Source organism: Campylobacter majalis (assembly GCF_905120465.1).
GTDB lineage: Bacteria > Campylobacterota > Campylobacteria > Campylobacterales > Campylobacteraceae > Campylobacter_A > Campylobacter_A majalis.
This window is the reverse complement of sequence record NZ_CAJHOF010000004.1, coordinates 1-115,343: the sequence shown is the minus strand read 5'-3', so window position 1 is coordinate 115,343 and position 115,343 is coordinate 1. Positions and strand designations below refer to the sequence as shown.

Genomic DNA, 115,343 nt, shown 5'->3' with positions numbered 1-115,343 from the left:
CAGCAGGAACAAGTCCAATAACAAATGCTAAAAAAGTTGAAACCATGCTCATGTAAAGTGTCTCATTGATGGCTGGAAGCAAAATCCGCTCAAATATATTTGGAAATTTTTCTAAATGCTCACTAAGTGTTGCAAAATCTAACATCGTAATTTCTCCCTAAAATAAACGCATAAGTTTATCAAAAAAATATTAAATTTATCAAAAAACTCAACAGCAATCAACACTTAAAAGTCGCTTTTGGTTATTGTCGTAAAATTTACAGCTTACTTCTAGTAGCTTTTTAAGGACTATTTTGCCTAGAAATAGATATTGTTTGTTTTAAAACTATAAAATTTGTTTAAAATTTGTCCACAAGCTTCATTAAGCCTTGAAATTTATTTAAAATTATTTTGATTTTTGTTATGATTACAAGATGAAATATATAAACACATATGAATCTATACTAGGTACTATAACGCTAACATCTGATGGTGAAAATTTGACCGCTTTATTGTTTGAAACACAACTTGATTTACAAGATAGTATAGATAGTTGCGAATATAAGAATTTAGCGATTTTTGATGAAACAAAATCATGGCTAGATATATATTTTAGTAAAAAAATTGCAAATTTTACACCAAGACTTAAGCCAAATGGCACAAATTTTCGCAAAAATGTTTGGCAAATATTAACATCAATTCCGTATGGAATGACAAAAACATATAAAGAAATAGCACACATAATAGCTATGCAAAAAGGCATAAAAAAGATGTCGGCACAAGCTGTCGGTGGTGCAGTCAAGCACAACCCAATATCAATAATAATACCATGCCACAGAGTAATAGGCTCAAACGCAGAATTAATAGGATATGCTGGGGGACTTGATATAAAGGAAAAATTATTGCAACTAGAAAAAAATACAACCAAGCAAAACAAATCTATTTTTTGCTAAATTTGGTAAAATTTTTCTTATTTATTTTGGTATTAATGTGCTTTAGTTTTAAAAATTTTATTCTTAAATTTGACGAATTTAGTATCTAATACAAGTCTTTATGTTGTAGTTTTGGCATACAAAAACTCTCATAAGACTATAAGCTTGTTTTTATAAAATAAGGCTTTATTTTATATGTTTATAATTATAAACAAAGTCTATAATGAGACTTTTAACTATCTGTAATATATAAATTTTCAAGATTGTTATTTGTTTTTTATTATAATAAATTTAGTAAAAGCTTAAGAGTAAGATAATGCTTGATAATTTATGTATAAACTTTTATTTTTTGTTTTTGATTTGTAGTTACGAGCAAAACAAATGCTTTATTTTCATTAAGTAGTTTTTATTGTGATTGACGGTATTTGTTATTTGGATTTTAAAAGATAATTTATAAGTGTATCTTATTTGTTGTTTTATGTATTAAAGTCCGCTTAATAAATTTTACGCATTTGCTTTGAGATTTAAATCTTTATAAAATAAGCGAAGCACTTTTGCAAAGCAAAATGTTTCTCTAAAAAGCGAAATAAAAGTAGTTTTTTAAAACAGGTATGATGTTTTTGTATTAGTGAGAATGTTTATAATGGCGTGGAAATTTATATAAATTTTGTTTTAAATGTAAATAATAAATGTGATTTGCGACTTTGTTTTGAAAAACATCTCTAAAATATAATTTCTTGTAATTTTGGTGCTGGTGCGAGAAAGATTGCTTATTGCGGTTTTGTAGTGGGGTGTTTTGGATTAAAATTTTATATAGTTTTGATATATGATTTATGTTAAATGATATAAAAATAAAAAAGCGGTTTTTCAACCGCTTTTAATTATTTTGTAAGTCTTACAACTTCAGAAGCTATCATAAGCTCTTCGTTTGTTGGTATTACAAGCGTTTTAATTGTAGCACCGTCAGCATCTAGGCATCTATCACCTCTGTTGCTTCTGTCTCTGTTTTTAGCACTGTCTATTTTGATGCCAAAATGAGCTAATTCACCACAAACTTTCTCTCTCATAGCTTGGTCATTTTCGCCTATACCACCTGTGAATATTATCGCATCTAGCTTACCAACTACAGCATAGTATGCACCGATGTATTTTTTAAGTCTATAGCAAAACATATCAAATGCAAGTGTTGCTTGTTTGTCGCCTTTTTCTACTCTTTCGCCGATATCACGCATATCGTTTGTGCCACATATACCTAGTAAGCCACTTTTTTTATTTAAGAAATTATCAATTTGATCGGCTGTGATTTCGCCTTGAGCAATTAGGTATGTTATAACAGCTGGATCTATGTCGCCACTTCTTGTTCCCATGATAAGACCCTCAAGTGGGCTTAGTCCCATAGATGTATCTACGCTCTTGCCGTTTTTGATAGCACTTACTGAAGCACCATTTCCAAGGTGAAGTGTAATGGCATTAAATTTATCATTTTGGATGCCTAAGAATTTAGCAGCTTGTTGGCTTACGTATTGATGAGAGGTGCCATGAAAGCCATATCTTCTAACATGATGTTTGACAGCTACATCGTAAGGTATAGCATATCTGTATGCTTCTTCTGGCATTGTTTGATGAAACACTGTATCAAATACAACTACATGAGGTATATCTCCGCTCTCGCTCATTGCGGCTTTAATACCGGCTAATGCACCTGGATTGTGAAGTGGTGCTAGTGGGATGTTGTCTTCAATTTTTTTAATAACTTCGGCAGTTACGACTGCTGATGATTTAAAGCTCTCGCCGCCATGCACTACTCTGTGTCCGATACCATCTAGTTCAGTTAGGCTATTTAATACGCCACTTTCCTTTAGTAACTCGCTCATGATAGCCAAACCAACATGATGGTCTTTAATTTCTTGATTTCTTTCGTATTTTTGTCCATTTGCTTTTAACTCAGCATGTCCGCTTGGTTGTCCGATTTGCTCTATTAATCCACTTGCTATGCTTTCATTTTTATCCATTAAAAGTAATTGAAATTTAATTGAACTACTACCTGCGTTTAATACCAATATTTTCATTTATTATTCTCCTGCTTGAATTGCACTTATTAAAACTGTATTGATTATGTCTTCTACTAGACAACCACGACTTAAATCATTAACCGGCTTTCTTAATCCCTGAAGCACTGGTCCAATTGCTAGTGCATTTGCACTTCTTTGAACGGCTTTATAGCAGATATTGCCGACATTTAAACTAGGGAACACAAACACATTTGCGTTTCCGGCTACTTCATTGCCTGGCATTTTCTTTGCACCTACGCTGATATCAGCCGCTGCGTCGTATTGAATTGGTGCTGCAAATTTTAACTCAGGTGCTTTTTCTTTTAAAATTCTAGCTGCCTCTTTTACTGCATCTACGTCAGGACCTGTGCCACTTTCGCCAGTTGAATAGCTTAAAAGTGCGACTTTTGGCTCCCAACCAAACGCTTTGGCACTATCGGCTGTGCTTACAGCAATGCTTGCTAGTGCTTCTGGATCTGGATTTGGAGTGATAGCACAGTCAGCGTATAAAAGCACCTCTTCGTCTAAAGACATGAAAAATAATCCTGATACTATTGAAACGCCAGGTTTTGTTTTGATTAGTTGAAGGGCAGGGCGGATCGTCTCAGCGGTTGTTGTGCTAGCGCCACTTACCATAGCGTGAGCTTCGCCTATTTCAATTAGCATAGTTCCAAAATATGTCCTGTCTTTGGCTAGTTTGGCAGCTTGTTCTTCGCTCATGCCTTTTGATTTTCTTCTTTCAAAAATTTCACTTGCGATTTTGTCTGTGTATTCGTTATTTTCAGGGTTTATTATTCTTGCTTTGTCTAAATTTAAACCGAGTTCTTTTGCACGTGATTTTATAACAGCATCATCTCCCAAAATAATAAGCTTAACTATATCTTTTTTAAGTAATGCGTCAGAAGCTTTTAAGATTCTATCATCGTTGCTCTCAGGTAAAACGATTGTTTTATTTGCTAGTTTTGCACGATTTGTTAGGATATTTTCAAAACTGTATGGAGTGATTATCTCTTGTTTTGCATTAATAATTTCGTCTATATCGTCTGATATTATAAGTTTTGAGTTTGGCACTAAGCTTTTTAGTGCTTCTTTGTTGTTGCATGAATAAACAGGTGTGTTTAGATTTTTTGCAATTTTGAGATTTAGCTCAAAGCGTCCAACCACGCCAAATCCTTCGCAACCTACAACTATAACAAAGTCGTTTTCATTTTTAACGGCTTCAAATTTATTAATAATGTCAATGAAAAATTCTTTTTCTCGACCACTTTGAAGCAACTCTTGCTCTTTTTCGCCAATTTTTATCTCAAAAACGGCAACTTTACTAAATTTTTTGCTTAAATGCTCTTGTACTTTTACAAGATTTTCAGCACAATTTAGATATAAAGATCTCATAAATTCTCCTTTCTGGGATTATTTTGGCAATTTTATCATAAAAAATATTAAAATTACAGGTGCATTTATGAAATTTAAAAATAAAATTAAAATTTTAAGCATTTTTTTACTTTTGGCTGGATGTACTCCGAGCGTTGATCCTAAAATAGACATGAGACCACCAGTTTATGTAGAGCAATTACCAGCAAAAGAGACAAATGTTGGCGTAGCAAACACTGGTAGTTTGTATGGCAAGGGTAAAGATCCACTTTTTTCAGATAGAAAAGCCATGAATGTAAATGATATCGTGACTATAGTTATTTCAGAAAATGCATCTCAAAGCTCAAGTGGATCTAAAAATACAAATAGAGATAGCACCATCTCACTTGGTGGTGGGGCATTTGTCGGAGAAGATAGGATGAGCAAGATTGCTAGTGAGCTAAATAAAGTAAGCAATATTGGCTTTAAAGCAGGTGGCAAAAATGCATTTACTGGCTCTGGCACCACAAATAGAAGCGAGAGATTTACTACGACAATATCGGCTAGAATTATAAAAATTTTAAACAATGGTAATTATTTTATCGAAGGCAATAGGGAGCTTTTAATAAATGGCGAAAAGCAAATTATTCAAGTTACTGGTGTTATTCGTCCGCATGATATTTCTCAAAAAAATGAGATTGATTCACGCTATATTGCCGATGCAAAAATTTTATATAAAACTGAAGGCGAAGTTGATAAGGCGACTAAAAAGCCGTGGGGGACAAGAATACTTGAAACAATTTGGCCGTTTTAGTTAGAAATTTGTTACAAATTGTTATTTATTTAATTTGATAATTATAATTTTGTATATAAAACATTGAATTTTCAACATTATAAGCTATAATACATGAAAATTTTCAAAGGGTTAGTATGAGAGAATTGAATGGCTCACAGATGGTTAGTGAGGCTTTGAGAGCTGAGGGTGTTGAGATAGTTTTTGGCTATCCTGGTGGTGCGGCTTTGAATATATTTGATGAGACTTATAAACAAACTTATTTTAAACATGTGCTAGTTAGACATGAACAAGCAGCACTTCATGCGGCTGATGGATATGCCAGAGCTTCTGGAAAAGTGGGCGTGGCATTTGTAACGTCTGGTCCAGGTTTTACAAATGCTGTTACTGGACTAGCTACGGCGTATTCTGATAGTATTCCTTTGGTGCTTATAAGCGGACAAGTTGCTTCGTCTTTAATCGGAACTGATGCATTTCAAGAGATAGATGCGGTTGGAATTTCTCGCCCATGTGTTAAGCATAACTATTTAGTTACCAAAATAGCAGATTTGCCAAGAATTTTAAAAGAGGCGTTTTATATAGCAAAGACAGGCAGACCAGGACCTGTGCATATAGATATAGCAAAGGATGTTACAGCGGCAATTGGCAATTTTGAATATCCAAGTGAAATAAATATGCCAACATACAAGCCAACATACAAGGGCAATTCAAAACAGATAAAAAAGGCTGCAGATGCGATAAATGAAGCTATAAGACCATTGCTGTATATTGGGGGTGGGGCGATAGCATCTGGTGCAGCACAGGCAATAAGAGAATTTGCTAAACAAACAAACATACCAGCAGTACAGACACTAATGGCACTTGGCACACTAGAGCATGATGATGTGTTAAATTTAGGCATGGCTGGTATGCACGGTAGCTATACGGCAAACATAGCCTTAAGTGAAGCTGATTTGCTTATAGCACTTGGAGCCAGATTTGACGATAGAATAACTGGTAAATTAGACGAGTTTGCAAAACATGCAAAGATTATCCATGTAGATATCGATCCAAGTTCTATCTCAAAGATAGTAAATGCTCACTATCCAATAGTTGGGGATTTAAAATGTGTTTTAGAAGAGATGATGCCAAAGGTTAAAACTGATTTGCAAAAGTTAAAGCCATGGCATGAAACATTAGCAAGATATACCGAGCTTTATCCTCTAAAATATAATGACACAAATGAGCCTATAAAACCACAATGGGTAATACAACAAACCGCTAAAATCGTGGGCAATGATGCTATCATTACGACAGATGTTGGACAGCATCAGATGTGGGCGGCACAATTTTATCCGTTTAGTTATCCAAGACAGTTTATAACAAGTGGCGGTCAAGGAACAATGGGATTTGGGCTGCCTTCTGCGATAGGTGCGAAATTTGCATATCCAAATAAGTGCGTTGTAAATTTCACAGGTGATGGTTCGATACTTATGAATATACAAGAGCTAATGACGGCTGTTGTAGAAAACAAAGCTGTTATAAACATTATACTAAATAACAATTTCTTAGGAATGGTTCGCCAGTGGCAGACAAAATTTTATGAAGAGAGATACTCAAATACAGATTTAAGCATACAGCCTGATTTTGTCAAACTAGTTGAAAGTTTTGGCGGAGTCGGATATAGAGTAAGCACTAAGGGTGAGTTTGAAAAAGCACTTAAAGACGCCATGAATGCAAATAAAGTGGCGATGATAGATGTCGTCGTTGATAGGTTTGAGAATGTAATGCCTATGGTTCCAGCTGGTGCGGCTATATATAATATGATGTTGGAGTAAGAGCAAAATGAGACGAGTAATATCAGTAGTGGTAATAAATGAAGATGGTGTTTTGTCTAGGATTTCTGGATTGTTTTCGGGGCGTGGTTACAACATAGACAGTCTAACCGTCGCACCAATTCCAGAAAGTCCATATTCTCGCGTTAGTATAGTCACTAATGGTGATGAGAGAGTATTTGAGCAAATAGTAAAGCAGCTACATAAATTAATACCAACATATAAAGTTATAGAGAGTGGGGAATTTATAGAAAAAGAGATGCTTTTAGTCAAAATTCCACTTGGAGAAAATTTAGCAAATTTTGAAGCAATGTTGCGAAGTTATAATGGTATAATTGCAAACGTAACTGAAAACTATGTCGTAGCAATGATAGCTGATGATGCTAAACGAATAGATTGTTTTTTAAAAATCGTAAAAAAATTTAATCCGATAGACTTAGTAAGAAGTGGTTCGGTACTAATGGATATACAATGATGAAGTTAAGTCAAATAGTAAATAAAATAGATGCAAAATTTATAGGAGATGATGTTGAAATTTTGGCATTAAATTCCTTGCAAAATGCAAAGTTGGGCGAGTTAAGCTACTGCGATAGTCAAAAAAATGCTAAATTTTTAAGCCAGTGTGGTGCGAGTGCTGTGCTGATAAAGCACGATATGTTGGATTTGGTACCAAGTGGAGTTATTGCTGTAGTGTGTGATAATCCGCATCTTGCTTTTGCAATTCTTAGCAAGGATTACGCTAAAGAACTTTTTGTCAGTCAAAAGGCACAAAAAATACCAATAAGCGTTGAGGTAATGCCAAATGTTTATATCGGTCAGGGCGTTGAAATAGGCGAAGATACGATACTAATGAGTGGTGTATTTTTGGGCGATAACGTAAAAGTAGGGGCTAATTGTATATTGCACCCAAACGTTGTAATTTATAATGATTGCATTATAGGTGACAATTGTCATCTAAATGCAAATTGCGTTATCGGCTCAGATGGTTTTGGTTTTGCTCATACTAAGAGTGGCGAACATGTCAAAATTTATCATAATGGCAATGTTGTTATAGAAGATGATGTTGAGATAGGAGCTTGCACTACTATTGATAGAGGTGTGTTTGAAAGCACGATTATAAAACGTGGCACAAAGATAGACAATCTAGTGCAAATCGGACATAACTGCGATATAGGTGAAAATTCACTGCTTGTTTCTCAAACTGGCTTGGCTGGTTCGACAACTCTTGGACGAAATGTTGTAATGGGCGGACAAAGTGGTTCGGCTGGACATGTTAATATAGGAGACTTTGCTCAAGTTGCAGCTAGAGGTGGCGTAAGCAAAGACTTAAAAGGTGGCAAGAAGTATGCAGGTGCGTATCCGATAATGGAACTTGATGCATTTTTTAAATTGCAAGCTAAAATTTTAAGGCTAGTCAAAAAGTCGTAAAATTTATTTTATTGTGGGCATATCTTGCCCTTCAAAAGAAAGAAAGCTTTAAGTTATAAAATCATTAATAAAAATAAATATATAATTTACTCCCAAATTTCTAAAAAGAAATTTCTTTAAATTATTAAGTATTTTTTGCTTTACTAAGCTTATAGCTATAAATATAAGCCTTGATTAAAAACTGTAAATATAGCTTAAATTTGCAATATTTCAGAAAAAACTATAAATAAAATATCAAAATTGTAATGACTTAAGAGCGCGAGAAAATATCTAACTTTAATGAAGCAATAAAGATAAATAAACAAGGCATATACGTAGCTTGTAGTTAGCATAAAGTGCTACAAGATAAATTTAATGATAAAATCACACAAATGATATAAAAATTTCCAAGCATAGACTAAGCAAAATTCTTGTGTTTGCACTCTCTTTGATAAAGATATAAAAGAGTGTGTTTTGCTTACAGTTAAGAACAAAATGAAGTAGGGTTTAGATTTAATAACGAAAAATATCTATTAAATACCACTTAAATTAATAAAAGAAAATTTACTTAAATTTTTGTTGGGTTTTTATTTATATGGTTGGTATATGTAAAATTTTGTATATTTAAATGCACCGATTTTATGCGATAAGACTTTATAAAAGTCAATTGTAAAACAATAATATATAAGGCTAAAATTTACAAATTTATCAATAAAAATAAAATACAACAAAATTTAAAATTAAAGCAAATAAAAAGCTTTATTGTAGAGTGTTTAGCATAAAAATTTATGATTATGCCGATGCTTTTGCAAAGCAATGAGTATGGCAAAGTTAAAATTTTACCAAAATTAATAAGAGATCTTATAAGGTAGTAAGTTAAAATTCCTATTAAACTAGATTTGGCTAACGTATTTTGATGTATTAAATTTATGCAAAACTACAAAGCGTATTTTTTTGCACTTTGTAGTTTTTTTATCTCATTTTGGATTTGTGCTTGTTTTTTGTTAAGTAGTTCGATGGCATGAGAGATTAGCGACGCTGCTTCTTGCTTTTCTTCTAAATTTTTAAAACTATTTTCATCAAAATTCTCAACTAGATCCAATAATAGTTCTGTATCGTCATTAACATAGGCTATTTTAAAGCTCTTTAGCCAATCACTCATTTTCAGTAACCTCTCTCCAAGCTTCATTTAACTGCTTGACTACATTTGTTACTTCGTTAAGTTTTGATATGTCATTATTGATATTTGCTAGTGCAAGAAGCTGTATCTGTCTAGTGTATAGCCCACTTAGATAGTGAGCTACTTCACCTTGTGAGTAATCAAGCGAGTTTAAAAGCTCAACAAAAATAGCATTTGCTCTATTTATATAATATACTTTTTGTTCAAAATCACCACTCTCAATTGCTTTTTTGGTTCTAAAAATAAAACGTAAAATTCCATCATAAAGCATTTGTATTAGTTTAGTTGGAGACTCTATGCCTCCAACACTTGATTGCGTATATGCTGCGTATGCTAAGCTATTTGTTGCCATTTTTACCTCTTATTTATTTTTATTGCCTATTTCATACTCTATCATTGTTTTTAAAGCAGAAAATTGTTTTTCCATTTTTGTGATAACTTGAGAGTATAAAATCCATCTTTCTCTCATTGTTTCATATTTTTGATTTAGCGATGTCTCGATACGCTCTTTTTCGTCGTTTAATTTCTTGTCTTCTTCATTTAATCTATTTTCATATAGCGTCAAACTTCCTTTTTTATCCGGAGTATCAATCACCAAATCACTTGCAAAATTGTTAAGATTTGCAAAAATTCCACTATTTTTGTTTTCGGTTGGCATTAATGATATTTGCTCTAGTCCAAATTTAGACAATACACTATCCTTGCCTTTTATCTCTACTTCTGTTCCGTCTGTTGTTTTAAGAACTAGAGTTTGTTCATCTTTGCTTAGACTAGCAAAAACGCCTGGTATGTTTGCATTATTTATCGCCCTTAATAGTGCCATTGCATTTTCTTTTGCTGTAGCGTTTGCATCTGTTTTTTCAAGGGTTACGCTTATGCCGTTAATGTTTAAATCTCCCTTTACAAACTCAAGTGATCCAGTGGTTACTTGTTTGCCAGTATAGGTTAATACATCGTATGTTGTTGAGCCCATAAAAAAATCTTTAACATCATCAGCATCCGCATTTAATTTGGCACTTAATGTGCTAGCATCAAAGCTAATTTGCCCATCTTCGCCCATGCTTATGCCATATTGATCTATGCTTCGTCCTAGTTTGTCTTGGCTTGTTAGTAGTTGGTTTAGTTTGGTTCTTATCGTGGTTATTTCACTAACTCCTTGAAATGCACCACTATCGCCACTTTTTTCGTCAAAACTTGTAGAGATATTTAGATTTGTTAAAAGCGTATTGTAAGATGCAACCATTGACTCTAGATTTTTTACTATGTCATTAGTATCTTGAACTATTCCAAAGCTAGATTTGCCAGTCTCTTTAAGAGTAACCGTGATACCTGGACGCAAGTCATCTATGGTGTTTTTATCTCTTGTGATCTCAAGCCCATTGTATGTAAATTTTGCATCACTTGCTGTGGTAAGTCTATTTTTTTCTAAATTTGTTATGGTTTTTTTTGTGCCATCTTCGTTAAGTACCTGTTTGCCATCTTCATCTAATAAGTCTGTAGTGCCATCATCCCAGCCAAGCTTAGCTAAAACACCGCTAGTATCATCACTAAAGGTTATTTTTTGGCTTTCGCCTGTGCTTCTGGACTGAAATATAAGCTGGTATGGTTTGTCTCCCCCAACATTAATAATACGTGCTTGGACATCCCCACCTGCTACTTCATTTATTTTATCTGAAAGGTCTTGTAGTGTTGTTGATTCTTGCACGTTTATTTCATAGCTAACGCCACGTATGCCTATTTTAAAACTACCAGCCTGAGTAGCACCTATGATATCTGATTGTGATTTAAATTTTTCACTTTGAAAGCTATCTCTTTGTGCCAGTTGCTTTATATCTAGATTTAAATCTTGCAAGCTTACACCAGATGCAGCTGTAACAGTTGCGCTCTCGCCTACAGAATTTACCTTTCTTTTTTGATAAAGTGCTTCGTTGTTTAATGCACTAAATGATTTATTGACATTTGTTATTAGTGTTTTTAATGCCGCCAAATCATCAACCCGCATTGTATTTTTTTCAACCCTTTTTGTAATTGGATCAACTTGTGCTGCTTTGTCGGCTGCTTTTAATTTTTCTATTAATTCATCGTTTAGATTAACGCTGCCACTGCTACCAAGCCCCATAATTCCTTTTGGGCTTGATGTTGTGCTACTTATTGCATCTGCCATTTTAACTCTCCTTGTCAAAAAGTAAGCCAATACTCTCTTTGAAGTATTTTGCTATTCTTAGTGCTTCTTTACTAGGTAATTCGCGTATAATATCTCCAGTATCTGCTTCGCGAACCTGCACCACCATTGTGCTTTCTGCTTTGTTATAGTTAAATCTAATATTTGTTTTTAATTGCTCCATTTGAAAATTTAACTCGCTTGTAGCTTGTTCTAGCTTTTGAGCTAATTCTGATGATGACATCTGTAAATCATCATTTTTTTCAACTACATTTTCTTGTATGTTGCTTTTTTCTATCTCTCTTGTTCCTGTTGCATTAGAGACCATGTTTATACTCATGTCCAGTTGTTGCGATGCCGCTTTGAAAATCTCCATTTTCGCTCCTTGAAAAACTTTAATATTTGCACATACTATCGGCATAATTTTAATAAACTTTAGCCTATTTTATAAAATTTTTGCTAATATTTCACAAATAAAAAAAGGAAAAACATGAAAATTTCTATTGAGTGCGAGTGTGTATTGCTTAAAAACACTCTTTTATTGTTTTGCAAAGAGTATTTAAGCAAGAGTGCAGATTGTGATTTTATAATAAGCGATAAAAAAATATCAACAAAAAAACCTTTATTTTTAATTGCAGATAGCGATTCGCATATGTCTATTCCATTTAGCAAAAGGACTTTGTTTGAAAATTTAAATGAATTTTATTCTGCTATACAGGTTTCGCAAGGCAAAGTAAGACGTGAAATTTCAAGTGGTTTTGAGACTAGACTTGACGAAATTCTAAATAGATTTAGATTTGAAATTTTGTCTTTAGTTAAAGAGTATAAATGAAACTATATACCCAAATCTCAAGTGGAAAATTTAAAGGCAAGAAGCTACAACTTCCTAGCTTAAACACAACAAGAAGCACTAAAAGCTTAGTAAAATCATCGTTTTTTGATACTGTTAGATATGAACTTAGCAATAGTGTATTTATAGAAGGTTTTGGCGGTAGTGGGGTTATGGCGTGCGAGGCACTCAGTAATGGAGCTTTAAAATCATATGCGATAGAAAAAGATAAAAATGCCTACAAGCTTACACAAAGCAATTTAAAAAGCATAGATGAGAATTTATTAAATGCTATTTTTGGAGATAGTTTTGAAATTTTGCCTGATTTGATTGCTAGTCAAAATTGCGTTATTTTGTATCTAGATCCGCCGTTTGATTTTAGAGATGGATTTGATATGATTTATCAAAAATTAATTGATTTGATTAAAAAAATAGATAGAAAAAAAATAAAAATGATTGTGTTTGAGCATTCGTCTAAATTTTGCTTTGACGAAAATTTAGACGGTTATGTTAAAATAAAATCTAAAAAATTTGGAGCAACAACACTTACTTATTTTGCATAAACATGGAACGATATTTGCTTATATACTTGCAAATTCAGGAGTGTTTATGAGAAAATTTCTAGCATCTTTTTTATTTTTATTTTTGGGTGCAAATGCAACACAGATAAAAGATATTGCATCTGTAATTGGAGTCCGTGAAAATCAGCTTATTGGATACGGATTGGTTGTTGGTTTAAATGGCACTGGAGATGGCTCTACTTCAGAATTTACAATACAATCATTGTCTAATATGTTAGCAACTGTAAATGTAAAAATCGATCCAAATGATATTAAATCAAAAAATACAGCAGCGGTTATTGTTACGGCGACATTGCCACCATTTGCTAGACATGGTGATAAACTTGATGTTACGATATCATCAATTGGTGATGCTAAAAGTTTGCAAGGTGGAACTTTACTTATGACACCATTAAAAGGCGTAGATGGTGATATATATGCACTAGCGCAAGGCTCGTTAAGCATAGGCGGCAAAAGCACTGGTAGAGGTGGGGACAAGCACGTAACGGCTGGCTCTATATTGCAGGGGGCGTTAGTTGAAAAAGAGATCGCTTATGATATATACAATCAGCCTAATTTTACTTTGAGTTTGAAAAATTCTAGTTTTAAAACAGCAATGGACATACAAAATACTATAAATTCAAATTTAGGCTTAGAAATGGCAACCGCAATTGATCCAAGAACTATTGTTATTGCTCGTCCAGAAGAGACGAATTTAATTGATATAATAGGACGCGTTTTAGAGCTTGATATAGATTATAAGGCTGATGATAAAGTAGTCATTGATGAAAGGACTGGAACTATAGTAAGTGGCATAAATGTGAGCGTTGATCCGGTCGTATTGTCTCATGGAAATATCACGATAAAAATAGAGCCATATTCATTAAACGATGCAAGTGAAGTGGATATGGATTTAGAAGATGGTTCGGCGATTTCGGCTAGACCAAATATGTTACGCATACAAAACGACAAAACAACGCTTGCAAGTTTAACTAGGGCCTTAAACAAGCTTGGTGCAAGTCCAAGCGATATAATAGCTATTATTCAAAATTTAAAACGTGTTGGAGCAATACACGTAGATGTGGAGATAATATGAAAATAGATACCTCTATGGCACTTAGTGCTTATAATTACAATACTTTAAATAAAATAAATATGCAAAATACAGATGATGTAAAAATAGATAAAGCCTTAAAAAAACAAGATGAACTTTTAAGGGAACAAACCGACGCATTTGAAGCGTTTTTAATAAAGCAAGTGCTTGATATATCGCTAAAAGATGACGAAAAAGCACAGCTTTTTCCAAAGGCGGCTGGATCTGATATATATAAATCAATGTATAATGATACTATGAGTCAAGCACTAAGTGGTGGGCTTGGATTTAGTGAACTTTTATATAATTTTTTAAAAGAAAGGTCTTAAGGAATTTGATTTCTTGCCGATTTGGTATGTGAAATACAACAAAGAGGTGCGAAATGATAAGTAGCGTAAATATAAGTTCTGGGTTAAATCCTAGTTTAAGTAATAAAAATTTAGTAAAAAAAGAACCTATCGCACAACAAAGCGAAATGGTAAAAAATGATAAGATAAGCGAAATAGCTAAGCAAATAAATGAAGGTAGCTATGAGCTTGATATGAAAAAAACGGCAAGGGCTATACTTGATACCCTTGTATAAAAGGGAATAAGATGCTAAAAAAATATTTAGACGAAGCTGTGTTTATATTGGATGAGTTAATAATAACAACAAAGGACGATATAGCCAACATAAAAGAAGCTAGGCATTCAAAAGTCGATGAAAGTGTGGCTAAAAAAACTAAACTTATTAAAGAATTTGAAATAGCAAAGAAAAATTTAGATACAGAGTTGGTAAGGATTTCAAAAAATACTTCAGATGTTGCTTCTAGTTTAGATGATGAGATTAAAACGAAATTGGTTATCATGAGAGAGAGATTAGAAAATTTAAATACAGTAAATAAAGAGTATGCAAGGCATGTTGTTTTGGTAAAAGAATTTTTTGATAGCTTAACAAAAAAGATGTTTAATATACAAACAGACTCATACTCAAGCGATGGCTCTGGCGATACATTTTATAAGGCGAAGGTTTAATAATGGCTAATATTTTTATGTCTTTAAACACTGGCGTTTCAGGTCTAAATGCCGCTCAGGTGCAAATTTCAACAACTGGAAACAACATAACAAATGCCGATTCTACATACTACACTAGACAACGAGTAGTGCAGTCGGCTGCAATGTCCATGTATAATGTCCAAGGCGGTGTAGGCACTGGAACACAGGTAGAAACAACTGTAAGAATACATGATGAGTTTGCGTATTCAAGATTAAAAACTGCTTCAGCAAATATGGAAAATACAAGCTATAAAAAGAGAATTTTGCAAGAATTGGCGCAAAATTTTCCAGATTTAAAAGATGTTGGCATAGGCAGAGATATGACTAATTACTTTAACGCGTGGAATAATTTTGCTTCAAATCCAGACGAATCGGCACAAAAGTTAAATCTTATAAATGCGGCTACGACATTTACAGCTGGTATAAATCGCACAGCAAATAAACTAGACGATTTGCAAACTGAAGTCGATAAAATGATGAGAATAAACATCGAAGAAGTAAATAAAATAGGTCAGCAAATTGCAAATTTAAATAAAGAGATTAGGCGTGTTGAATCAGGTGCTGACTCAGGCATAAAAGTCAATGCAAATGATTTGCGTGATAAGCGTGATGAGTTAGAATTAGCACTTGCAAAGCTTGTAAATATCGATACGTTTAAAAGCCAGTTAGCAAGTAATACTAGAATCGATAGTGGTATCACAGATGAGGGTAGGTGGTATAATTTAAATGTTGGTGGAGTGAGCTTGGTTGATGGTGTTAGTTTTCATCCTTTAGTTATGCAAAATAGTGAAACAAATGGAAATTTCACTGGCGTTTATTATGAGATGCAAGATGGCAGATTAATCGATATGTCTGAACGTATCTATAGTGGTAAAATCGGTGCTCAGTTAGATTTAAGAGGGCGTCATTATGATACAAATTTGCAAAAATTTACAGATGGAACCATACAGAGATATATAGACAATATGGATATTTTGGCAAAAACTGTTATCAATAATACAAACAATATATACGCTGAGTCTGCCATGGAGATATCAAATACACAAGATTTTAGTTACTTGGATAATCATATAACACTAATGAATTATTCAAAAGAGATACAACATGGTAGCTTTGAAGCGATAGTTTATGACAATCAAGGTAGAGAAGTAGCTAGAAAAACAATACACATAAATGGCACAACTAGTATGAATGACACAGAGTATGGAAATTCAATCGTTGATGATTTTAACTCAAACACCGATGACAATAACGACAACAATATGTTAAATGATGTTAATGACTACTTCACAGCCTCTTATCACTATGACAAGCTTACAAATAAAGGCACATTTGCAATAATTCCAAACCAAGCCAAGGGTCAATACAGTATAGCGTTTGTAGATAAGGGTACAAATTTTCCGGGCGTTATGGGGTTAAATGCATTTTTTACAGGAACTGACGCAAGAAGCATGGCTGTAAATAATGACTTTTTATATGATCATACTAGACTTCGTGGATACTCGACACCAGTCATTGGAAATAACGCTGTAGCAAACAAAATGGTTCAGTTACAATACGATGAGTTGAAATTTTACTCAAATGGCATACCACAGGATAGAGATGATACCATTGAAGGTTATTATAGGTTTTTAACCACTGATATTGCAAGTGACACAGAAGCAAATAATAATTTTAACTCAACAAATGAGTCTTTATACAAAACAGCACAGCAGGAATTTCAATCAATAAGTGGTGTTGATACGAATGAAGAGCTTTCAAATCTCATAAGATTTCAGGCAAGTTATGGTGCGGCGGCTAAAATAATTACAACCGTTAATGATATGTTAGATACACTTTTATCATTAAAACAATGAGTTTAAAATCGCTTTTAAATGCTCACGTGCTTGATAAAAATACTATAAATGGATTGTTTTCATATGCTGATCCGCTCCAAATAGCACGTGAGATAGATGATGATTTAGCTAGAATGGTTTGTGCCTTATTTGCATATGGCAACGCAAGACAAATCGTAAAATTTTTAAAAACACTTGATTTCTCGCTTATTAATTCAAGTGAAGAAAATATAACAAAATCATTAAAAGGCTATAAATATCGTTTTCAAAATGAAACAGATATAAAAAATATATTTATTACATTAAGACGCTTTAAGCTTGAGTATAGTATAGAAGAACTTATTTTAAAAGGGCTTGAAAAAGGTGGCATAGAGCATGGCATAAATGAGATTATTTCTAAAATTTTAAGCCTAAATAATTATATGTCAAGTGGATATGAGTTTTTCTTTGGACGCGGATTTGATGAGTTTGCGACCTCGCCATATAAGCGTTACAATATGTATTTTAGGTGGATGGTTAGAGATACTGACATAGACCTAGGGGTATTTAAAAAAATCGATAAAAGTCGGCTTTTAATGCCACTTGATGTTCATACTCATAGAGTTTCATTAAAACTTGGGCTTATAAAACGAAAGAGTTACGATTTTAAGGCAGTTATGGAGCTAACAAATAAGCTTCGCTCGTTTGATCCGCTCGATCCTATCAAATACGACTTTGCACTTTATAGAATAGGGCAGAGTAAAGAGCTTGAGTTTATGACAAGATAGGCTGGAGTGGGATTAGCCACCTCCAACAAACTCAACTATCTCGTATTTGTTAAATTCTGATATTTTAGTTTCATTCCATTTTAAGCGTGGTAGAATTTCACCATCGGCCTCAATGGCTATTTTATCGGTATTGTATCCTTGCAATTGTAAATATTTGCTGATACTAATATCATCTTGTAAATTTATCTGTTTAGAATTAATTGTTATTTGTATCATTTTTATACTCTTTTACAAAGTTGGCTATCCTTTCGATGCCTTTTTTGATGCTGTTTATATCAGTTGCAAAACTAAGTCTAAAATAGCCATCCATGCCAAAGCCAATCCCTGGCACACAAGCTACATTTGCTTTTTCAAGAAGTTGTGAACAAAATTTCATCGAATCAGGCTCTACGTCTTTGCAATTTACAAATAGATAAAATGCACCGCTAGGCTTTGCTACGCTTAGTCCTTTTATGGCGTTTATCATATCTACAGCAAGATCTCGTCGCTTTAAATATTCGCCCTTCATATGCTTTATATCAGCATCACTTTCGCCCATTAAACTTACAATCGCACCAGCTTGTGTAAGGCTTGATATATTGCTTGTGCTTTGGCTTTGTAGTTTTTTTACGGCTGAGTTTAGCTCGTCAATTGCACTAGCCATATAGCCAAATCTCCAGCCTGGCATCGCACCACATTTACTTAATCCGTTAATTGTAACAGTTCGTTTAAACAAATCATCGCTAACTGACGCAACAGATACGAACTCGCCATCAAATGTTAATTTTTCATACATCTCGTCGCTTAATACAACTATATCTGTGCCTTTTAGCACTTCGCCAAATGCCAAAATTTCATCACGTGTATAAATTGCACCGCTAGGATTATTTGGGTGATTTAGGCATAATGCCTTTGTTTTTGGCGTTATGGCGGCTTTTAGTTGCTGTGCTGTTATCTTAAATCCAGCTTTATCATCTGCTTCTATAAATACAGGCACACCACCACTAAATTTTACCATCTCAGGATAACTTACCCAATACGGACTTGGTATTATAACCTCATCGCCATCGTCTATTAGTGCTTGAAATAGGTTAAATAGTGAGTGTTTTGCACCAACATTTGTCACGATTTGACTTGGCTTGTATTCTAAATTATTATCATGCTTTAATTTATAAGCAATAGCTTGTAAGACCTCTTTTGTGCCAGGCACTGGAGTGTATTTGCTGCAACCTTTATCAAGTGCAGTTTTTACGGCATTTTTAATTACCTCTGGTGTATCAAAATCTGGCTCACCAGCAGAAAAGCTAAGCACATCTATGCCTTTTGCTTTTAATTCTGCTGCTTTTGTGCTGATTGCTATGGTTAAGCTCTCGCTTAAACTACTTATTCTTTTGGCTAGTTTCATTTTGCTACCTCTTATGTTTGATGTAAGATTACATAAAATTTTTAGTATAATAATACGTAAAATTTTACAAAATTGTTTTAGTTTATTGTTTTTAAATAACCATTGTCGTTTAAAAACAGATAAAGCTCACCTAAAATTTGCTTCTTTTGTGTATCATTTATCAATGTTGAAGCCAAAAGCCTCTCATTTAGTGTGTCTTGTATTTCGCCTATATCGTAATCCATGTCCTCCATGATATCAAGTATGCTTTGACTTTCTATTAAATTTTTTATTTCAAAGCCATCTTCTTTTAAAAATATTGTAGCTTCTGTTGGATGAGTAAATAGATTATGGCTCATTCCAAGCACCTCTTGATAAGCACCTACAAGGAAAAAGCCTAAAAAATAATCCTCTTTTTCAACATCAACATCGTGTAAAAATAACTGATTGCCGTCTTCATTATAGCTGATTTCTCCGTCACTATCGCAGGTGATATCCCAAATGCAAGCTGGCAAAGTAGGGCGGATATCAAGTCTATCAAGTGGCATGATAGGGAAATTTTGCTTAAGCCCCCAAAAATCAGGTAGTGATTGAAACATTGAGAAATTTACCAAATATCTCTCTTTTATCTCTTCTTGTATTCGCACCAAATCAGCTGTGCTATTTTTATTTCCTAGCATTATGATTGCTTTTTTGCTGATAAGTTGAACCAATACTTCGGCATTTGAGCGATCTTGCAAATCCACATATCCTAAGTCAAATAGCGTCAAAACACTCTCCATATGATGAATGCTATCATGTAGATACTCAAGTGCATTTGATGGGCGTATGGAATTATACAAATCATATAATTCTGTAATTAGTTGTGGATTTTTCTTTTTGAGATTTAATTTTTCTTCTGTATGGTCTTGACTAAATAGCTCAAGCACAGGTGCTACTAAAAGTGCGTGAGAAGCAGAGATAAAACGTCCGCTTTCAATAAATATATCTGGTTCAAATTCATTTTTTTGATTTGCGATATTTTTAAGTAGATAAACAACGTCGTTTGCGTATTCGTTTAGCGTGTAATTACGACTTGAGCTTTGCTTAAATTGCGAGTATTCTATCGCCAATCCACCACCTAAATTTATGGCTTTTAGGTTATTTGCACCCATTTTTCTAAGCTCAGCATAGATGTTTCCTGCTTCTGTTAGAGCTTTTTTTAGTGGGTGGATTTCAGTGATTTGAGAACCAATGTGAAAATGTATCATACTAAATTGATCTAGTAAATTTGCTTTTTTTAGCATATTTACAGCCTCGATTAATTCAGTCGAAGTTAGTCCAAATTTTGAGTATATGCCACCACTTTTTGCCCATATGCCAGAGCCTGTAGAGTGCAATCTTATGCGAAGTCCGATGTTTGGCTTTGGTGCAAATCTCTCTTTTGCAGTTGCGATAATGGCTTCAAGCTCGTTTAAGCCTTCAATTGTTAGCGTTATATTGTGTCCCATTTCAGCTGCGATAAACCCTATGCTTATAAGCTCTTTGTCCTTAAAACCATTAACTGTTATTGGTGCATTGTCGTTATTATATGCCATAGTTAGCAATAACTCGGCTTTCGAACCAGCTTCAAGTCCATAGTTGTAAGGCTTTCCTAGCTCAACCAAGTTTTTAACAAATCCTGGATATTGATTTACTTTTAGTGGATAAACAGCGTTAAAGCTTCCTTTGTAATCAAATTCCTTTTTTGCTTTTGCAAAACTTGCATAAATTTGCTCTATTTGCTTTTTAATAAGATGTGGAAAACGAAGCAAAAGCGGTCCTCGATATCCTTCGTCACGTATCTCTTTTACTATATCTAGTATTGCTGGTTTGCTTTTTTTATTTATGCAGACTTTGCCATTTTCTATTACAAAGTTGTTATCACCCCATATATTTAATCCATAATCATTCATTTTGCATCCTTTTTGATATATTTTATCGTTATTTTATAGTCCATTTCGTTATTAAAATTTGCTTCTTGATTTATGCTTTCTAGCTCTTTTAGTGATTTTTTGCTTAAAATTTCTATATGCTCTTTTTGATTTATATTTTCCCAAATTATACCGTATCCGCACAGGTGTCTAGCCAGTAAATTTTTATATTTTTTAAGTGCCTTTGGCTTTGTTTTATGGCAGAAATTTTGGCAAAATCCGCTATCTTGATGGCGTAAATTTACGGTATACATTAAATTAAGCCTTGATATGAAATTTGCGTGATTTCTTGTTTGATTTGCTTTAAATTAAATTTTTGCAAAGGATCAAAAAACAAGGCTTCGCAGGGCTTGATTTGTAAATTTTTTACAACAAAAAGGCAGTAGTTTTGTCTAAATTTTTCAGCCATTTCAAACTCCTTTTTGGTTAGTAAAAAGCCTCCTGAACTTTGTGAAATTCCCTTTACTTCAACGCAAAAAAATTCATCATCAAAATCCATTTTAAAATCAAATCCACAGCCAAATTCCCTGGTGTCCGTTAGCGTAAAATCTTTAAAATATTTTCTAAAATTTTGAATAAAATAATTCTCCGCCGCCCTGCCAGTCGCCACTCGTTTAATCGGCTCTGTTTGCACTTGCAAAAAGCTATCGATTTTTGATTTTAGCTCAAAATTTCGCACCAAAAAAGATGATATAAGAGCCGAAAAATCATTTAAATTTAGCCTTTGATATTCATCAAGAATCGCCCTGCAATACTCTCTCATCTCACGCTTATACCAGCCTTTTCGTGGATTTTGAAAAATTGGGTCAAACTCATCGCGGTAGTTTTTAATATTCATCGGTTTTGCATCAAGTGCGTATCCTAGCACATTAAAGGCCTCTGTAAAGCTTGAAAATCCAAGCTTTTTGTAACCGATTTCATTGAATTTTGATAAAAACAGACCGCACAAGATGAGTTTTTCACGATTTTTTAGCATTTTTATTTTTACCCTAAAATTTTCTCAACCTCACTTAAATTTATCGTTTTTTCATCTTTGTTTTGTAAATTTTTATAAAAAATTTCGCCATTTTTTCGTTCATTTTCGCCAACACAAAGGAAAATTTTAGCATTTGCTTTGTCTGCATCGTTTAGATGTTTTTGTAATTTCTTGGCTTTGTAGCTAATGTTTGTTTTAAAATTTTGTCTAAGTTTTGTTGCCAAAGAAAATACAAAATCAACATTTTCTTCATCCAAAGCACAGACATAAATGCCGTCTCTTTCGCACTCATTTTGACGTGAATCTAAAATTTCCATTATCCTATCCACACCCATTGCAAATCCAACACCATAACTAGCTCGTCCGCCCAAATACTCAACAAGCCTATCGTATCTGCCACCACCAGCCACAGCTGATTGAGAGCCAATCTCATCACTAACAAACTCAAATGCAGTTTTACAGTAATAATCAAGCCCTCGCACTAGCTTTGTATCTATCTCGTATGAAACACCACTTGCATTTAAAATTTCTTGTAGTTTATTAAAGTCATTTTTTGCTTCATCGCTTAGACTATCACTCATTATTGGTGCATTTTTATAAATTTCTTGACAGCTATCAACCTTGCAATCAAGCACACGAATAGGATTTAGCTCTTTGCGACGTTTGCAATCAGGGCAAATTTTATCATCGTGATCATTTAAGAAATTTATTAGCTTTTTGCGATATGAAGCCATACTAGAAGCGTCGCCAAGCGAGTTGATTTTAAGGGTGGTTTTTATGTTTAATTTGTTTAAAATTTCATTTAGCATAAGTATCACAGAGGCATCTTCTTTTACATCAGCTTCGCCAAAGCACTCAACTCCAAACTGATGAAACTCTCTTAAACGCCCTTTTTGCGGTCTTTCATAACGAAACATAGAGCCATGATAAAAGTATTTATACACCCCACCAGCCTTATCAAGCTTAGCTTCGATAAACGCCCTAACTACACCAGCTGTGCCTTCAGGACGCAAACACACGTCATTTTCGCCCTTATCGATAAATTGATACATCTCTTTGCCGACTATATCGCTACTTTCGCCAACGCTTCGTTTAAATAGCGTGGTTTGCTCTAAATGCGGAGTTTTTATAAGCGTATATCCGTAGTTTTTGGCTACATTTTGGGCTGTATTTATGATTTTTTCATATAATTCGCCTTTAGTGTGCATTATGTCCTTCATCCCACGTAGTGCATTTATCATTTTAACTCCTTTATAAACTCTAAAATTTCATCTGTGATTGTTTTGATGTCTTTTTGTGCTTGTATTATGATATGCGGTATGCTTAATGTGCTTACGAGTTTTAGCATATTTTCTTGCACATCTATTAAATACTCTATGCCACGTTTTTCTATCCTATCTGTCATGTTTCTTGTGTTTAGCCTGTTTTTTATCGTGTATTCATCGGCTCTAAATAGCACGATCGCGTTTGGTAAATTTTTGCCAAGCACGAAGTGATTTAGCTGAAGTAAGAAATTTACATCGATATTTTTATCATTACTCATTGCGTATGCTATGCCAGAGATAAAGCCACGATCGCAAAGGATTATTTTATCTTGATTTTGGCTTAAAAATTTTTGCGAATGCTCAGCTCTATCAGCCAAAAATAAAAACATCTCAGCATTTTTACTAAGATTATAATCGCCATTTAGTAAAATTTCGCGTATCTTTTTACCAAAATGCGTCGCTCCTGGTTCATGTGTTTTGACACAATTTGGCAAAATTTTGCTTATGATTTCAATTTGTGTGGATTTACCCACACCATCAATCCCCTCAAATAAAATATGCATCGATACGTTCTTTTAGGGTTGGTATTATGATGTTTGGCACAAGCTTACTAACATCTCCATTATGATTTAACACAGCTCTTACAATCGAGCTTGATATAAAAGCATTTTCTAAGCTTGGCATTAGATAAATCGTTTCAAAATCGCCCCAAAGAGTGGCATTTGCATAGCCGATTTGCAGTTCGTATTCAAAGTCACTTACCGCTCTAAGCCCACGAATACTTGTTCTAATGCCATGGCTTTTGGCAAATTCTATCAAGAGCCCAGAAAAACCAGCAACCTCAACATTTGGCAAATGTTTTGTGGCAATTTGTGCCATTTGTATGCGTGTTTCTAGTCCAAACATCGGCTTTTTAGTATCATTTTTTGCTACTGCTACTAGCACTTTTGAAAATAGTTTTGATGCTCTTTCTATGACGTCTAAGTGTCCATTTGTAATGGGATCAAAAGTCCCTGGATATATGCATGAGTTCATTAATAACCTTGGTTTTAAAATCAAACCGATATTTTATCTGTATTTTTATAAATTTTTGCAATGGTTTTTAAAATTACGATCCTTTTTATGTAAAAAACGCAAAAGGATCGCAATAAAGTATTAGTTAATAACTCCACATACCATTCTTGCTCCACCTCCACCAAGTGGTTTTGGATGGTCGTGATGGTTATCTCCACCAACGTGAATCATAAGAGAGTGTCCTTTAAGTTCATTTATATTTTTGATCTTTGGTGCTAGAACTGGATAGTTTGCAACGCCGTCATGATCAACATAAAGTGCTGGCAGATCGCCTTTATGTCCATTGTCATCCCAAGCAAATGAGTGCTTTTTGCTATCGCTTGGATCCCAGTGACCACCAGCCTTCATGCCAAGTCCTTTTTCTGTTTTACTACAATCAGGATTTGTATGTATGTGAAAGCCGTGTATTCCGCTATCTATGCCTTTTAGATTAGGAAAAAAGGCAACACCGTAGTTCGTGTTTATTGCAACTACTTCGCCGACATTTATGTTTTCTTTTTCATTTAGTTGTTGCATTGGTATAACGATATGTTCAACTGATTTTGGATCAAACTCATGATTTTCATGAGCAAACAAACACATGCACAACGCAACACTGGCTAATAATGTTTTTTTCATAACAATCCTTCTTAGTTAAGATAAATCACAAGTTTATCACAAACATATTAAATTTTAATTAAAATAATCGCTTCTCTCATACCGTGCTTAGTATTATTTTTATTTTTATAAAATATTACCTTATATCAAAACAAATTACATTTGAAATTAAAAATATAAATTAAGTTTAAATTTAAAATTTCTCCTAAACAAAAAGCTTTCTTACAAAGTGCTAAACGATATGCTGATAATTTTAAAAACTGCAAGTAAAACAACATTAAAGGGTTTAAATTCACTATTTTTAGAATTAGTTAATAAAAAAGAGAAGGTGCTTAATTAGTCACTTCCCCCAACGTTTGTAAATGTCATGTTTTATATTTAGTAAATCAAGCCATTTGCCAACTATAAAATCAATCATCTCATTTACGTTACTAGCTCCTGAGTAAAACCCCATAATAGGCGGTGCGATAGATACGCCAATTGCTGATAATTCGCTCATTTGTCTAAGCGATATTGGTGAAAATGGCATCTCTCTAACGCCTAAAATCAGCTTTTTTTGCTCTTTTAGTGCCACAGCACACATGCGTGTAATTAGCGTGTTTGATATAGAATTTGAAATCTTTGCTAGTGTGTTTATAGAGCAGGGTGCAACGATTGTCTTTTCTATGCCAAACGAACCAGAAGATATTGGTGCATCAAGCATAAAATTATCGTAAAAATTTATATTTTTAAATTTAGTAAAATCAACGCAAATATTACTTTCTTTTTTTAGTGTTAGTTTTGCAGCATCTGAGATAACGGCGTGGATTTCATGTTGTGTTTCGTCTAAAATTTCAAGCAGTCTAAGCCCCAAGATGCAACCACTAGCACCGCTTATACCGACAGCTATTTTCATCTTATTATAACCTTATTGTTTGATATTATGTTTGCTTTGTAGCTTTTTCTATCCTTGCTTCGAACCATTATCACATCGCCTAAATTACCATTTTGTAAGGCATAAACATCTATAATGACACTCACACCATCTTCGTTTATATTTGCCTGTATTTTATCTCCTTTTTTTATTAAAGATATTTCTGTAAAATTTTGAGTTAAAAGTGTTTGTCCTGATGCTATTTTTGATTTTGCCATAAGTTTTGATGCATTTAGTTTTTGGATTGAATTTTTATCAAATTTTTCAAACTCAATCCATGTTTTTTGATAGTCAAATGCACCAAGAATCTGTCCTTGGTTTAGGTTATTTAGGGCTTTAAGTATTGGCATTTTTGCCTTAAAGCTATATTTGAAATATAAATTTTTAGTGCTTAAATCAGGCAATTCAAACATAACTCTAAACACACCATTTGATGACAAATTTCCAGTTGTGATTAGTTTTTTGTAGCTATATGTATCAAAATTTTTCGGCAATGAAACTTGCGGCTCAATTGTAATCTTTTCAACCATTATGCCACTATATTCGTTTGATAATCTTTTTAAAAACTCAGCCTGAATTAAATCAAAAGTAGTGCAGTTTTTTACAAAAGCGACACTTGTGCCTGTTTTGTCATTAAATGTTTTAAAGTTTGAAGTTAGTATGTTTAATAGCTCTTTGGTTGAAATTTTAGCTGCTCTTTTGCCATTTAGATTAAGTATCTCGTTATCAACACCATCAAAGCCAAATGTATGCAAGGTTATGCTATCTTGATTAACACAATACATAGGATATATGCTTGTAGTGGGAAGAGCTAATAAAATTAATGGAAAAAACAGTGTAAGAAAAATGGAGCGGGAAACGAGATTCGAACTCGCGACCCTAACCTTGGCAAGGTTATGCTCTACCCCTGAGCTATTCCCGCAATGAAATTGAAGTCGGCATTCTAGCAAAACTTTTTTCATTTGTCAAGAAATCCTATAAATTTTTATAATTTCGCCAGATTTTATGTCTGAAATTTCACATTCAGTTAATAAAATAGCGTTTGATTTCATAAGTGGCGTAATCATGCCTGAGCCGTAGTTGTTTTCATTATAAATATAAAATTTGCCATCTTTATAATTTCCTAAAACCACATTTTGTCTGCCTGATTTTACCTTTATGTCATTTTGTAATATTGCTTGAAATTTTTCATGTTCTTTGTTGTTTAAAAATGGTAAAACAACAAAAAAAGTCATTAAAAATGCCGCCATTGGGTTACCAGGCAAGATAAAAACAATTTTTTTATCTTTCACATATGCTTTTGTTGGTGCACCAGGACGTATTTTGATATGATCGAAAATTTCACTATACCCAAGAGCAAGAAGAGCCTTTTTCATATAGTCTGCTTCGCCCTTACTTGCTCCACCAGAACATATAATAACGTCGTAATTTTGTGCGTTTGATATTGATTTTATGGTTTGATTTAGATCATCTTTAATAATTCCAAGATACGAACTTTTGTAATTTTGGCTTAAAAGCAGGGCGGCTATACCTCCAGAATTTGCATTATATATCTTATCATCATTTGCGTAATTCCACGGCTCACGCACTTCGTCTCCACTAGAAAAAATTGCAATTTTTGGGCGTGATTTAACGTTTATGTGGGTTATTCCTTGAGCATTTAGCATCATAATGTGTGCTGGGGTTAGGGTAGTGTGCTTGGCTATTAAAATATCATTTATTTTTACTTCTTCGCCTTTTAATCTATGTGCGTCACCCTTTTTAAATGCTTTTATCGGATAAATTTTGCCATTTTTAATCTCAGAATCTTCAAGACGTAGCACAGTATCTGCACCAAGCGGAAATTTAGCCCCTGTCATTATTTTTACACATTCGTTTTCTTTTATGCTTAGCTGCGTCTTATCCCCTGCAAAGCTTTCGCCAATTACTACGTAGCCATCTTCTTGTTTGTCGTATTTTATTGCATATCCATCCAAGGCTGAGTTGTCAAAACACGGTAAGTCTTTAACCGCCAAGATATCATCTACGCAAACCCTACCAAGTGCTTTTGATACGCTTATATATTCATTTGATAAAGATATAGTCTCATCCATAAGTTTGTTTAATGCCTCGCTTACACTCACTGCTCTTCCTTTAATCTTGTAATATCTGCACCTATGGCTTGAAATTTTTGCTCTAAATTTTCATATCCACGATCAAGATGATATATGCGATGAATTCTACTCTCGCCATTTGCAACAAGTGCTGCTAGTATTAGTGCCGAACTTGCCCTAAGATCGGTTGCCATGACATCTGCTGCATTTAGTTGCTTGCCTCCATTTACACTAGCGATGTGACCATTTAAGCGGATATCAGCACCCATGCGAAGCAATTCAGAAACATGCATAAATCTATTTTCAAACAATCTTTCATCTATCGTGCTAACGCCTTGAGCAACAAGTGACAATGCCATAAACTGTGCTTGCATATCAGTTGGAAAGCCTGGATATTCAGTCGTCACTATATCGCATGGTTTGATTTTTTGTGCTGGTAGTATTGTGATATCGTTGTTTGAAATTTCAAAACCAAATCCCATACTTTCAAGCTTGTGAATAACGGCTTGTAGATGCTTTGCTTGAGCATTTTTTATTGTAATTTTTGAGTTTGTGATAGCACCAGCACACAGATATGTCCCTGCCTCGATGCGATCTGGTATGACGCTAAAGCTTTTTATTTTAAGTAGATTTTTATCAGTTCCATGCACAATAAGCTCATCTGTGCCTATACCTTCTATTTTGACACCAGAATCTGCTAAAATTTCGCACAATTGCACGACTTCTGGTTCTTTGGCTGCATTTATGATATGCGTTGTGCCACGTGCTAGTGCCGCTGCCATCACGATATTTTCAGTGCCTGTTACTGTTATTTTGTCAAAAACTATCTTTGCACCACTTAAGCCATTGGGTACTGTAGCCACGACATAGCCGTCTTTTATCTGTATTGTTGCTCCCATTTTTTCTAATGCACTTAAATGCAAATCAATCGGGCGTTGTCCAATTGCACAGCCACCTGGCAAACTAACCTCACAATGCCCAAAACGAGCAAGGAGGGGACCTAAGACAAGTATTGAAGCCCTCATTTTGCGTACTATATCGTAATTAGCCATGGTTGAATGCACTTTACTTGTGTCGATATTTAATTCATTCTCGTTTATAAACTCAACTTTTGCACCTAAATTTTGTAGTAATTTTGCTAACGTTTTTATATCTGCTACGTTTGGTATATTGTTTAAATTTACGCTATTTTTTGCAAGCAACGTCATAGCAATTAGTGGCAAGGCGGCGTTTTTTGCTCCGCTTATTTTTACTTCGCCTTTTAGTTTTTTATTGCCATTGATTTTTAGATAATACATCTTTTACCTTTTGTTTTAAAATGGCAACGATTATAGTCGTTTTTTGCTTAGAAATCAAAATTTTGCTAAAATAACGGCTTTTGATTGGAGAGGTATGAAAGGCAAAATTTTACTCACATTATTAATAGGAAGTTTTTTTACTGGATGTTTTTATAAAACGCATGAAATTTTAAACAAGCAGCAACAATATGGAGTGGATTTTGGTAGAGATTTTGGTGAGATCGCACCAGAGCCAGTAAGACCAAATCAAACATACACAAACGATACACAAGATAGCAAGTTAATAAGCCAATTTGCAGTATTTGATAGATATATTGGGAAAAAAACTGGCAAAGATTGCTCTGGTTTTATTTTGCATGTTAATAAAGAACTTGATGGCAAAATTCTTAACGTAAATGAGATAGTAAAACATTACGATAAAAGCGGACGTCGCTCAAAAGCCATGTTTAATATGTTTAAAAAAAGCAACAAACTAATCATGACAAATACAGCTTCAGTCGGCGATTTGGTATTTTTTGCTAATACCTTAGGAAGCGGTGTTAAAAAAAATAAAGACAAAGAAAATATTACTCATGTTGGTATTGTCACAAAAGTAAATAAAAATGGTTCGATTGAGTTTTTGCATAATGCAGATGGCAAGGTCAAAAAAGGATACATGGATTTAAATCAAAAAAATACTCACAAAAAAGGCAATTTAATAATCAATCACTATATCGTAAGATGCAAAAAAGGCATGTCTCATTGTCTTGCTTCACATAGGTTTGCTGGATTTGGTAAAACGGAGATAAGATAGTGTTTTTTGATAAAATTTTACAAATCATAAATGAGAGTGATGTTAATAAAAAATTTTTAAATTTCAAAGAATTTTATGCAGATTTTAAGAGCAATAAAAATATAAACTTTAGCAGAAAAACAAAAGCAAATGAGCTTGTTGCTCCATGCTATGCTAAATTTTGTAATGTTGTAAGTATGCGAAATTTAAACAAAAAAATACCAAAAGAGCAAAAACAGCTGCATTTTATACATTCTGTAGCACATATAGAATTTAGTGCTATAGATATTGCACTTGATGAATGCTATAGATTTAGTGATATGCCACGTGAGTATTATGAGGATTGGCTAGAGGTTGCTGATGATGAAATACGCCATTGGACTTGATGCAAATGCTCATATTATCACAAAACTAAAGGCACAAAATGACAATCCAAAGCTCATAAAGGCACTTGAGATTATTTTAGATGAAGAAGTTTCGCACGTAAAAAAAGGGTGATAGATGGTATAAATATGCATGCAATAGTGAAGGCGTTGATGATAAAGAGTATATTAAAATCATACAAACACTATACCCAAACTCGTTTAAAACCGCACGCGAACTAAATGAAACAGATAGGCTAAAGGCTGGTTTTAGTAAAGACGAAATACTAATGATAAAGCAGATAGCAAAAATATGAAAAATATATACTTAATGCGTCATGCAAAAGCCCAAACAATAGATAAAAATGGCAAAAAACTAAGCAAACAAGGCATAAGTGATGTCAAGATAATGGCTGATGTTTTGAGTCTAAAAAAATGCAACCCAAGCATAATATATACAAGCGACAATATTTGTTGCAAAGAGACTGCAGAGCAGCTGATTTTGGCTATGAATTTAAAAAAATGCGAGATTAAGCCCATAAATACGCTTTTTGATGAAAATATGATTTGTGTGCTAAAAAAATGCGAAATTTTAAATATTTTAAAAAAATCAAAACATGATTCAATCATGATAATACTTAAAAGTAGCGATATAGTAGGGCTTTGCGAATGTTTATGCGAGGTGGCAGTGCAAGGCATTTTAAGTGGTGGGGTTTGCTCTGTCTGGATAAATAACGATAATAAAACTGAATTAAAATACTACGAATACCCAAAAAAATATAGAAAACAATTAAATCATTAAAATATTAAAACTCTTTTATTTACACCGTTTTGCACTATTTCTTTGTTCTGTGTTTTTAAGCATTCATAAAACATGCCTTCATCTTTAGAGAAAAGTTTATGTAAAAATAAATTTTAATGACTAAAGAGTGTGGTATTAAAAAGTAACGAGCAAAGCTTGGTTTTGTTTTAAATCAGGGCAGTGCTAATTAGTAAAAATTAAATAAATATAAATTCAAGTATTTTTTAAAAATATATTAAAAAATACTGTATGTAAAAATTAAAGTAAAATTATACTTGAAATCTTGCAGATAAAAATAAGTAAATTTATATGGATAAATACTTTTCACACAAAAAGTAAAATCAATCAAATATCGATTTTACCGCTATATCTAATGACATAAATAGAGTATTGGTGTGATTAAATATATAAATGTGAAAATTATAGTTTTCAATATAAAATATATAAAATAGTTTGTATTTTACTTTTTATCATAAAATTTGAACTTGATTTTGTGATTTTGTAAAAATATTTATGAGATTTTAGTGTGATGCAATTTTTGATTTAAATGAGTTTTGATTTAAACAAGACAGTTTCATTTTCAAACAAAACATCAACTGAAATATTTTTATCTTCTGATTGAAAGATTATGATTTGACTTTTCATACTGCACTTTCTAAATCCGCTACGATTTTATCGATTTGCGAACGCAAAATTTGCTGATTTTTCACAATAGCTAAAATTTGTAAATTTAGCTCTTTTATGTCGATTTTTTCGCTTTTATCTTCTTGTTCGACATAGCTTGAAACAGAGAGATTATAATCATTTTCTTTGATTTGTGCAATTTCTACTTTGCGGCTAAAAAACTGCTCCTCTTTTCGCTCTTTGTAAATTTGCATAATTTTATCAATATTATTTGGCGTGAGTTTGTTGTTGTTTGTGGATTTTTCAAATTCGTTTTGAGCATTGATAAAAAGGACATTTCCACAGCTTCCGTTTGTTTTGTTTTTTTTCAATACTAAGATATTTGTTTGGATAGAAGTGCCAAAAAATAGATTTTGCGGTAAATTTATAATGCAATCTACAAAATCATTTTCTACTAAATATTTGCGAATTTTCTGCTCTGCCCCACTTCGATACATGGTGCCTGGAAACATAACTATTGCAGCGGTGCCGTTGTTAGCAAGATGATAAAGTGCATGCATAACAAATGCTAAATCAGCTTTGCTTTTGGGAGCTAGGATTCCGGCTGGGCTAAATCTAGCATCGTTTATTAAAATCGGATCGTCATCGCCTTTCCATTTGATAGAATACGGCGGATTTGAAACAATGGCTTGGAATTTCTTATCGCTGTGATAAGCGTGCAATAATGTATCTGCGTGAATAATGTCAAATTTATCAAATTCAAGCCCATGCAAAAACATATTCATACGGCATAGATTATAAGTCGTAAGCTCGATTTCTTGTCCGTAAAACGCCCCTACTTTGTCCTTGCCAAGCACTTTTATGGCTTTTAAAAGAAGTGAGCCAGATCCACAAGCTGGATCATAAATATTGTTTAATTTGTCTTTTTTGTTTGCAACGATTTTTGTTAGAAGTTCGCTAACTTCTTGCGGTGTGAAAAACTCTCCACCACTTTTACCTGCGTTACTTGCATACATAGTCATCAAAAACTCGTAAGCATCGCCAAAAGCGTCTATTTTGTTATCTTTAAAATCAAAATTCATTTTTGCAACTTCGATTAAAATGTCGGCTAATTTTTCATTTCTGGCGATAACTGTTGTGCCTAGCTTTTTGCTATTTATATCAAAATCATCAAAAAGCCCACTCAAATCATTTTCACTTTGGCTACCTTTGGCTGAATTTTCAATATTTTTAAATATGCTTTCAAGTTTTTCGTTTAAATTTTCTTTCATTTGATATGCATTTTTTGCGACATTTTCAAAAAGTTCGCTTGGATACATAAAAAAGCCGATTTCCTTGATAAATTGTGTTTTGTTGTTTTGTGGCATTTGTTTGATTTTTTCATCATCTAAATTTGCATAATTCTCTATGCCTTGATAGCGTTCGTTTATATAGTTTCTAAATTTTTCAGATATAAAACGATAAAAAAGTGTTCCTAAAACATATTGTTTAAAATCCCAACCTGTAACGCTTCCGCGAAGTTTATTAGCGATATTCCAAATGGTTTTGTGAATTTCATCTCGTTGCTTTTGACTTTGTTGCATTTTGTGTTTCCTGTTTAAATTTTATTTATTATAAATATCATTTTGATGTATTTATAGGTATTGTTTTGTGTAATTTTATATTTTTAAATTTAAATTTGTTTTATTATTTTAAATTTTATAACATTACATATATTTCAATCATAAATACACAATAAGCTTAAATTTACCCCAATAAGGGGTAAATTTATTGCTTGAAGTCGTTTGATGTGATGATGAGATCTTTTTCGTTTAGATATTTGTTAGCTAAAGCTTTTATGTCATCATTTGTGATGCTTTTTAGTGTGTCTTCATACCATTTTTTGTCAAATAAGTCATTTTCATATATGAAGTGGCTTATTAAATTTCTCATCCAAAACTCACTAGAAATAAGGCTTTTTGGTAGTTGCACAAGACTTGCTTGTTTGAAATTGTCGATGTGTATTTCTGTGCTGCCCTGCTCTTTTAGAGTTTTGATTATACGCTTGATTTCGCTTATTATTTCATCTTTGGCATCAGGTGAGCATGTAAAGCTTATGCTTGCACTTGCGTGTTCGTATGGGTGCTTATTTAGCATTATATTTGTGCCAAAACCATAAGTTTGCCCTTTTTCTTCGCGTATATTTTCGCGCAACATCGCTTTAAGCACTGCGTTTAAGGCACGAATTTTTAAGTTGTCTGTTTTTGAGTATTTTGCATTTTCATTTTTAAAATTTATCACGACATCGCTTCTTTTTGATGTTTGATACTCTCTGCTAAACTCATGCACACCATTTAACGTCCTTACGCCATCATCTTTGAAATTTTCGCCCCCTGCTTTGCTTGGTAGCGTGGCTATATATTTTTCAATCAATGGCTCGATGTTTTCGCTTTTAAAATCACCTACAATAAAAAATGTATAATTAGCCGCATTTGTAAATTTCTCATCTACTATCTTGCGAAGAGTTGAAATTTCAAGTGCGTTTATATCGTCTTGAGTGACCTCTTTCATCCTTGGATGATCGTTATATATAAATTTTACAAGCTCTTTGTTATATTTGTATTCTGGTAGTTCTTTGCTTTTTTTAAGTCCATCTATTGCTCTTATTTTCATACGACTTAGCACATTTTCATCTAGGCGTGGAGAGTTAAACTCTAAATTTATAGCGTGTAACAAATAGACAAAATCATCTGTGCTTGATGAGCCAAAGTATCCTTGTGAGAGCTGCTCTATGCGTTTTTCATAGCTTACAACTTTGCCACTTAGTATGCGTGATATGTCATAGTTGTCAAACTCCCCTGCACCGCTTTGATTTGATAAATTTGTCGCATATACGCCAGTTCGTGGGATGTCTAGTGTCGATACTCCACCTCTTGATATAGCCTGAAATAATATATTGTTTTTTGTAGCATTTAACTCTTTTGTTACGACTTTGGCACCATTTGGCAAGGTATAGACGTTTATGTCTTGCTCTTTTATATACTCTTTTTTAACGATTTTTTTAGGTTTAATATCTTCGCTGACTAGCGTTTTAGGTAGCTTTTTGCCGCTTTCGTTTGTATTAAAGGCTACTGCATTTTTGGCTATATTTTTATACTCATCTTCGCTGATTTTTATGCCCTTTGCGCTCATTATGCTTACTTGATTTGCATCTAAATTTATAATGCGTTCAAACTCAGCCTTTACATCATCAAGCGTTATCTCATTTAGCTGTTTTTTGCTAAGTTCATACAAGTCCTCATCGCTTAAAATCGTTGATTTGCTCTCTAAAGTGGCGACAATAGCTTCGGCTAAATTTTTAGATTTTTTATCTTTTGAGTTTTTATATCTTGCTTTTATTGATGATAAAAATGTTTTTTTGGCATTTTCAAAATCATCTTGACTAAATCCATGCTCTTTTACACCCTTTATAATGCCCTGTATTTCGCTTATAGAGCGGTTAAAATCATCATTTACAACACTTGAGCTAAATGTGTAAAATGTCATTTGATTAACAACTGTTGGCCTAGAAAAGCCAACGCTTGTTAGTGTTTTAGCGTCATTTGTCCGCTTCTCATAATAAGCCCTTATAAGGCTTGAAATATATGAGTTAAGCAGTATTTTTTTAGCTACGGCTTGGTTTGTGCGTGGCTCGTATTTGTCTATATATACGACATTTACGCTGTTTGTTGCTGTTTCGTTTGTATCGTAATTGTATAGCGAAAAGCCTTTTTGTATAGGTATGGTTTTATCAGGAGATTGATAGTCGTTTGTGTTTTTTGCTGATGAAAAATATTGTTTTACCATAGCTTGTATTTTTTTCTCGTCAAAGTCTCCAACTGCTACAAATTTCATATTTCTAGGTTGATAAGTCCTATCATAAAACCCTTTAATTGTATCGACATCAACGTTTCTTATGATATCCATATCGCCAATTGGCATTTTGTTATCATAAATGCTATCTTTGTATAAATTTTGAGCTTGCATTACAAAAAGTCTGCGTTGTGGGGTATTTCGTTGTCTCTCTTCTGCCATGATAACTCCACGCTCTTTTTCTAGCTCGTTTTCATCAAAGCTTACGCCATCTATCCAGTTATTAAACACCATAAATACGCTTTTTAAATTCTCATCATTTATTTTAATTTCTAAGTTATAGCTTGTTCTATCGTATCCAGTTTGTGCGTTTAAATCCGCTCCAAAACGCACCCCAAGCCCCTCTAGTGTCTTAATGAGCTCATTTTTATCAAAATCACGGCTTCCATTAAATGCCATGTGTTCAACAAAGTGAGCCAAACCACGTTCATTTGGTAGCTCATCGGTTGATCCAGCATTAACAATAAGATAAAAATGTCCCATGCCCTTTGGCTTGGTATTTTGCTTAATAAAATACTCCAGGCCATTTTCAAGCACCCCATGTGTCATGTTTTGATCTTGTCTAAGTGCAAATGCACTAACGCAAATCGCTATTAATAGTATAATTTTTTTCATGCTTTTTCCTTGAAAAATATCGTGCTAATTAATCCATATAGACCAAATATCACAACAACAGCTGTGCCGTAGATATCGCGTTGCGAGTTAAATTTAAGTCTATATGCAAAATATAATATTGCCATTAAAATAGATAAGCAAAAGCCTATTTTGCTAAAATTTACAAACTCAAATTTATAAAAATAACTAGGTTGTGAAATTTTAAGCTCAAATGGCAAAAAGTATGCCTTGATGTATCTTTTGCTTTGTAATTTATCTAGTTTAAAGTCATTTTCATTTATCTTTGCGTAGTTTAAATCCATAACTTTTGTGTAGATATTATCTTTTGTAGTTATTGTGACAATTTTATCTACTGGCGAGATATTAAAATTTAAATTTGCATTAAAAGGATCGTATTGGCTTAAGTTTAGATCAATTATATTGTAATCATAATCAATCAGTCCAGTATCATTTTTTGTGACAATTAAACCATAAAATTCACGCCTTAAATCCTCGCTAATAATGATATTGATAATATCTGGCTTAATTATATTTGTATATTTTAAGATAAGCTTGCCATCAATCTGCTTTAAATGATAGATTTTATCATCGTTATCTACTATAAATGCACCCTCGTCAAATGCCTTTCTGATGCTTGGATTTGTAAAATACTGTTTTGCTGGATAAGCAAAATTTAATCCCTTAAGCTCATCATTTAATTTTTCTGTTTTTTCTAAATTGATACTATTTGTCAAAAGATCAATCACTTGGATATTTTGCAAATCAAATCTAAAAACAAATGGCATATACTCCATCATATCAAATTCGCTCTTTGTATTAATAAGTGTGTATAGTGGTATATAGCTTATTTTATTTGATATGGCACGAAGCGATAAATACTGTATGTTTTGACGTATTAGTCTTGGATTTTGTGCGTAGTGGCTAAATTTTTGTGGGAATTTGTTATTTTGAATTAGCATCGTATAGTAACTAAATGGAAGCAATTCATAATATCTTGCCTCGTCTATAATCTCGCCTGTTTTTAGTATTTCGTATCTTGACTCTCTTGTGTCTTTAAGTGTGGTTGATTTTATAAAATCATCAATAACGGCTGAGTATCTTACTTTTTGTGTATCTCTTTTCTCGCTAAGTCCCAAATTTATAAAATGCGGTATAAAATAGCTAAAAACCAACGAGGTAAATATCATAATAATTAAATTTGTAATTTTCATTTTATATAACCCCTTTTGTAGTTTTTAAGCGAATAAAGTAGCGTCATTGCACCAAACACAACCCATAGTGCAAAATAGCACCATACTATCTCATTTAGATAGTAGTATGAGCTGTTGCCAACATCTGGATTTAACTTAAAATATATCCAAACACATATCACTCCAATGAACAATATCCCAATCGCTCTTTTGTTGTTTGGTTCAACCATCATGCTTTGAGCAACAAAATAAAGCCCTACGCTAAAGATGATATTGTTAATTAGTGTTATTAAAAGTGCATTTGAAATTTCAATCGGAAAAAACTTAGTAAATACTAAAAAAAGAGCTAAAATTTCAAAAATATAAACAAAAAGCAAAAAGCAAAGAGGCACTAATGTGAGCAACATAATGTTTTTGCTATAGCTTTGCGGAAAGTGTAGTTGTAAGCGAATTCTTGCATTTTGTCTTTCGTAAAACATCGATAAAATAGCAATAATAACTGCAAATAATAAATTTAACTCATCAAGATGGTTATAGCTAAATACCTTGTTATACATTAATTGAAGAGTGTAAGATGTGATTGAAAATTTATCAATACTATCTGATAAATCAAAATATATCCACGCCACACAATAAATCGCAGAAATAGCAAAAACATAAAAACCTAAACGAAATTTTGCAAATTCTTTATAAATAAAATATCTCATTAGTATCTCCCAACCAAGCCCAAAAATGCATCTTCAAAATCGAGTTTAAGCTCTCTAGCACCAGCAATAGGCTCATCATAAAAACCAAAAATGTGATTTTCATCTTTTAGCGACAGCGAAGTCTCGGTGCCTTTTATATTTGTGATATCTATACTTTTATCTAGTGCATATCCTTTAAAATTTTGCATAAAATTATCCAAGCTTGACACATATGGGGCTTTATCTTTGCGTATTACGACTATATCGTCTATAAGATGAACTAAATCAGAAACTAAATGCGATGTTAAAAGCACGCTTTTGTCTTTGTTTTTGATAAAATCAGCCAAATACTCAACAAACAATCTTCTATAGCCAGTATCAAGTCCGATAGCATAATCATCTAGTATAAGCAGCTCAGGATCTTGAGCAAATATCAGTCCAAGCACTACTTGCGAACGCTGACCACATGAGAGAGTGTGTAGTTTTTGGTTATTGCTTACACCCATTTTTGATATTAGCTCATAGTATAATTCGCGTTTCCAGCGACCTTTATAGTGAGCTGCGTATAATCTTTCAACCTCTTTTATCGTTAAAAAATCATAACAAACATGCCCCTCATAAAGCAGTCCGATTTTTGCTTTGGTTTGATTGTCTAAGTCATTTGAGTTTTGGTTATAAATTTTGCAACTACCACTGCTTGGTTTTAAAAATCCCATTAAAATATTTATCGTGGTGCTTTTGCCAACCCCATTTTTACCTAGCAGTCCGACAACCTTGCCTTTTTGCACATTAAAGCTTAATCCTTCGTATATCTTTTTATTTCCGTAGTGGTGAGTTAAATTTTTACACTCAATTATATTCATGCTACTCCTTGATTAAATATCTTTTAAATTAAAATTAATAGCAACTTTAAACTGTTTTCCTATCGCTTCAACTGGAAAATCCTTAACTGCCTTGTTTAAAATTATCTCTGCGTGTCTATCTAAAAACTCAGAACCACTTGACTTAACCACGCGTAAATACTCAAAGCTTGATTGACTAATTGCCTTAAATTCAACATAAACTTTACCTTGTGATTTTGCTTTAATTGCACGTTTGGGATATGTTTTATGCTTTAAAATAGCGGCATATATCTCGCCTAAAATAGTTCTTGCTGATGCTTGATTTTCTGCTTCGCTCTTACCTGATTGTATTGTGCCACCACTTTGAATGTTTTGATTTTGTGCAGTTGATGCTGATGATGCTGCGACTGTTGTTTTTGGCACGTCTTCTTGAGATTGCTTGTTTTGTTCTATTTTTTCAGGTTCTTGTGTAGGAATTTTAACAACTTTTTTAGGATTTTGTTGTGATTTTATTTTTTCTACTGGTTTTTTTATCGGCTTTGGTGCTTGTATCTTTTTTTGCTCTACTTGAGTTAGTATCTCATCGCTTTTTATCTCTTTGACCGTTGATTGCTGTGTTGCTTGCATACTTTCGGATGATTGTTTTTGGCTTATTTGATTTAAATTTATAGCCATTGTTTTTGTGTGTGTTGGCTCTTGCGCCATTAAAGTATCTGGCTTATTTTTTGTAAAAACTCCAAAAACAAATCCAAGTATTACAGCATGAAATATAAATGAAATAATAAAAGATATGACATTACCGGCAAAATTTTGTTTTTCCATATGTTTCCTGTGATTTTAACTTTTAAGATTGTTATAATACAACTAAAACTTTTAATTGTAATTTAAACTATACATTATTTTTGTAAATTTATTTTAATATTTAATATTTACACATGATAATAAAGTAACATGAAAATTTCATATCACTATATTTACATTACCACTTAACTCCAGCTTCTAGCCAAAACTGACGACCTGGTTCGTATTTGATAATTGGCGATGTCCCACTTGTTGCACTTGCTTCATTGATTTTATTTAACACGTTATTTATGTCTAAGTTTATAAAACCACTTATGTCTTTTGCAAGTTTTTGCTCATATGCTATACGCATATCCCACGTTGTTGTTGCTTTTAGTTTAGTTTTGTAGTATGTCGGATAAACGTTACCATCGGCGTCTTTGTATTTATCGCTATTTTTTGCTGTTCTTAATGCTTCTTTGCTTGATTTATAATGCACAAAATTTGAAAGCGTTAAATTTAGCTGCGGCACATGAGATACAAGTGTTGCCGATGCTGTCCACGGTGTGTAAAAATTAGCCACTGGCAAAGAGCTACGCCTCATTAAATTGCCATCATAATACACTATTGCATCCTCAAAATCATCTGTATTAACACTTGTGTATGTTGAATTATTTGTTTTGCTTTTTTGTTTGCTATATCCAAGCTCTATATTGTGGCTCGTGTTAAGAAATTTTATTGGCTCAATATTTGAAATACTTAAACTAAAAATTTTATTATCACTCCAGCCATCATTTGTATATAGCCTACATTGACTAGTACCAGGTGCGTATCCATCGCCACAGTCTATACCGAGCGTACTTGCATAAACTTGAACAATCTGTTTCCTACCTTTTCTTTCTATATATTTTGTATTTACGCTAATTGGTCCGATATGTTGTTTTAATCCAAAACTCGTTTCGTCATCATAAGGGATGTCAAGTTGTGAAAATTTTGTCAAATTTTTATTACCTGCATAATAAGTCCAGTTTTGATTGTATGTAGTGTAAGGATTTAATCTATAAGTGTGTCTTAGGCTCTCTTTGCCATCGTTTAATTTATATGCAAACAAATTTCTACCATAATATCTATTTTTGCCAAAATTTAATACAGTATTACCGCTATCAAAAACATCATAACTAGCACTAAAACGTGGTGAAACTGTTTTTTATCCATATAGTCATCGCCATCAAACCTAACACCTGTTCTTAATGTAAGATTTTTATATTTCATACTATCTTCCAAGTAAAAACTGTAAGATTTTTGAGACGCTTGAATTTTGCCCTTGTTAAAAATATATAATTGTCTCATGTATTGCGACCACCCAGCATTTGCGACAGGGAAGATTAGTCCACTATCATCGCAAAATATATCTCCGTTGGCACAAGTGACACTATTCTTGCGATAAGAAGTACCTTGGGTAAAAGGGGAGATGATTTCATATGAAGCGTGTTGATTTGAAAACTCAAGCCCCATTCTAACATCATGCTTAATACTAAATGTATTAAAACTATCAAAATCTACGTCAAAATTATATCTAAAAGTCTTTTGTATCTGTTTTATATCACCATATCCGCCTTCGACATTTGATCCATTTTTACGCCAATTTTTTGCATTTGAATAGCTCCAAGTACGTCTGTATTCATGTTTTGCATCACGAGAGCTTTGTAGTTTTGAATAGCTAAATTTTTGGAAAATTTTAGCAAAATCTGCTTCATATTCCATATTTAACCCTAATGTTAAACCGCCTGATTTTACTTCTTGCATTGAATTTAAAGCACCATTATAGTGAATTTTAGCAGTTGCTGGTGCGTAAATTAAACTTGGTGTAAGAGTTAGTCTATCTGTTGCATACCATACCCCTTTTAAGAAGTAGTTTTGATTGCGTCGTCGTTGATTTACCTTTTCGTTTGCATAGTTGCCGTTACCATTAAAACTGAATGCATTTAGCGGTATTTTACTTTTGTTATCTGTATAACCAAACATCAAGCCAAAATCATCCGTCAAAAACCCTTCTAAATTTAAACGTGTTGTCCATTTCTCAAATTTTGGTTGCATTTTTTCAGAGCTTGAGTTTTCAAAGTCTTCTAGCTCATCTTCGCTTATTTTGTATTTTACCCAGCTATCATTTGTGTGTGAGATAGAAAATTTACCATGAAAGCCTTCGCGTAGATTTCTGGTTTTTGCATCTATTACACCACCTGTAAAACCACCATATTTTGCCGATATATCGCTATCATATACATCAAGCTTTCTATAAAATCACTATCTATATTTACGCCCTGTGATGCTGTTGTTGATACTTCAAGTGCACTATTTGCATTATATCTTGTATCCGCATTATTTCCAGAATTTGGATTTAGATCATTATTTATATTTATGCCATCTATTTGAAAATTATTTTGATAAGATTTAGAACCATTTATGCTTATGTCGGCAGGATCGATTTCGCCCATAGTTGTTGATTGTCGATTGGAACTTGAAAATTTAACCGCTGGATTTGATTTTAAAAGGCTTGTTATATCGCCATTTCCACTTGGAGTAGCTTCAATGAGTTCTCTTGTTACGGTTCGTGTGCCACCAAAACTATCAACCTTAGTTAAAACACCAGTTTTTGTATTATTTCGCACTTTGGTTGCATTTGCATCTATGCTCACATCTGATATCTCATATACTTCATCATCATTTAACTCATGTTTGGCATATAAGCTAGTAGATAAAGTAATACATAAGGCTACTGAAATATGGCATTTGTATTTAAATTTTCGCGAATAACGTCTTGCTCCTCCCCATACGGCGTTGTTTAACATATATTTCCTTTTGAGTTATTTTATTTAATGTTTGTTTGTAAAAGTGTAATACAAATTTTAACCTAATGGTATTGTATTAAGCTTAAAAAATAATAAATTTATTGATAATAGATATCTTTATAGACTTATTAAAAACACGATGAAATCAGTATAAAATTAATATTTAAAATTTTTTATATTAACTATTTGTATGTTTTTATTGTCTAGAATTTTATTATTTTAACCACTTATTTATTAAAATTTACAATTTTTACTAAATTTATGAAATGTTTATTTTATTTTAGATACTATTTTGCCATTTTTTATCCAAGGAGAAAGAGTTGTTTTCATCATTTTTCAAAAGCAAAAAATGGGCTGCTTGGGCATACATAGGTATGTTTTTTTTATTTGTATCGCTATATGCTCAAACAGATATAAACGTTCGTTTTAACGAATGGTATAAGAGTTTTTACGATATGATGCAAAATGTTAAAGAATACAAAATAGACGATTTTTGGGCTAGTATTATGGCATATTGTTGGCTTGCGTTTCCATACATATTTATAGTTACTATCACAAACTATTTTACACGCGTTTGGGCATTTAAATGGCGCGAGGCGATGACTTTTGATTATGTGGAGTTTTGGCGAAATACAAAACAAGAGATTGAGGGTAGCTCACAGCGTATCCAAGAAGATATTTATAGATTTGCTAAGATAGTTGAAAGTTTGGGGCTTCAGGTAGTAAGGGCGATCATGAAACTCATAGCCTTTATTCCTATTTTATGGGGATTAAGTGATAAGGTTGAAATTTCATTTTTAAAAGATGTTCCTGGCTCACTTGTGTGGGTTGCACTTGTTGTTAGTGTTGGCGGACTTATTATATCGTGGTTTGTTGGCATAATGCTACCTGGACTTGAGTATAACATTCAAAAGGTAGAAGCGGCTTTTAGAAAAGAGCTTGTTTATGGCGAAGATGATAAGATAAACTACGCCAAACAAGAGACGTTAGTTGAGCTTTTTACTGGTTTAAAATTTAACTATCATAGGCTTTTTTTACATTATGGATATTTTGATTTATGGCTAATCTTCTTTTCTCAATTAATGATTATAGTACCGCTTATTATAATGGGTCCTGGTTTATTTACTGGCCTTATTACTCTTGGCATTATGATGCAGGTTAATAATGCTTTTTCTCAAGTTCGCAACTCTTTTTCTGTATTTTTAAACAATTGGACAACCATAACAGAACTTCGTTCAATACACAAGCGTCTTAAAGAATTTGAACAAAATATTAATTATAGACATAAAATTTAATCTATATTTTCAAGCATGCAATTTAATACATGCTTGAAATTTAAAATTTTATTTTAAGTTTTTAGCTTATAAAGCTTAAAATTGCATTAAATTTATATAATATGTAAAAATGTCATATTATTGTGTAAAAATTATGTAAAAATTTTACACAATTTTTTGGCTTTATATAAAATCATTTAAGCTGGCCTAATAATAAAATTTAAAATTAGTAAAATTTTTGCCCTAAAATATTAATATTATTGCAATAACAAAAAAATATTTTATAATTATGTTACTTTTAGTGACATAATATTTATAATAACAATATGCACCATAAATTAATTTTTAAATTAATTTTGTCTTTGTTTGACGTAAAATTTATTACATTTTTAATTTTATATTGTATTTTATAATAAATATATGTTATTTTTATTACTAATATTATAATTACATTAAAAAAATTTAATAATAAATTATTTAATGTTTTCTTTTAAGCAATAAGTATGTAGCATTTCATAAATAGTAACTTTTATCCCAAAGGAGTTAGAATGTCTCATATAAACTTATCTGCGATACATCAAAGACTAGATGAGCTATCAAAGCTTAAAAAATTAAAAGATGACGATAGCATAAAACAAGCCTTGCAAAAACGCGGATTTAGTAGGCGTGACTTTATGAAATGGGCTGGTGCAATGACTGCGTTTATGGCTTTACCAGCTTCGATGACGCCGGTAGTTGCACGTGCTGCTGAGCTTAGCGATAGGTTGCCGGTTATTTGGCTACATTTGGCTGAATGCACAGGCTGTAGCGAGAGTTTGCTTCGCACAGATACTCCGACTATTGATAGCTTAATATTTGATTATATTAGCTTAGAATACCACGAGACACTTATGGCGGCTGCTGGCTGGCAAGCTGAGCACAATCTTGAACACGCCATTGAAAAATACAAAGGTCAATATATATTGTTAGTAGAAGGCGGAGTGCCTACTGGCGATACAGAAGGCTATTTAACAATAGGGCCGCATGGCACAACAGGCAAACAAAGTGCAGTAAAAGCGAGTGAAAATGCAGCTGCAATATTTGCTATAGGCACCTGTTCTAGCTATGGTGGCATACAAGCTGCTAAGCCAAATCCATCAAATTCTGTTGGTTTATCAAAAGTGACAGATAAAAAAGTCATAAATGTCCCTGGTTGTCCGCCAAGTGAAAAAAATATCGTCGGCAACTTACTTCATTACATATTATTTGGCACACTTCCTGCACTTGATGTGTTTGGAAGACCAAAGTGGGCATATGGCTTACGCATACATGATTTATGTGAGCGTCGAGGTAGATTTGACGCTGGTGAGTTTGTGCAAAGCTTTGGTGATGAGGGTGCCAGACTTGGATATTGTTTATATAAAGTTGGCTGCAAGGGACCATATACATTTAACAACTGCTCACGAGAGAGATTTAACTCACATACATCTTGGCCAGTTCAAGCAGGGCATGGCTGCATAGGTTGTTCTGAGCCCGATTTTTGGGATACAATGGGGCCATTTGAGGAGCCAGTTGGTGATAGACTTTATGATACAGTGCTAGGACTTGGTGCTGATAACATAAGCGACAAGATAGGAATAGGCGTCTTGGCTTTAGCTGGTATAGGCATGGCAGCACATGCATTAATCGGTGTGGCTGTGAGTAAAAAAGATGAGGAGGCGTAATCATGAGTGATAAAAGAGTAGTAATTGATCCAATAACAAGGATAGAAGGACACCTTCGTATAGAGGTTGTAGTAGATGAAAACAACGTAGTAAAAGAGGCTTATTCTGGCTCTACACTATGGCGTGGCTTAGAGCAAATCGTAAAAAATCGCGATCCGCGTGACGCTGGATTTTTTATGCAAAGAATTTGCGGTGTATGCACATTTTCACACTATAAAGCAGGTATAGTAGCAGTTGAAAATGCACTTGGCATAACCCCGCCACTAAACGCACAGCTTACTAGAACACTCATGAATTCTGCCCTATTCTTACACGATCACATCGTGCATTTTTATCATTTGCATGGTGTTGATTGGGTTGATGTAGTTTCTGCTTTGAGTGCAGATCCTAAAAAAGCTAGTGAAGAGGCATTTAAGTGGTGTGATACTCCGTATGCCTGTGGTGCAGATAAATTAAAAGAGGTTCAAGATAGAGTTAGAGAATTTGCTGCTAAAGGCAATCTTGGACCATTTGCAAATGCTTACTGGGGACATAGCACATATAAACTAACTCCAGAGCAAAATTTAATAGCTCTATCACACTATCTAGAGTGTTTGAGAATTCAGCGTATAGCTGCACAGATGATGGCGATATTTGGTTCTAAAAACCCACACCCACAGACATTAACCGTTGGCGGTGTAACTTGCATAATGGATTTAGAAACACCTTCAAGACTCGGCGAGTATCTTACAAAGCTTAAGGAAGTGCAAGACTTTGTAAATCGTGCTTACTATCCTGATTTGGTTATGGCAGGACGCGCTTATGCAAACGAGCCAAGCGTATTAAATGATATTGGCGTATCAAACCTATATACATTTAAAGAATTTCAACTTAGTGCAAATGAGTGGCTGTTTGATAGCGGCATAATATTTAATGGAAATTTAGACAAAGTCCATGATGTAAATCCAGACAAAATAACAGAAGAAGCAACTCATTCATGGTATCAAAATGACAAACCACTTCATCCATATGATGGTGAGACAGAGCCAAACTATACAGGGTTAGTTAAAGGCAAAAGCATAAATGACAAAGGTGAATTAGAAGACAGTAAGCTATTTGACATAAAAGGCAAATATACTTGGATAAAGGCTCCTAGATATGGCTCTGATCCACTTCAGGTAGGACCACTGGCAAACATCGTGGTAAATTATGCCAAAGGCAACAAATATGTTGTGCCAGTAGTTGATAAATTTCTAGCCGATACGGGACTACCACTAAGTGCTGTTTTTTCAACACTTGGCAGAACAGCCACACGCATGATCGAAGCAAAAATCGTTGCAGATAATACAATCATAGCCTTTAATAATCTAATTGAAAATTTAAAAACAGATAAAGAAACAGTCGCTAAGTATCGCATAAACAAAAACAAAGAGTATAAAGGCTATTACATGGGGCATGTCCCACGAGGTGCTTTAAGTCACTGGTGCAGGATTAAAGATGGCGTTATTAGCAACTGGCAAGCTGTTGTGCCATCTACATGGAATGCTTCACCAAAAGATGCAAATGGCAACATGGGTGCATATGAATCATGCTTGATTGGATTAAAAATAGCTGATATTACTCAGCCATTAGAAATTGTGCGTAAAATTCACTCATATGACCCTTGTATAGCGTGTGCAGTGCATGTAATGGATATGAGCGGCAATAAACTTAGCGAGTATAAAATAAACGTATAAGGAGCGTAAAATGGCACATGACAACAAACGTTTTAGCGTTTATGAATTTTCAGTTGGGCTTAGACTTACGCACTGGATTAGAGCTGTAGCGATTGCGTTTTTAATCTATAGTGGTTATTATATAGGTTTTGTTTTTATATCGCCTGAGATTACAGATGAGCCAGTTTTATTTATGAATGCTAAATGGAGAATGGCACATCAAATAGCTGGTTTTGTGCTAATAGCATGTTTGATATTTAAAACATATCTATTTTTCTTTGATAAGCATAGCAAAAAAGAGTGGATGAGTGTGCTTGATTTTTTAAATCCATTCGTATGGATAAAACAGATAAAATACTACATCTACATGGGTGAACATCCGCATTTAAAAGGCGTTTATAACCCATTGCAATTTGCTTCGTATTTGCTTTTTTATCTGGTTTTGGCATTTATTTGTCTAACTGGACTTATACTATACGTGCATGTTTATCACGAGGGACTTGGTGGATTGCTTTATGAGCCGATGAGATATTTTGAAGAGCTGCTTGGCGGACTTGCAAATGTTAGAAATTTACATAAAGTAAGCATGTGGATAATCATTGTATTTGTGGTAATCCACATCTATATGGCTGTATTTAATGCAGTTCGTGGTAAAAACGGAGCAATGGATGCAGTTGTGAGCGGATATAAATTTGTCGAGGACGAGCATCACGCATGAGAGTTTTAGTGCTTGGCATTGGAAACGTTATGTTTGGTGATGAAGGGGTGGGAGTGCATATAGTAAATGCACTCTCTCGCTCTTATGCTTTTACTTGCGATAAACATAGCATTGAGTTTGTTGATGGTGGGACATTAGCTATCGCTCTTACGCCTATAATTTCTAGTTTTGATTATTTGATAGTTGTTGATTGTATTAGTGCTGATGATTCTGATGTTGGCGATGTTTATTTTTTTGATATTGATAACATGCCAAAAAAGATAAGATGGGACGGCTCAGCTCACGAGGTAGAGATGCTTCAAACGCTTGAGTTAATGGCACTTTGTGGTGATAGACCAAATGGAAAAATTTTAGGTATTATTCCAAGTAGAGTTGAGCCAACTACTTTTGAGCTTTCAAAAGAGGTGCAAAAAGGGGCATTAATAGCCGAAAAAACTATACTTTCGCATTTAAGTGAGTTGGGCTTTGTTTGTGAAAAAATAGGAAATTTTAGCGTTTTAGATATGGCTAATGAGTATGCAAGTAAGGGTTTAAAATGATTTTGGCATATGAGTTTAGATTTGTTAGTATTAGTGGTGATTTTTTAAAAATTTTATATAAAGTATGTGAAAATGTCAAACATGGTGTTAAAGTTGCAGACAACACACTAACGCTTTATGTAGATGAAAATGAAGAAATTTTAGCTAGTTTTTCAGATACTTTAAGTGCAAGTTTGCCACACTCCATCTATCTAAAGGGCACAAATGTATATGTTGCAAATGATATGCCACAAAATCAAGAGATAAAATTTCAAATCACAAATGAAAATCATATAACTCCAAGTATGATTAACGCCTATAAAAATGGTAAAATTTTAGCAAACGAGTTTGGAAAAATAAGCGATTTAAAATATCAAAATAATATAGTAAATGATAAAAATTTTACTACAATTTTATCAAGTATGCTAGATGATTTTTACAAAAACAACTTTGTAGATTTTGGCGATTTTAAAGTGTCTAAATTTAGTCAAGATGTTACTTTTGACTATATAGTCCCAACAAATTTAAAAGCATTACCAAAGGTTTTTATAGCTGATGAAAATGCCCAAATAGCACTAGTAAGCTATGAAAAGCCGATACTTAATCTAAAAACAACCGCCCTATTTCGCACACAAAATCAAAATGCACAAAAATTTTATAAGGTTCGCGCTGCGTGGGATTTGTTAATCTATGCTTTTTGTGATGAGCTTTATAAAAATGATATAAATTTTATAAGCATTAGTGGGAAAAAATGCAATGAATTAATTAAATTAGGTACAAATTATCTTGTTGGTGCTGTTAAGATTTTATCACAAAAACATCTTTTGCTTGAGTTTGATAAGCAGACAAATAAGATTGAGTTTGTTGATAAGGTAAATAGTGTTGAGTTGCTATTTTTGCCAAAATTTTCAAGTCTAAATGAAATATATACTCAGATATTAAAGTTAGAAAATGGTGAAATATTCTTAAAAAATTATAGTCAAAATTCTAACTTAATTGATGCTGAAATTTCATCTTTGCCTAGTTTTTATACGCTTCTTGGTGTAACTGGTATCGTGCTTGGACTTGATAATAATTTGCATAAAGCATTTGAAAAACTACTAACAAATGCGGCTGATTATAGCGTAAAAAAGGGCGTTAGCATAGAGTGCGTAATAGATGAAAACGTCTTTAACGTAGTTAAGTTTATAAAATCTGTTATGAGTTTTAGCTTGGCTGGTGCTGGTGTGCATAATATCAGCTTTGGCTGTGTGCAAAGCTTGGCATATTTTTTTGCTCAATACGTTTATGAAAAATCAAATGATTTGAAATTTAGCGATGTTGTGTTGGCTGGAGAATTGTTTAAATACGAAGCATTTGCTTCGCAATTTTATATGCATTTAAAGCCTAATCACGATGTTTGCTTTAGGGATTTTAACATAATTTAATATTATTTAAGTAAAATCTAGGCTTTAAATTATCGGAGTTAAATTTGCAAGCAGACAAGAGCCTATTTTTTACATCAACTATTCTTATGATTGTGGGCGTGGTTTTTTCTTTATCGCTTTCTGTGTTTGCTGTTTTATTGTTTAATTATACTGAATACCACTTTTTTATCCGTCAGTTTGGTGTTGTATTTGTTGGAATTTTTGTAATGTGGGCTATATCGTTGTTAAATCCAGATAAAGCGCTTTTTTGGATAGGTTTTGGACTATTTTTCTCGTGCTTTATAGCTATGAGTGTGATGTATGTTTTGCCAGCTTCAATGGTTACAGAAGCAGGTGGTGCTAGACGTTGGATTAGGCTTCCTGGTTTTTCACTTGCCCCTGTTGAGTTTTTTAAAATTGGATTTGTCTATTTTTTAGCATGGAGTTTTAGTCGCAAGATAGATGATAGTAAAAAAACAATCTTGGCTGAAGTTAAAATACTATTTCCATATTTTATTGTTTTTATTATCATTGTATATCTTATTGCAGTACTTCAAAATGACTTAGGTCAAGTTGTTGTGCTTGGTGCTACGCTTATATGTATGGCATATTTTGCTGGAGCCAGTTTAAGAATTTTTTCTATAATTCTCACTATCGCAATTGGTGTTTTTACTGTCATTATAGTCACATCAGATCATCGTATAGCTCGTTTAAAATCATGGTGGGGTAGTGTGCAAGATTTTATGATGACATTTATGCCTGAAGCTATGGCACAAGCACTTCGTGTAGATAATGCACCAGAGCCTTATCAAGTAATGCATTCATTAAATGCAATAAGACATGGTGAATTTTGGGGTGAAGGACTTGGTGCTGGTATTATAAAGCTTGGTTTTTTAAGCGAAGTCCATACGGATTTTGTTTTGGCTGGTATTGCCGAAGAAGCTGGATTTGCCGGTATATTTTGTGTAGTTATGCTATTTTCATGGCTAATTTACCGCATTTTTTTAATCTCTTCACGAAGCGAAAACAAGGTTTTTCATCTTTTTAGTCTTGGCATTGGTATGCTCATATCGCTTTCATTTATAATAAATAGCTACGGCATTAGCTCAATTATCCCTATTAAAGGCATTGCCGTGCCATTTTTAAGCTATGGAGGCTCACAGATACTAGCTTCATGTATAGCTATTGGGATGATACTAATGATAAGCAAAAGGGCAAATATATGATAGCTATTACAGGTGGTGGCACTGGTGGGCATTTGGCTATTGCAAAAAGCTTTAATGCAAGACTTGTTAATAAGGGGCATAAAAGCGTGTTTATTGGCTCAACTAGCGGTCAAGACATATTGTGGTTTAAAAACGATGAAAATTTTACTCACAAATACTTTTTACAAAGCAAAGGCGTTGTAAATAGGCGTGGAATAGATAAAATTTTATCTGTTTTAAATATCATAAAATTAGCTTTAAAATGTGCTATAATCTTAAAAAAACATAAAGTAAAAGCCGTAATTAGCGTAGGTGGATACTCAGCAGCTCCCGCTAGTATCGCAGCAATTATTACAAAAACACCACTTTTTATACACGAGCAAAATGCAGTTATGGGCAAGTTAAATTCCTTACTTAAACCATTTGCAAAGGGCTTTTATAGCTCATATATCAAGCCATTTTATCCATACCCAGTAAGAGATGAGTTTTTTGATGCTGCAAGGATTCGCCATGAGTTAAAAACTGTGCTTTTTATGGGTGGCTCTCAGGGCGCAACAGCTATAAATAATCTAGCCGTAAATTTAAGCTCAAAGCTAAAAGAGCATGGCATTAAAATCACACATCAATGCGGCAAGGGTGCATATGATGATTTGTGTGCTAGATACGAGGCTATTGGCGTTAAAGTTGGCACAGATGTGGATTTATTTGAGTTTAGCAGCGATATGCCAAAACTTTTAAGCAAGGCTGATGTAGCCATCACTCGTGCTGGTGCCAGTTCGTTATGGGAAAGCGTGGCAAATGCACTTGTGTGTATATTCATCCCCTACCCTCACGCCGCTTCAAACCATCAGTATCATAATGCTAAATTTTTAAGCGATCAAGGTTTAGCAAAAATTATTATGCAAGACGATATAAACGAGAATGAGATGCTTGAAATTTTAAATACTTTAGATATTAAAGAAATTTCAACTCGTTTGGCTAAAATTTTAACCAAAGATAAATCAAACGAAGTCATTGATGATATTATAAATTTAATGTAAATCTTAAGCATAAAATACTACAATAGGCAAAATTTTATAAGGTTAAAAATGAGCATCAAAATACACGTTTTGCATACTGGTGATGTTTGCGTCTCTCCAGATCTTCCTTTTGGTGGCGAAAATTTTACAAAAAAGAAATTTTTTGGCATTTTTACACCAAAACACAAACGCATTTGGTTACCCGTTTTTTCATACTATATCGAACACCCAAAGGGCAAAATTTTAATCGACACTGGTTGGCACAGAAACATGAGTCCAGATGGAGTATTTGACAAATCAGCACAGATAAAATCGCTAGGCTCTCGTCTATTATACATGATAAATCAAGGCGTTATTCAAAATGGAAAAGCCATACACGAGCAACTACAAGCCTTAGGAGTGCAACCGTCTGAACTTGATTATGTCATATTAACGCATTTAGATTGTGATCATGTAAGTGGCTTAGAGCATGTAAAAGACGCAAAGAAAATTTTAGTCTCAGCTGATGAGCTACAATGTGCTAAAAAACACTCATTTGTGCGTTACCAAAAAAAGTGGTGGGACAAGATAAATATAACTGAGTTTGACTGGAACGATGCACTAGGTCCATCGAATAAATCATATGATTTATTTCGTGATAGAAGTGTTGAGTTAATCGCAATACCAGGACATACCGATGGGATGTTTGCTGTAAAAATTACAAATAGTGAGAAAAAATACGTATTGTTTGTAAGTGATGGTGCTTACTCATATAAATCATGGCAAAATATGCTTCTTTCTGGCATTGCACTAAACAGAACAGAGCAAAGGCTGTCTTTAGAATGGATAAAAGCACAAAGCGAAAATCCGTATTGTATTAAAATTTTTGCAACACATGATAAATCAGTAGAGCCTGGTAAATTTGAGTTTTAAGGGATAATATGAAAATAAATATAAATGGATTTGATTTTGATATAGATGTTAATACAACTCATGCTTTAATGGATAAATTTAACGAAAAAGATAGTGAAATTTCAAAATTTTTATCAAAACACGAGCTTGAAAATGCGGATATATTTATACTAAATGGCTTTGCGGTTAAAACCGATGAGATACTGAAAAATGGCGATAAAATAACTCTTATAAAACGCGGAGTAATGCCTGAGCGTGAGATATTAAAAACGATGATTGAGGCTAGAAACTCGCCTGAATTAAATCAAGCCTTAAATAGTGCTTGTATCGGCGTGGCAGGGCTTGGCGGACTTGGGTCAAACATAGCTTTAAGCCTAGCAAGGGTTGGCGTAGCTAAACTTGTGTTGGTTGATTTTGATATAGTTGAGCCAAGCAACTTAAATCGTCAGCAATATTTTGTGCGTCACATAGGTATGCAAAAAACCAAAGCCTTAAAATCACTAATAGCTGATGTTAATCCATTTGTTGAAGTAATCACGCATGATTTGTATCTTGATAGCTCAAATGTGGCTACGGTTTTTAAAGAGTGTAGTATAATTTGCGAGGCTTTTGATAACGTGGCTAGTAAAAGCATGATTATAAACGAAGCTGGTGCGAGTTTGGCTAATAAGCAAATTATTGGTGCTTCAGGCATGGCTGGATACCATAGTAGCAATGAAATAAAAACTATGAAATTTGCAAAAAATGTCTATTTGGCTGGTGATTTTAAAAATGAAGCCAAAATCGGACAAGGACTTATGGCTCCACGCGTAGCAATATGTGCAAATCACGAAGCAAATCTAGCACTTAGACTTTTAATGAAGCTTGATGTTTAGCACTTTAATTTATAATAAGCAAGGCTACAAAATTAAATTTTGGCTATCTTTAACGTAGTAAATTTATCACTTGTTGGCCTTAAAATAACTTTTATATGTTTTATTGATAAGATGGATGTTGTTGTTGGTTTTTAACTTCGCTTCGCTCGTTACAAGATGATAACTCAAATCATCATTTATCATGAGTAAAATAAATAAATTTTGCAATCAAACTACAATAAATTAGTTATTTTTTAGCTCTTTTTCATAAAGTTTTGCTTCTTTTAAAAATGCATAAAAGGCATTTATATTTGCTGTTATAAAACCTTTTTTGCCATCATAAAATGAACGCCTAAGAATATAAGATTTAAAAAAAACAAGTGGATAAATAAATAAAAGCTTTAAAAATGAAAATTTTTTAGTTTTTTGTTCGGCTCTTAGGCTTGAATAGTTGTTGTTTTTCATTACTAGCTCGTGAATAAATTTATCACTAAAATGATGTATTGTGCCATTAGCACGTTTTATTTTGCCATTTGAAATTTCAACCTGAGCATGAACCCCCATATTTTTGTATTGGGCATTTTGCTTTTTAAAAAACCTAATATGTGTATTTTTTCGCACTTTATCATTACAAATTTTACCCAGACTATACTCATGAAATGGTATATCAAGAGCAACATACTCATCTTGCAACATAAATCGCTCTATTTCATTTTTTAGCTGAGGAGACACCTCTTCATCAGCATCGATGTTTAGTATCCATTCGTTTGTGCATTGCGCTAAAGCATAAGCTTTTTGCACTCCTTCGCCTTCCCATTTTTTATACATTACCTTATGCGTATATTCTTTAGCGATACTTACAGTATCATCAGTGCTACCACTATCAACTACGATAATTTCATCAAAGTCTTTAACGGCTTGTAATGCACGTCTTATGTGCTTTTGTTCGTTTAGGCATATCATATAAACAGACGCTTTTATCATAGCTTGTTCCTTATTTTATTAAATTTTAACCAAAAGTCAAAAAAGCTTTCACGCCCAAGCACTCCTATGCGCTTTATCTGAAATTTATCATCGCCATTCTTATATACGCCACGCTTTACTATAACGGCATTTTCATATCCTGCATCCTTTGCCAAACGCACAATATCATCGTTATATTTACCATATGGATAGGCAAAAGTTGTGCATTCTTCTCCTGTTATGCTCTTGATAGCTTGTTTAGACCGCACTAGTTCGTCTTTAACCACCTCAATACTAGCTCGTTCTAGGTTTAAATGTGACATTGTGTGCGAACCAAACTCAATAAGACCGCTTTTTTGCATGGCTAAAATTTGCTCTTGGTTTAACATATTTGAAATATGTTTGGTGTTTTTGTGCTCCCAATGGTTTGTTTTTTGATTTGGCACTAGATAGATAGTGGCTTTAAAATTGTATTTTTTTAAAATTTCAAAAGCATTGGTGAAATTATCACCATATCCATCATCAAATGTGATAGCAATAGACTTTAAAGGTAAAATTTCAAATTTTGTAAGCTCACTAATAGTATAGCTTGTAAAACCATTTTTTGCCATCCATGCCACTTGTTTTTCAAATTCATCTGGCTTTACGCGCCATTTGTCAAATTTATCGCCTTTGTGCGTGTTGATACTGTGATACATCAACACTCTTGCATGTTTAAAGCTTTCACTTTTTCGCCACCAATTATACCGAAGCGAAATCGCTGTTATAATAATTGCTATAAAAAAATACGCCCAAATCATTTTAATAGCTCCTGATACGCATTTATATATTTTTGTGTCATTTTTTCTATACTAAACTCATCTTTCATCTTTTTTACTTTAGCAAAAATTTCTTTGTATTTGTTGTAATTTGCATAAATCTCATTTAGTTTAAAAGCTAACGCTTGTTCTGAGCTTTCAAAAATTAACTCTTTTGGTAAAATTTGCGAACAAATTCCAGTATTTGTCGAAATAAGAAGTGGCGAATAATAAACTCCATCAATCGCAGTCAAGCCATAAGGCTCAAAAATAGAAGCAATAATTTGCACATCAGCACTAGCTAAATAATCTTGTAAATTATCGACAAATCCTACTATATCGATTTGTTTTTCAAGCCCCAATTCTTTTATTAAATTTCGTAGCTCTTGTTCTTGCTCACCTTGTCCAAATAGACTGATTTTAAAATCAAAATCAAGCATAAGAGCCGCTTTTATGATGGTTTGCATCCCTTTGACAGGCGAAAGTCTGGCGGCTGAAACTATGTGAAATTTATCTATTTTTTTGACAGGATTTACCTTTTTTTCATACATTCCATTTTTGATAATAATCGATCCGTCTTTTAAAATCTCTTTTGTATCTTCTAATATCGCCACGCATAAATCAGCTTTTTTATATCGTTTTTTAGCTCGTAAAGTATGCTTTGTGGCGACAATAGGGATCTTTTTAGACATAAAAATTCTTGCATTATACATCACTTCTAGCTCTTTTGTATTGTGACAGTGTATGATATCAGGACTTATTTTTTTTAAAATTTTTGCAATTTTATATAAAAAAAATGGATTATAGCGATTTTTTTCAAAATCTAATTTTACTATATTAACTTCATGATTTACGTATTTTGAAATTTCAGCCTTACTAAGCAAATAGACATCGTGATTTTTTGACATTTCATTACACAAATCCACGCAAACTTTCTCAGTTCCAGCAAATTGCACCCAGTGAAGTGTATGCAAAATTTTCATATCTGCTCTCCATCTTGATATATCAAATCACTCCATTCATACGCTTCGCTTAAGGGTGTGTTTGTTAAAATTTCTATCATAAATTTACTAACTCTTTTTGCATTTGCGATTTTTAGGGCTTTATTTCGCCCTGCATTTGCGATTGATTTAAATTTGTTATTGGCTAAATAGTGTTTAATTTTATCAAAGCAATCTTGTGGCGAATTAAAATACACTATCTCTTTTTCATCGTTAAAAAATCTCTCAAAACCTTTTATATATGGACTAAAAGTGCAAATCCCACACCCCATAAATTGAGCCATTCTATCACTAGCTCCTAAAAACTTATCCGCTTCGTTTGCATTTAACCCATCATCTCTATTAAAATTTATCGCTATTTTTGCCTGATTGATAACTTTATGAAAATCATCGCCAAAAACCGCCGCATTGCCAAGACTGGCGTAAATTTTATGATTTATGCCATTTTGTTTGCAAAACTCATCTAAAAGCAAAGCAAATTTATGTCTAACATCTTCTTTGTAATCCCTTGCTATATAAACAACATCTGTCGTTTTAGACGCATCATAACGCTTATCAAATGCCTCATCTGAGATATTTGGAATAAAAGTAAATTTTGCATTAGGATGATTTTTGCTAAGCATACTAAGTGGTTTAGCATTTGCATAAAAAAACACATCAATTTCATGCAATTTCTCAAAAAAAGATGAAGTTTCTTCTAAATGATCGACATACCATTGAGCAATTTTGATATTTGGCAAGGTTTTTTTAATAGTTTTTAATGTTTGTATATTTATCTTTTCGGCTTTAGCTAAAAGCAAAACATCTGCTTTTAAATTTTTACAAATTTGCACAAGTTTTTCATTCATTTTTTTTAAGCCGCTATTTTTTATCTTTAAAAATCTTAAATTTCTCTCCCAATCTCGATAACTAAAATCATAAACAAAATGTCCGTTTTGTATAAGTCCGTGCGAAATTTTTCTCTCCATGCCATAAAAGAAATTTCCATTATCATACTCATTAAAAATAGCACAATGCACAATTTTAAGGCTCATTGAAGCTCCTTATAATAATCTTTTAATTCACAAATATAACGATCTAGGCTAAGCAAATTCTCTTGTTTTTTGGCAAATTCTTTAAATTCTAAGCTGTAGTTTTCATAGTTTTTATAAATTTCGTCTAACTTTTTGCTTAAATTTTCATGAGTTGTTAAAAATTTATTATCCAGTATCTCTGCTATACTACCAATATGAACTGAAACAAGTGCGTTTGCATAAAAAATGCCCTCTATTAAAACATTTGGAAAGCCCTCACTTCTAGAGGCTATGACTTGCAAATTTGCACCCTTTAAAATATTAAAAGTATCATTTCTAAATCCAAGCAAAAAAACCCTATCTGTTAAGTTTAGTTTTTGTATTAAAAGCTGCAAATTCTCTCTTTCGCAACCTTCACCGACAATATAGAGCCTAAATTCAAATTCTACATTTGCAAGTGCATTTATAAGCAGATCAAAGCCCTTTATTTTATCAAGCCTGCCAACGCTTACTATGCTAAATTTATCGCTTAAAATTTCAGGTTTAATGTCTTGCTTTTCATGCCCAAAGTATATAATTTTAGAGCTATTTTTGATGGTCTTAGCAACCTCTTTTGAAACGGCTATGACATTTTTTATTTGGTTAAAAATTTTGCCTTTTCTTACATTATGTTTAGTTGCAACAAATTTTTTGTTTAAAATTTTATTAAGTAGATAAAAAATCTGTGTTGCTTTGGCACCATGAGTGTGAATTAACTCATAATTTTTAGCTATTTTAGCGATTTGTAGATATAAAAATGGATTGTAGCGTTTATCAAAGCTTTGATACTCGTAAATTTTAACATTTTTGTTAAGTTTGTTTTTGTATTCGCAATTTTTTGGCACAATAAGTGCTACTTCGTTGGTTTTTGATAGCTCATTTAGGCTTTTTACTATGATATTTTCGATACCACCAAAGATAGATGAACAGCTAAAATAGCATATTTTCATCTAGCTCTGCCTTTTTTTATTTTTAAGATAAAATTTAACATTCCACTTCGTCCGCTTATCATAATGCGTGGAATTTCATTATTTTCATAACTTGATTTTAACACATCATTTTGCGTTGTAGTGGCAAATTTATAGTGTTTTTTAGCCAAGATTAGAGAAATTTGATCATAAAATCCAAACGGATAAGCAAAGCTTTCGCATCTTATGTTAAATTTGTTTTCAATTTCATTTTTTGACGCTAGTAGCTCATTTTCTTGCTCTTCTTGGCTTAATTTTGGCAAATTTACATGATTTAGAGTGTGTGAGCCGATCTCAATTAGTCCGCTTTCAAGCAAGATTTTGACATCATCATCACTTAGCATTTTTTCAGCATTTAACTCAGGGCTTGATTTGTTTAGGTCCTTATCACTAGCCCAGTTATTGTCAAGGCGGTTGCAAACTATAAAAATAGTGGCTTTAAAACCATATTTTTTTAGAAGTGGCAAGGCGTTTATTAGATTGTCTTTATAGCCATCATCAAATGTTAAAATTACTGATTTTTCTGGTAAATCGCTTGAAATTTCATTCATAAAATAGCTTTTAAAGCCATTTTTCTTAAGCCAAATAAGCTGTTTTTCAAACTCTGTTGGCTCTACTCTAAGACGGTTAAATTTACTTTTATTTTTTGGTAAATGCTTACTTATCATGTGATACATCAAAACACGTGGGTATTTAAAGTCGATATTTTTACGCCACCATTTAAATCTAATGGAAAAAATAATAAAGCCAATCAAAAATGTAAAAAACAGCAAATAAATCATAATATTGCTCTATCTTTTAATGCTATAAAACTTAAAATAACGATGTAATTTAATATCTCTTTTGTACTAAAAATACCATAATCAAACTGGCATATCACAAAAAAGAAAGCAAAAAGGCTTAAAATTTTTATATTTTTTGTTTTTAAAAGATGTAAAAATATATAAAAATTTAATCCCATAAATGCACAAAATCCAAAAATTCCAGTCGTATATAGTAGCTCCATTATCATATTATGCGGTGCTGAATAGTTTGTGTTTAACAAATATGGTGCATTTGGAACAAATTTAAACGTGTCGCCCCAGCCAAAAAATGGTTGCTTTAAAAACATCTCAAAACTATATTGCCAAATGCCAAATCTATGACTTGACTCACCTTGTGTAAGCTGCGTAAAGCGATGCTGAAAACTATCTGAAATAAAGAAAAAAGCACAAATAACAAGTACTATAAAAATAGCCGATAATACATACTCTTTTTTTATATTTTTGAAATTTAACAATGCATAAAATATTACTAAAAAACTACTTGCTACCCAAGCCGATCTAGAAAATGAAAAGATAATCAAAAATACAAAAATAGCCATGAGTATATTTTTGGTTAAGCTGTTTTTCATATAAATAAATATAAATGCAAACCCAGTTGCCATTGCTAAACCAAAGCCATTTCTGTTGCGTAAAAACCCATGAAGTCCGTGTTGTGAGCTATCATTAAATATTATATTTTGATAATTTATAACCAGTTCATAAAGTCCGCTAGTAGCCATAAAACAAGATGCGATTATGCAAACATATATCAAAATTTTATAATCAAACTCATAAATTTTATAAAAATAGCAAAGCACAAAAAGCACTACCGCATATCTAAACACAAAACTCACTACACTATGCCAAGCTTTTGGCGCTAAAAACTCAAAATTTAATATATTTGATATGCATAAACTCGCACAAATTAAAACAAAAAAGCCTAAAAAATATTTTAAATTTTTTAAAATATCATAAACTTTTTTGTAATTTTTATTATAAAGCACATGAAATATAAATAAAACTTCTAAAAGCACCCAAGATACTTGATAAATAGCATTATCAAACGGCAACGATACACACCAAAGAATCAAAGAAAATAAAAATAAAAGTTGAAAATTTGGCACTGCTTTAAGTTTGTCTTTTAGATTTTGTAAAAATAATATTTTTTCCGCAATAATCATATTAACCCCCTGTAAATTTCATACGTCTGCTTTGTCATTTTCTCAAGCGTAAATGTGCTTGAGATATAATCAAATCCATTAAATTTTAATTTACTAGCAAGAACTATCTTACTTGCTAATTCATCTGCATCAAGCGGATCAAAAAAATACCCATTTTCGCCATCTTTTATGATGTCTTTTACTCCGCCGTGATTACTCGCTACAACTGGTGTATTAAGCGCTAGTGCTTCAGCTACACTTCTGCCAAAGCTTTCAGGTTTTAGCGAAGCACTCACAACAACATCGCTTAGCTTATAAACCCCAGCTACATCGCCGACACTACCTAAAAACTGCACTTCATCGCTAAGTCCAAGCTCATCTTTTAAAGCTTTTAGTCTTTGAAAATACTCATTTTTTTTGGGATGCACTCCACCTGCGATTAAAATTTTAATGCCTAGTTTTTGCTTTAAAATCACAGCCGATTTTAGCAAAGTTTCTATATTTTTACCATGCGTTATGCGACCCACACAGCTTATAACAAGCTCATTTTTTAGACTATATTTAGATCTTAGCTCTTCTTTGCTTGGTAGCTTTAAAGGATTGAAATTTACTAAATCCACACCGCGAAATATCACGCTGATTTTGCTATCATCTGCATTAAAATGCCTTTTTATATGCTCTTTTACAGCGTTGCTTACGCAAATTATCCTATTGGCATTACACATGATATGGCTATAAAAATTTGGCGAGTTTAGTCCGTGAACTGTGCTTACGACTTTAAAATTTAGTCCAATCTTAGCAAATTTTATAAGCCAAGCAGGGATGCGACTTCTTACATGTACTATATCAGGAGCAATCTCTTTTAAAATTTTTCTAAGCTTAAAAACACGCGGTAAAAAAGTAAGTAAATTTTTACTATAAACATCGTATTTAACGTGCTTTACGCCATTTTTAACAAGCTCATTTTCAAGTATTCCGCCGCCACTTATTACGTATGAAATGACGTTGTATGCGTTTAACTCGCGTGTGAGTTCGATCACTCCTCGCTCAACTCCACCCTCATTTAACTCAGGCAAAATTTGCACAACTTTCATATTTTAATGCCCTTAATAAGCTCTTTTAAATCATACTTTGCCGTCTTTTTAAGGCTTTTTTTGTTTTTAGCCTCGCCCCATTTTCTAGCGTGTCCTGTGGCAATTAAAGCGTTTATAAATTGATCAAATTTATTTTTTGAATTTTTGCGTTTTAGATCGATGATGCCGATATTTGCTGTGCCATTTGCGACCGCTTCGCTTATCATGGAGACGCTATCAATACTGATAAATACCCACTCACACTGCGATAAAAAATCACCAATTGGATTTACTTGCTCTTTACTAAAAATCACGCTATATGCCCAATCAAGCTCCTGCAATGCACTCTCTATATTTTTTGGAGTGCGTGGCGATGTTGTTAATACAAACTCATATTTATTAAATTCAGCTCTGATTTTTTTAATTTGGTTTAAAATTTCATCATTCATTTCAAAGCTTTGATTTGATCCCCCTATAACAAAACCGATCGATTTACGTCCAGCTGTATAAAATCCACTTGGTTTGCAGTTTGAAATCGATACCGGCAACACAAGCTGATTGTGGCGTGGGATTGGATGGTCGTGAGAATTGGCTATGATTAGATCAAAATTTTTACGATAACCTTTTGGTAGCATTATAGCGACACTTTTTTTGCTGTATTTTTTGGCATAAAATTTAATAGCATAATACGTGCTTGATCCAGCACCAACAAAAACATCAAAATCATGAAATTTCATATCGTTAGTGATAAAAATTTTAGCTCTAATGCCTAAAAAATCAAGCAAATAGGACAAAATTTTAAAAATTTTATGCGAATATGAGACGTGGCAAATCTCATAATCATAGCCGTTTAGTTCGCAAAATGCCTTGCTTTGGTTTTCATGCCCTGCTCTAGCATCGGAAAAAATCAATGCTCTTTGTGATGAAATTTTAATCACTTTTAGTCCATTTTCCAGCGATTATGCATCCAAAACCACTGCTGTGGTGCCATTCTTACGACATCTTCAAAGATGTCATTTATCTGCTGCGTGATAGCTAGTATATCAGCGTCCTTATCGCCCTTTATCACGCTTTCATCAAATTCTCTTATGATGATTTTAAACCTGCCGTCATCCTGCCTTATCGCAAATATCGGCACAATAACAGGATTAAATTTAAGCTTTAGTGAGCCAATGGTCTTTGTTGTCATGCATTCACGCCCAAAAAACGTTGTTTTGATAGAATTTATACTTCCTGCCTTTTGATCTATCATCACGCCTACATTTTTGCCATTTTTAAGAAATTTTACCATTTTTGACATGGCGTTGTCTTTGTTTGCTAGTTCGTTACCAAAACGCTTACGAAATGGCACTGTGATGTTGGTGTCAATTAGCCTGTTGTTGCCCTCCCTGCCAATCACCACCATTTCAAATCCAGCCGCACCAAAATAGTGAGCCAAAATCTCCCAGTTGCCAAAATGTGCCGTGGTAAATAAAATTTGCCTTCCAGCTGAAATTTCTTTAAGTTTTGCCTTTGCTTCTTCGGCGTTTATTATATAGCTATCAAGTGTGCGTTTGTCATTATAAATATCTAAAATTTCCATTATGGTTTTGGCAAGTGAGTTAAAATTTGCTCTTGCTAAGATTGATGCTTCATCAAGACTTTTTCCGTAAGCTTTAATAATATTATCAATAGTTAGCTCTCTACGTGACTTTAGTGTAAAAAACAACAAATCAGATATACATTTTAATAACCACTGCATAAATCTTGATGGTAAAATTCTATGCAAAAATATAAAAAAATTTACCAAAATATATTCGATTTTTTCTTTCAAATTATACCCACTTAAATATCATTGCAAACGAATATCTTATCAAAAAAAGACTAAAAATATGCTTTTTGGTAAATTTACAGATACAATGCAAAATTTAATCCACTTAACAACTAAAACTTCACTTCCCAAGTAAATTTAAAATTCCTGCCAGGTGCGTAAAATCTTTTTATACCACGACCAGTATTTTGATCTATTAGGTTTGATGCACCAAATGCTCTAATTGATCTTGCACTATCCCAAGTGATATACTTTCTATCGGTTATGTTATACACTCCAAAACCAAAGCTAAAGTTCTTCGCCGGTCTAGCATATGCTATAGCGTCTATTACACTATACGATCCGCTTCGCCATGCCATTGTGCTATCAGTTACCTCTTTGCCATTTACCTTTATTTTCTGATTTTTTTGATCCTCCCAATACATATTATATGTATTGTCTGCTTTTTTGGCTGCTACGCTAGTGACAAACACATCTATGCCGTATTTATCGCCAGGAGTTGAGTATCCTATGGTATATACTTGCGTATTTGGCTGAAGTGCATTCATAGGTATTGTTTTATTCATTCTGCCTTTTTGATGGGTATATCTATACCCTACTCTAAATCCATCAAGACTTTTGTGTATATCGCCAAGCTCTACTCTTGAGCTTACTTCAAATCCACGCACCACGGCTTCGTCTCTATTTATATTTTGCCAAAATGGATACTTTAGCTGACTTCCTAAAACGACTGGTCTTTCTCCTTTAAAAACCATATCGATGAAATTTTCATAGTCTGTTTTAAACCAGTTAAATGTCGCAAAACTTGAGTTTTTATGAAGCGTCAGAGCTAGTTCTTTAGTCTTTGCTGTCTCTGCTTTTAGGTTTGTATTTGGCGTGATAGAAAAGCTAGGATGTTTAAATGTCATATACATCTCATCAGATGTTGGTGCGCGAAAGCCATTTGAGTATTTTACCTGCACTCTAAACCACGACAACGGATCAAGATCTACGCCAAGCGAGTAGCTGTCGTTTCTAAATTCTCTTTTTCTTAGCAAAAGGGCTAAGTTTTTACGTAGATTTTCTGTTACTTTTGGACTATTGTATTTGCAATCATCTGTTAGGTTCATAGCACAAGGCATCGGCTCAAGCACCCCTACTAATAAGCCTCTTGGTAGCTTTGATGATGAGCTCTCATCGTCGTAGTTTGGCGAGTGCGTGACCTTGTCAAAGCGGTAGTTTAGATCAAATCCTATCCAGTCAAACAACCCCCCCCCATTGATATAATCCCCCACATACAAAGATTTGTTTATTGATTTTACAGGGATTAGATATGTATCGCGTGATTCGACATTGTGTCTTACATTATAGCTATTTGCCCAGTTGTTTGGTCGTGGCAGGTATTCAAATTGATATTTATCGTTTATTGTTTGCTTATACCCAAAAAACGCCTCTTGCCACCACTGGATATTGCCCCCTGCATATCCGTCGGCATTTACCATGCTTTTTGTGCTGGTGCTATACATCGCTCCATATCGCAGACTATGCTCTGTATTTAGTAGTTCAAATTCTTTTTCAAAATCTATATTAAACTGCTTTGTATCGGTGTTTAAATCCCTATCGTTAAAGTAGTTCGTCTCATATCCAGCTGTGCCAGGTGCAACAAAAGAGAGTTCTTCTTTTTGAGTGTAGGTAAAACCATATGCTGTTTTCTGCTTGCTTTCTAACTCAAACGTGCCATACTTTTTACCATTTATATTTTTTACAGTGATTTGTTTTTCTATAAATTTATATTGTTCTGTTCCATCGGCATCCTTTTTTTGAAGTAGCTTAAATTTACTCGGACAGGTTCCACCAAAATAATCACAATTTATAAATGTGCTTTCGACGCTCCACTCTTTATAATCAACATCTTGTTTTAACTCTTGTCCGTTTAGTTTATATTTAGCTTTAGACACATAACCACTACTTGATTTCTCAGCTTCAAGCTCTTTTCCATCTTTATCTACTATCTTTGCAACGCCATTATTTGTGACTAGCTTTAATCCTTGTGGGTTTTGGATATGCTTACATTTTGGACCGCTGCAGTAATCATCCGTCCTAGCTTTGTTTTTAATCCTTTGGTTTGAGTATGATATCTTTACGCTATCCCAAAATGGTGTCGGCGTAAAGCTCTCTATGGTGTATGAGACATTTTTCCTATGTGAGCTATCGTCGTTTTTTCTCTCGCCCTCGACCTCGCTTACAGAGTATTGACTACTACCAAATCTCATAAGATATGATAGATCCTCTCCACGTGATCTAATCTTTGAATCATCTATTGCCACGCTAAACCTAAGCTCTTCAAATGGAGAAAATCCAAGTTTTACAAGTGTGCTTTTACGTGTTATTTCATATGGATCGGCTTTCTCGCGAGTTTTGCCAACAGCTGAACGATCTTCGTCGTCATTTGCATATATATCATAAAAGTAATTTTTACGCTCGTGTCCCTTTCGGTTTGTATTTATCACCATGATATCAAACCACTTAAACCTAGCAGCAGTAGTTAAGGCGGTGAAATTTTGACTGTCTACACTTTGATATCCATGTTTAAATCCAAAATAATAATCCTTATCTATTAAGTAGTCTCTAGCGTCCTTTGTCTCAAACATCACAGAACCACCCAAAGCCCCACTGCCACTCTTAATAGAATCAGCCCCCTTTGTAATGGTTGCCATTTTGACATTTTCGATCTCTACGCCATTTCTTGTGTTGTTGTAGTTTCCATATCCTTCAAATATATCTCTAAATCCTTGTGAGCTAAGAGTCTCTGCCTGGCGAAGTCCATCTATAACTATACCAACACGATTTTCATCCACACCGCGTATAGCATAGCCACTAGCACCATGTCTGCCTGCTTCTACAACACTAACACCAGTTTCATATCTAACTAAATCTCTACTATCTGCAACTTGCTGTTTATTTAATGTTTCTGCTTTTATTTTTGTGACGCCAACTTTTTTCTCTTTGACCGCTTCGTGCTCTTGATTTGCTGAAACTGTAACTTCATCGAGCGTGACATCTGTATCTTGTGCAAGTAAGATAGAGCAAAGCAATATTGATAATGAAATCTTTTTCATAAAATTCCTTAAAAATACAAAATTTATTTTATATAGTTTTGAAACTTAATATTAATATCTTTGTAAGTATTGCTAAATTTTTATTTAATATTGCTTAAATATTAGTTTTTAATTTAAAAATGTAAATTTTTATTAACAATTAAATTTTTTAAATTTAGGTTTATTTTGCTATTATCTACAATCATTTTTAAATCAAAAAGGTATATTATGGGTGCAAAAGCATGGAAATTTGGCGATAATATCGATACAGATATAATAATTGCTGCTAGATACTTAAACACATCTGATGAGAATGAATTAGCAAAACATATAATGCAGGATGTTGATCCTGATTTTACAAGCAAAATTTCACATGGTGATATTATAGTAGCTGGTGAAAATTTTGGCTGTGGAAGCAGTAGAGAACATGCTCCACTTGCTATAAAAGCCGCTGGAATCTCAGCCGTGATAGCTAAGAGTTTTGCTAGAATTTTTTATAGAAATAGCTTTAATACGGGGCTTTTAATACTTGAGTTAAAACAAACTGATGAGATAAATGAGGGCGATGAGCTAGATATAGATATAAATAGTGGCACAATAAAAAACAAAACAAGCAAAAAAGAGTATGCGTTTGCTCCGATTCCTGAGTTTATGCAAGAGCTACTAAAAAGTGGCGGCTTGATAGAATATGCAAAAAATGATTTAAGGGCTTAATAAAGATGAATAAATATAAAATTTGTGTAATTAAAGGCGATGGCATAGGACCTGAGATAGTCGATGAGACAATTAAAGTGCTTGATGCTGTTAGTCATAAATTTAACTTTAGTTTAGAATATGATTATAAATTAATGGGTGGTGCGGCTTATGATGTATTTGGTGAGCCACTACCTGATGAGACGCTACAAAGTGCTTTGGACTCTGACGCTGTGTTGTTTGGTGCGATAGGTGGTGCAAAATGGGATAATCTACCACGAGAAAAACGACCAGAGAGTGGATTGCTAAAAATACGCAAAGCTTTAGGTGCTTTTGCAAATCTACGTCCGGCTGTGATATATGATGAGCTAATTGGTGCTAGTTCATTAAAACCAGAGGTTATACAAGGCACAGATATATTAGTAGTGCGTGAGCTAACTGGCGGTATTTATTTTGGACAACCTAGACAAAAAGATGAAAATAGCGCGTATAATACGATGATTTACTCAGCCGATGAGATAGAGCGAATAGCAAAAATTGCATTTGAAGCGGCTTTAAAACGCGATAAAAAAGTGTGTATGGTGGATAAAGCAAATGTGCTTGAGACATCTCAGTTATGGCGTGAAGTGACGCAAGAAGTAGCTAAAGACTATCCAGATGTTACGCTAGAATATATGTATGTAGATAATGCTGCAATGCAACTAGTAAGAAATCCAAAACAATTTGACGTAATACTTACAGAAAATTTATTTGGCGATATTTTAAGCGATGAAGCAAGTATGGTGTGTGGCTCTATAGGTTTGCTTCCAAGTGCGAGTATAGGCGGAAAAGTTGGAATTTACGAGCCAATCCACGGCTCAGCCCCAGATATAGCTGGTCAAGGTATAGCAAATCCATTAGCAACGATACTAAGTGCAGCAATGATGTTAAGATACGCACTAAATCAAGATCAAGCAGCACAAGCGATAGAAGATGCCGTAAAACAAGCATTAGCACAAGGATATAGAACCAAAGATATTGCAAATTACGACGCCAAAGAGATATGCACTACTGCTGAAATGGGTAGTATTGTAGCGGGGTTAATCTAGTGCTAAATACAATAACAAAAGCCTTAATTTATGAAGAACAGGGTTTAAAAGATGATGCTTTGGAAGTTTATAAAAATATATTAAAAAACGATCCAAATAACAAAGACGCTATAAGTGCCATAAGGCGACTTAGCGGACTGAGAAAAAATATAAAAGCACAAAATGAACAAATGAAAGATTTTTTTGTAAATATGCAAAGCGAAAATGAAATAAATGAATTTAAAAGGTGGCTTGTTAGAATATGAGACTAGACGAAATAGCAAAAATGGCAATAGATGAAGTAAGTGCTGAGCTAAAAAGCATACAAAGTCTAGATGAAAAAAAAGCTTTTGAGATAACTGAAACATCACATAAATCGCAAGTCGCACAACAAACAAATGAAACACTAGCACACAATAACGATGAAATTTTAAGCGAAGAAATTTTTCTTAAAAATTTAAAGGAGCGTTTAGAAGTGCTGTTTGAAGGGTTGTGTGAAATGCCAAAGGACAAGCTTGAAAATAGGCTTGACATAACGCTTAAATTTTTAGAATTTGCACTTGCAAATGTTGAAAACAGACTTAGCAATATTAAAAAATAAAGACTTAGACGAGGTGCGTGAAATTTTCGCACCCTACACAAGTAGAGTATATCTAGTCGGTGGTTGTGTTAGAGATGCTTTTTTAGGCATTAAATCAAGCGATTATGATATCGAAGTCTATGATGTGGATTATGAGAAATTTACAAATTTAATGAGCGAAATCAACGCAACTGGTGCTGGAAAAAGCTATTTTGTTTATAAATACAAAAATTATGATATCGCCTTGCCACGCACAGAGACAAAAACTGGCAATAGACATCAAGATTTTAGTGTAAGCTATACAAATGATGAACAAACTGCTTCAAAACGCAGAGATTTCAGCATGAATGCATTGATGTTAAATATCTATAGTGGTAAATTGCTTGATTTTTGGGGTGGTTTAAATGCTATAAAAGAGCGTAAAATAACACACATCGATAGTCAAAAATTTTGTGAAGATAGTCTTAGAGTGCTTAGAGGTGTGCAATTTAGTGCTAGATTTGATTTTGATATATCTAATTCGACATTAAAACTCATGCAAACTCTATCATTACAAAATTTAAGCCAAGACAGAATAGCTAGTGAATTAATTAAATTATTTCATGCCAAAAATATCGAAAAGGGAGTTTTGTATCTGCATAAACTTGGGCTTATAAAAACGCTATTTAAGGCTGAAATTTCATATGAAAATTTAGATGTTTTTTTAAAAAAATTAAAAAATGCAAGAAAATTTATAAAAGACAAACATCTTTTTTTGTATCTATTTTGTAATCATTTTAAATTAAATTTCAAAGAAATTTCTACTAATTTAAAACTACCAAAATCTTACGAAAATTTAGCAAATGAAGTCTATTTTGATACCAAGCCAAACGACAGCGAATTATTAAAAATTGCTATTAAAAAGCCACTAAATGCATGGCTTGGTCTAAATACGAGTGATTTAATAAGCCGTGCAAAACAACTTGGTGTTTATGATAAAAAGTTTAAAATACAAATTGACATGAGCCAAATAAAGGGCTTAAAAGGCAAAGAAATAAGCGATAAAATAAAATCCATACAAGAGCAAAAAATAGATGAGTTTTTAGCAAATTTAAAGCCTTTAAAAGTCGATTTTAGCTAAAATCAGGCTTTATTAAAATTTTGTTAAATTTCAAAGAAAGTGTGTATGTTTAATATAGTATTGCTTAATCCGCAAATCCCACAAAATACTGGAACCATCGGCAGAATGTGCGTAAATGCAAATTTAAAACTGCATATTATTAAACCGATTATGTTTGATATAAGCGAAAAGGCTGTAAGGCGTGCTGGACTTGATTATTGGCATAAGCTAGATTTAAGCGTATGGGAGAGCTTAGATGAGTTTTTAAGCAAAAATTTACAGCATAAAGATAGATTTTTCTTTGCTACAACAAAGACAAATCAGCTATATTTTGATGCAAAATACTTAGCTGGTGATTTTATATTTTTCGGAGCTGAAAGCACTGGATTGCCGAGTGAGTTGATGAATATGTCGCCACAAAACAAAGTCACAATCCCAATGGGTAAAAACGGAAGAAGCTTAAATCAAGCCATGAGCGTTGGCATTATAGCATACGAAGCGATACGCCAAAATATACAAAATTTTGATTTTAGGGTGTATGTTTAATGAGAGCGATTATTTTAGTTTTAATTTTATCTGTTTTTTCATTTGCCACAACGATAAAAATCGCAAGTTATAATGTAAATAACCTTTTTGATGCGTTAGATAATGGCAATGAATATAGAGATTTTAAGCTAAAAAGTGGCAATTGGAATGAGAAAAAATACACACAAAAAATAAAAAACATAAAAAAGGTCATAATCGCAATAAATGCCGATATTATCGCACTTCAAGAGATTGAAAATGAAGAAGTTTTAAAAGAACTAGCAAAAAATACAGCTTATAAATATGCAACATTTAAAACAACCAAAAACGCACCAGTTGGACTTGGTGTGTTGTCAAAAATTAAGCCAATTAAAACTGAGTATTTTGCCGTGCCAAATGTAAAAACAAGAGATATTTTAAAGCTAGATTTTAGCGTTGATGGTAAATTTTTTAGCCTGTTTAACGTGCATTTTCCTGCATACAAAAATGGTTTTGACAAGCAACAAAGGGCTGAAAGAACACTAAGACGAGCGTTAGAAAATGTTAAAAATGGCGTAATCGTTGGCGATTTTAACACTCCATATTCCAAAAACTCAGGCAAAAATTTACTCTATCATATACAATACGCTAAACAATATCAAAATTTATGGGAATTTTTAAAACCAAAAGAGCGTTTTAGCCAAAACGCATATGGCAAAAAACGAGCGATAGATCACGCCCTGCTCTCACCTGATATAATAAACTCAGTTGAAATTTCATACGTGTGCGGTAGCTATAAGGTCTATAAAAGGGGCTTAGTTGATGCTAATGATTATGCATTAAAGATAAATAAAAAACCAATTTTTTCAGATCATTTGCCGATAGTTTTTGATTTAAGCACAGATAAAAAGGAAAAATGCAAAAAATGAAAGAAATTTTAGATATCGTTATGCTTGTGGCTTTTGCTATGTTTATACTGTTTTTGATACGCGGTGTAGCGGCTCAAACAATGAAAAAAGATGAAATTAGAAAAAAATTAAAAAAGGAACGAGATGAAAGAGTTATTGATTGAAATTACAGTAGAAGAACTACCGGCAATACCATTTTTAAAAGAGTTGCCAAACATTAAAACCAAATGGCAAACCGTGCTAGATGAGTACAAGCTAAAAAGTGAGTTTGATTTTTATTATACGCCAAGAAGGTTGGTGTTTTTTCACAAGGATTTTAAGGCAGCTCAGGATGATAGTATTCAGGAGTTTATCGGTGCCCCAAAACATGTTGCCGTAAAAGATGGTGCTTTTACACAGGCTGCACTTGCCTTTGCTAAAAAGTGTGAAATTTCGCAAGATGAGTTAGGTTTTAAACAAATTGATGGCAAAGAGGTGCTTTATCACATAAAACAGATAAAAGGACGTGAAAGCAAAGAGTTATTGGGCGAGATGATTGAGAAATTTTTACACAGCTTAAATTTTGGTAAATCTATGCGTTGGGGTAGTGGTGAGCATGAGTTCATCCGCCCTATCCGCTCATTTTTATGCTTTTTTGATGGCAAAAATGTCGAGTTTAGTGCATTTGGTGTAAAAAGTGAGCCTAGCACATATGCACACAGAAGCATTAGCTATGAAAAAATCGCAATCTCAAGCGTAAAAGAGTATTTTGATGGTCTAAAAGAGCGTGGCATTGTGCTTGATGCAAACGAAAGAAAGCAGATGATTTTAGTAGAGTTTAATAAAATACAAGACAAGCACGATATAAGCATCGAAATAGATGGGGCTTTACTAGATGAAGTTGTGGCGATTACTGAGTATCCAACGGCTTTGCTTGGCGAGTTTGGCGAGAGCTTTTTAGATATGCCAAGCGAGGTTATAATCACATCTATGAAAGAAAATCAACGCTATTTTGCCGTGTTTAAAAATCAAAAACTTACAAATAATTTTGTTGTAGTTTCAAACGCAATCACAAAAGATAATGATTTAATAATAAAAGGAAACGAGAAGGTTTTAAGAGCAAGACTTAGCGATGCGATGTTTTTTTGGCAAAGCGATTTAGCGTCTGGATTAGATCCTGAAAAACTAAAAAACATAACCTACCTAAAAGAGTTAGGCAGCATGTATGATAAGACACTAAGAGAGATAAAAATAGCTGAAATTTTAAGCTCTAAATTTAATCTACCAGCAGACAAGACCGAGCAAATAAAACGTGCTATTATGCTAAGCAAGGCGGATTTAACAACTGCAATGGTTTATGAGTTTGGCGAATTGCAAGGTGTTATGGGCGGATATTACGCAAAAGCCATGGGTGAGAGTGACGATATAGTAAAAGCAATAAAAGAGCAATATTTGCCAGATGGAGAAAATGCAAAATGCCCTACTTCGACATTTAGTGCCGTAGTTGCCCTTTCAAATAAGTTAGACACCCTTGTTGGTTTGTTTGGCATAGGCAAAATTCCAACAGGCACCAAAGATCCATATGCACTAAGACGTGCTGCAAATGGCGTTATTAAGATAGCACAGAGCCTTAAGCTTGATTTTGATGTGCGTGAAATTTTGGCTTTAATTGCAAAAGATTATAGTAAATTTGAGCTAAAAACTCTTGAGAGTTTTATAATCGATAGACTTTATACATTTTTTGATTGCAATGCTTCGATAGTTAAATCATGCATAAATAGTGGCGAACGCGATATAAATAGATTGACAAACGCCATAAATTCACTTAGTGAAATTTCTGCTAAACCTGGATTTAGTGATAATTTCTCAACATTTAAGCGTTTGGCAAATATTATCAAAGATGCTGAAATTTCAAGTGTTGATGTGCATCTATTTGAGAATGAATATGAAAAAAAACTAAATGATAGCTTTATGGCATTAGATAAAAATGATGATGATTTTGTGGCTAAATTAAATGGACTTTTTGGCTTAAAAGCAGACATTGATAGCTTTTTTGATAACGTTATGATAAATGTAGATGATAAAAAAATAAAAGAAAATCGCATAGCATTAATTGGACAAATTTATAAAGAATTTTTAAAAGTTGCTGACATAAAAGAGATTAGTTTTTAAGCCTTGGCTTAAATTTATTTTTAAACCAAGGCTTTACTTTAATCGTATAAATTTACAAGTTATTAAAGCTTTAAATTTTAAACCAACATTTAAAGCTTTAATATTAAAACATTATCATTTTTTAAATACTTAAAAATATGCAAAGACTAATGCGTAAGTTGGTTAGATTTTGTCTTGTTAGAAATTTTAGTTCGCTAACTCTCGTAGCTTTAAAAACCGTTTTACTTTGCAAAAAAACTTATTTAGTCGATACAATTTGCTTAAAACTCACTATTGTAGACAATGAAATTTGCCTTAGCTCTGAACAAAGTCATAAATTAAGTTGTAACAAGCCTATAGTTAAGCCAACTTTATGACTTTGCTATTTTTAACAATAAATATCTTGCTTTGCAAAACTTGATTTTTTATTATTGCCATAGTTTTGGATTTAAAAAGCTTAAAATATTGCTTTATTGCTATTAAGCAAAGCATGGTGTAAATTTGTTATTTGGCTTGTTGTTTTATGAGCATTTTTTATTTAAATAAATCTGTTTTGCTTTTTGCTGTTTTATTTATCTTGCAAAACATCACTTTGCAAATGCTTTAAACGTTTTAAGCAAACATTTTTACAAAAACACTTGTTGTTATCAGATGATAGCTTAAATCGCTATCCCTATGAATAACTTCGCACTTTGTTGCTATGTAAGAAAATAGCCAAAATTTAAAAAAATTTTGGTTTATTAAACACATTTAAGTTATGTTGTTTGGATTTAAAAATATCCCATTTTTTAGTCGTTGTGTCAAATACAAAATTTTTTAATATTTTAAATGCTTTTAATATAATTTACAAATAACTAAATTTTAACAATAAATTTAAGTTTATCCGCAAAACCGCTTAGCTAGTTTTATAAAATTTCTATCGCTTACTTTAACATTAGTTAAAATAGTTAAATTTAACAAAATGTTATTAATTTTAAGATCATGCCTTTAAAAATCACTTTGCTCAAAAATATCTCTATTTAAAATTTGTTCCAAAACCACTGTAGCATATGAGCCTTTTTGCAAGAAAAAGCTCATGCTAAAATGTGCCTTTTCCTCATTGTATTTAAAATCAAGCTCGTCTAAATACGCCCATGCAAACCGACGTGAGCCATTTAGTTTGCTCTCATACTCGTTTATCTGAGTAAAAATCACATCTTCTATCTCTTTTGCAATGCCACTTGCTCTATATGCTTTTGCACCAGCAAGTAGTCCCATGCTAGTTATATCACGCTTTGTAAATCTATCAACTTCTGTATTTAAATCATCGCACAAAAAGCACTTTCCAAAAGGATAATGTCCAAGCACCTCTCCTGGTAAAATTTTATAAAACTGTTTTTGTGATTTTAAAGCTTTTACTAAAGTCTTATCAAAATCATAATAATTCATGACTTCACTCTCGCTAAAATCACTCACAAATCTTGAAATTTCAACCCTTTTGCTTACATACTTATTAAACAAATCACTTTGATAAGCCGATATCAAAAACTCACTAAGTTTTGGATTTTTTAGTCTTTTGCCTTGCAATGTTCCTTTAGTTAAAATTTCACGTCCTGCCTCGGAATTATCGCCGTATTTACCAAATCTTTGGTATCCAAAATAGTTAGCATAACCTTGAGTGTCTAGTGTTTTTAAGGCTTGAGCCAATCTTAAAGCGTCACTTGGCATCACTTTTTTAAGTCGTATAAAAAATCGATTTCCTTTTAGATGCCCTACTCTTAGCTTATTGTTGTGAAAATTTACATTTAAAATTTTTAACTTTTCATGGGTAAAATTTTCAATCGCACTTTGAAATTTTCTTGGCAAACTAAGCATTTGGGTAGTCATACCCTGCTTGTCTTTTAACCCAGCATATCCTATTTCACGTATTTTTATACCTGTTTGTTCACTTATCAAGCTAAGGGCTTGCTGTGTGCTTAAATCCTTTTTTTGTATTTCACACATCAAATGCTCACCTTCTCCACTTGTCTTATATAGCGGTACTTCTCGCACTACAAAATCATCTGAATTTTTGGAAAAATGACAATTTATTGGTGCGTGAGTGAGTGTTAAAAGCGGCTTAAAAGTGGTGTGATTTTGCATGTGTTTTATAACTTCCTTTCGTTGCAATGGCAAAGATTGTAACTTTTGTGCGAGTTTGTCTTGCGATATGTTTTATTTTGGCTAAATTTTTAGGCGAAAAACTAAACAACGCTTCGTATTCTTCTCCGCTTTTTAATTGAGCCAAGCTAAGTTTTTTTATCATTTTAACACCTTTTTTTGATGCCTTTGTTAGCTTTTGTAAGTCAGTTGCCAAGCCATCGCTTATATCCATGGCTGATGTTACATATTTTGCTGCTTTATAAAAAAATTTATCTTTTAAATTTGGAGCAACAAAGCGTGAGTTAGCACAAATTTCACCTTTATTTTGCAGTGTTTTTAGTCCCTTCAAGCTCTTTCCAAGCTCTCCTGTAAATGCTATATAATCGCCTTTTTTAAGCCCATTTCTAAGCGTTGCTTTGCCAAGTAGTTCGCCTATCATGCTAACGCTTATGCCAAGTTTTTCTCCAGCTATCGTATCTCCGCCAATTACGCTTACGCCAAATTTTTTACAAGTATCGTTTATTCCACGACTTAACTCCAAAATTTCAGCCTCACATATATTTTTAGGTAAAATTAAACCAAGCAAAGCATATTTTGGTCTAGCATTCATTACTATGACGTCTGAGATATTAACAAGCATTGCTTTTTGACCTATCTGATATGGGCTTAACCACTCGCGTTTAAAGTGTGTCCCTTCACAAAATAGATCCTTGCAATATACATTTTTATCTATAACAGCGGCATCGTCGCCTATTAGTGCATTGCTAAAACAGCTGATTGTAAAAAACTCTTTATCCATTTTGTGATTATATAAAATTTTATTGTAAATACAAAACTTAAGTATTAAAAGTAGTTACTAAAAGCCCTGTTTTAGGGCTTTTAGTTAATCAAGCTTGGCTACTACTTCAGCTATTTCTATCGTATCGCCTTGACGTATCGCGTCTAATACAGCCAAACTCTCATCATCAACACACTTGCCAAATATCGTATGCACACCATCTAAATGCGGCTGAGCACTATGGCAGATAAAAAACTGCGAACCGCCAGTATCACGCCCAGCGTGTGCCATTGACAAACTTCCACGCTCATGTTTGACGCTTTGCTTATCACACTCGCATTTTATCCTATATCCTGGACCACCAGTTCCAGTGCCGTATGGGCATCCGCCTTGAATTACGAAATTTGGTATTACGCGGTGAAATTTCAACCCATCATAAAATCCAACACCAATCAAATCAACAAAATTTGCCACAGCTTGTGGTGCTTCCTGGGCAAAAAGCTCAAGCCTTATATCACCTTTTGTCGTATGCAAAATGGCAAATTTTTCCTTTTTTAATTCATTAATATCTATTTCAAAAGTCTTTAACTCTTCTCTCATTTTAATCTCCTTTTATTCGATATTTGTATATACAGCTTGGACGTCATCATCATCTTCTAGTTTGTCTAGCAATTTTTCTACGTCATTCATTTGTGTTTCATTTAGCTCAATAGTTGTGTTTGGCACATACTCCAAGCCGCCCTTTTTAAGCTCAAGCCCTAATTTTTCTATGCCTTCACTTAGTGTTCCAAACGCCGTATAATCACCATATATAAACAAGCTCTCTTCATTTTTTTCAAGTTCATCTAAACCAAAATCAATCAACTCTAGCTCGATCTCTTCTAGCTCTTGTTCTGGCAATGACACTTCAAAAACGCTTTTTCTTGAAAACATAAAGCTCAAACTACCACTAGGCAAAATTTCTCCGCCGTTTTTATTAAAAATGGCCTTTACATTTGCCACGGTGCGAGTTGGATTATCTGTAGCACATTCGACTATAATTTGTGTGCCATGTGCAGCCTTTCCATCATAAAATATCGTTTTTATATCAGCACTATCTTTGCCATTTGCACGTTTTAAAGCATTATCAATGTTGTCTTTTGGCATATTTTGTGCTTTAGCGGCGGCTATTGCGGCACGAAGTTTCGGATTCATATCTGGATCTGTGCCACCCTCTTTTGCAGCGACTGTTATCGCCTTGGCAAGTTTAGGAAACACCTTGCTCATCTTATCCCATCTAGCCTCTTTTGCCGCTCGTCTATATTCAAACGCTCGTCCCATTTATATCCTTTTTACATAAAAATCGTGCAATTATACAAAACTATCACTTAATATTCATAATAAATTTACATATTTTAACTATAATTTTGCACATGATAAGAAAAGCAAAATTACAAGATATAAACTCATGCATACCACTTATAAAAATGGCACTTGGCGACATAATATATTTGTTAAGTAAATCAAACGATAAATATACTACAGAAAAGAAATTAACGCAACTTTACAATGATACACAAAATAGAATTAGCCATAAAAATATGCTTGTATATGAACAAGATAGCAAAGTTGTAGCAATGATGATAAGCTATAAAGGAAGTGATGTCAAGTGGCTAGACATGAATTATAGTGACATTTATGAGTGCGAGTGCAACGACGATGAATACTATATAGACGCTATTGCGGTGAATGAGAAATTTCAATCGCAAGGCATAGCAACAAAGCTATTTAAATACGCTGAAATTTTAGCAAAAGAAAAAAATGAGAGAAAAATAGCCTTATTAGTCGAAACTTTAAAGCAAAAAAATATACAATTATACAAAAAGCTCGGTTTTAAAATTGATGGTGAGCGAAATATATATAATTTGAAATTTTACCATATGATAAAGGAAATAAAATGAAAAGATTTGAAGTAGCAAATGTAAATTGTGCAAATTGTGCTAAAACTATAAAAAATGCTCTAAGCGAAAAATACGGTGTAATTGATGTTGATTTAAGCGTTACGCCACGCATAGTTAGCGTAGATATCAAACAAGAAAGAGTTAATGAATTTATGCAAGAGCTTGATGAGCTTGGATTTGACGTGATAAAAGAGCTATAAAATGCAAAAAGTTAAGTTAAATATTGCTGGTATGAGTTGCGTAAATTGCTCAAACAGTATAGAAAGAGTAGCGAAAAAAATTGATGGAGTAAGCGAGGCAAAAGTGAGCTTTGCAAACGGAACTGGAGAGTTTTGTGTTGCAAATGATGATGTGTTAAAAATATTAAAAACTAAAATTTCAAATTTGGGTTTTGAGATAGTTTTTAACGCAAATGAGTATGAAAAAAAACGCCTTATGCATATAAAGGAATTAAAGTCTAAACTAATATCATCAGCTGTCATTTGTGCCATTATAATGGCGATAGAGCTATTTTTACCTATAAATTTTGCATCTAAAATTGTGATGTTTTTACTCGCAGCCTATGTGATATTTCGTAATGGCTCTAGCTTTTTTACCCATGCAATAAAATCAATAAAAAGCAAAAATTATGACATGAATGTCTTAGTTAGCCTTGGTGCTTTTAGTGCATTTTTACACGCTGTTTTTGTTTTAACTCGTAGTGTTGAAGATGAAATAAGCCATATTTATATCGGTTCAGCCGCCATGATTATCACATTTGTTTTGCTTGGTAAATTCCTAGAAGAACGCTCAAAACAAAAAGCAAGTGATTATCTAAAAAGCTTAATGGATTTAAGCCCAAAAACAGCACATTTAATCATGCCTGATGGACAAAGCAAGGAGATACCAGTATCTGAGCTAAGCATAGGCGATATCGTTGTGGTTAAAAATGGCTACAATATCCCAAGTGACGGCGAGATAGTTCAAGGCGGAGCCGAAATAGACACGTCAGCACTAACTGGTGAGAGTTTGCCTAGCTATAAAAGCGTAGGCGAGAGTGTTCATGCTGGTTGCGTAAATACAAATGGCTATATCAGTGTAAAAATCACAAAGATGCCATCTGATACACTTTTATCTCAAATTTTAAGTTTGCTTAGCGAAGCAACAACGAAACAAATGCCGATCTCTCGCATGGCAGATAGGGTTGCAAACGTATTTGTTCCTAGTATTATAATGATATCAATTATTACATTTGCAATATGGATATATGCAAAAGGCGACTTAAACTATGCCATAATAGCCGCTGTTTGTGTTTTGATAATATCTTGCCCTTGTGCGTTAGGTTTAGCTACACCAATTGCAATAATCTCTGGTATATCACGCGGTGCAAAAGATGGAATTTTAATTAAAAATCCTGAAGTTTTAGAAATTTTAAAAGATGTGAAATTTGCTGTATTTGATAAAACAGGAACATTAAGCAAAGGCGAAATAAGCGTAAATAATAGCAATTTAACAAGCAATGATTTAGCATTAATTGCTGGAGTTGAAGCACTAAGTGAGCATCCTATCTCAAAAGCGGTAGTTAAATATGCAAAAAGCAAGTGTGTAACACCTATTAAACTAGATGGAGAATTTAAAAATGAACTGGGTCTTGGAGTAAGATATAAAGATAGAGAGTTTGAAATTTTAATAGGAAATGATAAGCTTTTAAACAAATACAACATACAATCTAAACAAACCAATGAGATAATTTGTGTGATAAATGGCGAAATTGTAGGCACATTTAGTATATCTGATACAATAAGAGATGAGGCAAAACAGAGTATTGAGGCGTTAAAATCGCAAGGAATTACGCCAATTATTTTATCAGGAGATAGTGATAGTGTCGTAAAAAGCGTAGCAAATGAGCTTGGTATCTCGCAACACTATGCAAATAAATTGCCAGATGAGAAATTTCAAATCCTAAAAGAGGTACAAAATCAGGGCAAAGTGTTGTTTGTAGGAGATGGCATAAATGATTCTTTATGCTTAAAACAAGCTGATGTTGGCATAGCTATGAGCTCTGGTTCTGATATTGCAAAGGGTGCTGGTGATATTGTGCTAATAAAAAATGACCTTTTAAATGTTGCTTATACTCTAAATCTTGGCAAAAAAACCATAAGAACAATTAGGCAAAATTTATTTTGGGCTTTTATATATAATTTAATTTGCATACCTGTTGCAGCTGGGGCATTATACCCAGTGTTTGGGCTGTTGCTAAATCCAATGTATGGAGCACTAGCCATGTGTTTTAGCTCAGTAAATGTCGTTTTAAACTCAATTAGACTAAGATTTATCAAGATTAATTAAGGGGGAGATTTGAAAGTTGGACAAATGTATAGCGTAATATCTATGATATTTGCTAGTAACTTTAATGAGCCATTAACCGCTCAAAACTATGAAAAAATCAAAACTAGTAGCGATTGGATCATACAAAATGAATGCGAAAACAACAAAAAAGGGCGTAAATTATATGCTGATTTTTTACAAAATGAAAGTCTAGCAGAGATAAGAACGGATTTTAGAAGCATTAAATATCTCTTTAATGCTAGTTATTATTTTGCCAGTGCAAAAGATGATTTAGCTAAATTTTATGCTCAAATTAATTTCAGCCCAAAACTAGGAGAAAGCGATAGTATATCAAACCAGTTGCTATTAATAGCTAGCATTCTTAAAAACGAGCTTGATGAATCACATGCAAAACTACTAAAGAGCTTTTTAATTAGTTTTTTCTTGCCTTATGCTGCAACTTTAGCTATAGAGTTAAGCACTAGTGCAAAAAGTAGCTTTTATCGTTCACTTGGATATTTTTTATCTGAATATTGTGATAATTTACAAGAAATATTTGCGATAAAACGCAAAGCCGAGTAGCATGATATTTAAAAGGTTTATGTATTGTCTTAGACCTTTTAAACTCTTGCAATAACTTTTTAACCAAAACATAATCAAAGCAAAATTTTTATTGTGATAATAGCAATGTTTCAAAAGGTATAAACATAACAAAACAAAAATAGCTTATTAAATATCAAAATTTAAATAAGTTTTAAAAAGTATTTTGTGTTGTAAATTCTACTATGTAGCTTACGCCACAATTACTAAATGTATTTTGATTGCAACGTCTATTTTACCTGTTTGTAAAGATTTTAAGCAGTGCAAATTATTAATTTTATAAAATTTCAAAAGTTAGTTTATGTAAAATTTAGCATATTTTAATGCTAAAAAGCGACTAAGCTTAATAGTTTTATTTATAGCATATTTAACAACTAAATAAATTCTTAGTAGTCATAAATAGTATCGTATTTATAAAGTAAAATTATTACCATAAAAGTATTAAAAATGATTTTTTACAATCAAAGTATAAAAACTTTGCTTTGATTACTGCCTTACAATAAGTATTATAAAATCACCACCTAGACTTTAGGTTTTTATTCTTTAAGTTAAATCAGCTTTATTTTTTGAAACACATAAGTTAAATTTGGCTCTTATAGTAAATTTACCAATAAGAGCCATAGAGATAATTAAAACAAGATAACTATGCCTTTTTAAGTAAATCAGATATCAAAAATGCAAGCTCAAGTGCCTGATCTGCATTTAGTCTAGGATCACACTGTGTTTCATAACGCTCTTTTAAGCTATCTTGCGTTACATTAAACGCTCCACCAGTGCATTCTGTGACATCCTGCCCTGTCATTTCTAGGTGTATGCCGCCCGCATGTGTGCCTTCTGCCTTGCATATATCAAAAAAGCTCTTAACTTCAGTTGTTATCTTATCAAAATCACGCGTTTTATAGCCATTTTCCGCCTTGATTGTATTGCCATGCATTGGATCTATACTATATACTAAATTTAGCCCTTCGCTTCGTATATCACTTAAAATTTTAGGTAAAATTTTGCCTATCTTATCTGCGCCCATTCTGATAATTATATTTAAACGACCAGCTTCATTTTCTGGATTTAGCTTTGAAGCTAAACGCTTAATATCATCAGCCGTTGCACTTGGTCCTATTTTAACACCTATTGGATTATGAACACCGCTTAAAAAATGCACATGTGCATCATTGATGCCACGTGTTCTTTCGCCTATCCAAAGCATATGTGCAGAACAGTCATACCACTGAGAGCTTAAGCTGTCTTGCCTTGTTAAAGCCTCTTCATACGGCAACAATAAAGCCTCGTGAGATGTGTAAAATGATGTTTGATTTATGGCTGGAGTGTTGTCTGAGTTCATGCCACATGCATGCATAAAATTTAATGTTTGGGTAAGACTATCGGTTAATTTTTCATATTTTTCATCAACTTCTGCTTGTTTAGTAAAGCCTAAATTCCATTTATGCACTTGATGTAAATCAGCCAAACCACCACGTGAAAATGCACGTAGTAGGTTCATTGTCGAAGCAGACTGATAGTATGCTTGTATCATGCGTTTAGGATCTGGCACACGAGCCTCTTTACTAAACTCAAAACCATTTATGATATCGCCTCTATAGCTAGGTAAGCTAATGCCATTTATCTCTTCATAATCACTACTTCTTGGCTTAGCAAATTGCCCAGCAACGCGTCCAACTTTAACAATAGGACGCCCCCCAGCAAAGGTCATAACAATCGCCATTTGAAGCATAACCTTAAACATATCTCTTATATTATTTGCTCCAAAATTGCTAAAGCTCTCAGCACAATCGCCGCCCTGAAGTAAAAATGCCTCGCCATTACAGACCTTTGCTAGTTCGCTTTTTAGCTTTCTTGCTTCACCAGCAAATACAAGCGGAGGAAGTTCATTTAGTGTTTTTTCAATATTTTGCAGTTCGTTTTTATCTGGATATGTTGGTTGTTGTAAAATTTCATACTCTCTCCAACTATCACGTCTCCAGCTCATCATGTTGTCCTTTAAAATTCTAATAAAATCACGATTATATCATTATCTTTCTTAAATTTTATAGTATAATTACGGCTTTTAAAGGTATAAAATGCAAATAAAAGATGAAGCAACTAAGGGTTTTATTCTCGCTGTTTTGGCATTTGTGATATGGGGAGGATTTTATCCTATATATTTTAAACAATTTGATGAGTTTGTCGGTGCATGGGAGATACTAATACATCGCATTATTTGGTCGTCTATCTTTATGGCGATTTTTCTTTATTTTACGCATTATTTTGATGAAATTAAAGTATTATTGCTTCAAAAAAGAACTAGAAATTTACTATTTTTAAGTGGTTTTATGATAAGCCTAAATTGGGGAATATACATTTATGCCGTTGATAATAGCAAAATTTTAGAAGCAAGTTTGGGCTATTTTATGAATCCACTAATGAATATTTTAGTTGGTTTTTTGATTTTTAAAGAGAGAGTAAATTTTATCGGAAAAATTGCTGTTGGTATCGTATTTTTAGCGGTCGCAATTCAGTTTTATGCATATGCTGCTTTGCCTGTGATTGCTATTGTGTTGCCGCTTAGTTTTGCCGTTTATATAGGTGTAAGAAAATTTGTAAATGTTAAAGCATTAAATGGATTATTTGTTGAAACGTTGCTGATTTTACCACTTGCTTTGGCATATTTTTTCTATATTCAAACAAATGACATGGGACATTTTACGCAACCAAAAAATGGTGCGTTATTAATTATTTCAGGTATAGTTACCATAGTGCCACTTGTGATGTTTAACGCCGCCACAACACGTATGAAGCTTAGCTCACTAGCCTATGTGCAATATCTAAGTCCTAGCATTAGTATGCTTGTAGCGGTATTTGTTTATGGCGAGAGCTTAGATATTTATAAAATCATATCATTTTCGCTTATATGGTTTGCTATTTTTCTTGTTAGCTCACAAAATTTAATAATAAAATTTAAAAGAAAAATTTGATAAAATCACTCCTTTTTATAAAGGAAGTTAAAATGAACGAGATAACAATTGCATTTTTGATATCGATTGCCGTGGCTTTTGCACTATATTCCCAGATACAAAAACTTACTCAAAATATCGATGCAAACGAAGCAAATCAAAACAATCAAGGCTCACAAACGCAAAAAGCCAAAATTTTGCTTACAAATGCTGAAATTTCAGACGATCAAATCGCTATATATAAATCATTTTGTGACGAGATAGATTATCAAATACGAGAGCTAAAACAAAAAGCACTTTATGATGATATGCTAAAAAGCGATGATTTAAAAGATGAGTTTTTGGCTGAATTATCACAGGCTAGTAGAAAGCTAACTTTTATACAAAACATGAATAGTAAAAAGGGCATTAGCGAGTGGGAGGCTGAGTTATTTGAGATACTAAATATGATTGAAAAATCAGTACAAAATGCTCTAAAAAATGCCGATGTAATCAACGATGAAATTCGCTCAAACCTACAAGCAAGTTTTTCAAAATTAAAGGCTTAGTATGAAAAGTATATTTTTCGTAATTGCAATACTTGGGCTTGGAATTTATGGTTACTCATGGCACTTTTTTATTACATTGTTTATTATATCTTTTTTGGTATTTTTCCACGAGCTTGGACATTTTTTAGCGGCTAGATCTGTTGGGGTTAGTGTCAATACATTTAGTATCGGTTTTGGACAAAAACTTATATCAAAACACATAGGAAATACACAATATTGCATCTCAGCTATACCACTTGGCGGATATGTTCAGCTAAAAGGGCAAGACGACACAGACCCTAGTAGTAAAAACTACGATCCAGATAGTTACAACAGCCTAACACCACTAAAACGCATATATATATTACTTGCTGGACCGTTTTTTAACATTTTCTTGGCATTTTTAATCTATATCGCACTTGGTTTTTTAGGTACTCATAAACTTGCCCCTATTGTTGGCAATGTGCTAGAAAACTCAGCAGCACAAAGTGCTGGTATAGTAAAAAATGATAAAATTTTAAGCATAAATGATGAGATTATAAAAGAGTGGGATGATATAAGCAAACGCGTAAAATTAGACCCTGTAGTACTACAGATACAAAGAGAGTCACAAACCATACAAATTACACTCACGCCAAAAATTGGTGAAAGCGTAAATATATTTGGCGAAAGCATTCAAAAGCCACTTATTGGTATCTCTCCAAGCGGCGAAATGATAAAGGTATATCACACTGGATTTAGTGCCATAACATACGCTTTTAACGAAACTGCACGTGCGTCAAAGCTAATTTTTCAAGGATTTGAGAAATTAATAACAGGCATTGTACCAATAAAAGAGATGGGTGGAATAGTGCAGATAACAGACATTACATCAAAGGCTGCTAAGTCCGATTTTACGGTATTGTTGATAATTACAGCACTTATATCAGTCAATCTTGGTATTTTAAATTTACTTCCTATTCCGGCACTTGATGGTGGGCATATTATATTTAATACATACGAGTTAATTACCGGCAAAGAAGTTAGCGAAAAAGTGTTTGTTTATCTAACATATCTTGGCTGGGCGATACTACTTACACTAATGCTAATTGCGACATTTAATGACATAATGCGTCTTAAAGGGGATTATTAGATGATAAATTTAATGGCGTTAAAGGCGGAAATTTCAGCGATAAATCCAGATGTTAGACTAATAGCTGTGAGTAAAAATGTAGATATCGATAAAGTTTTAGCTCTAAACGCGCAGGGACAATTAGAATACGGCGAAAACAGAGTGCAAGAGATGGCTAGAAAACAGTCTTTAATTAATCAATCGCTTAATCTAAAATGGCACATGATAGGAAGACTTCAAAACAATAAAATCAATCAACTAATATCGCTTCGCCCTACTTTGTGGCAAAGCTGTGAAAGCATCGAAAAAGCAAAAGCTGTTGATAAAAGATTAAATTATAAACTAGATACACTTTTGCAAATAAACTCAGCCAACGAAGATACAAAACAAGGCGTAATGGTTAATGATGCGATACAAATATATGATGAAATTATGCAAACTTGTCCTAATTTAAACCTAATCGGAGTGATGAGTATAGGTGCAAACTCAGACGATATGGATGAGATAAAAAGGAGCTTTGAGCTTACAAGAAATATCTTTGATAAACTGCCAAATGCACAAATTTGCTCAATGGGAATGAGTGGAGATTATCACATAGCAATCAAACATGGATCAAACATGATACGACTTGGAACTATGCTTTATGCATAAAATTTAGCTCAAATTTAAATGCATTTAAGCTTTTGTTGTCTTTAAATTCTTGTTTTGTTAGTCAATAATTTAGTTATTTTATAACTCTACTCAAATACAAAACAACACTTTTTATTGTTTAGGCATGATATTTTTTGAATGTATTTGTTGTAGTAAATTTAAAATTTGCAACCTAAAATAACAATTCAAGCTTAAACATTATTATAAATTAAAATTTTTATAAAGTTATCCTATTTGTTATTTTGCAGCTAGCAAAATAACACTAAAAACACATACATCTAATTTTAAAACGACGCAATAGCAACCACTTTTTTACTATCGTATCATACATAAATTTCATCCTTTTGCTACCTAAATACACTTTTTAAATAAAGTAAAAATTTGTCTTAATGATATAAATTTAGCTAGTTTGCGTTTTGTAAAATTTAAAACTTCTCAAGCCCCAAAGTGGCGATGGTAGCGACCAAAGCTAAGCAAAGCACTCTGAGAAACAAAATGCTTTTTTAAAACTCTTAGTTTATTTATGTAAATATATTTTATGAAATTTAGCTATTTTCGTAAATTTCAGCCCTAAAAAAATTGATTGTATTGTTATTTATGTTTAATAATCTGCTTGTTAAGGTGCATTTGCATCATATAAAAATGAAAAATAATTTTTTAACCATAGACATTTTATATAAAATTTAGATATAATAGCTTTACTAATGCTATATAAACTTTATTTCTAATTTATAAATAAGCGTTTAAAAATTTTGCAATAATTTAACGCAAATTACTTAACAAAATATCACTAATTATATTAACAAGTGTATTTACTTTACTGTTTTATAATAAAAAGTATTGCTTAAATTTATCAACTTCACCTACATTGATGCAAAAAATATTTAATTTAAACAAACTTAATTTGCTTAGTGTAATAAAATGCTAAAATATGTAAAATTTTATGTATTATTTTACAATTTCGTATATAACGCCACTATCCGATACAAATTTTTCAATAGCTTCTAAGTGCTCCAAAGAGACATTTATTACAAGATTTCCTAAGACATTGTCGCCAAGTTTTTCAAGTTTGCCCCAAACTATATTAAAATCGATGTTTAATTCACGTGCCATACTTGTTATTATGCTATTTTGAGCAACCTCTTTTGGAAAATAAAGACGAATATTTACACCATTTTGTGGCAAAATTTCATCCTCGCCTAAAAAATGCTTCATTTTTTCATCAGGCTTTAAAAACAAATCTTCTATCTTGCCATTGCCGATTATATTTCCATGCTCTAGTAGCATTGCCTTATGTGCAATAGTTTTTACAACTTCCATCTCATGGGTTACAATCACAATGCTTATGCCAAGCTCTTTATTGATTTTTTTTAATAATTCTAAGATTGAATTTGTAGTATTTGGATCAAGAGCAGATGTTGCTTCATCGGATAGTAAAATTTTTGGACTAAGAGCAAGTGCGCGGGCGATTGCCACACGCTGTTTTTGTCCGCCACTTAGTGCGTTTGGATAGCTTGTCGCTTTGCTTTCAAGACCGACTAAATTTAACAACTCATTTACACGAGATTTAATAAAATCATCTTTCATTCCCCAAAATCTAAGCGGAGTTGCGACATTTTCAAAGACACTTTTGCGACTCATCAGTGCAAAATGTTGAAATATCATACCAACATCACGTCTAAGATTTCTTAGCTCATTTGCTTTCAGCTTGGAAATTTCCATGTCAAATACTTTAAGGCTACCATTTTGATATTTCTCAAGACCATTTATACAACGAAGCAAAGTGCTTTTACCAGCACCACTATGCCCAACTATGGCATAAATTTCACCTTTATTAATGTGCAAATTTATATCATGCAAAATTTGCGTTTGTCCGTAAAATTTATTAAGATTTGATATCTGAATCACTTGGCTTATTCCTTTTTATACACTATTTGAGCTAAATGCTCTTTGTTGTGTTTTATATAAAATTGTTGGTATTTTATTTTAGCAACCACTAAATTAATAATTTTTTAAATATTTGCTTGTTAACAAACTATTTAGATCGCCATATTTTTAAAAATAAAATAGCACAACAAATTTATTTTTATTATTTAAAATTATATTTGATACTTTTATCAAATATCTCAATGGCTCCAAAACATAAAGGGGAAATAACCCCTTCTTATTAAAGTATCTCTTTTCTTAACTCTTCTGGTGTTTTTGGCGAGATGAGTGCTGGAGCTATGTCAAACACGCTATATGCACCGCTTTCGCCCTTTTTAGCTAGGCGGTAAGCCGCTCTTGCATACGCCACTAAAACACTCGCTGTAAACTCAGGATTTGAGTCAAGCTTTAGACTAAATTCTATCAAGTGTTTTGTTTCGCCGTTTTCACCACTCTCGCCACTTCTAAGCACAAAACCACCGTGTGGGATACCGCCGTGATCGCGTTTTAGTGTTTCAAGATCGATGAAATTTACGCTCGTGTCATAATCAGCAAAATAGTTTGGCATAGTTTTTATCTCGTGCTCTATCCTAGCTTTATCAGCACCGTCTTTCACTACAACGTAGCAGTCACGAAGGTGCTTAGCTCTTGTTGAAAGCTCTGGATTTTCGCCGTTTCGCACACTTTTTAGAGCACTTTCGATCGGCACTGTGTATTGCCTAGCATCCACCACGCCTTCAATTCGCCTAATAGCGTCAGAATGCCCTTGACTCACGCCTTTACCCCAAAATGTATAGGTGTTGCCGTTTTCTAAAATGCTCTCACCATACAAGCGATTTAGTGAAAATAGACCTGGATCCCAACCCACAGCTATCACGCCAACTGTGTTGTTTGCCTTTGCGTTTTTATCGACATTTGCAAAATGCTCAGGTATCTTTGCATGTGTGTCAAAACTATCAACGACGTTGAAATTTTTCAAAAACTCAGGGGTTTGTGTCGGTAAATCAGTCGCACTACCGCCGCAAAGAACCAGCACGTCAAACTCGCCCTTGTGAGCTAAAATTTCATCTTGGCTATACACCTTTGCACCGTATGTTTTTACGCTACTTGGCTCACGGCGAGTAAATACAGCCACAAGCTCCATATCGCTACTTTTTCTAGCTACAAGCTCCACGCCACGACCTAAATTTCCGTATCCTAATACTGCTATTTTTATCTTGCTCATTTTTTTCCTTTATTAATTTTTGGTTTTGCTGTTTAAATGCACCGATACTCACGGCACTCGTTCAAATTTCCACATCCTTACACTAAAACCAAAAAATACCAAAATGCTATTCCGCCCTTAAATATATCTTTTTTCACTTTTACGCTCCAAAATTTGCAAGCTCACCAAGCACCTTTTCAAGCTTTGATTTTGCGTTTTCTAGCCCTTCGCGGTTTGTTTTGATAACTGCTTCTGGTGCGTTTGCGACAAATTTTTCGTTACTCAGCATATTTTCTAGCTTAGCAACCTCTTTTTCAAGCTTATTTTTCTGTCCTGTTAGACGCTTTACGATCTCGCTTGTATCAATGCCATCAAGCGGGATAAATACGCTTAAACTCTCGCTCACATCAACGGCTGAATTTTCAACCTTGCTCGTGCAAAGCTCTATCTCATCGCATTTTGCAAGAAGCTTGATGTAGTGCATAAATGGCGAAATTTCAGTATCTGTCATCATATAGGCTTTGGCGATTTTTGAGTTGCCTAGATCAATACTTGCTTTTGCTCGGCGAATACTAATGATGGCTTCGATCACAAGGGCGAAATTTTGCTCGATAGCCGCGTCTTGTGCTGAAATTTTTGGATAAGGCTCGATCATAATAGACGGCGAGTTTTCAAGACTTGTACCACTTAATTCGTGGAAAAGATACTCGCTGATAAACGGCATAAATGGGCTTAACACACGCATGGCTTCTTTAAAAACACTGCCAAGCTCAGCAACACTTGCCTTATTAGCCTTACTAAGCTCGATGCCCCAGTCGCAAAACTCATCCCATAAAAATTTATAAATAGCATTTGCGGCGTCATTAAATCGGTAGGCTTCGATGTTTTCACGCACCATTTTTACACACTCAAAAAACCTACTTTGCATATATCTGCCAAGATCTGTTTGGACTACAATTTCGTCTAAATTGGCAAATTTATCAGCGTTTAAAAGCAGGTATTTGCTGGCATTGTAAAGCTTGTTGGTAAAATTTCTAACAAGCACCATCTTCTCATCATCAAAGCGTATATCACGCCCTTGCACCGCTGAAAGCGTAAGTGTAAAACGCAAAATATCCGCACTATACTTATCTATCTCGCCAAGCGGATCTACTACATTTCCGCTGCTTTTGCTCATCTTTTTGCCGTCTTTGTCTTTTACAAGTGCGTGTAGATAGATGTCTTTAAACGGAATTTGTCCTAGTGCGTTTTCGCTTTGAAACATCATTCTAGCAACCCAGAAAAACAAAATGTCAAAGCCAGTGATAAGCATTGTATTTGGGTAAAACTCTTTAAGGTCGCCATCAAACCATTTTTCGTTTTTAAAACACTCATCATTGCCCCAGCCAAGCGTAGAGATCGGCCAAAGTCCGCTAGAAAACCAAGTATCAAGCACATCTGGATCTTGGGTGAAATTTTTAGAGCCACATTTTGGACAGCACTCCGGTGCGTCCGCCTCATCAGCCCACTCGTGTCCGCACTCGCAGTAAAATACTGGGATCTGATGTCCCCACCAAAGCTGACGACTGATGCACCAGTCTTTTAGCTCTCTCATCCACGCGTTAAAGCTGTTTATCCAATGGCTTGGATAAAACTCAGCACCGCCTTCATTTACCTTCTTAATTGCATCTTTTGCTATTTTGCTTTTAACAAACCACTGCTTTGAGATGTATGGCTCAACGACATTGTTACAGCGATAGCAGTAGCCCACTTGATTTTCATAATCTTCTATTTTTTCGACATTTCCTAGCTTTTGTAGCTCCTCTACGACGATATCTCTTGCCTCAAGTCTTTCAAGCCCTGCAAATTTATCGCAATGCTCGTTTAAAATCCCACTCTCATCAAATATCGTTAGAAACTCTAAATTATGGCGTTTGCCAACTTCATAGTCGTTTGTGTCGTGTGCTGGTGTTACCTTAACTATGCCCGTTCCAAAGCTCATATCAACATGCTCGTCGGCAATTATAGGAATTTCACGCTTAATTATTGGCAGTATCACGCTTTTGCCGATAAGGTGCTTGTAGCGTTCATCGTTTGGATTTACCATGACGGCGGTGTCACCGAAGTATGTTTCAGGGCGAGTTGTAGCTACAACTAGATATGGCAAATTCTCGCTTTGACATGCGTCGTTGAAGTCAAAATTTTCTCGCTCATGCACACCAAGTGCACTCCCATCTAAAATTTCGCCTAGCCTATCTTTGTGATAATTCGCCTTGTTTTGGTCTAAATTTACCCTATCTTTTGCAACCCCAAAATCTACTGCACGATCCTGCTTTGCAGAATTTTGGCTTAATTTTTGTTTCTCGCTTGATAAATTCTCATCCGCCAAATAGTATCTTATATGATAAAGTTTGCCCTTATTTTGCTTATGCTCGACCTCTACATCGCTTAATGCACCGTCGTGAGTGCACCAATTTACCATGTAGTTGCCACGGACGATTAGCCCTTTTTCGTATAAATTTACAAACGCCTTTTTAACCGCCTTTTTAAGCCCCTCATCCATGGTAAAGCGCTCTCTACTCCACGCTGGTGTGATGCCTAGGCGACGCATTTGGTGCACTATCTGACCGCCACTTCTTTCTTTCCATTCCCAGACTTTTTCAAGGAATTTTTCGCGTCCAAGCTCTTCTTTTTTTATATTTTGTGCTAAAAGCTGTTTTTCTACGACATTTTGTGTGGCTATGCCGGCATGATCAAGCCCTGGCTGCCAAAGTGTGCGGTAGCCGTCCATTCGCTTATATCGTGTCATTATGTCTTGAAGTGTAAATGTGAGCGAGTGTCCGATGTGAAGCACACCAGTTACATTTGGCGGTGGCATCATAATGCAGAAATTTTTGCCATTTTCTTGTATGTTTTTGTTGCCTTCAATCTCAAAATATCCGCGTTCTTCGCAAATTTTATAAAATTTTTCCTCTACTTGTTTTGCGTCATAAAAATCAGCCACTTTGTATCCTTAACTCTAATTTAAAGGATGGATTTTATCAAAATTTCAATTAAAATAAGTTTTATAATACACGTTAAAATAATGATTTTAATTAGTTTTGTATAGTTACAAAAGGTTAGAGAGACTGTGTCTCTCTGCTAAATTAAAGTTTTCCGCCTTCAACAACAAGCGTTTCGGGATCTACGTCATCACCATAAATATGCTTAAGTGTTGCATCGTAGTTTTTGTGAAAAAAGTTCTCTTTTGCAAGCTCCTTAATCTCACTATTTAGCCACTCAAGCAACGCTGAGTTACCCTTTTTGACCGCTGGAGCTATCACATCTAACTCGCCAAGAGCCTGAATACCTACCTTAAATGCAGTATTTTCTTTTGCCCATGCAAAAAGCAATGCATTATCATGAGCCAACGCATCACCTCTACCATCCAATAAGGCTCCAAAAGTTTCAGTATTTTGATCAAATTTAATCAGCTCTATTTCGGGATGATTTTTTGTAAAATACGCGTCAGCCGTTGTGCCTTTGTTGATTAATAATTTTTTGCCTTTTAGTTGAGAAATATCTGTAATTTCACCATTTTTACTAACCACACCAAGGCTTACTTTCATATAAGGTAGTGCAAAATCAACAACTTTAGAGCGTTCAGGAGTTTGAGTAAAATTTGCCAAAATTATATCAACCTTGTCCGAAACTAAAAACTCAGCCCTACTTGCAGCTTCGACAAGTTCAAATTTTACCTTGTCTTCATCGCCAAGCAAATCTTTTGCAATACGCTTTGCAAAATATATATCATAGCCTTGATTTTTGCCTTCGCTATCTATATAACCAAATGGCGGCTTGTCACTAAAAACACCAATTCTAACAAAGCCTTGTTCTTTGATTTTAGCAACACTATCTGTGTTTGTATTGCTTTCTTGACTGCTACAACCCACTAAAACAAGCCCAGTCATAACTAGTAAAAATGAAAGAAATTTCTTCATCTCTTCTCCTTAAATTTTAAGATTTAAAACCGCATTTTACCCATATTAGCTTAAAATTTATATAAAAATTTACATTAAATTTACGAATATCAACTAAGTCAATAAAACGTGCAAAATTTGCCTAATATAAATTATTAAAAAATGACAAAATCAAACTAAAATGTAAATAGATTTAAAAATCTCTTTGCTCTTTCGCTTTTTGGATTTGTAAAAAACTCTTTAGGTGTTGAAATCTCTACAATACTTCCTTCATCCATGAAAACAATCCTATCCGCAACAGCTTTTGCAAACCCCATTTCGTGTGTCACAATAAGCATCGTCATTCCCTCTTTGGCTAGATTTATCATCACGTCAAGCACCTCTCTTACTATCTCAGGATCAAGTGCTGCTGTAACCTCGTCAAAAAGCATCAATTCAGGATTCATACATAAAGCTCTTACAATAGCAATACGCTGTTTTTGTCCGCCACTTAGCTCACGTGGCTTGGCATATTTTTTTTCGCTCAATCCAACTTTTTCAAGCCATAAGTCGGCTTCTTTTTCGACTTCTGCCCTATTTCTTTTTTGTGCTTTAACTGGAGCCAATAAGATATTTTCTATGACATTTAAGTGATCAAAAAGTTCATAATGCTGAAATACCATACCAACACGCTGACGCATTGCAGTCCAGTTTTTAAACTCGCTTGTAACTTTCTCTCCTGCAATAACAATCTCACCGCCTTGTATGCTCTCAAGTCCATTAATTGTTCGTAAAGTTGTTGATTTGCCGCATCCTGAAGGCCCTAATAAAACAACAACTTCACCCTTCTTGACGCTTAAGCTTATATCTTTTAATGCATGGTTATTACCATAAAATTTATTTACATTTTTTAATTGAAGTATATTCATTTTGACTTCTCCTAAGCCCATTTCTTTTCAAGTGTTTGTGAAAATTTAGATATAGGATAGCATATAATAAAATATAGAAAAAATATAAATCCATATATTAAAAATGGAGCTAAATTATCTGTAAAAACATGTCTTTCAATTATCTGCTGTCCCACCTTAACAACCTCTACAACGCCGATTAAAACGACAATTGAAGTTGTTTTAATCATTCTGCTTAGCAAATTTACAGCACCAGGCGTTAATCTACGCAAAGCAAGTGGAATAATAACATAAATATAAATTTTAAATTTTGGCAATCCAAGTGCTGTTGCGCTTTCAAACTGGTGTTTTGGTATCGATGTGATGGCACCACGCACTATATCCATCATCTCAAAAATACCCCAAACACTAAAGACTATTACGCTTGCACTAAAGGCACTAAGATGTAGCCCTAAGGCTCTTGCTAAACCAAAGTAGAATATAAATAGCCAAACAATAGTAGGCATAATACGAACTATTTCAAGGCAAAATTTTAAAATAAAGTATAAAAATTTATTTTTAAGACTCATAATAACGCCTAAAAATAAACCACCAATAATAGAAATAATAATAGAAAATGCCGAAATTTCAATACTTACTAATAATCCTTCACTTAAACGTTGTAAATTTTGGATGCTAAATAATGCACTATCTTGCACGAATTTTCCTTTCTATCATGCTAAGTCCTAGCGAGATCGGCAAAATAATAATAAGATAGCTAATGACAAGCATAAAAAGTGCCTCATCTGTTTTATAATAAAGCCCAATTAAATCCTTTGCAACATATACAAGATCGGCTAAAGCCACGATGCTTACTATCGATGTTTCTTTTAATAAAAATATAATATTTGCCGAAATACTTGGCAAACTCACACTAAAAGCCTGAGGTGTAACTATATGATAAAGCACCTGCGTGTGACTAAGACCAAGACTAAGACCAGCTTCGATTTGGCTTTTGCGAATAGCTTCATATCCAAGTCTAAAACTCTCAGCCATGTAGCTACCGCCCAAAAACGCAAGTGCGATGATAGCACACTCAAAACTACTTAAATTAATCCCAAGCTTTGGTAATCCATAATATAAAAAAAACAATTGAATTAAAAGCGGAGTATTGCGACTAAGTTCAATATAAGCACTAACAATTGGTCTTAACGATCTCACATTATAATATCGCACAGCCATACACAAAATACCTATAATTATAGAAAAAAATATCCCAAAAAATGCAAGTTTAAGCGTCAAAATACCAGCTTTTACATACATAGGATAAAATGTGTTAATAAATTCAAAATCCATATCAATCCAAAAAATTTAATAAAGCCATGATTTTATCTAAAAAATAATAAATTTAAAGACAAAATTAGTATTTTTTTACATTAATTTTGACTAAATTTTTCTGTCTTAAATAAAAAAGATGACATAAGACACAACAAATAACCAAAAAGCTCAATACCTTCTTGCACTATATTTTTTACCATTTTTGCATCAGAAAGCAGTAAAAATTCGTCCCAAAATTTTGTACTACCAAAAACTCTTGAAAACACAAAAACGCAAACGATACCGCAAAGCATCAGGTAAAAGGATTGAGTTTTAATATACTCATCAAGTTCTTTTACAAGAATTTTAAATGATTTACAGGCAAAAAATATACAAATTATAGCAACCATTAAAGCCGCAAACACCCAACTACCATGATGCATCATATCAAAAACATAATCAAATTCTCTAACTAAAATAGTTGCAAAAAATCCAAATATAAGAATGCTTAAACTATTAAAATTTCTAGAATATTTTGCCAACAAAAAATAAATAGCACATATAATAAAAACTGTGATTTCTTGTGATATTTCAGTAAGCGAAAGCTCACCTATATGATCAAATTTAAACAACTTAAAATCGATATAAATACAGCTTATTACAATAATAGGCAACATCGCGTAAATCAAAAATATTTTTAAAAGCTTTAAAAAAACAAACACAACAACTTCCTTAAATAAAACGCGTGATTGTATCTTAAAAAACTAAAGATTTTTTAAACAATTTTTAAAAAGATATAGCAAAACAGTTACTTTAATCAACTTGTATAAGTAAAGTATGATAATTAATTGCATATACAAAAACGATATGAAAGCATTTTTGTGTTTTGATATATTTTTATACCAAAAGCCAAGCTAACTTAATTTTGTTGTAAAGACTATATTTAAGTTTTGCTATGTGCAATAAAAGAGCTTTAAATTAATCAAACTAGTTATTTTCTTAGACAAGCTATTTTTAAAATAGAATTTAAGCTATGATTTTATAAAATCCGCAAAAATTATGTATTTAACTTTTAGGGGAATTATGGATATTTTTCAATTTATCGGATTTTTGGGTATGATATGCGTCGTGGGTGGATATTTTTTGCTTCAACTTGGGCGATTAAATAGTGATAGTATGGGCTTTCAGCTTATAAATTTAGTCGGTGCAGTGCTACTTATCATATCACTTTTGGTGCATTTTAACCTTGGGTCATTTTTGATTGAGGTTTTTTGGATCGGCATCACAATTTTTGGGATTTATAAAATTTTAAAAAATAGACGCATTTGACGCTTTTAAACGCATTTGACTGGTCTTTATAGTAAAAGGAGAAGTTATGATTAAAGCATTTGCAGAGTGGCAAGAACAAGAGCTACTTTTTATCTCGTTGCCACACGAAAATACCGACTGGAAGCCATATTTGGCTGAAATTTTAGATAGTTATGAAGAGCTTGTGTCGGCTATCACGCCGTTTCAAAAGGTTGCTTTGATCTGTCCTGATGAGAAAATTTTGACTAGATTTGCTAAATTTTGTAACACTATTGCTTTAAAAATCGAAACAAACGATACTTGGGTGCGTGATTATGGGCTTATTGATGTGCAAAATGGTGATGAAATTTTAAGTTATGATTTTAAATTTAACGCTTGGGGCGGAAAATTTGAGAGTGGCAAGGACGATTGCGTAAATAGCGAGATTGTTAAAATTTTGCCTACAAATTTAAAGTCAGTTGATTTTATCTTAGAGGGCGGAAGTGTCGAGTTTAACGGTGACGGTGTGCTTTTAACGACTGAGCATTGTTTGCTAAATGAAAACAGAAACGCACATTTAAGCAAAGAGCAGATCGAGCAAAAGCTGTGCGAACTCTTTGGACTAAAACGCATTGTGTGGTTAAAACACGGCTTTATCAAAGGCGATGACACCGATCATCACATCGATACCTTAGCGCGTTTTATCACGCAAGACACGATCGCTTACGCTGCTTGTGATGACGAGAGTGACGAGCATTATGATGAGCTAAATTTAATGAAAAAAGAGCTTGAAAAAACTGCTTTTAAGCTCTTGCCTTTACCGCTTCCAAAGGCGAAATTTTTTGAAGGTAAGCGACTTGGATGTACTTATGCGAATTTTATCTTTATAAATGGTGCTTTGATCGTGCCAACATACGGCGATGATAATGATAAAATCGTGCTTGAACGCTTACAAAAGGCTTTGCCAGAGCGAAAAGTTATCGGTGTAAATTCGCTTGTTTTTGTACGCCAAAACGGCTCACTTCACTGCTCAAGCCAGAATCGTTACTTAAAAGATGGAAAAATAGCCAATGTTAAAGTATGCAATAAAGCACAAACTACTAAAAATAGCTAAATTCTTGCTTATTTTGGAATTTAACAAAAATGTTTAGAGTTTTAATATTTTTTATGTCGTTTTTTATAGCTTTAAATTTAAACGCAGGAGATAAAATGCAAATTATTATAAAAAATAAAAATGGCGAATTTAAAGCGATTTTGGACGATACATTGGTGGCTCGTAGCTTTGCTGCACAGCTTCCGATTGTGTTAAATTTGCAAGATTACGCAAATGCTGAAAAATATGCAAAGCTAAAGATGCCACTTGATATAAGCAACTCGCCACGTGGAAGTGATGGTAAAAAGGGCGAACTTAGCTACTTTGCACCGTGGCAAAATTTTGTGATTTATTACAAAGATCAGTCATATTATGATGGTATCGTAAGGCTTGGCGAGATCACAGATGAAGATATTGCAAAAGTCGCAATCGATGGAGAGATAAAAATAGAGTTAGTAAGATAAATTTATTAAGGAAAGATATGAAAATAGCATTAATCCAGCAAAAATTTCACGGCTCAAAAGAGGCTACAAATTCTAAAACTTGCGAGCTAATAAAACAGGCAAAGCAAGGTGGTGCCGAGCTTGTGGTATGTCAGGAGCTTCATCAAACACAGTATTTTTGCCAGAGTGAAGATACCGCGTTTTTTGACTTGGCAAATGAGTGGGAGAGCGATGTTGCTTTTTGGGGCAAAGTAGCTAAGCAAAACGGCGTAGTGCTGGTAACTTCACTCTTTGAGAAGCGAACGGCTGGGCTTTATCACAACACGGCTTTTGTCTTTGAAAAAGACGGCAGTGTGGCTGGCAAATACCGCAAGATGCATATCCCTGATGATCCGCTTTTTTATGAGAAATTTTACTTTACGCCAGGCGATATTGGCTTTGAGCCGATACAAACGAGCGTAGGCAAATTAGGTGTTTTGGTGTGCTGGGATCAGTGGTATCCAGAGGCGGCTAGGCTTATGGCACTTAAAGGGGCTGAAATTTTAATCTATCCTACGGCGATAGGCTGGTTTGATGGCGACAGCGACGATGAAAAATCTCGCCAATTAGAGGCTTGGGTTGCGGTGCAAAGGGGTCATGCCGTGGCAAACGGTCTGCCAGTTGTAGCTGTAAATCGTGTGGGCTTTGAGCCTGATAGCTCCGGCGTGGCTGATGGCATAAGATTTTGGGGAAATAGCTTTGTTTTTGGGGCTCAGGGTGAGCAAGTTTTGCGTGCAGACAGCCAAAGTGAGCAGTGCTTTTTAGTAGATATTGACATGAAACGAAGCGAGGAAGTGCGTAGAATTTGGCCTTTCTTGCGAGATCGCAGAATCGATGCGTATGAGAATTTAACAAAAAGATTTATTGATTAAAATGAGCGAAAAACTGATTGAAATTTTAATCTTAATAGCACTTATAATGTTTTTTGGTGGGATGTTTTACAACATATTTTTTAAAAATGATACTAAATTAAACGCAAGGCAACTTGATAAAATAGGCGTTTGTGAGCCAAAAAGCGTAAAAAGATTATCTGTTTATCCGTATTTTATAGGACTTGAAAGATTTTTTATAACAGACGTGACGTTGTGGTTTGATGAAAATTTTATCTACATTTTTAACAATGATAGCCTTGTGTCGCAATATAAATTTGCCGATGTTAAGCAGCTAAAAAAGACATATTTAAAAATTAATAATATCGCTATTTATAAAATCAGCTTTAAAAATAGTGAAAAAATATACAAATTTGCTAGATATCAAACACTTATAAGATCAAATTTTAATGAGTTTTTGCAGATATTAAACGACAAAAATTACGATTTTCAAAGCTAATTGATGGGTAAAATGGAGCAAATTTTCATTATCGGAGATGTGCATGGTTGTTATAAGACGCTTTTAGCACTGATTAAACAACTGCCACAAAAATTTGATAGTAAAATTTGCTTTGTGGGTGATTTAATCGATCGTGGTAACAGTAGTGCTGATGTCATAGAGCTTATAAAAAGCCAAAACTACGATTGCGTAATGGGAAATCATGAATATCGTCTTTTAGCTTATGAGAGTGAATTTATCCATGGTGGCAAAGTTAGCGATGAGCGGTGGTTTTACATGCATGGCGGAGAGCAAACATTTAAATCATACAAAGATAAAAGCGTAGATTTTAGGCGTTCACACGTGAAATTTCTTAAAAATTTACCACTTTTTTTAGAGTATGATTTAGCTACTAATGATGGCAAAAGGCTGGTTGTGTCGCACTCGGCGGTAGGACAAATGTGGTGGCTTAGAAATAGTGATGCTAATTACGCTGACTTTCGCCGTCACCTATTATGTGGGCGTGATGATACGCATGAAAACAAAGATATTTTTAATGTATTTGGACACACACCTACTCCTACTCCTATCATTACACGATACTATGCAAATATCGACACAGGATGTATTTTTAATAATTCTCGCGGAAATACGCTTACAGCACTCTCATTTCCAGATTTTAAAATTTATTCACAGGCAAACATAGAAAATAGCTAAGCCATAAAAAATAATATAAATTTTTTCTTAAGTAAATATTTTATAATAGATTGCTACTTTTTTACACAAAAAATAAAAATTTACAAATTTGCACATACAAATTCTTAAAATAAAGATAAAAATCGCTAGAATATAAAAAAGTTTTAACAAAGGAGAAATCATGAAGAAAACTTCTATAATTTTATCTGGACTTTTGCTTGTCACTACGCTTGGAGCAAAGGAATTTGTTAGTATTGGCACTGGTGGCATGACAGGCACATACTATCCTATTGGTGGAGCGATTTGTCGTCTTGCAAATAAAAATCCAGAAATAAAATGCTCAGTGCAATCAACTGGCGGTTCGGTTTATAACGTAAATAATGTCCTTAAAAAAGAGCTTACATTTGGATTTGTTCAAAGCGACGTAGTATATGATAAGTATAATGGCAAGGGTAAATTTGAAGGTGCAGCAGATGACAAACTACGCTCTGTTGTATCGATATACCCAGAGCTTCTCGCCTTTGTTGTATCAAAAGCAAGTGGGATACAAAATATAGACGATCTAGCTGGTAAAAAATACAATGTCGGCAATCCTGGAAGTGGCAACGAAGTAACAACTCTAGCCGTCTTAAAAGCAAAAAATTTCAACGTTGATAGTCTTGGACATAGAGGTGTGCTAACGGTTCAAGAATGCCCACATGCATTAAAAGATAAAAAAATAGACGGTTACAGTTTTATGGTAGGACATCCAACAGCAAATATTACAGATGCCGCTAACTCAATGCCTATTGATATACTTGATATTTCTGGTGATGACATCGATGCTATGATTGAGCAATTTCCATACTTCGCAAAAGGCACAATTGCAAAAGGCACATATATTGGCGTTGATAAAGATGTGCAAAGCATAGGTGTAAAAGCGGTATTAGTCACTACAGATCAAACAAGCAATGAGGCTGTAAAAGGCATAGTTAAGGCTATACTTGATAATTTTGACGAATACAAATCGCTTCATCCAGCACTATCTACAGTAACCAAAGAAAGCCTATTAGAGGGCTTATCTGCACCACTTCATCCAGCAGCTGAAGCTGTTTTTAAAGAGGCTGGTTTATTGCAATAAAAACTATTCAGAGAGAAATCTCTGAATAAGATATTTTTGATTACTTTTAACTACAAATAACAAATTTTAAGTTATCATTTAAAGGTGCAAAATCTTTTAAGGGGACAAAAATGCAAAAGTACAAACTTGCCATATTTGATCTAGACGGAACACTTTTAAACACAATAGGTGGCATAGCAAAATCAATGAATAACGTATTGCAGTCTCATAATCTAGCAACTCACGATATAGAAAAATATACATCATTTGTTGGTAATGGGCTTAAAATTTTAGCCAAACGTGCTTTGGGCTTTGATGTGAGCGATGACGAGCTAGATGGCTACTACAAAGAGCTTTTAGTGCAATATGAAAAACACTACATGCTAGATATAGCACCATATGATGGGATAATTAATATGCTTAGAAAAATTACCAAAAAAGGCTATAAAATTGCAATAAACTCAAACAAAGTCGATTATATGCTAGATAAGATTGTTGATGAAATTTTTGGTGAGTTTTCGTGGGTAAAAGTTGTTGGTGTATGCGATAACCTGCCAAGTAAGCCGGATAAAGCAGGAGTTGAGCTAATCATAAAAACAGCTGGAGTTAGGCATGATGAAGCTGTTTTTATAGGTGATACAGATGTAGATATACAAACAGCTCACAACGCTAATGTTGATGCGATATATGTGCCATGGGGTTTTCGTAAACCACATGAGATAAATGAGAGCAATTATAAAAGCGTCAAAGACGCAAATGAATTAACAAATTTACTTTTAAGTAATTTTAAATCATAAATAAACATAAGGAAAAACATGAAAGTAATTATAACAGTTGTTGGCAAGGATAAAAAGGGAATAGTTGCTGGTGTGAGTGGAAAAATTTCATCTTTAGGGCTAAATATAGATGATATTTCACAAACTATTTTGGATGAGTTTTTTACGATGATGATGGTGGCTTCGTCTGATGAAAAGCAGGATTTTGCCGCACTTAGAGCTGAACTTGAGAGCTTTGGCGAGGGACTTGGCGTGAAAATCAACATCCAAAGTGCTGCAATCTTTGATGCTATGCACAACATTTAAGGTGCGAAAATGAATATAAGACAAGTAACCGAAACGATCGCGATGATCGAGGAGCAAAATTTTGATATAAGAACCATAACTATGGGTATTTCGTTGCTTGAATGTATCGATAGTGACAGCGACAAGGCGTGTGAGAAAATTTACAAAAAGATTACGCACTGTGCCAAAGATTTAGTTCGTGTTGGCGATGAAATTTCAGCCGAGCTTGGCATACCTATCGTAAATAAACGCATATCTGTAACCCCTATCGCTATCATCGCTGCAGCAACAAATGAGAAAGACTACATCAAATTTGCCAAAACGCTTGATAAAGCAGCACACGATGTGGGTGTTGATTTCATCGGTGGCTTTTCGGCTTTGGTGCAAAAAGGCTATGCAAAGGGCGATGAAATTTTAATAAACTCCATTCCAGCCGCCCTGGCCCAAACTAGCAAAGTCTGTGCCTCGGTAAATGTCGGCTCAACCAAAACTGGCATAAATATGACAGCTGTGCGTGATATGGGGCGAGTGATAAAACAAACGGCTCAGGCTTCAGACTTAGGTGCAGCAAAGCTTGTGGTCTTTGCAAATGCAGTCGAGGATAATCCTTTCATGGCAGGTGCATTTCACGGCGTGGGCGAGGCTGATGTCGTGATAAATGTCGGCGTTTCAGGACCTGGTGTGGTAAAAAGAGCACTTGAAAAGGTGCGTGGTGAGAGCTTTGATGTCGTGGCTGAAACGGTTAAAAAAACGGCATTTAAGATAACTCGTATCGGTCAGCTAGTGGGTCAAATGGCGTCTGAGCGACTTGGTGTGAAATTTGGCATAGTCGATCTTAGCCTAGCTCCAACTCCAGCCGTGGGCGACTCAGTCGCTCGTGTGCTTGAAGAGATGGGACTTGAAGCGGTCGGCACTCACGGCACGACGGCTGCACTTGCGCTACTAAATGACGCTGTCAAGAAGGGCGGCGTGATGGCGTGTAATCAAGTCGGCGGTCTAAGCGGTGCGTTTATACCAGTTTCAGAAGATGAAGGCATGATAGCCGCGGTGCAAAGCGGGTCGTTAAATTTAGAAAAGCTTGAAGCCATGACTGCGATTTGCTCAGTTGGGCTTGATATGATCGCAATCCCTGCTGATACGCCAGAAGCGACGATTTCAGCTATCATCGCAGATGAAGCAGCGATTGGCGTGATAAATCAAAAAACAACCGCCGTACGAATCATCCCACTTGGCAAAGAGGGCGATATGATCGAGTTTGGCGGACTTTTAGGCACGGCACCTGTAATGAGTGTAAATAAAAACTCATCGGCTGACTTCATCGCTCGTGGCGGACAGATCCCAGCTCCGATACATAGCTTTAAAAACTAAAATTTGCAAAGTCTTTTGGCTTTGCAAATTTAATAATCCAAGTATAAAAATCTTTGCGGTGGCATTAAATTTTTACCAAATTCGCTTATTTCTCGTGATTTTTCATATCGTTTGGCATTTTTTATTTTTACAGCAGTAGCATTGCTTTTATCCTTTAAAAACTCAAAAAATGAAGCCTTGCTAATTACGGAATTTTCTGCCGTATCTTCCCAAATGCTATCTTTGTCGCTAATTATAATAGTATCTACATCAGCCTCGTCGACAATCTTACCTGCTGGCAAAGGCTCGTAAAAGTATATCTTTTCAAAGTCGTTTTTAAATTTATGATTTCTATAAAATACACTTTTTACGCCATCTATTAAAGGATAGCAGCCCTATTTTGTCATTGATATTATGATAGCTTTGCTCATCTTTTTACTCTTATCATGCTTTCACCTCTGCCGTTATCGCTTATTTCATATGTTATTTCTTCACTGCTTTTGTATTTTTTATCTGTAAGTTGATTTAAATATCTTTCACCAACGAGCTTTTTAAAAGATTCAGCCACCCTTTCATTATTTAAATCAATATCCCATTCAAGCTTTGCACGGCAAATAGATGTTTTTTCTTTATCATCTATTTTAATCAATGAAATTTCAATATTTGCAAGATCTGTTAAATATTTAAATTCACTCGGTTGTGTTTCTGCTATGTGAGAATATGCGTTAAAATAAGCCTCTTTTGCAAATTTTTCATTTTGACAATTATATGTTTCATCTCCACAACCAACAAACACTAAGCCAATGGCAACTATACTTAAAATTTTAGTTTTTAAAAACATTGTTTGTCCTTTTTTATTTAAAATTTTGCTAAAATTAACTCTAGTTTTTTTAAATTTTGATCTTTTACTCTAAAATGAACCAAAAAAATATCAACCACAAAAAATATCGCATAAAGACCTATTAGCACATCGTAATCAGCTGCAATATCTAACAAAACAGCACAAACAAGACCCAAAATAAGCTTAATAACAAAAATAAGAGTATCACCTATATAGTATCTATCCGCCCCGAAAAATCCTAAGACTATGGATAAAATAAGACATATTGTTGGATTTTTAAAGTCCGTTAAGTATATTTGGTTTTCCTGTGATTTACTTATTTTTTCTAAACTATCTTTTAAAAGAAAAAGCGAATTTTTAGGAAAATAGTCAATCTTGTCCATTATTAGGCTCCCAAAATTTTTCTTATTTCTTCATAATTTTTAGCAGAAGTTTTTCTGGCCAGGATATTTGCATCTATAAGTGCAGCAATCTATATCCACATATTTATACCTGCTGCTATTTTTTCTGGTATTACAAAAATTGAAAGTAACAACACAGCAACAGAAGGAATTAAAAAATATAAAGCTTTCTTTTTATCATCATTATAATACCTATGAACACCAAAATTGCCGAGTAGCAACCCAAAAATAACTATATAATTTGGTCTTTTTAGCTCGTATAATTTTTTTAAAAGGCTATCAAATTTGGCATTTATGTTATCGCTGTTTAACAAATTTTCTTGATTTAACGCCTTATAATGCTTACCAAAAAGTCGCTTTTTAATCTCTCTTAAAATTTGAAAATTTTGCATTTTATCTCCTTTTGTATTTTGATTAAAATTTTTATTAAACGAATAGTACGACAATATGTCTGAATTTAATATTAAAAAAGACAATATGTCGTAATTTGCTATTAAATTTATAAAAGCTAAACTTTCAAAATGAAATACAGCCAACAAGATAAAGCAAGAATTTTAAAGATAACAACCAGAACCCTGCAAAGATGGCGCACAAGTAAGCCAGAGCTTTACGCTATTATTGAGGCTGGATTTAAAATGCGTGAGCTGATAAAAACAGAAAATGAAAATATAACAGAAATAAAAAATATCATTAACGATGCTATACCGCAAAATTAATCGCTAAAATTAATAAAAAGACAAGAGCAAAATAGCTTTGCTAACTATCCCAAAACAGTGTTATAAATTTTAAATCACTATCGCCAAAACACCCCATAAAATAGCCATAATACCAAACATTAAGCAAAATTTTTCCAAAAAGCAGTAGATATAGAGTGCAGACTTTAGACTGTTTGACGCCAAATTTATCCAAAATTTAACTCTTTTAAAAAAACAATATAATGTCTTAAAAATTTCACAAAAGGAGATGGTTATGGCATTTTTTTGAAAAAATTCTTGGCAAACAAAAAGATATCGTAGATGGTAAAGAGGTCGATATGCCAGTGTTTTATGTCGCTAATGGCAAAGACAAGATGGAGCAGTCCTTTAAGATAGCAAGAGCGACATTTGGCTACTTTTGGCGTGAGATATTTTGGGGTATCGACGTATCGTTCCAGCACTTGATATAGCGTGCGTGAAGGTGCTTTTTACTCAGGAGATCAACGGCAAAGAGCATAGGGAGCATATGTATATAAATGATAGATTTTGACGGCGAGTTTATCACCGGCACGCTAGTAAATGAGCCAAACGAGCTTACAAATATCAAAAATGGCGATAGCATCAAGGTGCGTATCGGCGAGATTAGTGACTGGATGTTTGCTTGTTAGGGCAAGGCGTATGGTGCATTTAGCGTGCATACCATAATAAGTGAGATGAGTGAGCAAGAAAGAGCCGAACATGATGAGATGTGAGGATTTGATTTTGGCGATTTTAACGATATTTTAGTCGTCATAGATCAAAAGCAAAATCCACAAAATTTAACCGATCATCCGATGTGTATAAACTCCGTTGATGAGTATCGCAAGTGGCTGGGTGAAAATTTAGACAAGATAAATGAGCTAAACGAGGCTAGACTTACATGAGTTTGCGATATCTGGGAATTTATCCCTTGTTAAAGTCTGCCTTGAAATGGGAGCGGATAAAAATGTCGTTAGCAAAAGTGGCAAACTAGCGATAGACTACGCTCGTGAGCTTGGCTGGGAAGAGATAGTTAAAATTTTAAGATAATTCTGTCTTTATATATGGCGGTTTTATGAGCCGCCTATGCCTAAATTGAGTTGGATAATCAGCACAACCCCAAACCCACCCTCGCAAATTTCTAGTGTATGGTGGTAAGAACATTGCACCTGTAAATTTAAGGGCTAAATGTAACGATGCAGTGCCCAAAGTGCTATGTATTTTGTGTCAAACCCTGACACTGGGTTGCACTCATTAAATTTGCTACCTTCGTGCTTTAAATTTTATGCAAAAAATCTAAAAATTTCAGCAAAACCTTGCAAATCTTACGCTTAATTTATACTAACTCAACACTGCAATTACTCTCTTGCACGAACATATTAAGCTCTCTAAACTTATAGCTAGTAGTCACCTTACATAGGTTAAGATTATTTTTGCAATTCGATTACTCAGCGATGAAACGTTAGCGATAAATTTCACAGTCTGCACATAAATTATGAATAAATCCAAAAATAGCACAACCCTAAACACTATAAAAATAAATTTTAACTTGTTTTTTTGATTAAATTTTTAAAATTTATGATAGCCATAAAATAAGCATATTGTATATTTAAGAATTTTGAAAGCTAATTTTCATGAAAGTATAAATTATTTTTGCATATATTAAAATTGTAAAGATGTCAAAAGTTAATAGATTTTTCTGAAGTAAGTTTATTTTAATAGTGAAAAATATCTAAAACCAACAAATAACCAAAAGTCACTTTACGCAAAAATATCACATATCAAATATTGAATGTAAAGCCATAAAAACTTCATTTAGTATGCAAATTTTAAATTGCTCCGTAATCAAATTAAAAGCTATTTCATCGTATTTTAGTGATATTTGAGATTTTATAATTTATATGGCTACTATAAAATTGCATTGTTGCATTAAACATGTTTTTTTGCTTTGCTGATGATTGTAGCTTTTTAAGATGTAAAAGATCAAAGAATGCAATTTTGGACTTAATAACATGGGTAAAGTTTGTATAAAATTTTTAAAACCAACAAGAATATAGCAAATAAAATAAGGTAAATAATTTTAGACAACTAGCAAAAATCAATTTTATATAAAGAAAATTTTTATGACTTATAAAAGTTTTATAAAATTATAAAAGATAAGATTAAAGATAATTTATGTAAAAATTAATCAAAATAAGCGTGGATAATCCACGCTTTGAATTATTTATCTCTAATAGACAATTCGCTGATTAGCTTAGTATATGCAGAGTAGTTTTTGTTTTTAAAGTATTTTAAAAGTCTTTTTCTTTGACCTACCATTTTTAGTAGTCCAAGTCTTGAAGAGTGATCTTTTTTAAACACTTTTAGGTGCTCGGTAAGCTCAGTAATACGAGCTGTAAGTAGTGCTATTTGCACCTCTGGTGAGCCAGTATCACCATCTTTTCTAGCGAATTTCGCAACTATTTCTGCTTTTTTAGCCGAATCCAAAGCCATTTTAGACCTCCTGATTGGTAAGATTAAATAAAAGGGCGATTTTATCAAAAATAAACATAAAATTTTATTAAACTATAAAATTTCCCTTTGTCCTTTTGCATTTAGTGGGCTTAAAACGCCCATTTTTTCCATTTGTTCTAAGATATTTGCTGAACGATTATACCCTACTCCTAAACGTCTTTGAAGATAACTAATTGATGTTTTTTGCTCACTTATAACTATAGTTTTTGCATCCTCATAAAGTGGATCAAGCTCACCAACATTTATATTTACATCGCCGTTATCGCCACTACTTTGTCCTGTTTCAGATAAAAATCTCTCATCATAAACCACCTCTTGCTGTGATTTTAAAAACTCAACAATATTTTCTATCTCCTTTTCACTAGCAAATGGTGCATGAAGTCGTATAATCCCAGGGCTTCCTGGTGGCGTAAATAACATATCTCCACGCCCAAGTAAGCTCTCAGCACCCATTTGATCAAGTATAACCTTGCTATCTATTCTTTGCCCTACTCTATAGCTTATGCGACTTGGTAAATTTGCCTTAATTAAGCCAGTTACGACATCAACGCTCGGACGCTGTGTTGCTACTATTAAGTGTATGCCAGAAGCACGTGCCATTTGAGCTAAGCGTCCTATATAAAGCTCTACATCTTTGCCACTTGTCATCATTAAATCAGCAAGCTCGTCAATTATAACAACAATGTATGGAAACTGCTCCAAGCCCTCTTTTTTCATCTTTTCATTATAACTTTCAATATTTTTTACGCGATTATGACTCATTATGGTATATCTTCGCTCCATTTCAGCTACCATATTTGCAAGTGCCGTAATAGCTTGTTTTGCCTGAGTGATAACTGGGGTTAAAAGATGAGGGATATCATTATAAATACTAAATTCAAGCATCTTTGGATCTATCATCATAAGTCTAAGCGTTTGCGGACTATTACGATAAAGCAAACTTAAAAGCATGGCATTTATGCCGACACTTTTACCAGAACCAGTAGTTCCAGCAATGAGCAAATGCGGAAGTTTTTTAAGATCGGTTATAAAAGGAGTCCCTACAATATCCTTGCCAAGAGCCATCGTAAGCTGACTACCAGCATTTTTAAAAATCTCACTATCTAGTATCTCTTTTAAATATATCGTTTGTGTGTTTGCATTTGGCACCTCGATGCCAACCACATCTTTGCCAGGTATTGGTGCTTGGATACGAATAGTCTGGGCTTTAAGAGCCATTGCCAAATCATCTTGTAAGGTTAAAATTTTACTTACTTTTATATGTGGTGCTGGACGAAATTCAAACGTTGTCACAATAGGTCCAGTATAAGTGCGAACAACATCACCGTCTATCTTAAAACGTCTTAATTTTTCAAGCAGATCAGAAATCTTTTGATCTATCTCGGCTTCATTTATATTGTTTGAACGCTTTGGCGGATCTGCTAGAAATTTAAGTGGCGGCAACTCAAAATTTTTAGGTTTTTCGACTTTGCCCTTTTCTATCTCATCAAGCAGTTTTTTGTTTTCAATAACCTCATTTAAAATTTCCACATTTGTATGCTTTGTTATTTTTGTTTCACTTTTATTTTCATCTTTTTCTTCTTTTTTCTCGTCTTTTATCTCATCACTTATGCTTTGCGGTGTTTCTTCTATGATTTGAGTATCAATTATCTCATCTTTTATCTCATGCTCTTCTTTTACAGCTTGTTTTTCTGGTTTTATTTTTTCACTTTTATATTCTAATATTTTTTGATTTTTTATGTTGTTTTGAGTATTTTGCACTACTTTTTTTGCTGGCTCAACAAATGCTTTTTTCATTAAAACCAAAATATTGTCTCTAAAAATTAAGCCTAAAGCCATTGCAAAAAATCCAGCAGTTGCTACGAATGTGCCAATTTTACCAATAAATCCATTAAGCACGTCATTTATACTAACCCCAATAAGTCCTTTGTTTATGCCATTAAAAGCCATTGCTTGAAACATAAGTGTAGCTAAAAATAATAATAAAATTCCGAGCCCAAACTCAGCCAATTCTATGTTGATTTCTCTAAATTTATAAAAACCAGACGAAACTAGAAAAATTAGCAAAAATGGATAAATATAAGCTAAGAAACCAAAATATTTCAGGTTGGTAGTGCCTAAAATTTTACCAATAGAGCCTACAAAATCAGCTTGTGGAAAAAATGTACAAAGCCCAAAATACACAAAAACGCAGACTAAAAATACCAAAATGCAATGTCGTAAAATGTTAAATCCTTTTGAAAATTTAAAGTGGAGATTATAGCATAATAGGCATAAGCCCAAAATAAATCTGGGCTTATTTTTTACATGTAGTTTAGTAGGCTTAATTGATTGATTTTAGAAGTAGCTTGAAGCATGGCTTGATAGCTCATCATTTTTTGAGTTAGACTTAAATACGCTTCGCCATAATCCACATCTATTACTTCACTTTTGACACTTGAAACATTTACACGCATTATACTTGCACGTTCATTTGTGCTTTGAAGTAAGTTTGTATATGAGCCTATTTTTACTTTTTCTTTATTTATGTGATCCATTAAGTGATCAATTCTCTTAATAGCTCCTTGCATACCAGTATTACGCGGATCGGCATTGTTTGCATCTTGGCGATAATATCCATGCCTTACGGCATCAATCATACTAGTTAAGTCCTTAAACAGATCAATTCCTGGCTCATCTACCATCACCGCATTATTTTGCATAAAGCTAAAAGCAGCACCCTTTCCTTGACTTGTAGCAGGTGTTTTACCAGTGCTATCGCCATAAAATTTACCACTTTCTTTGCTATCATAAATACTAACTTCAATGTTTGTTACAGATTGACTTTTATCAACTAGCTGAATTTTTCCCTTACTGTCTAAATTTACTTCAATCATTCCACGTGATTTATTGATTGCAGTTGCATATGATTGGTAATTTTCAAATCTGTGATTTTCAGGCATAGGATTAACCTCAGAATAAGGTGGATTTGGGATGTTGTCACTGGCTGCCATGCCTACAATATCCATAAGCTGCCTATATGTAAAATCATCAGTTTGAGTCCAATATTGTCCAAATGCATCAGCATTATATACAGCCAACGTTCTTGTTCCAAATTTATTACTACCATCTGGATTTATTCCACTAATGCTAAATGTAACAGGTTTTGAAGGGTTTTGTGTGCCTAGTTTTATGTCTATTGTGTATTTAACATTTGTGCGAGACTTGATCTCTAGTTTAATAGTTTGGTTATCAATATTATATTTTGTCTCGCTACCAGGATATAGCTCACCAACACTAGCTGCCTCGCTAAGTCTAGTTGAGTCTGTAGCATACTCACCAGTAGTTCGGTTTATTTGAGTTATGTTTGTGTGCAGTTTGTTGTCTTTGCGTTCAAATTTTACCTTATCAAAATCAAAACTATCTACAACATTTCCTTCATTATCTTTGTATAAATTTTTAGTAAAATCCGTAATATACACACTGCCATTATTAGCTGCCGTTTGTAAATCAGCTAAGCTTGAAACTGAAGCAGGAGATGTGCCACCAGTAGCTCTTGCTGCCGCCGCTTCTAAATCGCTTTTGCTTTGAACTTGCTCGGTTGCTCCAACTAAGGCAAAATTTATTACTTGATTGCCCTTTATGAGATCTTTTACTTCGATTTGTCCATCATTATTCATTGTCACTTCTACGACTTTACTTGTAGCAGTGTTGCCAAACTCGGTGCCAATCTTATCGAGCAAAGCTCTCATGCTAGAATCATGACTTATTTGAAATTTACTCGTAAATCCAGTGCCATCTGGTTTAGTTCCTTGTAAGTAAAAAAATGTATCTGGAAATTTTACTTCTGTGTTATCTAAAAAATCGTAGCTATGCTGAATACTACCATTATAGTTTTTTAAGCCATCGTTTTTTGCTGATTCAATACTATCTTTAGCATAATTTAGACCAATTAAATTTCTTATCTTACTCTCTTCGTTTAAGTATTTTACATTATCCTTAAAATCTGGAGAACTTAAATCTTGAAGTTTAACATTTGTATTTAAAATTTTACTATAGTCATTATCTCTTCCTAAAAATAGATCAAATCCATTTAGATTATAAGGTATTTCTATTTTAGATCCGCCAACAGTCGTCATCTGCTCAGCATTGCCATTATACGTGCCATCATTGCTAATAGGCTTAGTATCAACAGCCGATCCTGAAAATAAAAACTGCCCATTAATAGATGTATTTGCTAAATTTACCAAGTGATCCCTAATGCCTTCTAAATCATTTGCCAAAGCACCAAGAGAGGTAGTGCTATGAACGTCACTTGCTGCTTGAACTAGTTTGACCTTAAATAATTCTAGCTGCTTTGAGATTTCTTGTAATGCTGAGTCTGAGTTTTTAGAAAAATTTTGTGATTTTGAAGTTGCTAGCTCGACTTGCTCTAGTGTGCTTACCTCGTATTCTAAGCGTTTTGCGTCGTTATAAATGCTTGAGTTTTCGTATGAGTTGTCTATCTTTAATCCATTTGAAAGCTGTGAGTAGTGTTTATTTGTTTCTCTCATACCACGCTGGTAGTCATACATAGTTTGAGCGTATTTCCACTGGTTTGTTATTCTCATTTTTTATCCTTATTATTTTACGTTTCAAAGCAAAAATAGTTCCATCTATACTACTATCGGCAAAAATTTAAAAAATTTTATACTATAATTAAACAAAAAAGGATAAAAATGAAAATTTTATTTGCACCAAGTGAAGCAAAATCAAGCGTAACATCAGACGTTAAACTAAATTTTAGCAATTTCTTATTTCCAAATTTATCAAGCAAACGTCAAGAGATATTAGATGTATATGTAAAATTTTTAAAAAACGCAAATGATAATGAGATAGCAAAGCTTTTTGGCCTAAAATTTCAAGAAAACATGAGAAACTTTAATCAATTAAGTACAATTAAAGCCCTTAAACGCTACACGGGCGTTGCGTTTGAGCATCTAAAATACAACAGTTTAAGCCAACAAGAGCAGGACTTTTTAGACAAAAATGTCATAATTTTTTCAAATCTATTTGGTCCGATACTTGGTGGCGACATGATACCTGAGTATAAACTAAAACAAGGCGAAAAAATAGGCGAATTAAATATAGATAAATTTTACAACAAGCATTTTAGTTTGTGTATGGATGAAATTTTACATGATGAGTTCGTGCTTGATCTGCGTGCTGGATATTATGAAAAATTTTATAAAATCAAAAAAGAACATTATACTTTTAAGTTTGTAAAAGATAAAAAAGTTGTAAGCCACTATGCTAAGGCTTACCGTGGAGTTATATTAAAAGAGATTGCAAAGCAAAAAATCAAAGATGAAAAATCGCTATTAAACATCAAAGTAAATGATATAAAGCTCGTCGAAATAAAGAAAATAGGTTTAAAAAATGAAATTTTATGTGAAATTTTATGAAAATTTATAAATTTTTTCAAAATTTTATTAAAAATCTATTGTTTTTTTTGAAAAAAGATTGTAGAATACGCATCTAAGACGTTACGATTTCATTAAAAGGATGTAAAAAATGAAAAAAGCTGATTTTATTCAGATTGTTGCTGACAAAGCAGGCCTATCTAAAAAAGATACACTAAAAGCAGTTGATTGTACTCTTGATGCTATTTGTGAAGTATTAGTTAAGGGAGATAGCATTAGCTTTATTGGCTTTGGCACATTTAGTACAGCTGATAGAGCAGCTAGAAAAGCTAGAGTTCCTGGCACAAACAAGACTATCGATGTTCCAGCTAGCAAAGCTGTTAAGTTTAAAGTAGGTAAAAAACTTAAAGAAGCTGTCGTTGGCGGTGCAAAAAAAGCAAAGAAAAAATAATTTTCTTGCATGGAGGCCGCTTGGCTTCCGTTTTCTTTATTATTTTGACTTTGTATTATTTATGCCTGAGTGGTGAAACTGGTAGACGCGCCAGACTCAAAATCTGGTAAGGGCAACCTTGTGTCGGTTCGAGTCCGACCTCAGGCACCATAAACGTTTGTCATACTCTTGTCTTGTGTTATTGCATGAGTTTATCTTTTTAATAGTTAAAAAGATTTGTTTTTATGGCAAATTATAGCAAAATATAGCATTGTTAAGAATTTTACACACTTATAAATACGTGCAAAAACATATCTAAAAATATAAATAGCAAAAGTATTTTAATTTATCAATCAATAAAACTACAATAAAAAAATAAGGTAATATTAATAAACGTGATATAATATTACATGACAAAATAATAATTTTAAACACTATACTTACTTAAATCAAAAATAAAGTAAAAGGCACCAACCCATCACTATAACATAACAATGCCTATTAAAACACCAAACAATAATTCTTTAAGCACTTATAAAATTAAAAAACTATTTTTCACTTCTGTTATGATACAAATGCTACTTTAATAAGCAAATTATTAAGCATAAATCATAATATAATCAATTGCTATTTATGATTTTAAAACTGAAATTTATAAATACCAGAAAGCTAAATTTGATAAGATTATCATCAGTAGCATAAAGCTTAATAAAAGCTATTTTAAAGCTAGTCGTATAAAGGGAAATAAGGTAAAACCAA

118 protein-coding genes, 2 tRNA genes and 2 pseudogenes (1 of these 122 running past the window's edge) are annotated in these 115,343 nt (G+C 33.5%); 60 read left to right on the top strand and 62 right to left on the bottom strand.

Annotation, left to right across the window (positions count from 1 at the left end):
* Nucleotides 1-145, bottom strand: the 5' portion of a protein-coding gene (locus LQU93_RS03180; RefSeq protein ID WP_229932446.1) for a methionine ABC transporter permease. 545 nt of this gene lie to the left of the window's left edge; only the first 145 of its 690 coding nucleotides appear in the window; the start codon lies at nucleotides 143-145; its stop codon lies beyond the left edge, outside the window.
* Between the two features lie 268 nt (nucleotides 146-413).
* On the opposite strand from LQU93_RS03180, the gene LQU93_RS03175 reads away from it, so the two are divergent.
* Nucleotides 414-932, top strand: a complete 519-nt coding sequence (locus tag LQU93_RS03175; RefSeq protein ID WP_229932445.1) for a methylated-DNA--[protein]-cysteine S-methyltransferase — start codon at nucleotides 414-416, stop codon at nucleotides 930-932.
* A gap of 860 nt (nucleotides 933-1,792) precedes the next feature.
* On the opposite strand, the gene LQU93_RS03170 is transcribed toward LQU93_RS03175, so the two are convergent.
* Both LQU93_RS03170 and pta read right to left on the bottom strand, forming a co-directional pair.
* Entirely contained in the window at nucleotides 1,793-2,980 is a 1,188-nt protein-coding gene (locus LQU93_RS03170) for an acetate kinase (protein WP_229932444.1), read from the bottom strand.
* Between the two features lie 3 nt (nucleotides 2,981-2,983).
* A complete protein-coding gene (gene pta / locus LQU93_RS03165; RefSeq protein WP_229932443.1) occupies nucleotides 2,984-4,354 on the bottom strand; it encodes a phosphate acetyltransferase in 1,371 nt (456 codons plus the stop codon).
* A gap of 67 nt (nucleotides 4,355-4,421) precedes the next feature.
* Here pta and flgH point away from each other — a divergent pair, with 67 nt between their 5' ends.
* The 4 genes from flgH to lpxD all read left to right on the top strand — a co-directional run bounded on the left by flgH (nucleotide 4,422) and on the right by lpxD (nucleotide 8,347).
* Nucleotides 4,422-5,126, top strand: coding sequence for a flagellar basal body L-ring protein FlgH (gene flgH / locus LQU93_RS03160; RefSeq protein ID WP_229932442.1), 705 nt, complete (start codon nucleotides 4,422-4,424; stop codon nucleotides 5,124-5,126).
* 116 nt (nucleotides 5,127-5,242) lie between these two features.
* Nucleotides 5,243-6,922, top strand: coding sequence for an acetolactate synthase large subunit (locus LQU93_RS03155; protein ID WP_229932441.1), 1,680 nt, complete (start codon nucleotides 5,243-5,245; stop codon nucleotides 6,920-6,922).
* Between the two features lie 7 nt (nucleotides 6,923-6,929).
* Nucleotides 6,930-7,394 carry an acetolactate synthase small subunit gene (gene ilvN / locus LQU93_RS03150; protein WP_229932440.1) on the top strand — a complete coding sequence of 155 codons (465 nt, stop codon included), beginning with the start codon at nucleotides 6,930-6,932 and terminating at the stop codon, nucleotides 7,392-7,394.
* Nucleotides 7,394-8,347, top strand: a complete 954-nt coding sequence (gene lpxD / locus LQU93_RS03145) for a UDP-3-O-(3-hydroxymyristoyl)glucosamine N-acyltransferase (protein WP_229932477.1) — start codon at nucleotides 7,394-7,396, stop codon at nucleotides 8,345-8,347. Before ilvN ends, lpxD begins: the two co-directional genes overlap by 1 nt.
* Nucleotides 8,348-9,263: 916 nt before the next feature.
* Here the strand turns inward: lpxD and LQU93_RS03140 are convergent.
* Genes LQU93_RS03140 through LQU93_RS03125 form a run of 4 tightly spaced genes read right to left on the bottom strand, consistent with a single transcriptional unit; the run spans nucleotide 9,264 to nucleotide 12,043 of the window.
* On the bottom strand, nucleotides 9,264-9,488 hold the full coding sequence (locus LQU93_RS03140) for a hypothetical protein (protein ID WP_229932439.1): 225 nt from the start codon (nucleotides 9,486-9,488) through the stop codon (nucleotides 9,264-9,266).
* A complete protein-coding gene (gene fliS, locus LQU93_RS03135) occupies nucleotides 9,481-9,858 on the bottom strand; it encodes a flagellar export chaperone FliS (protein WP_229932438.1) in 378 nt (125 codons plus the stop codon). Before fliS ends, LQU93_RS03140 begins: the two co-directional genes overlap by 8 nt.
* Nucleotides 9,859-9,867: 9 nt before the next feature.
* Complete coding sequence (gene fliD, locus LQU93_RS03130; RefSeq protein ID WP_229932437.1) at nucleotides 9,868-11,670, bottom strand: flagellar filament capping protein FliD; 1,803 nt, start codon at nucleotides 11,668-11,670, stop codon at nucleotides 9,868-9,870.
* A 1-nt stretch (nucleotide 11,671) separates the two neighbouring features.
* Nucleotides 11,672-12,043: a flagellar protein FlaG gene (locus LQU93_RS03125; RefSeq protein ID WP_229932436.1), complete on the bottom strand. Its 372-nt coding sequence runs from the start codon at nucleotides 12,041-12,043 to the stop codon at nucleotides 11,672-11,674.
* Between the two features lie 114 nt (nucleotides 12,044-12,157).
* On the opposite strand from LQU93_RS03125, the gene LQU93_RS03120 reads away from it, so the two are divergent.
* Genes LQU93_RS03120 through LQU93_RS03085 form a run of 8 tightly spaced genes read left to right on the top strand, consistent with a single transcriptional unit; the run spans nucleotide 12,158 to nucleotide 17,786 of the window.
* Nucleotides 12,158-12,499: an ornithine carbamoyltransferase gene (locus LQU93_RS03120; protein WP_229932435.1), complete on the top strand. Its 342-nt coding sequence runs from the start codon at nucleotides 12,158-12,160 to the stop codon at nucleotides 12,497-12,499.
* On the top strand, nucleotides 12,496-13,059 hold the full coding sequence (locus LQU93_RS03115) for an RsmD family RNA methyltransferase (protein ID WP_229932434.1): 564 nt from the start codon (nucleotides 12,496-12,498) through the stop codon (nucleotides 13,057-13,059). Before LQU93_RS03120 ends, LQU93_RS03115 begins: the two co-directional genes overlap by 4 nt.
* A gap of 46 nt (nucleotides 13,060-13,105) precedes the next feature.
* Complete coding sequence (locus tag LQU93_RS03110; RefSeq protein WP_229932433.1) at nucleotides 13,106-14,152, top strand: flagellar basal body P-ring protein FlgI; 1,047 nt, start codon at nucleotides 13,106-13,108, stop codon at nucleotides 14,150-14,152.
* Entirely contained in the window at nucleotides 14,149-14,478 is a 330-nt protein-coding gene (locus tag LQU93_RS03105; RefSeq protein ID WP_229932432.1) for a rod-binding protein, read from the top strand. Before LQU93_RS03110 ends, LQU93_RS03105 begins: the two co-directional genes overlap by 4 nt.
* A 53-nt stretch (nucleotides 14,479-14,531) precedes the next feature.
* Nucleotides 14,532-14,732, top strand: a complete 201-nt coding sequence (locus LQU93_RS03100; RefSeq protein ID WP_229932431.1) for a flagellar biosynthesis anti-sigma factor FlgM — start codon at nucleotides 14,532-14,534, stop codon at nucleotides 14,730-14,732.
* An 11-nt stretch (nucleotides 14,733-14,743) separates the two neighbouring features.
* Nucleotides 14,744-15,163: a flagellar biosynthesis protein FlgN gene (locus LQU93_RS03095; protein ID WP_229932430.1), complete on the top strand. Its 420-nt coding sequence runs from the start codon at nucleotides 14,744-14,746 to the stop codon at nucleotides 15,161-15,163.
* 2 nt (nucleotides 15,164-15,165) lie between these two features.
* Nucleotides 15,166-17,040 carry a flagellar hook-associated protein FlgK gene (gene flgK, locus LQU93_RS03090; protein ID WP_229932429.1) on the top strand — a complete coding sequence of 625 codons (1,875 nt, stop codon included), beginning with the start codon at nucleotides 15,166-15,168 and terminating at the stop codon, nucleotides 17,038-17,040.
* Nucleotides 17,037-17,786 (top strand): TIGR02757 family protein, encoded by a 750-nt coding sequence (locus LQU93_RS03085; RefSeq protein WP_229932428.1) that lies wholly within the window; start codon nucleotides 17,037-17,039, stop codon nucleotides 17,784-17,786. The genes flgK and LQU93_RS03085 overlap by 4 nt, the downstream gene beginning before the upstream one ends.
* Nucleotides 17,787-17,798: 12 nt before the next feature.
* Here the strand turns inward: LQU93_RS03085 and thiS are convergent, their stop codons facing one another.
* From thiS to murA, 14 genes are all read right to left on the bottom strand, one after another.
* On the bottom strand, nucleotides 17,799-18,002 hold the full coding sequence (thiS, locus tag LQU93_RS03080) for a sulfur carrier protein ThiS (RefSeq protein ID WP_229932427.1): 204 nt from the start codon (nucleotides 18,000-18,002) through the stop codon (nucleotides 17,799-17,801).
* A complete protein-coding gene (locus LQU93_RS03075) occupies nucleotides 17,983-19,170 on the bottom strand; it encodes a pyridoxal phosphate-dependent aminotransferase (RefSeq protein ID WP_229932426.1) in 1,188 nt (395 codons plus the stop codon). The genes thiS and LQU93_RS03075 overlap by 20 nt, the downstream gene beginning before the upstream one ends.
* A gap of 77 nt (nucleotides 19,171-19,247) precedes the next feature.
* The gene (speA, locus tag LQU93_RS03070) at nucleotides 19,248-21,083 is read right to left on the bottom strand and encodes a biosynthetic arginine decarboxylase (protein WP_229932425.1); all 1,836 of its coding nucleotides are present in this window, start codon (nucleotides 21,081-21,083) and stop codon (nucleotides 19,248-19,250) included.
* Nucleotides 21,080-21,355, bottom strand: coding sequence for a hypothetical protein (locus LQU93_RS03065; protein ID WP_229932424.1), 276 nt, complete (start codon nucleotides 21,353-21,355; stop codon nucleotides 21,080-21,082). The genes speA and LQU93_RS03065 overlap by 4 nt, the downstream gene beginning before the upstream one ends.
* A complete protein-coding gene (locus tag LQU93_RS03060) occupies nucleotides 21,355-22,077 on the bottom strand; it encodes a protein NO VEIN domain-containing protein (protein ID WP_229932423.1) in 723 nt (240 codons plus the stop codon). The genes LQU93_RS03065 and LQU93_RS03060 overlap by 1 nt, the downstream gene beginning before the upstream one ends.
* An 8-nt stretch (nucleotides 22,078-22,085) precedes the next feature.
* Complete coding sequence (gene hisS, locus LQU93_RS03055) at nucleotides 22,086-23,318, bottom strand: histidine--tRNA ligase (RefSeq protein WP_229932422.1); 1,233 nt, start codon at nucleotides 23,316-23,318, stop codon at nucleotides 22,086-22,088.
* Nucleotides 23,315-23,905 (bottom strand): dTMP kinase, encoded by a 591-nt coding sequence (gene tmk, locus LQU93_RS03050; protein ID WP_229932421.1) that lies wholly within the window; start codon nucleotides 23,903-23,905, stop codon nucleotides 23,315-23,317. The genes hisS and tmk overlap by 4 nt, the downstream gene beginning before the upstream one ends.
* Nucleotides 23,889-24,377 (bottom strand): pantetheine-phosphate adenylyltransferase, encoded by a 489-nt coding sequence (gene coaD, locus LQU93_RS03045; RefSeq protein WP_229932420.1) that lies wholly within the window; start codon nucleotides 24,375-24,377, stop codon nucleotides 23,889-23,891. Before coaD ends, tmk begins: the two co-directional genes overlap by 17 nt.
* A gap of 120 nt (nucleotides 24,378-24,497) precedes the next feature.
* Nucleotides 24,498-25,034, bottom strand: a complete 537-nt coding sequence (locus tag LQU93_RS03040; RefSeq protein WP_229932419.1) for a superoxide dismutase family protein — start codon at nucleotides 25,032-25,034, stop codon at nucleotides 24,498-24,500.
* A 319-nt stretch (nucleotides 25,035-25,353) separates the two neighbouring features.
* Nucleotides 25,354-25,908 (bottom strand): UbiX family flavin prenyltransferase, encoded by a 555-nt coding sequence (locus tag LQU93_RS03035; protein WP_229932418.1) that lies wholly within the window; start codon nucleotides 25,906-25,908, stop codon nucleotides 25,354-25,356.
* Nucleotides 25,905-26,711, bottom strand: coding sequence for a flagellar basal body P-ring formation chaperone FlgA (gene flgA, locus LQU93_RS03030; protein ID WP_229932417.1), 807 nt, complete (start codon nucleotides 26,709-26,711; stop codon nucleotides 25,905-25,907). Before flgA ends, LQU93_RS03035 begins: the two co-directional genes overlap by 4 nt.
* Nucleotides 26,712-26,773: 62 nt before the next feature.
* Nucleotides 26,774-26,848: transfer RNA gene (locus LQU93_RS03025), tRNA-Gly, on the bottom strand.
* 43 nt (nucleotides 26,849-26,891) lie between these two features.
* On the bottom strand, nucleotides 26,892-28,049 hold the full coding sequence (locus LQU93_RS03020) for a molybdopterin molybdotransferase MoeA (protein WP_229932416.1): 1,158 nt from the start codon (nucleotides 28,047-28,049) through the stop codon (nucleotides 26,892-26,894).
* Nucleotides 28,046-29,317 carry a UDP-N-acetylglucosamine 1-carboxyvinyltransferase gene (gene murA / locus LQU93_RS03015; protein WP_229932415.1) on the bottom strand — a complete coding sequence of 424 codons (1,272 nt, stop codon included), beginning with the start codon at nucleotides 29,315-29,317 and terminating at the stop codon, nucleotides 28,046-28,048. Before murA ends, LQU93_RS03020 begins: the two co-directional genes overlap by 4 nt.
* Nucleotides 29,318-29,411: 94 nt before the next feature.
* Here murA and LQU93_RS03010 point away from each other — a divergent pair, with 94 nt between their 5' ends.
* From LQU93_RS03010 to LQU93_RS03000, 3 genes and pseudogenes are all read left to right on the top strand, one after another.
* Entirely contained in the window at nucleotides 29,412-30,110 is a 699-nt protein-coding gene (locus LQU93_RS03010; RefSeq protein WP_229932414.1) for an NlpC/P60 family protein, read from the top strand.
* A pseudogene (locus LQU93_RS03005) lies at nucleotides 30,110-30,587 on the top strand (DUF455 family protein). The gene LQU93_RS03010 and the pseudogene LQU93_RS03005 overlap by 1 nt, the downstream one beginning before the upstream one ends.
* A 177-nt stretch (nucleotides 30,588-30,764) precedes the next feature.
* Nucleotides 30,765-31,253 carry a hypothetical protein gene (locus LQU93_RS03000; protein ID WP_229932413.1) on the top strand — a complete coding sequence of 163 codons (489 nt, stop codon included), beginning with the start codon at nucleotides 30,765-30,767 and terminating at the stop codon, nucleotides 31,251-31,253.
* 641 nt (nucleotides 31,254-31,894) lie between these two features.
* On the opposite strand, the gene LQU93_RS02995 is transcribed toward LQU93_RS03000, so the two are convergent.
* From LQU93_RS02995 to LQU93_RS02955, 9 genes are all read right to left on the bottom strand, one after another.
* Nucleotides 31,895-33,460, bottom strand: a complete 1,566-nt coding sequence (locus tag LQU93_RS02995; protein WP_229932412.1) for a type I restriction-modification system subunit M — start codon at nucleotides 33,458-33,460, stop codon at nucleotides 31,895-31,897.
* Nucleotides 33,461-33,644: 184 nt separating this feature from the next.
* A complete protein-coding gene (locus tag LQU93_RS02990) occupies nucleotides 33,645-36,383 on the bottom strand; it encodes a M16 family metallopeptidase (protein ID WP_229932411.1) in 2,739 nt (912 codons plus the stop codon).
* Entirely contained in the window at nucleotides 36,380-37,594 is a 1,215-nt protein-coding gene (locus LQU93_RS02985) for a DUF4857 domain-containing protein (protein WP_229932410.1), read from the bottom strand. Before LQU93_RS02985 ends, LQU93_RS02990 begins: the two co-directional genes overlap by 4 nt.
* On the bottom strand, nucleotides 37,591-38,280 hold the full coding sequence (locus LQU93_RS02980) for a hypothetical protein (protein ID WP_229932409.1): 690 nt from the start codon (nucleotides 38,278-38,280) through the stop codon (nucleotides 37,591-37,593). Before LQU93_RS02980 ends, LQU93_RS02985 begins: the two co-directional genes overlap by 4 nt.
* Nucleotides 38,280-39,122 carry an ATP-binding cassette domain-containing protein gene (locus LQU93_RS02975; protein ID WP_229932408.1) on the bottom strand — a complete coding sequence of 281 codons (843 nt, stop codon included), beginning with the start codon at nucleotides 39,120-39,122 and terminating at the stop codon, nucleotides 38,280-38,282. The genes LQU93_RS02980 and LQU93_RS02975 overlap by 1 nt, the downstream gene beginning before the upstream one ends.
* Before the next feature lie 12 nt (nucleotides 39,123-39,134).
* Nucleotides 39,135-39,923, bottom strand: a complete 789-nt coding sequence (locus LQU93_RS02970) for an energy transducer TonB (RefSeq protein WP_229932407.1) — start codon at nucleotides 39,921-39,923, stop codon at nucleotides 39,135-39,137.
* 157 nt (nucleotides 39,924-40,080) lie between these two features.
* The gene (locus LQU93_RS02965; protein WP_229932406.1) at nucleotides 40,081-40,992 is read right to left on the bottom strand and encodes a hypothetical protein; all 912 of its coding nucleotides are present in this window, start codon (nucleotides 40,990-40,992) and stop codon (nucleotides 40,081-40,083) included.
* Nucleotides 40,993-41,024: 32 nt separating this feature from the next.
* Complete coding sequence (locus LQU93_RS02960; RefSeq protein WP_229932405.1) at nucleotides 41,025-41,978, bottom strand: TonB-dependent receptor; 954 nt, start codon at nucleotides 41,976-41,978, stop codon at nucleotides 41,025-41,027.
* Between the two features lie 134 nt (nucleotides 41,979-42,112).
* The gene (locus LQU93_RS02955) at nucleotides 42,113-42,730 is read right to left on the bottom strand and encodes a Plug domain-containing protein (protein ID WP_229932404.1); all 618 of its coding nucleotides are present in this window, start codon (nucleotides 42,728-42,730) and stop codon (nucleotides 42,113-42,115) included.
* Between the two features lie 320 nt (nucleotides 42,731-43,050).
* Between LQU93_RS02955 and LQU93_RS02950 the strand changes: the two genes are divergently transcribed.
* The 10 genes from LQU93_RS02950 to thiF all read left to right on the top strand — a co-directional run bounded on the left by LQU93_RS02950 (nucleotide 43,051) and on the right by thiF (nucleotide 54,033).
* A complete protein-coding gene (locus LQU93_RS02950; protein WP_229932403.1) occupies nucleotides 43,051-44,025 on the top strand; it encodes a putative transporter in 975 nt (324 codons plus the stop codon).
* A gap of 527 nt (nucleotides 44,026-44,552) precedes the next feature.
* Complete coding sequence (locus tag LQU93_RS02945; protein WP_229932402.1) at nucleotides 44,553-45,707, top strand: hydrogenase small subunit; 1,155 nt, start codon at nucleotides 44,553-44,555, stop codon at nucleotides 45,705-45,707.
* A 2-nt stretch (nucleotides 45,708-45,709) separates the two neighbouring features.
* Nucleotides 45,710-47,422: a nickel-dependent hydrogenase large subunit gene (locus LQU93_RS02940; RefSeq protein WP_229932401.1), complete on the top strand. Its 1,713-nt coding sequence runs from the start codon at nucleotides 45,710-45,712 to the stop codon at nucleotides 47,420-47,422.
* Nucleotides 47,423-47,432: 10 nt separating this feature from the next.
* Nucleotides 47,433-48,119 carry a Ni/Fe-hydrogenase, b-type cytochrome subunit gene (gene cybH, locus LQU93_RS02935; RefSeq protein ID WP_229932400.1) on the top strand — a complete coding sequence of 229 codons (687 nt, stop codon included), beginning with the start codon at nucleotides 47,433-47,435 and terminating at the stop codon, nucleotides 48,117-48,119.
* Nucleotides 48,116-48,658, top strand: coding sequence for a HyaD/HybD family hydrogenase maturation endopeptidase (locus LQU93_RS02930; protein ID WP_229932399.1), 543 nt, complete (start codon nucleotides 48,116-48,118; stop codon nucleotides 48,656-48,658). The genes cybH and LQU93_RS02930 overlap by 4 nt, the downstream gene beginning before the upstream one ends.
* Complete coding sequence (locus LQU93_RS02925; RefSeq protein WP_229932398.1) at nucleotides 48,655-50,064, top strand: hypothetical protein; 1,410 nt, start codon at nucleotides 48,655-48,657, stop codon at nucleotides 50,062-50,064. The genes LQU93_RS02930 and LQU93_RS02925 overlap by 4 nt, the downstream gene beginning before the upstream one ends.
* 44 nt (nucleotides 50,065-50,108) lie before the next feature.
* A complete protein-coding gene (locus LQU93_RS02920; protein WP_229932397.1) occupies nucleotides 50,109-51,269 on the top strand; it encodes an FtsW/RodA/SpoVE family cell cycle protein in 1,161 nt (386 codons plus the stop codon).
* Nucleotides 51,266-52,288, top strand: a complete 1,023-nt coding sequence (locus tag LQU93_RS02915) for a UDP-N-acetylglucosamine--N-acetylmuramyl-(pentapeptide) pyrophosphoryl-undecaprenol N-acetylglucosamine transferase (protein ID WP_229932396.1) — start codon at nucleotides 51,266-51,268, stop codon at nucleotides 52,286-52,288. Before LQU93_RS02920 ends, LQU93_RS02915 begins: the two co-directional genes overlap by 4 nt.
* Before the next feature lie 48 nt (nucleotides 52,289-52,336).
* Entirely contained in the window at nucleotides 52,337-53,179 is an 843-nt protein-coding gene (locus tag LQU93_RS02910) for an N-acyl homoserine lactonase family protein (protein WP_229932395.1), read from the top strand.
* An 8-nt stretch (nucleotides 53,180-53,187) separates the two neighbouring features.
* Nucleotides 53,188-54,033 carry a sulfur carrier protein ThiS adenylyltransferase ThiF gene (gene thiF, locus LQU93_RS02905; RefSeq protein ID WP_229932394.1) on the top strand — a complete coding sequence of 282 codons (846 nt, stop codon included), beginning with the start codon at nucleotides 53,188-53,190 and terminating at the stop codon, nucleotides 54,031-54,033.
* 222 nt (nucleotides 54,034-54,255) lie between these two features.
* Here the strand turns inward: thiF and LQU93_RS02900 are convergent, their stop codons facing one another.
* The 11 genes from LQU93_RS02900 to LQU93_RS02850 all read right to left on the bottom strand — a co-directional run bounded on the left by LQU93_RS02900 (nucleotide 54,256) and on the right by LQU93_RS02850 (nucleotide 66,737).
* On the bottom strand, nucleotides 54,256-54,996 hold the full coding sequence (locus LQU93_RS02900; RefSeq protein ID WP_229932393.1) for a glycosyltransferase family 2 protein: 741 nt from the start codon (nucleotides 54,994-54,996) through the stop codon (nucleotides 54,256-54,258).
* The gene (locus LQU93_RS02895) at nucleotides 54,993-55,775 is read right to left on the bottom strand and encodes a polysaccharide deacetylase family protein (RefSeq protein ID WP_229932392.1); all 783 of its coding nucleotides are present in this window, start codon (nucleotides 55,773-55,775) and stop codon (nucleotides 54,993-54,995) included. The genes LQU93_RS02900 and LQU93_RS02895 overlap by 4 nt, the downstream gene beginning before the upstream one ends.
* On the bottom strand, nucleotides 55,772-56,755 hold the full coding sequence (locus LQU93_RS02890) for a glycosyltransferase (RefSeq protein WP_229932391.1): 984 nt from the start codon (nucleotides 56,753-56,755) through the stop codon (nucleotides 55,772-55,774). Before LQU93_RS02890 ends, LQU93_RS02895 begins: the two co-directional genes overlap by 4 nt.
* Nucleotides 56,752-57,807, bottom strand: a complete 1,056-nt coding sequence (locus LQU93_RS02885; RefSeq protein WP_229932390.1) for a glycosyltransferase family protein — start codon at nucleotides 57,805-57,807, stop codon at nucleotides 56,752-56,754. The genes LQU93_RS02890 and LQU93_RS02885 overlap by 4 nt, the downstream gene beginning before the upstream one ends.
* The gene (locus LQU93_RS02880; protein WP_229932389.1) at nucleotides 57,804-58,775 is read right to left on the bottom strand and encodes a glycosyltransferase; all 972 of its coding nucleotides are present in this window, start codon (nucleotides 58,773-58,775) and stop codon (nucleotides 57,804-57,806) included. The genes LQU93_RS02885 and LQU93_RS02880 overlap by 4 nt, the downstream gene beginning before the upstream one ends.
* Complete coding sequence (locus tag LQU93_RS02875; RefSeq protein WP_229932388.1) at nucleotides 58,772-59,575, bottom strand: polysaccharide deacetylase family protein; 804 nt, start codon at nucleotides 59,573-59,575, stop codon at nucleotides 58,772-58,774. The genes LQU93_RS02880 and LQU93_RS02875 overlap by 4 nt, the downstream gene beginning before the upstream one ends.
* A complete protein-coding gene (locus tag LQU93_RS02870; protein WP_229932387.1) occupies nucleotides 59,572-60,777 on the bottom strand; it encodes an O-antigen ligase family protein in 1,206 nt (401 codons plus the stop codon). The genes LQU93_RS02875 and LQU93_RS02870 overlap by 4 nt, the downstream gene beginning before the upstream one ends.
* Nucleotides 60,774-61,850: a glycosyltransferase family 4 protein gene (locus tag LQU93_RS02865; protein ID WP_229932386.1), complete on the bottom strand. Its 1,077-nt coding sequence runs from the start codon at nucleotides 61,848-61,850 to the stop codon at nucleotides 60,774-60,776. The genes LQU93_RS02870 and LQU93_RS02865 overlap by 4 nt, the downstream gene beginning before the upstream one ends.
* On the bottom strand, nucleotides 61,847-62,767 hold the full coding sequence (locus LQU93_RS02860; protein ID WP_229932385.1) for an ELM1/GtrOC1 family putative glycosyltransferase: 921 nt from the start codon (nucleotides 62,765-62,767) through the stop codon (nucleotides 61,847-61,849). Before LQU93_RS02860 ends, LQU93_RS02865 begins: the two co-directional genes overlap by 4 nt.
* 2 nt (nucleotides 62,768-62,769) lie before the next feature.
* Nucleotides 62,770-63,642, bottom strand: a complete 873-nt coding sequence (locus LQU93_RS02855; protein WP_229932384.1) for a lysophospholipid acyltransferase family protein — start codon at nucleotides 63,640-63,642, stop codon at nucleotides 62,770-62,772.
* 110 nt (nucleotides 63,643-63,752) lie between these two features.
* A complete protein-coding gene (locus tag LQU93_RS02850) occupies nucleotides 63,753-66,737 on the bottom strand; it encodes a TonB-dependent hemoglobin/transferrin/lactoferrin family receptor (RefSeq protein WP_229932383.1) in 2,985 nt (994 codons plus the stop codon).
* 207 nt (nucleotides 66,738-66,944) lie between these two features.
* Between LQU93_RS02850 and LQU93_RS02845 the strand changes: the two genes are divergently transcribed.
* From LQU93_RS02845 to glyS, 9 genes are read left to right on the top strand one after another with little or no spacing between them, the layout of a single operon-like run.
* On the top strand, nucleotides 66,945-67,430 hold the full coding sequence (locus LQU93_RS02845; protein WP_229932382.1) for a 3-isopropylmalate dehydratase small subunit: 486 nt from the start codon (nucleotides 66,945-66,947) through the stop codon (nucleotides 67,428-67,430).
* A gap of 5 nt (nucleotides 67,431-67,435) precedes the next feature.
* Nucleotides 67,436-68,497, top strand: coding sequence for a 3-isopropylmalate dehydrogenase (leuB, locus tag LQU93_RS02840; RefSeq protein ID WP_229932381.1), 1,062 nt, complete (start codon nucleotides 67,436-67,438; stop codon nucleotides 68,495-68,497).
* On the top strand, nucleotides 68,497-68,742 hold the full coding sequence (locus LQU93_RS02835; RefSeq protein WP_229932380.1) for a tetratricopeptide repeat protein: 246 nt from the start codon (nucleotides 68,497-68,499) through the stop codon (nucleotides 68,740-68,742). Before leuB ends, LQU93_RS02835 begins: the two co-directional genes overlap by 1 nt.
* On the top strand, nucleotides 68,739-69,077 hold the full coding sequence (locus LQU93_RS02830; protein WP_229932379.1) for a CiaD-like domain-containing protein: 339 nt from the start codon (nucleotides 68,739-68,741) through the stop codon (nucleotides 69,075-69,077). Before LQU93_RS02835 ends, LQU93_RS02830 begins: the two co-directional genes overlap by 4 nt.
* The gene (locus LQU93_RS02825) at nucleotides 69,043-70,176 is read left to right on the top strand and encodes a tRNA nucleotidyltransferase/poly(A) polymerase-related protein (RefSeq protein ID WP_229932378.1); all 1,134 of its coding nucleotides are present in this window, start codon (nucleotides 69,043-69,045) and stop codon (nucleotides 70,174-70,176) included. Before LQU93_RS02830 ends, LQU93_RS02825 begins: the two co-directional genes overlap by 35 nt.
* 45 nt (nucleotides 70,177-70,221) lie before the next feature.
* Nucleotides 70,222-70,701, top strand: coding sequence for a tRNA (cytidine(34)-2'-O)-methyltransferase (locus LQU93_RS02820; RefSeq protein WP_229932377.1), 480 nt, complete (start codon nucleotides 70,222-70,224; stop codon nucleotides 70,699-70,701).
* The gene (locus LQU93_RS02815) at nucleotides 70,701-71,588 is read left to right on the top strand and encodes an endonuclease/exonuclease/phosphatase family protein (protein WP_229932376.1); all 888 of its coding nucleotides are present in this window, start codon (nucleotides 70,701-70,703) and stop codon (nucleotides 71,586-71,588) included. Before LQU93_RS02820 ends, LQU93_RS02815 begins: the two co-directional genes overlap by 1 nt.
* Nucleotides 71,585-71,731 (top strand): hypothetical protein, encoded by a 147-nt coding sequence (locus LQU93_RS02810; RefSeq protein ID WP_229932375.1) that lies wholly within the window; start codon nucleotides 71,585-71,587, stop codon nucleotides 71,729-71,731. The genes LQU93_RS02815 and LQU93_RS02810 overlap by 4 nt, the downstream gene beginning before the upstream one ends.
* Nucleotides 71,712-73,718, top strand: coding sequence for a glycine--tRNA ligase subunit beta (gene glyS / locus LQU93_RS02805; protein WP_229932374.1), 2,007 nt, complete (start codon nucleotides 71,712-71,714; stop codon nucleotides 73,716-73,718). The genes LQU93_RS02810 and glyS overlap by 20 nt, the downstream gene beginning before the upstream one ends.
* Nucleotides 73,719-74,684: 966 nt before the next feature.
* Here the strand turns inward: glyS and truD are convergent.
* From truD to LQU93_RS02785, 4 genes are all read right to left on the bottom strand, one after another.
* Entirely contained in the window at nucleotides 74,685-75,818 is a 1,134-nt protein-coding gene (gene truD / locus LQU93_RS02800; protein WP_229932373.1) for a tRNA pseudouridine(13) synthase TruD, read from the bottom strand.
* On the bottom strand, nucleotides 75,796-76,617 hold the full coding sequence (locus LQU93_RS02795) for a thiamine-phosphate kinase (protein WP_229932372.1): 822 nt from the start codon (nucleotides 76,615-76,617) through the stop codon (nucleotides 75,796-75,798). Before LQU93_RS02795 ends, truD begins: the two co-directional genes overlap by 23 nt.
* Before the next feature lie 84 nt (nucleotides 76,618-76,701).
* The gene (locus LQU93_RS02790; protein WP_229932371.1) at nucleotides 76,702-77,196 is read right to left on the bottom strand and encodes a peptidylprolyl isomerase; all 495 of its coding nucleotides are present in this window, start codon (nucleotides 77,194-77,196) and stop codon (nucleotides 76,702-76,704) included.
* Nucleotides 77,197-77,208: 12 nt separating this feature from the next.
* Entirely contained in the window at nucleotides 77,209-77,916 is a 708-nt protein-coding gene (locus tag LQU93_RS02785) for a YebC/PmpR family DNA-binding transcriptional regulator (protein WP_229932370.1), read from the bottom strand.
* A 92-nt stretch (nucleotides 77,917-78,008) separates the two neighbouring features.
* On the opposite strand from LQU93_RS02785, the gene LQU93_RS02780 reads away from it, so the two are divergent.
* The 4 genes from LQU93_RS02780 to LQU93_RS02765 are packed head-to-tail and all read left to right on the top strand — an operon-like array spanning nucleotide 78,009 to nucleotide 81,425.
* Nucleotides 78,009-78,536 carry a GNAT family N-acetyltransferase gene (locus LQU93_RS02780; protein ID WP_229932369.1) on the top strand — a complete coding sequence of 176 codons (528 nt, stop codon included), beginning with the start codon at nucleotides 78,009-78,011 and terminating at the stop codon, nucleotides 78,534-78,536.
* Entirely contained in the window at nucleotides 78,533-78,736 is a 204-nt protein-coding gene (locus tag LQU93_RS02775) for a heavy-metal-associated domain-containing protein (protein ID WP_229932368.1), read from the top strand. The genes LQU93_RS02780 and LQU93_RS02775 overlap by 4 nt, the downstream gene beginning before the upstream one ends.
* A gap of 1 nt (nucleotide 78,737) precedes the next feature.
* Complete coding sequence (locus LQU93_RS02770; protein ID WP_229932367.1) at nucleotides 78,738-80,864, top strand: heavy metal translocating P-type ATPase; 2,127 nt, start codon at nucleotides 78,738-78,740, stop codon at nucleotides 80,862-80,864.
* A 9-nt stretch (nucleotides 80,865-80,873) separates the two neighbouring features.
* Nucleotides 80,874-81,425, top strand: a complete 552-nt coding sequence (locus LQU93_RS02765; RefSeq protein ID WP_229932366.1) for a hypothetical protein — start codon at nucleotides 80,874-80,876, stop codon at nucleotides 81,423-81,425.
* Between the two features lie 661 nt (nucleotides 81,426-82,086).
* On the opposite strand, the gene LQU93_RS02760 is transcribed toward LQU93_RS02765, so the two are convergent.
* Nucleotides 82,087-83,427: a class II 3-deoxy-7-phosphoheptulonate synthase gene (locus tag LQU93_RS02760; RefSeq protein ID WP_229932365.1), complete on the bottom strand. Its 1,341-nt coding sequence runs from the start codon at nucleotides 83,425-83,427 to the stop codon at nucleotides 82,087-82,089.
* A 91-nt stretch (nucleotides 83,428-83,518) separates the two neighbouring features.
* Between LQU93_RS02760 and rarD the strand changes: the two genes are divergently transcribed.
* From rarD to LQU93_RS02740, 4 genes are read left to right on the top strand one after another with little or no spacing between them, the layout of a single operon-like run.
* The gene (gene rarD / locus LQU93_RS02755) at nucleotides 83,519-84,412 is read left to right on the top strand and encodes an EamA family transporter RarD (protein WP_229932364.1); all 894 of its coding nucleotides are present in this window, start codon (nucleotides 83,519-83,521) and stop codon (nucleotides 84,410-84,412) included.
* A 32-nt stretch (nucleotides 84,413-84,444) separates the two neighbouring features.
* On the top strand, nucleotides 84,445-84,939 hold the full coding sequence (locus LQU93_RS02750) for a hypothetical protein (protein WP_229932363.1): 495 nt from the start codon (nucleotides 84,445-84,447) through the stop codon (nucleotides 84,937-84,939).
* Nucleotide 84,940: 1 nt separating this feature from the next.
* The gene (rseP, locus tag LQU93_RS02745) at nucleotides 84,941-86,050 is read left to right on the top strand and encodes an RIP metalloprotease RseP (protein WP_229932362.1); all 1,110 of its coding nucleotides are present in this window, start codon (nucleotides 84,941-84,943) and stop codon (nucleotides 86,048-86,050) included.
* Nucleotides 86,051-86,680, top strand: a complete 630-nt coding sequence (locus LQU93_RS02740; RefSeq protein ID WP_418884059.1) for a YggS family pyridoxal phosphate-dependent enzyme — start codon at nucleotides 86,051-86,053, stop codon at nucleotides 86,678-86,680. It abuts the gene before it with no gap.
* A gap of 948 nt (nucleotides 86,681-87,628) precedes the next feature.
* Here the strand turns inward: LQU93_RS02740 and LQU93_RS02735 are convergent.
* The 8 genes from LQU93_RS02735 to LQU93_RS02700 all read right to left on the bottom strand — a co-directional run bounded on the left by LQU93_RS02735 (nucleotide 87,629) and on the right by LQU93_RS02700 (nucleotide 96,653).
* A complete protein-coding gene (locus tag LQU93_RS02735) occupies nucleotides 87,629-88,588 on the bottom strand; it encodes a methionine ABC transporter ATP-binding protein (protein WP_229932361.1) in 960 nt (319 codons plus the stop codon).
* 259 nt (nucleotides 88,589-88,847) lie between these two features.
* Complete coding sequence (locus LQU93_RS02730) at nucleotides 88,848-89,831, bottom strand: diaminopimelate dehydrogenase (RefSeq protein WP_229932360.1); 984 nt, start codon at nucleotides 89,829-89,831, stop codon at nucleotides 88,848-88,850.
* Between the two features lie 139 nt (nucleotides 89,832-89,970).
* Nucleotides 89,971-92,793 (bottom strand): valine--tRNA ligase, encoded by a 2,823-nt coding sequence (locus LQU93_RS02725; RefSeq protein ID WP_229932359.1) that lies wholly within the window; start codon nucleotides 92,791-92,793, stop codon nucleotides 89,971-89,973.
* Nucleotides 92,794-92,935: 142 nt separating this feature from the next.
* Nucleotides 92,936-93,769: a cysteine ABC transporter substrate-binding protein gene (locus LQU93_RS02720; protein ID WP_272695064.1), complete on the bottom strand. Its 834-nt coding sequence runs from the start codon at nucleotides 93,767-93,769 to the stop codon at nucleotides 92,936-92,938.
* Between the two features lie 155 nt (nucleotides 93,770-93,924).
* Entirely contained in the window at nucleotides 93,925-94,656 is a 732-nt protein-coding gene (locus LQU93_RS02715; protein WP_229932358.1) for an amino acid ABC transporter ATP-binding protein, read from the bottom strand.
* Nucleotides 94,657-94,667: 11 nt separating this feature from the next.
* Nucleotides 94,668-95,333: an amino acid ABC transporter permease gene (locus LQU93_RS02710; RefSeq protein ID WP_229932357.1), complete on the bottom strand. Its 666-nt coding sequence runs from the start codon at nucleotides 95,331-95,333 to the stop codon at nucleotides 94,668-94,670.
* Nucleotides 95,323-95,970, bottom strand: coding sequence for an amino acid ABC transporter permease (locus tag LQU93_RS02705; protein WP_229932356.1), 648 nt, complete (start codon nucleotides 95,968-95,970; stop codon nucleotides 95,323-95,325). The genes LQU93_RS02710 and LQU93_RS02705 overlap by 11 nt, the downstream gene beginning before the upstream one ends.
* Before the next feature lie 80 nt (nucleotides 95,971-96,050).
* Complete coding sequence (locus tag LQU93_RS02700) at nucleotides 96,051-96,653, bottom strand: hypothetical protein (RefSeq protein WP_229932355.1); 603 nt, start codon at nucleotides 96,651-96,653, stop codon at nucleotides 96,051-96,053.
* A 361-nt stretch (nucleotides 96,654-97,014) separates the two neighbouring features.
* Here LQU93_RS02700 and LQU93_RS02695 point away from each other — a divergent pair, with 361 nt between their 5' ends.
* From LQU93_RS02695 to LQU93_RS02650, 10 genes are all read left to right on the top strand, one after another.
* Complete coding sequence (locus tag LQU93_RS02695; RefSeq protein WP_229932354.1) at nucleotides 97,015-97,260, top strand: CBU_0592 family membrane protein; 246 nt, start codon at nucleotides 97,015-97,017, stop codon at nucleotides 97,258-97,260.
* 49 nt (nucleotides 97,261-97,309) lie between these two features.
* The gene (locus LQU93_RS02690; protein ID WP_229932474.1) at nucleotides 97,310-98,332 is read left to right on the top strand and encodes an agmatine deiminase family protein; all 1,023 of its coding nucleotides are present in this window, start codon (nucleotides 97,310-97,312) and stop codon (nucleotides 98,330-98,332) included.
* 95 nt (nucleotides 98,333-98,427) lie between these two features.
* Nucleotides 98,428-98,775, top strand: a complete 348-nt coding sequence (locus LQU93_RS02685; protein WP_229932353.1) for a cyclophilin-like fold protein — start codon at nucleotides 98,428-98,430, stop codon at nucleotides 98,773-98,775.
* Between the two features lie 17 nt (nucleotides 98,776-98,792).
* A complete protein-coding gene (locus LQU93_RS02680; RefSeq protein WP_229932352.1) occupies nucleotides 98,793-99,665 on the top strand; it encodes a carbon-nitrogen hydrolase in 873 nt (290 codons plus the stop codon).
* 1 nt (nucleotide 99,666) lies between these two features.
* A complete protein-coding gene (locus LQU93_RS02675; RefSeq protein WP_229932351.1) occupies nucleotides 99,667-100,122 on the top strand; it encodes a hypothetical protein in 456 nt (151 codons plus the stop codon).
* Between the two features lie 3 nt (nucleotides 100,123-100,125).
* Complete coding sequence (locus LQU93_RS02670; protein ID WP_229932350.1) at nucleotides 100,126-100,818, top strand: metallophosphoesterase; 693 nt, start codon at nucleotides 100,126-100,128, stop codon at nucleotides 100,816-100,818.
* A gap of 160 nt (nucleotides 100,819-100,978) precedes the next feature.
* The gene (locus tag LQU93_RS02665) at nucleotides 100,979-101,917 is read left to right on the top strand and encodes a TAXI family TRAP transporter solute-binding subunit (RefSeq protein WP_229932349.1); all 939 of its coding nucleotides are present in this window, start codon (nucleotides 100,979-100,981) and stop codon (nucleotides 101,915-101,917) included.
* A gap of 110 nt (nucleotides 101,918-102,027) precedes the next feature.
* The gene (locus LQU93_RS02660; RefSeq protein WP_229932348.1) at nucleotides 102,028-102,693 is read left to right on the top strand and encodes an HAD family hydrolase; all 666 of its coding nucleotides are present in this window, start codon (nucleotides 102,028-102,030) and stop codon (nucleotides 102,691-102,693) included.
* An 18-nt stretch (nucleotides 102,694-102,711) separates the two neighbouring features.
* Complete coding sequence (locus LQU93_RS02655; RefSeq protein ID WP_229932347.1) at nucleotides 102,712-102,978, top strand: ACT domain-containing protein; 267 nt, start codon at nucleotides 102,712-102,714, stop codon at nucleotides 102,976-102,978.
* Nucleotides 102,979-102,987: 9 nt separating this feature from the next.
* Entirely contained in the window at nucleotides 102,988-104,325 is a 1,338-nt protein-coding gene (locus LQU93_RS02650; RefSeq protein ID WP_229932346.1) for a PFL family protein, read from the top strand.
* A gap of 29 nt (nucleotides 104,326-104,354) precedes the next feature.
* Here LQU93_RS02650 and LQU93_RS02645 read toward each other — a convergent pair whose 3' ends face one another.
* The 4 genes from LQU93_RS02645 to LQU93_RS02630 all read right to left on the bottom strand — a co-directional run bounded on the left by LQU93_RS02645 (nucleotide 104,355) and on the right by LQU93_RS02630 (nucleotide 105,938).
* Nucleotides 104,355-104,606, bottom strand: coding sequence for a hypothetical protein (locus LQU93_RS02645; protein WP_229932345.1), 252 nt, complete (start codon nucleotides 104,604-104,606; stop codon nucleotides 104,355-104,357).
* A gap of 125 nt (nucleotides 104,607-104,731) precedes the next feature.
* On the bottom strand, nucleotides 104,732-105,145 hold the full coding sequence (locus LQU93_RS02640) for a hypothetical protein (protein ID WP_229932344.1): 414 nt from the start codon (nucleotides 105,143-105,145) through the stop codon (nucleotides 104,732-104,734).
* A gap of 17 nt (nucleotides 105,146-105,162) precedes the next feature.
* A complete protein-coding gene (locus tag LQU93_RS02635; protein WP_229932343.1) occupies nucleotides 105,163-105,528 on the bottom strand; it encodes a TM2 domain-containing protein in 366 nt (121 codons plus the stop codon).
* 89 nt (nucleotides 105,529-105,617) lie between these two features.
* Nucleotides 105,618-105,938 (bottom strand): hypothetical protein, encoded by a 321-nt coding sequence (locus LQU93_RS02630; RefSeq protein ID WP_229932342.1) that lies wholly within the window; start codon nucleotides 105,936-105,938, stop codon nucleotides 105,618-105,620.
* A 129-nt stretch (nucleotides 105,939-106,067) separates the two neighbouring features.
* Between LQU93_RS02630 and LQU93_RS02625 the strand changes: the two genes are divergently transcribed.
* Entirely contained in the window at nucleotides 106,068-106,262 is a 195-nt protein-coding gene (locus LQU93_RS02625; RefSeq protein ID WP_229932341.1) for a hypothetical protein, read from the top strand.
* 40 nt (nucleotides 106,263-106,302) lie between these two features.
* Here the strand turns inward: LQU93_RS02625 and LQU93_RS02620 are convergent, their stop codons facing one another.
* Nucleotides 106,303-106,455 (bottom strand): hypothetical protein, encoded by a 153-nt coding sequence (locus LQU93_RS02620; RefSeq protein WP_229932340.1) that lies wholly within the window; start codon nucleotides 106,453-106,455, stop codon nucleotides 106,303-106,305.
* A 124-nt stretch (nucleotides 106,456-106,579) separates the two neighbouring features.
* Between LQU93_RS02620 and LQU93_RS02615 the strand changes: the two genes are divergently transcribed.
* The 3 genes and pseudogenes from LQU93_RS02615 (at nucleotide 106,580) to LQU93_RS10080 (ending at nucleotide 107,309) form a co-directional block, all read left to right on the top strand.
* Complete coding sequence (locus LQU93_RS02615; protein WP_229932339.1) at nucleotides 106,580-106,711, top strand: DUF2314 domain-containing protein; 132 nt, start codon at nucleotides 106,580-106,582, stop codon at nucleotides 106,709-106,711.
* Between the two features lie 5 nt (nucleotides 106,712-106,716).
* Nucleotides 106,717-106,993, top strand: a pseudogene (locus LQU93_RS02610) (DUF2314 domain-containing protein).
* A gap of 178 nt (nucleotides 106,994-107,171) precedes the next feature.
* The gene (locus tag LQU93_RS10080) at nucleotides 107,172-107,309 is read left to right on the top strand and encodes a hypothetical protein (RefSeq protein WP_418884060.1); all 138 of its coding nucleotides are present in this window, start codon (nucleotides 107,172-107,174) and stop codon (nucleotides 107,307-107,309) included.
* A gap of 1,170 nt (nucleotides 107,310-108,479) precedes the next feature.
* Here the strand turns inward: LQU93_RS10080 and rpsO are convergent.
* The 3 genes from rpsO to LQU93_RS02595 all read right to left on the bottom strand — a co-directional run bounded on the left by rpsO (nucleotide 108,480) and on the right by LQU93_RS02595 (nucleotide 113,362).
* Nucleotides 108,480-108,752, bottom strand: a complete 273-nt coding sequence (gene rpsO, locus LQU93_RS02605; protein ID WP_229932338.1) for a 30S ribosomal protein S15 — start codon at nucleotides 108,750-108,752, stop codon at nucleotides 108,480-108,482.
* Between the two features lie 72 nt (nucleotides 108,753-108,824).
* Nucleotides 108,825-110,981, bottom strand: a complete 2,157-nt coding sequence (locus LQU93_RS02600; protein WP_418884058.1) for a DNA translocase FtsK — start codon at nucleotides 110,979-110,981, stop codon at nucleotides 108,825-108,827.
* Nucleotides 110,982-111,076: 95 nt separating this feature from the next.
* Entirely contained in the window at nucleotides 111,077-113,362 is a 2,286-nt protein-coding gene (locus LQU93_RS02595; RefSeq protein WP_229932337.1) for a flagellin N-terminal helical domain-containing protein, read from the bottom strand.
* A gap of 108 nt (nucleotides 113,363-113,470) precedes the next feature.
* Between LQU93_RS02595 and LQU93_RS02590 the strand changes: the two genes are divergently transcribed.
* The 3 genes from LQU93_RS02590 to LQU93_RS02580 all read left to right on the top strand — a co-directional run bounded on the left by LQU93_RS02590 (nucleotide 113,471) and on the right by LQU93_RS02580 (nucleotide 114,755).
* Entirely contained in the window at nucleotides 113,471-114,196 is a 726-nt protein-coding gene (locus LQU93_RS02590) for a YaaA family protein (protein ID WP_229932336.1), read from the top strand.
* Between the two features lie 109 nt (nucleotides 114,197-114,305).
* Nucleotides 114,306-114,605 carry an HU family DNA-binding protein gene (locus tag LQU93_RS02585; protein WP_229932335.1) on the top strand — a complete coding sequence of 100 codons (300 nt, stop codon included), beginning with the start codon at nucleotides 114,306-114,308 and terminating at the stop codon, nucleotides 114,603-114,605.
* Nucleotides 114,606-114,668: 63 nt separating this feature from the next.
* Nucleotides 114,669-114,755: transfer RNA gene (locus LQU93_RS02580), tRNA-Leu, on the top strand.
* The last annotated feature ends 588 nt before the right edge of the window (nucleotides 114,756-115,343 follow it).

Coding starts and splice junctions, on each gene's coding strand:
- murA (WP_229932415.1), bottom strand. CDS start 29,317: ATGTATTATCTAAAAATCAATGGCAATAAAAAACTAAAAGGCGAAGTA.
- LQU93_RS03100 (WP_229932431.1), top strand. CDS start 14,532: ATGATAAGTAGCGTAAATATAAGTTCTGGGTTAAATCCTAGTTTAAGT.
- LQU93_RS02640 (WP_229932344.1), bottom strand. CDS start 105,145: ATGTTTTTAAAAACTAAAATTTTAAGTATAGTTGCCATTGGCTTAGTG.
- cybH (WP_229932400.1), top strand. CDS start 47,433: ATGGCACATGACAACAAACGTTTTAGCGTTTATGAATTTTCAGTTGGG.
- tmk (WP_229932421.1), bottom strand. CDS start 23,905: ATGCATATTTTATTTGAGGGGATTGATGGTGTGGGTAAATCCACACAA.
- LQU93_RS02870 (WP_229932387.1), bottom strand. CDS start 60,777: ATGATTATTGCGGAAAAAATATTATTTTTACAAAATCTAAAAGACAAA.
- LQU93_RS02730 (WP_229932360.1), bottom strand. CDS start 89,831: ATGAGCAAGATAAAAATAGCAGTATTAGGATACGGAAATTTAGGTCGT.
- LQU93_RS02885 (WP_229932390.1), bottom strand. CDS start 57,807: ATGAGCCTTAAAATTGTGCATTGTGCTATTTTTAATGAGTATGATAAT.
- LQU93_RS02970 (WP_229932407.1), bottom strand. CDS start 39,923: ATGGAAAAACAAAATTTTGCCGGTAATGTCATATCTTTTATTATTTCA.
- LQU93_RS02850 (WP_229932383.1), bottom strand. CDS start 66,737: ATGAAAAAGATTTCATTATCAATATTGCTTTGCTCTATCTTACTTGCA.
- LQU93_RS03155 (WP_229932441.1), top strand. CDS start 5,243: ATGAGAGAATTGAATGGCTCACAGATGGTTAGTGAGGCTTTGAGAGCT.
- LQU93_RS03095 (WP_229932430.1), top strand. CDS start 14,744: ATGCTAAAAAAATATTTAGACGAAGCTGTGTTTATATTGGATGAGTTA.
- LQU93_RS02910 (WP_229932395.1), top strand. CDS start 52,337: ATGAGCATCAAAATACACGTTTTGCATACTGGTGATGTTTGCGTCTCT.
- LQU93_RS02650 (WP_229932346.1), top strand. CDS start 102,988: ATGAATATAAGACAAGTAACCGAAACGATCGCGATGATCGAGGAGCAA.
- LQU93_RS02820 (WP_229932377.1), top strand. CDS start 70,222: ATGTTTAATATAGTATTGCTTAATCCGCAAATCCCACAAAATACTGGA.
- LQU93_RS02775 (WP_229932368.1), top strand. CDS start 78,533: ATGAAAAGATTTGAAGTAGCAAATGTAAATTGTGCAAATTGTGCTAAA.
- LQU93_RS02675 (WP_229932351.1), top strand. CDS start 99,667: ATGAGCGAAAAACTGATTGAAATTTTAATCTTAATAGCACTTATAATG.
- LQU93_RS02845 (WP_229932382.1), top strand. CDS start 66,945: ATGGGTGCAAAAGCATGGAAATTTGGCGATAATATCGATACAGATATA.
- LQU93_RS02940 (WP_229932401.1), top strand. CDS start 45,710: ATGAGTGATAAAAGAGTAGTAATTGATCCAATAACAAGGATAGAAGGA.
- LQU93_RS02615 (WP_229932339.1), top strand. CDS start 106,580: ATGCCAGTGTTTTATGTCGCTAATGGCAAAGACAAGATGGAGCAGTCC.
- ilvN (WP_229932440.1), top strand. CDS start 6,930: ATGAGACGAGTAATATCAGTAGTGGTAATAAATGAAGATGGTGTTTTG.
- LQU93_RS03105 (WP_229932432.1), top strand. CDS start 14,149: ATGAAAATAGATACCTCTATGGCACTTAGTGCTTATAATTACAATACT.
- LQU93_RS03115 (WP_229932434.1), top strand. CDS start 12,496: ATGAAACTATATACCCAAATCTCAAGTGGAAAATTTAAAGGCAAGAAG.
- LQU93_RS02585 (WP_229932335.1), top strand. CDS start 114,306: ATGAAAAAAGCTGATTTTATTCAGATTGTTGCTGACAAAGCAGGCCTA.
- LQU93_RS02880 (WP_229932389.1), bottom strand. CDS start 58,775: ATGAAAATATGCTATTTTAGCTGTTCATCTATCTTTGGTGGTATCGAA.
- LQU93_RS02825 (WP_229932378.1), top strand. CDS start 69,043: ATGTTGAAAACAGACTTAGCAATATTAAAAAATAAAGACTTAGACGAG.
- LQU93_RS02985 (WP_229932410.1), bottom strand. CDS start 37,594: ATGAAAATTACAAATTTAATTATTATGATATTTACCTCGTTGGTTTTT.
- LQU93_RS02830 (WP_229932379.1), top strand. CDS start 68,739: ATGAGACTAGACGAAATAGCAAAAATGGCAATAGATGAAGTAAGTGCT.
- thiS (WP_229932427.1), bottom strand. CDS start 18,002: ATGATACAAATAACAATTAATTCTAAACAGATAAATTTACAAGATGAT.
- rpsO (WP_229932338.1), bottom strand. CDS start 108,752: ATGGCTTTGGATTCGGCTAAAAAAGCAGAAATAGTTGCGAAATTCGCT.
- speA (WP_229932425.1), bottom strand. CDS start 21,083: ATGAATGATTATGGATTAAATATATGGGGTGATAACAACTTTGTAATA.
- rarD (WP_229932364.1), top strand. CDS start 83,519: ATGCAAATAAAAGATGAAGCAACTAAGGGTTTTATTCTCGCTGTTTTG.
- LQU93_RS02990 (WP_229932411.1), bottom strand. CDS start 36,383: ATGAAAAAAATTATACTATTAATAGCGATTTGCGTTAGTGCATTTGCA.
- pta (WP_229932443.1), bottom strand. CDS start 4,354: ATGAGATCTTTATATCTAAATTGTGCTGAAAATCTTGTAAAAGTACAA.
- LQU93_RS02780 (WP_229932369.1), top strand. CDS start 78,009: ATGATAAGAAAAGCAAAATTACAAGATATAAACTCATGCATACCACTT.
- truD (WP_229932373.1), bottom strand. CDS start 75,818: ATGCAAAATCACACCACTTTTAAGCCGCTTTTAACACTCACTCACGCA.
- LQU93_RS03000 (WP_229932413.1), top strand. CDS start 30,765: ATGAAAAATATATACTTAATGCGTCATGCAAAAGCCCAAACAATAGAT.
- LQU93_RS02925 (WP_229932398.1), top strand. CDS start 48,655: ATGATTTTGGCATATGAGTTTAGATTTGTTAGTATTAGTGGTGATTTT.
- LQU93_RS02655 (WP_229932347.1), top strand. CDS start 102,712: ATGAAAGTAATTATAACAGTTGTTGGCAAGGATAAAAAGGGAATAGTT.
- LQU93_RS03075 (WP_229932426.1), bottom strand. CDS start 19,170: ATGAAACTAGCCAAAAGAATAAGTAGTTTAAGCGAGAGCTTAACCATA.
- LQU93_RS02890 (WP_229932391.1), bottom strand. CDS start 56,755: ATGAAAATTTTGCATACACTTCACTGGGTGCAATTTGCTGGAACTGAG.
- LQU93_RS02760 (WP_229932365.1), bottom strand. CDS start 83,427: ATGAGCTGGAGACGTGATAGTTGGAGAGAGTATGAAATTTTACAACAA.
- LQU93_RS03175 (WP_229932445.1), top strand. CDS start 414: ATGAAATATATAAACACATATGAATCTATACTAGGTACTATAACGCTA.
- glyS (WP_229932374.1), top strand. CDS start 71,712: ATGAAAGAGTTATTGATTGAAATTACAGTAGAAGAACTACCGGCAATA.
- LQU93_RS02695 (WP_229932354.1), top strand. CDS start 97,015: ATGGATATTTTTCAATTTATCGGATTTTTGGGTATGATATGCGTCGTG.
- LQU93_RS02740 (WP_418884059.1), top strand. CDS start 86,051: ATGATAAATTTAATGGCGTTAAAGGCGGAAATTTCAGCGATAAATCCA.
- LQU93_RS02875 (WP_229932388.1), bottom strand. CDS start 59,575: ATGATTTATTTGCTGTTTTTTACATTTTTGATTGGCTTTATTATTTTT.
- rseP (WP_229932362.1), top strand. CDS start 84,941: ATGAAAAGTATATTTTTCGTAATTGCAATACTTGGGCTTGGAATTTAT.
- LQU93_RS02980 (WP_229932409.1), bottom strand. CDS start 38,280: ATGAGATATTTTATTTATAAAGAATTTGCAAAATTTCGTTTAGGTTTT.
- flgK (WP_229932429.1), top strand. CDS start 15,166: ATGGCTAATATTTTTATGTCTTTAAACACTGGCGTTTCAGGTCTAAAT.
- LQU93_RS02630 (WP_229932342.1), bottom strand. CDS start 105,938: ATGCAAAATTTTCAAATTTTAAGAGAGATTAAAAAGCGACTTTTTGGT.
- LQU93_RS03035 (WP_229932418.1), bottom strand. CDS start 25,908: ATGAAAATAGCTGTCGGTATAAGCGGTGCTAGTGGTTGCATCTTGGGG.
- LQU93_RS02680 (WP_229932352.1), top strand. CDS start 98,793: ATGAAAATAGCATTAATCCAGCAAAAATTTCACGGCTCAAAAGAGGCT.
- LQU93_RS03125 (WP_229932436.1), bottom strand. CDS start 12,043: ATGGAGATTTTCAAAGCGGCATCGCAACAACTGGACATGAGTATAAAC.
- fliD (WP_229932437.1), bottom strand. CDS start 11,670: ATGGCAGATGCAATAAGTAGCACAACATCAAGCCCAAAAGGAATTATG.
- LQU93_RS02995 (WP_229932412.1), bottom strand. CDS start 33,460: ATGCAACAAAGTCAAAAGCAACGAGATGAAATTCACAAAACCATTTGG.
- LQU93_RS02900 (WP_229932393.1), bottom strand. CDS start 54,996: ATGATAAAAGCGTCTGTTTATATGATATGCCTAAACGAACAAAAGCAC.
- LQU93_RS02595 (WP_229932337.1), bottom strand. CDS start 113,362: ATGAGAATAACAAACCAGTGGAAATACGCTCAAACTATGTATGACTAC.
- LQU93_RS02635 (WP_229932343.1), bottom strand. CDS start 105,528: ATGGACAAGATTGACTATTTTCCTAAAAATTCGCTTTTTCTTTTAAAA.
- LQU93_RS03140 (WP_229932439.1), bottom strand. CDS start 9,488: ATGAGTGATTGGCTAAAGAGCTTTAAAATAGCCTATGTTAATGACGAT.
- LQU93_RS02865 (WP_229932386.1), bottom strand. CDS start 61,850: ATGAAAGTTGTGCAAATTTTGCCTGAGTTAAATGAGGGTGGAGTTGAG.
- lpxD (WP_229932477.1), top strand. CDS start 7,394: ATGAAGTTAAGTCAAATAGTAAATAAAATAGATGCAAAATTTATAGGA.
- LQU93_RS02770 (WP_229932367.1), top strand. CDS start 78,738: ATGCAAAAAGTTAAGTTAAATATTGCTGGTATGAGTTGCGTAAATTGC.
- LQU93_RS02665 (WP_229932349.1), top strand. CDS start 100,979: ATGAAGAAAACTTCTATAATTTTATCTGGACTTTTGCTTGTCACTACG.
- LQU93_RS03085 (WP_229932428.1), top strand. CDS start 17,037: ATGAGTTTAAAATCGCTTTTAAATGCTCACGTGCTTGATAAAAATACT.
- LQU93_RS02720 (WP_272695064.1), bottom strand. CDS start 93,769: ATGAAGAAATTTCTTTCATTTTTACTAGTTATGACTGGGCTTGTTTTA.
- LQU93_RS02975 (WP_229932408.1), bottom strand. CDS start 39,122: ATGAATATAATTGAGTGTAAAAATTTAACTCACCACTACGGAAATAAA.
- LQU93_RS02625 (WP_229932341.1), top strand. CDS start 106,068: ATGAAATACAGCCAACAAGATAAAGCAAGAATTTTAAAGATAACAACC.
- hisS (WP_229932422.1), bottom strand. CDS start 23,318: ATGATAAATGCACTACGTGGGATGAAGGACATAATGCACACTAAAGGC.
- flgH (WP_229932442.1), top strand. CDS start 4,422: ATGAAATTTAAAAATAAAATTAAAATTTTAAGCATTTTTTTACTTTTG.
- LQU93_RS02750 (WP_229932363.1), top strand. CDS start 84,445: ATGAACGAGATAACAATTGCATTTTTGATATCGATTGCCGTGGCTTTT.
- leuB (WP_229932381.1), top strand. CDS start 67,436: ATGAATAAATATAAAATTTGTGTAATTAAAGGCGATGGCATAGGACCT.
- LQU93_RS02715 (WP_229932358.1), bottom strand. CDS start 94,656: ATGAATATACTTCAATTAAAAAATGTAAATAAATTTTATGGTAATAAC.
- LQU93_RS02930 (WP_229932399.1), top strand. CDS start 48,116: ATGAGAGTTTTAGTGCTTGGCATTGGAAACGTTATGTTTGGTGATGAA.
- LQU93_RS02960 (WP_229932405.1), bottom strand. CDS start 41,978: ATGCAACCAAAATTTGAGAAATGGACAACACGTTTAAATTTAGAAGGG.
- LQU93_RS02670 (WP_229932350.1), top strand. CDS start 100,126: ATGGGTAAAATGGAGCAAATTTTCATTATCGGAGATGTGCATGGTTGT.
- LQU93_RS02795 (WP_229932372.1), bottom strand. CDS start 76,617: ATGGATAAAGAGTTTTTTACAATCAGCTGTTTTAGCAATGCACTAATA.
- thiF (WP_229932394.1), top strand. CDS start 53,188: ATGAAAATAAATATAAATGGATTTGATTTTGATATAGATGTTAATACA.
- LQU93_RS02705 (WP_229932356.1), bottom strand. CDS start 95,970: ATGGATTTTGAATTTATTAACACATTTTATCCTATGTATGTAAAAGCT.
- LQU93_RS02785 (WP_229932370.1), bottom strand. CDS start 77,916: ATGGGACGAGCGTTTGAATATAGACGAGCGGCAAAAGAGGCTAGATGG.
- LQU93_RS02945 (WP_229932402.1), top strand. CDS start 44,553: ATGTCTCATATAAACTTATCTGCGATACATCAAAGACTAGATGAGCTA.
- LQU93_RS02660 (WP_229932348.1), top strand. CDS start 102,028: ATGCAAAAGTACAAACTTGCCATATTTGATCTAGACGGAACACTTTTA.
- LQU93_RS02810 (WP_229932375.1), top strand. CDS start 71,585: ATGAAAGAAATTTTAGATATCGTTATGCTTGTGGCTTTTGCTATGTTT.
- coaD (WP_229932420.1), bottom strand. CDS start 24,377: ATGAACTCATGCATATATCCAGGGACTTTTGATCCCATTACAAATGGA.
- LQU93_RS02590 (WP_229932336.1), top strand. CDS start 113,471: ATGAAAATTTTATTTGCACCAAGTGAAGCAAAATCAAGCGTAACATCA.
- LQU93_RS02955 (WP_229932404.1), bottom strand. CDS start 42,730: ATGTTAAACAACGCCGTATGGGGAGGAGCAAGACGTTATTCGCGAAAA.
- flgA (WP_229932417.1), bottom strand. CDS start 26,711: ATGTATTGTGTTAATCAAGATAGCATAACCTTGCATACATTTGGCTTT.
- LQU93_RS03110 (WP_229932433.1), top strand. CDS start 13,106: ATGAGAAAATTTCTAGCATCTTTTTTATTTTTATTTTTGGGTGCAAAT.
- fliS (WP_229932438.1), bottom strand. CDS start 9,858: ATGGCAACAAATAGCTTAGCATACGCAGCATATACGCAATCAAGTGTT.
- LQU93_RS02685 (WP_229932353.1), top strand. CDS start 98,428: ATGCAAATTATTATAAAAAATAAAAATGGCGAATTTAAAGCGATTTTG.
- LQU93_RS03065 (WP_229932424.1), bottom strand. CDS start 21,355: ATGTATACCGTAAATTTACGCCATCAAGATAGCGGATTTTGCCAAAAT.
- LQU93_RS03040 (WP_229932419.1), bottom strand. CDS start 25,034: ATGAAAAAAACATTATTAGCCAGTGTTGCGTTGTGCATGTGTTTGTTT.
- LQU93_RS03060 (WP_229932423.1), bottom strand. CDS start 22,077: ATGCTAAAAAATCGTGAAAAACTCATCTTGTGCGGTCTGTTTTTATCA.
- LQU93_RS03170 (WP_229932444.1), bottom strand. CDS start 2,980: ATGAAAATATTGGTATTAAACGCAGGTAGTAGTTCAATTAAATTTCAA.
- LQU93_RS03010 (WP_229932414.1), top strand. CDS start 29,412: ATGAAAGGCAAAATTTTACTCACATTATTAATAGGAAGTTTTTTTACT.
- LQU93_RS03120 (WP_229932435.1), top strand. CDS start 12,158: ATGAAAATTTCTATTGAGTGCGAGTGTGTATTGCTTAAAAACACTCTT.
- LQU93_RS02915 (WP_229932396.1), top strand. CDS start 51,266: ATGATAGCTATTACAGGTGGTGGCACTGGTGGGCATTTGGCTATTGCA.
- LQU93_RS02895 (WP_229932392.1), bottom strand. CDS start 55,775: ATGATTTGGGCGTATTTTTTTATAGCAATTATTATAACAGCGATTTCG.
- LQU93_RS02815 (WP_229932376.1), top strand. CDS start 70,701: ATGAGAGCGATTATTTTAGTTTTAATTTTATCTGTTTTTTCATTTGCC.
- LQU93_RS02790 (WP_229932371.1), bottom strand. CDS start 77,196: ATGAGAGAAGAGTTAAAGACTTTTGAAATAGATATTAATGAATTAAAA.